At 69.4% G+C, this 103,581-nt stretch carries 87 protein-coding genes, 1 tRNA gene, 11 pseudogenes and 1 riboswitch; of the genes and pseudogenes, 62 read left to right on the plus strand and 37 right to left on the minus strand.

Going from position 1 to position 103,581, the window contains the following annotated elements:
* Positions 1 to 228: 228 nt before the first annotated feature.
* From ACFYXM_RS05770 to ACFYXM_RS05785, 4 genes and pseudogenes are all read left to right on the plus strand, one after another.
* Positions 229 to 689, plus strand: a pseudogene (locus tag ACFYXM_RS05770) (transposase family protein); the annotation flags it as partial.
* A gap of 160 nt (positions 690 to 849) precedes the next feature.
* Positions 850 to 1,602 carry an FHA domain-containing protein gene (locus ACFYXM_RS05775; protein WP_389287197.1) on the plus strand — a complete coding sequence of 251 codons (753 nt, stop codon included), beginning with the start codon at positions 850 to 852 and terminating at the stop codon, positions 1,600 to 1,602.
* Complete coding sequence (locus ACFYXM_RS05780; RefSeq protein ID WP_389287199.1) at positions 1,599 to 3,137, plus strand: protein kinase; 1,539 nt, start codon at positions 1,599 to 1,601, stop codon at positions 3,135 to 3,137. Before ACFYXM_RS05775 ends, ACFYXM_RS05780 begins: the two co-directional genes overlap by 4 nt.
* Positions 3,138 to 3,409: 272 nt before the next feature.
* A complete protein-coding gene (locus ACFYXM_RS05785) occupies positions 3,410 to 3,820 on the plus strand; it encodes a peptidase inhibitor family I36 protein (RefSeq protein WP_389287201.1) in 411 nt (136 codons plus the stop codon).
* A 387-nt stretch (positions 3,821 to 4,207) separates the two neighbouring features.
* Here the strand turns inward: ACFYXM_RS05785 and ACFYXM_RS05790 are convergent, their stop codons facing one another.
* Positions 4,208 to 4,486 carry a hypothetical protein gene (locus ACFYXM_RS05790; protein ID WP_389287698.1) on the minus strand — a complete coding sequence of 93 codons (279 nt, stop codon included), beginning with the start codon at positions 4,484 to 4,486 and terminating at the stop codon, positions 4,208 to 4,210.
* Positions 4,487 to 4,564: 78 nt separating this feature from the next.
* On the opposite strand from ACFYXM_RS05790, the gene ACFYXM_RS05795 reads away from it, so the two are divergent.
* Entirely contained in the window at positions 4,565 to 5,320 is a 756-nt protein-coding gene (locus tag ACFYXM_RS05795) for a GntR family transcriptional regulator (protein ID WP_389287203.1), read from the plus strand.
* 185 nt (positions 5,321 to 5,505) lie between these two features.
* Here ACFYXM_RS05795 and ACFYXM_RS05800 read toward each other — a convergent pair.
* Positions 5,506 to 5,590 (minus strand) — tRNA-Ser (locus ACFYXM_RS05800).
* Between the two features lie 50 nt (positions 5,591 to 5,640).
* Entirely contained in the window at positions 5,641 to 7,086 is a 1,446-nt protein-coding gene (locus tag ACFYXM_RS05805) for a S1C family serine protease (protein WP_389287205.1), read from the minus strand.
* A gap of 254 nt (positions 7,087 to 7,340) precedes the next feature.
* Here ACFYXM_RS05805 and ACFYXM_RS05810 point away from each other — a divergent pair, with 254 nt between their 5' ends.
* The 3 genes from ACFYXM_RS05810 (at position 7,341) to ACFYXM_RS05820 (ending at position 10,231) form a co-directional block, all read left to right on the plus strand.
* Positions 7,341 to 8,174, plus strand: coding sequence for a glycerophosphodiester phosphodiesterase (locus ACFYXM_RS05810; protein ID WP_389287207.1), 834 nt, complete (start codon positions 7,341 to 7,343; stop codon positions 8,172 to 8,174).
* A gap of 53 nt (positions 8,175 to 8,227) precedes the next feature.
* On the plus strand, positions 8,228 to 8,998 hold the full coding sequence (locus ACFYXM_RS05815) for an ATP-binding protein (RefSeq protein ID WP_389287209.1): 771 nt from the start codon (positions 8,228 to 8,230) through the stop codon (positions 8,996 to 8,998).
* Positions 8,999 to 9,265: 267 nt separating this feature from the next.
* Positions 9,266 to 10,231: a DUF5926 family protein gene (locus ACFYXM_RS05820; protein ID WP_389287210.1), complete on the plus strand. Its 966-nt coding sequence runs from the start codon at positions 9,266 to 9,268 to the stop codon at positions 10,229 to 10,231.
* A gap of 1,126 nt (positions 10,232 to 11,357) precedes the next feature.
* Here the strand turns inward: ACFYXM_RS05820 and ACFYXM_RS05825 are convergent.
* A complete protein-coding gene (locus tag ACFYXM_RS05825) occupies positions 11,358 to 12,119 on the minus strand; it encodes a bifunctional DNA primase/polymerase (protein ID WP_389287212.1) in 762 nt (253 codons plus the stop codon).
* A 626-nt stretch (positions 12,120 to 12,745) separates the two neighbouring features.
* On the opposite strand from ACFYXM_RS05825, the gene ACFYXM_RS05830 reads away from it, so the two are divergent.
* Together ACFYXM_RS05830 and ACFYXM_RS05835 are read left to right on the plus strand one after the other, a co-directional pair.
* A complete protein-coding gene (locus ACFYXM_RS05830; protein WP_389287214.1) occupies positions 12,746 to 14,116 on the plus strand; it encodes a PP2C family protein-serine/threonine phosphatase in 1,371 nt (456 codons plus the stop codon).
* A gap of 442 nt (positions 14,117 to 14,558) precedes the next feature.
* A complete protein-coding gene (locus tag ACFYXM_RS05835; protein WP_389287216.1) occupies positions 14,559 to 16,040 on the plus strand; it encodes an aminopeptidase P family protein in 1,482 nt (493 codons plus the stop codon).
* Positions 16,041 to 16,113: 73 nt separating this feature from the next.
* Here the strand turns inward: ACFYXM_RS05835 and ACFYXM_RS05840 are convergent, their stop codons facing one another.
* Positions 16,114 to 16,743 (minus strand): ATP-binding protein, encoded by a 630-nt coding sequence (locus ACFYXM_RS05840; protein WP_389287218.1) that lies wholly within the window; start codon positions 16,741 to 16,743, stop codon positions 16,114 to 16,116.
* 372 nt (positions 16,744 to 17,115) lie between these two features.
* On the opposite strand from ACFYXM_RS05840, the gene ACFYXM_RS05845 reads away from it, so the two are divergent.
* The 9 genes from ACFYXM_RS05845 to ACFYXM_RS05885 all read left to right on the plus strand — a co-directional run bounded on the left by ACFYXM_RS05845 (position 17,116) and on the right by ACFYXM_RS05885 (position 27,645).
* Positions 17,116 to 17,916, plus strand: a complete 801-nt coding sequence (locus tag ACFYXM_RS05845; RefSeq protein WP_389287220.1) for a hypothetical protein — start codon at positions 17,116 to 17,118, stop codon at positions 17,914 to 17,916.
* A 219-nt stretch (positions 17,917 to 18,135) separates the two neighbouring features.
* A complete protein-coding gene (locus tag ACFYXM_RS05850) occupies positions 18,136 to 18,888 on the plus strand; it encodes a YcnI family protein (protein WP_389287222.1) in 753 nt (250 codons plus the stop codon).
* Positions 18,889 to 19,143: 255 nt separating this feature from the next.
* Positions 19,144 to 19,797, plus strand: a complete 654-nt coding sequence (locus ACFYXM_RS05855) for an SCO family protein (protein ID WP_389287224.1) — start codon at positions 19,144 to 19,146, stop codon at positions 19,795 to 19,797.
* Positions 19,794 to 20,249, plus strand: coding sequence for a copper chaperone PCu(A)C (locus tag ACFYXM_RS05860; RefSeq protein ID WP_389287226.1), 456 nt, complete (start codon positions 19,794 to 19,796; stop codon positions 20,247 to 20,249). Before ACFYXM_RS05855 ends, ACFYXM_RS05860 begins: the two co-directional genes overlap by 4 nt.
* Positions 20,250 to 20,263: 14 nt before the next feature.
* Positions 20,264 to 22,366 carry a copper resistance CopC/CopD family protein gene (locus tag ACFYXM_RS05865; protein ID WP_389287228.1) on the plus strand — a complete coding sequence of 701 codons (2,103 nt, stop codon included), beginning with the start codon at positions 20,264 to 20,266 and terminating at the stop codon, positions 22,364 to 22,366.
* Positions 22,367 to 22,440: 74 nt separating this feature from the next.
* A complete protein-coding gene (efeB, locus tag ACFYXM_RS05870) occupies positions 22,441 to 23,769 on the plus strand; it encodes an iron uptake transporter deferrochelatase/peroxidase subunit (protein WP_389287700.1) in 1,329 nt (442 codons plus the stop codon).
* Positions 23,770 to 23,942: 173 nt separating this feature from the next.
* Positions 23,943 to 24,878: a prephenate dehydratase gene (gene pheA, locus ACFYXM_RS05875; protein ID WP_389287230.1), complete on the plus strand. Its 936-nt coding sequence runs from the start codon at positions 23,943 to 23,945 to the stop codon at positions 24,876 to 24,878.
* Positions 24,879 to 25,561: 683 nt separating this feature from the next.
* Positions 25,562 to 26,851, plus strand: coding sequence for a serine--tRNA ligase (gene serS, locus ACFYXM_RS05880; RefSeq protein WP_389287233.1), 1,290 nt, complete (start codon positions 25,562 to 25,564; stop codon positions 26,849 to 26,851).
* A complete protein-coding gene (locus ACFYXM_RS05885) occupies positions 26,848 to 27,645 on the plus strand; it encodes an HAD family hydrolase (protein WP_389287235.1) in 798 nt (265 codons plus the stop codon). Before serS ends, ACFYXM_RS05885 begins: the two co-directional genes overlap by 4 nt.
* 544 nt (positions 27,646 to 28,189) lie before the next feature.
* Here ACFYXM_RS05885 and ACFYXM_RS05890 read toward each other — a convergent pair.
* The 5 genes and pseudogenes from ACFYXM_RS05890 to ACFYXM_RS05910 form a co-directional block, all read right to left on the minus strand.
* Positions 28,190 to 28,509, minus strand: a pseudogene (locus tag ACFYXM_RS05890) (hypothetical protein); the annotation flags it as partial.
* Between the two features lie 406 nt (positions 28,510 to 28,915).
* Complete coding sequence (locus ACFYXM_RS05895; protein ID WP_389287237.1) at positions 28,916 to 29,635, minus strand: ABC transporter permease; 720 nt, start codon at positions 29,633 to 29,635, stop codon at positions 28,916 to 28,918.
* A 30-nt stretch (positions 29,636 to 29,665) separates the two neighbouring features.
* Complete coding sequence (locus tag ACFYXM_RS05900; protein WP_389287239.1) at positions 29,666 to 30,577, minus strand: ABC transporter ATP-binding protein; 912 nt, start codon at positions 30,575 to 30,577, stop codon at positions 29,666 to 29,668.
* Positions 30,574 to 31,485 carry an ABC transporter permease gene (locus ACFYXM_RS05905; protein ID WP_389287241.1) on the minus strand — a complete coding sequence of 304 codons (912 nt, stop codon included), beginning with the start codon at positions 31,483 to 31,485 and terminating at the stop codon, positions 30,574 to 30,576. Before ACFYXM_RS05905 ends, ACFYXM_RS05900 begins: the two co-directional genes overlap by 4 nt.
* Positions 31,482 to 32,597, minus strand: a complete 1,116-nt coding sequence (locus ACFYXM_RS05910) for an ABC transporter ATP-binding protein (RefSeq protein WP_389287243.1) — start codon at positions 32,595 to 32,597, stop codon at positions 31,482 to 31,484. Before ACFYXM_RS05910 ends, ACFYXM_RS05905 begins: the two co-directional genes overlap by 4 nt.
* 207 nt (positions 32,598 to 32,804) lie before the next feature.
* Between ACFYXM_RS05910 and ACFYXM_RS05915 the strand changes: the two are divergent.
* The 4 genes and pseudogenes from ACFYXM_RS05915 (at position 32,805) to ACFYXM_RS05930 (ending at position 36,056) form a co-directional block, all read left to right on the plus strand.
* Positions 32,805 to 33,655: pseudogene (locus ACFYXM_RS05915) on the plus strand (M24 family metallopeptidase).
* Positions 33,652 to 34,314 (plus strand): annotated as a pseudogene (locus tag ACFYXM_RS05920) (alpha/beta fold hydrolase); the annotation flags it as partial. The pseudogenes ACFYXM_RS05915 and ACFYXM_RS05920, both read left to right, overlap by 4 nt.
* 52 nt (positions 34,315 to 34,366) lie before the next feature.
* The gene (locus ACFYXM_RS05925) at positions 34,367 to 35,347 is read left to right on the plus strand and encodes a MerR family transcriptional regulator (protein ID WP_389287245.1); all 981 of its coding nucleotides are present in this window, start codon (positions 34,367 to 34,369) and stop codon (positions 35,345 to 35,347) included.
* A 166-nt stretch (positions 35,348 to 35,513) separates the two neighbouring features.
* Complete coding sequence (locus tag ACFYXM_RS05930; RefSeq protein WP_389287247.1) at positions 35,514 to 36,056, plus strand: RNA 2'-phosphotransferase; 543 nt, start codon at positions 35,514 to 35,516, stop codon at positions 36,054 to 36,056.
* 156 nt (positions 36,057 to 36,212) lie between these two features.
* Here the strand turns inward: ACFYXM_RS05930 and ACFYXM_RS05935 are convergent.
* Positions 36,213 to 36,893 (minus strand): annotated as a pseudogene (locus ACFYXM_RS05935) (LLM class flavin-dependent oxidoreductase); the annotation flags it as partial.
* A 29-nt stretch (positions 36,894 to 36,922) separates the two neighbouring features.
* Between ACFYXM_RS05935 and ACFYXM_RS05940 the strand changes: the two are divergent.
* From ACFYXM_RS05940 to ACFYXM_RS05965, 6 genes are all read left to right on the plus strand, one after another.
* A complete protein-coding gene (locus ACFYXM_RS05940; RefSeq protein ID WP_389287249.1) occupies positions 36,923 to 38,356 on the plus strand; it encodes a recombinase family protein in 1,434 nt (477 codons plus the stop codon).
* A 237-nt stretch (positions 38,357 to 38,593) separates the two neighbouring features.
* Positions 38,594 to 38,773, plus strand: coding sequence for a hypothetical protein (locus tag ACFYXM_RS05945; protein ID WP_389287251.1), 180 nt, complete (start codon positions 38,594 to 38,596; stop codon positions 38,771 to 38,773).
* 130 nt (positions 38,774 to 38,903) lie between these two features.
* Complete coding sequence (locus ACFYXM_RS05950; protein WP_389287253.1) at positions 38,904 to 40,439, plus strand: DnaB-like helicase N-terminal domain-containing protein; 1,536 nt, start codon at positions 38,904 to 38,906, stop codon at positions 40,437 to 40,439.
* Positions 40,440 to 40,785: 346 nt separating this feature from the next.
* Positions 40,786 to 41,457 (plus strand): DUF2637 domain-containing protein, encoded by a 672-nt coding sequence (locus ACFYXM_RS05955; protein ID WP_389287255.1) that lies wholly within the window; start codon positions 40,786 to 40,788, stop codon positions 41,455 to 41,457.
* A gap of 409 nt (positions 41,458 to 41,866) precedes the next feature.
* Positions 41,867 to 42,283 carry a MobC family plasmid mobilization relaxosome protein gene (locus ACFYXM_RS05960; protein WP_389287257.1) on the plus strand — a complete coding sequence of 139 codons (417 nt, stop codon included), beginning with the start codon at positions 41,867 to 41,869 and terminating at the stop codon, positions 42,281 to 42,283.
* Positions 42,280 to 43,992, plus strand: a complete 1,713-nt coding sequence (locus ACFYXM_RS05965) for a relaxase/mobilization nuclease domain-containing protein (protein WP_389287259.1) — start codon at positions 42,280 to 42,282, stop codon at positions 43,990 to 43,992. Before ACFYXM_RS05960 ends, ACFYXM_RS05965 begins: the two co-directional genes overlap by 4 nt.
* Positions 43,993 to 44,145: 153 nt before the next feature.
* Here the strand turns inward: ACFYXM_RS05965 and ACFYXM_RS05970 are convergent, their stop codons facing one another.
* Both ACFYXM_RS05970 and ACFYXM_RS05975 read right to left on the minus strand, forming a co-directional pair.
* Positions 44,146 to 44,715: a peptide deformylase gene (locus ACFYXM_RS05970; RefSeq protein ID WP_389287261.1), complete on the minus strand. Its 570-nt coding sequence runs from the start codon at positions 44,713 to 44,715 to the stop codon at positions 44,146 to 44,148.
* A complete protein-coding gene (locus ACFYXM_RS05975; protein WP_389287263.1) occupies positions 44,712 to 45,683 on the minus strand; it encodes a multiprotein-bridging factor 1 family protein in 972 nt (323 codons plus the stop codon). Before ACFYXM_RS05975 ends, ACFYXM_RS05970 begins: the two co-directional genes overlap by 4 nt.
* 144 nt (positions 45,684 to 45,827) lie before the next feature.
* On the opposite strand from ACFYXM_RS05975, the gene ACFYXM_RS05980 reads away from it, so the two are divergent.
* From ACFYXM_RS05980 to ACFYXM_RS05995, 4 genes are read left to right on the plus strand one after another with little or no spacing between them, the layout of a single operon-like run.
* The gene (locus ACFYXM_RS05980; protein WP_389287265.1) at positions 45,828 to 46,982 is read left to right on the plus strand and encodes a glycosyltransferase family 1 protein; all 1,155 of its coding nucleotides are present in this window, start codon (positions 45,828 to 45,830) and stop codon (positions 46,980 to 46,982) included.
* On the plus strand, positions 46,979 to 47,683 hold the full coding sequence (locus ACFYXM_RS05985) for a hypothetical protein (RefSeq protein WP_389287267.1): 705 nt from the start codon (positions 46,979 to 46,981) through the stop codon (positions 47,681 to 47,683). Before ACFYXM_RS05980 ends, ACFYXM_RS05985 begins: the two co-directional genes overlap by 4 nt.
* The gene (locus ACFYXM_RS05990; RefSeq protein ID WP_389287269.1) at positions 47,680 to 48,915 is read left to right on the plus strand and encodes a glycosyltransferase; all 1,236 of its coding nucleotides are present in this window, start codon (positions 47,680 to 47,682) and stop codon (positions 48,913 to 48,915) included. The genes ACFYXM_RS05985 and ACFYXM_RS05990 overlap by 4 nt, the downstream gene beginning before the upstream one ends.
* A complete protein-coding gene (locus ACFYXM_RS05995; protein ID WP_389287271.1) occupies positions 48,912 to 49,808 on the plus strand; it encodes a glycosyltransferase family 2 protein in 897 nt (298 codons plus the stop codon). Before ACFYXM_RS05990 ends, ACFYXM_RS05995 begins: the two co-directional genes overlap by 4 nt.
* Here the strand turns inward: ACFYXM_RS05995 and ACFYXM_RS06000 are convergent.
* The gene (locus ACFYXM_RS06000; RefSeq protein ID WP_389287273.1) at positions 49,766 to 50,266 is read right to left on the minus strand and encodes an AAA family ATPase; all 501 of its coding nucleotides are present in this window, start codon (positions 50,264 to 50,266) and stop codon (positions 49,766 to 49,768) included. The genes ACFYXM_RS05995 and ACFYXM_RS06000 overlap by 43 nt on opposite strands.
* A 101-nt stretch (positions 50,267 to 50,367) precedes the next feature.
* Here ACFYXM_RS06000 and ACFYXM_RS06005 point away from each other — a divergent pair, with 101 nt between their 5' ends.
* The 3 genes from ACFYXM_RS06005 to ACFYXM_RS06015 all read left to right on the plus strand — a co-directional run bounded on the left by ACFYXM_RS06005 (position 50,368) and on the right by ACFYXM_RS06015 (position 52,868).
* Entirely contained in the window at positions 50,368 to 51,285 is a 918-nt protein-coding gene (locus ACFYXM_RS06005; RefSeq protein ID WP_389287275.1) for an FkbM family methyltransferase, read from the plus strand.
* 88 nt (positions 51,286 to 51,373) lie between these two features.
* Positions 51,374 to 51,853, plus strand: coding sequence for an NUDIX domain-containing protein (locus tag ACFYXM_RS06010; protein WP_389287277.1), 480 nt, complete (start codon positions 51,374 to 51,376; stop codon positions 51,851 to 51,853).
* A 112-nt stretch (positions 51,854 to 51,965) separates the two neighbouring features.
* Entirely contained in the window at positions 51,966 to 52,868 is a 903-nt protein-coding gene (locus ACFYXM_RS06015) for an LLM class flavin-dependent oxidoreductase (RefSeq protein WP_389287279.1), read from the plus strand.
* An 89-nt stretch (positions 52,869 to 52,957) separates the two neighbouring features.
* Here the strand turns inward: ACFYXM_RS06015 and ACFYXM_RS06020 are convergent, their stop codons facing one another.
* Complete coding sequence (locus ACFYXM_RS06020) at positions 52,958 to 53,743, minus strand: SAVMC3_10250 family protein (RefSeq protein ID WP_353962482.1); 786 nt, start codon at positions 53,741 to 53,743, stop codon at positions 52,958 to 52,960.
* Positions 53,744 to 53,883: 140 nt separating this feature from the next.
* Between ACFYXM_RS06020 and ACFYXM_RS06025 the strand changes: the two genes are divergently transcribed.
* Both ACFYXM_RS06025 and ACFYXM_RS06030 read left to right on the plus strand, forming a co-directional pair.
* On the plus strand, positions 53,884 to 55,674 hold the full coding sequence (locus ACFYXM_RS06025) for a hypothetical protein (RefSeq protein ID WP_389287282.1): 1,791 nt from the start codon (positions 53,884 to 53,886) through the stop codon (positions 55,672 to 55,674).
* A gap of 43 nt (positions 55,675 to 55,717) precedes the next feature.
* Positions 55,718 to 56,890: a serine/threonine-protein kinase gene (locus tag ACFYXM_RS06030; RefSeq protein ID WP_389287284.1), complete on the plus strand. Its 1,173-nt coding sequence runs from the start codon at positions 55,718 to 55,720 to the stop codon at positions 56,888 to 56,890.
* Between the two features lie 63 nt (positions 56,891 to 56,953).
* Here the strand turns inward: ACFYXM_RS06030 and ACFYXM_RS06035 are convergent, their stop codons facing one another.
* A complete protein-coding gene (locus ACFYXM_RS06035; RefSeq protein ID WP_389287286.1) occupies positions 56,954 to 57,208 on the minus strand; it encodes an LLM class flavin-dependent oxidoreductase in 255 nt (84 codons plus the stop codon).
* Between the two features lie 148 nt (positions 57,209 to 57,356).
* On the opposite strand from ACFYXM_RS06035, the gene ACFYXM_RS06040 reads away from it, so the two are divergent.
* From ACFYXM_RS06040 to ACFYXM_RS06050, 3 genes are all read left to right on the plus strand, one after another.
* Positions 57,357 to 57,572 carry a hypothetical protein gene (locus ACFYXM_RS06040; RefSeq protein ID WP_389287288.1) on the plus strand — a complete coding sequence of 72 codons (216 nt, stop codon included), beginning with the start codon at positions 57,357 to 57,359 and terminating at the stop codon, positions 57,570 to 57,572.
* A complete protein-coding gene (locus ACFYXM_RS06045) occupies positions 57,572 to 57,805 on the plus strand; it encodes a hypothetical protein (RefSeq protein WP_389287290.1) in 234 nt (77 codons plus the stop codon). The genes ACFYXM_RS06040 and ACFYXM_RS06045 overlap by 1 nt, the downstream gene beginning before the upstream one ends.
* Before the next feature lie 312 nt (positions 57,806 to 58,117).
* Entirely contained in the window at positions 58,118 to 58,945 is an 828-nt protein-coding gene (locus tag ACFYXM_RS06050; protein WP_389287292.1) for an HAD hydrolase family protein, read from the plus strand.
* Between the two features lie 212 nt (positions 58,946 to 59,157).
* Here the strand turns inward: ACFYXM_RS06050 and ACFYXM_RS06055 are convergent, their stop codons facing one another.
* The 5 genes from ACFYXM_RS06055 to hisC form a co-directional block, all read right to left on the minus strand.
* The gene (locus tag ACFYXM_RS06055; protein ID WP_389287294.1) at positions 59,158 to 60,870 is read right to left on the minus strand and encodes a GAF domain-containing sensor histidine kinase; all 1,713 of its coding nucleotides are present in this window, start codon (positions 60,868 to 60,870) and stop codon (positions 59,158 to 59,160) included.
* A gap of 324 nt (positions 60,871 to 61,194) precedes the next feature.
* A complete protein-coding gene (gene cydD, locus ACFYXM_RS06060; protein ID WP_389287296.1) occupies positions 61,195 to 64,734 on the minus strand; it encodes a thiol reductant ABC exporter subunit CydD in 3,540 nt (1,179 codons plus the stop codon).
* Between the two features lie 91 nt (positions 64,735 to 64,825).
* Positions 64,826 to 65,827: a cytochrome d ubiquinol oxidase subunit II gene (gene cydB / locus ACFYXM_RS06065; RefSeq protein WP_389287298.1), complete on the minus strand. Its 1,002-nt coding sequence runs from the start codon at positions 65,825 to 65,827 to the stop codon at positions 64,826 to 64,828.
* Positions 65,828 to 65,843: 16 nt separating this feature from the next.
* Positions 65,844 to 67,349 carry a cytochrome ubiquinol oxidase subunit I gene (locus ACFYXM_RS06070; RefSeq protein WP_389287300.1) on the minus strand — a complete coding sequence of 502 codons (1,506 nt, stop codon included), beginning with the start codon at positions 67,347 to 67,349 and terminating at the stop codon, positions 65,844 to 65,846.
* Between the two features lie 387 nt (positions 67,350 to 67,736).
* Entirely contained in the window at positions 67,737 to 68,816 is a 1,080-nt protein-coding gene (hisC, locus tag ACFYXM_RS06075; RefSeq protein WP_389287302.1) for a histidinol-phosphate transaminase, read from the minus strand.
* Between the two features lie 416 nt (positions 68,817 to 69,232).
* On the opposite strand from hisC, the gene ACFYXM_RS06080 reads away from it, so the two are divergent.
* The 3 genes from ACFYXM_RS06080 (at position 69,233) to ACFYXM_RS06090 (ending at position 72,577) form a co-directional block, all read left to right on the plus strand.
* Positions 69,233 to 70,345, plus strand: a complete 1,113-nt coding sequence (locus ACFYXM_RS06080) for a LacI family DNA-binding transcriptional regulator (RefSeq protein ID WP_389287304.1) — start codon at positions 69,233 to 69,235, stop codon at positions 70,343 to 70,345.
* A 172-nt stretch (positions 70,346 to 70,517) separates the two neighbouring features.
* A complete protein-coding gene (locus ACFYXM_RS06085; RefSeq protein ID WP_389287306.1) occupies positions 70,518 to 71,576 on the plus strand; it encodes a metallophosphoesterase in 1,059 nt (352 codons plus the stop codon).
* A gap of 182 nt (positions 71,577 to 71,758) precedes the next feature.
* The gene (locus ACFYXM_RS06090) at positions 71,759 to 72,577 is read left to right on the plus strand and encodes a hypothetical protein (RefSeq protein WP_389287308.1); all 819 of its coding nucleotides are present in this window, start codon (positions 71,759 to 71,761) and stop codon (positions 72,575 to 72,577) included.
* A 121-nt stretch (positions 72,578 to 72,698) separates the two neighbouring features.
* Here the strand turns inward: ACFYXM_RS06090 and ACFYXM_RS06095 are convergent, their stop codons facing one another.
* Positions 72,699 to 73,340 (minus strand): GNAT family N-acetyltransferase, encoded by a 642-nt coding sequence (locus tag ACFYXM_RS06095; protein ID WP_389287310.1) that lies wholly within the window; start codon positions 73,338 to 73,340, stop codon positions 72,699 to 72,701.
* 203 nt (positions 73,341 to 73,543) lie between these two features.
* Complete coding sequence (gene thiC, locus ACFYXM_RS06100) at positions 73,544 to 75,358, minus strand: phosphomethylpyrimidine synthase ThiC (protein ID WP_389287312.1); 1,815 nt, start codon at positions 75,356 to 75,358, stop codon at positions 73,544 to 73,546.
* Positions 75,351 to 75,484: riboswitch (TPP riboswitch) on the minus strand. Its footprint overlaps the gene before it by 8 nt.
* A gap of 71 nt (positions 75,485 to 75,555) precedes the next feature.
* On the opposite strand from thiC, the gene ACFYXM_RS06105 reads away from it, so the two are divergent.
* Positions 75,556 to 76,878, plus strand: a complete 1,323-nt coding sequence (locus ACFYXM_RS06105) for a YibE/F family protein (RefSeq protein WP_389287314.1) — start codon at positions 75,556 to 75,558, stop codon at positions 76,876 to 76,878.
* A gap of 119 nt (positions 76,879 to 76,997) precedes the next feature.
* On the opposite strand, the gene ACFYXM_RS06110 is transcribed toward ACFYXM_RS06105, so the two are convergent.
* The 4 genes from ACFYXM_RS06110 to ACFYXM_RS06125 form a co-directional block, all read right to left on the minus strand.
* The gene (locus ACFYXM_RS06110) at positions 76,998 to 77,435 is read right to left on the minus strand and encodes an SsgA family sporulation/cell division regulator (RefSeq protein WP_073790839.1); all 438 of its coding nucleotides are present in this window, start codon (positions 77,433 to 77,435) and stop codon (positions 76,998 to 77,000) included.
* Positions 77,436 to 77,536: 101 nt separating this feature from the next.
* Positions 77,537 to 78,307 (minus strand): IclR family transcriptional regulator, encoded by a 771-nt coding sequence (locus ACFYXM_RS06115; RefSeq protein WP_389287316.1) that lies wholly within the window; start codon positions 78,305 to 78,307, stop codon positions 77,537 to 77,539.
* 249 nt (positions 78,308 to 78,556) lie between these two features.
* Positions 78,557 to 78,769: a DUF5326 family protein gene (locus tag ACFYXM_RS06120; RefSeq protein ID WP_389287318.1), complete on the minus strand. Its 213-nt coding sequence runs from the start codon at positions 78,767 to 78,769 to the stop codon at positions 78,557 to 78,559.
* Between the two features lie 328 nt (positions 78,770 to 79,097).
* Positions 79,098 to 79,415, minus strand: a complete 318-nt coding sequence (locus ACFYXM_RS06125; RefSeq protein WP_389287320.1) for a cupin domain-containing protein — start codon at positions 79,413 to 79,415, stop codon at positions 79,098 to 79,100.
* Between the two features lie 69 nt (positions 79,416 to 79,484).
* On the opposite strand from ACFYXM_RS06125, the gene ACFYXM_RS06130 reads away from it, so the two are divergent.
* The 4 genes and pseudogenes from ACFYXM_RS06130 to ACFYXM_RS06145 all read left to right on the plus strand — a co-directional run bounded on the left by ACFYXM_RS06130 (position 79,485) and on the right by ACFYXM_RS06145 (position 82,660).
* Positions 79,485 to 79,862 (plus strand): phage holin family protein, encoded by a 378-nt coding sequence (locus tag ACFYXM_RS06130; protein ID WP_389287322.1) that lies wholly within the window; start codon positions 79,485 to 79,487, stop codon positions 79,860 to 79,862.
* 75 nt (positions 79,863 to 79,937) lie between these two features.
* Positions 79,938 to 81,036 (plus strand): annotated as a pseudogene (locus ACFYXM_RS06135) (cystathionine gamma-lyase).
* A 184-nt stretch (positions 81,037 to 81,220) separates the two neighbouring features.
* Positions 81,221 to 82,117 (plus strand): LysR family transcriptional regulator, encoded by an 897-nt coding sequence (locus ACFYXM_RS06140; RefSeq protein ID WP_389287324.1) that lies wholly within the window; start codon positions 81,221 to 81,223, stop codon positions 82,115 to 82,117.
* 63 nt (positions 82,118 to 82,180) lie between these two features.
* Positions 82,181 to 82,660 (plus strand): NUDIX domain-containing protein, encoded by a 480-nt coding sequence (locus tag ACFYXM_RS06145; RefSeq protein WP_389287326.1) that lies wholly within the window; start codon positions 82,181 to 82,183, stop codon positions 82,658 to 82,660.
* A 193-nt stretch (positions 82,661 to 82,853) separates the two neighbouring features.
* Here the strand turns inward: ACFYXM_RS06145 and ACFYXM_RS06150 are convergent.
* Positions 82,854 to 83,993: pseudogene (locus tag ACFYXM_RS06150) on the minus strand (FAD-binding oxidoreductase); the annotation flags it as partial.
* A gap of 500 nt (positions 83,994 to 84,493) precedes the next feature.
* On the opposite strand from ACFYXM_RS06150, the gene ACFYXM_RS06155 reads away from it, so the two are divergent.
* The 4 genes and pseudogenes from ACFYXM_RS06155 to ACFYXM_RS06170 all read left to right on the plus strand — a co-directional run bounded on the left by ACFYXM_RS06155 (position 84,494) and on the right by ACFYXM_RS06170 (position 87,095).
* Positions 84,494 to 85,051 carry a DUF2269 domain-containing protein gene (locus ACFYXM_RS06155; protein ID WP_389287328.1) on the plus strand — a complete coding sequence of 186 codons (558 nt, stop codon included), beginning with the start codon at positions 84,494 to 84,496 and terminating at the stop codon, positions 85,049 to 85,051.
* A gap of 5 nt (positions 85,052 to 85,056) precedes the next feature.
* A complete protein-coding gene (locus tag ACFYXM_RS06160; RefSeq protein ID WP_389287330.1) occupies positions 85,057 to 85,929 on the plus strand; it encodes a GNAT family N-acetyltransferase in 873 nt (290 codons plus the stop codon).
* A gap of 306 nt (positions 85,930 to 86,235) precedes the next feature.
* Positions 86,236 to 86,454, plus strand: a pseudogene (locus ACFYXM_RS06165) (MarR family transcriptional regulator); the annotation flags it as partial.
* Between the two features lie 188 nt (positions 86,455 to 86,642).
* Positions 86,643 to 87,095: a GNAT family N-acetyltransferase gene (locus tag ACFYXM_RS06170; RefSeq protein WP_389287332.1), complete on the plus strand. Its 453-nt coding sequence runs from the start codon at positions 86,643 to 86,645 to the stop codon at positions 87,093 to 87,095.
* Between the two features lie 291 nt (positions 87,096 to 87,386).
* Here ACFYXM_RS06170 and ACFYXM_RS06175 read toward each other — a convergent pair whose 3' ends face one another.
* Both ACFYXM_RS06175 and ACFYXM_RS06180 read right to left on the minus strand, forming a co-directional pair.
* A complete protein-coding gene (locus ACFYXM_RS06175; RefSeq protein WP_389287334.1) occupies positions 87,387 to 88,769 on the minus strand; it encodes a serine hydrolase domain-containing protein in 1,383 nt (460 codons plus the stop codon).
* A 115-nt stretch (positions 88,770 to 88,884) separates the two neighbouring features.
* Positions 88,885 to 89,468 (minus strand): annotated as a pseudogene (locus ACFYXM_RS06180) (dihydrofolate reductase family protein).
* A 46-nt stretch (positions 89,469 to 89,514) separates the two neighbouring features.
* On the opposite strand from ACFYXM_RS06180, the gene ACFYXM_RS06185 reads away from it, so the two are divergent.
* Positions 89,515 to 89,664: a hypothetical protein gene (locus ACFYXM_RS06185; protein ID WP_389287336.1), complete on the plus strand. Its 150-nt coding sequence runs from the start codon at positions 89,515 to 89,517 to the stop codon at positions 89,662 to 89,664.
* A gap of 235 nt (positions 89,665 to 89,899) precedes the next feature.
* On the opposite strand, the gene ACFYXM_RS06190 is transcribed toward ACFYXM_RS06185, so the two are convergent.
* Positions 89,900 to 90,469: a TetR/AcrR family transcriptional regulator gene (locus tag ACFYXM_RS06190; protein WP_389287338.1), complete on the minus strand. Its 570-nt coding sequence runs from the start codon at positions 90,467 to 90,469 to the stop codon at positions 89,900 to 89,902.
* 70 nt (positions 90,470 to 90,539) lie between these two features.
* Between ACFYXM_RS06190 and ACFYXM_RS06195 the strand changes: the two genes are divergently transcribed.
* The 4 genes and pseudogenes from ACFYXM_RS06195 (at position 90,540) to ACFYXM_RS06210 (ending at position 93,168) form a co-directional block, all read left to right on the plus strand.
* On the plus strand, positions 90,540 to 91,433 hold the full coding sequence (locus ACFYXM_RS06195) for an NADP-dependent oxidoreductase (protein ID WP_389287340.1): 894 nt from the start codon (positions 90,540 to 90,542) through the stop codon (positions 91,431 to 91,433).
* 96 nt (positions 91,434 to 91,529) lie between these two features.
* A pseudogene (locus ACFYXM_RS06200) lies at positions 91,530 to 91,979 on the plus strand (FAD-dependent oxidoreductase); the annotation flags it as partial.
* A 17-nt stretch (positions 91,980 to 91,996) separates the two neighbouring features.
* Positions 91,997 to 92,338 (plus strand): annotated as a pseudogene (locus tag ACFYXM_RS06205) (NADP-dependent oxidoreductase); the annotation flags it as partial.
* A gap of 266 nt (positions 92,339 to 92,604) precedes the next feature.
* A complete protein-coding gene (locus tag ACFYXM_RS06210) occupies positions 92,605 to 93,168 on the plus strand; it encodes a dihydrofolate reductase family protein (RefSeq protein ID WP_389287342.1) in 564 nt (187 codons plus the stop codon).
* A 267-nt stretch (positions 93,169 to 93,435) separates the two neighbouring features.
* Here ACFYXM_RS06210 and dnaB read toward each other — a convergent pair whose 3' ends face one another.
* Positions 93,436 to 94,908, minus strand: a complete 1,473-nt coding sequence (gene dnaB / locus ACFYXM_RS06215) for a replicative DNA helicase (protein ID WP_389287344.1) — start codon at positions 94,906 to 94,908, stop codon at positions 93,436 to 93,438.
* 459 nt (positions 94,909 to 95,367) lie between these two features.
* Here dnaB and ACFYXM_RS06220 point away from each other — a divergent pair, with 459 nt between their 5' ends.
* Positions 95,368 to 96,705 carry an MATE family efflux transporter gene (locus tag ACFYXM_RS06220; protein ID WP_389287346.1) on the plus strand — a complete coding sequence of 446 codons (1,338 nt, stop codon included), beginning with the start codon at positions 95,368 to 95,370 and terminating at the stop codon, positions 96,703 to 96,705.
* Positions 96,706 to 96,906: 201 nt separating this feature from the next.
* On the opposite strand, the gene rplI is transcribed toward ACFYXM_RS06220, so the two are convergent.
* The 4 genes from rplI to rpsF all read right to left on the minus strand — a co-directional run bounded on the left by rplI (position 96,907) and on the right by rpsF (position 98,605).
* Positions 96,907 to 97,353, minus strand: coding sequence for a 50S ribosomal protein L9 (gene rplI, locus ACFYXM_RS06225; RefSeq protein WP_073790804.1), 447 nt, complete (start codon positions 97,351 to 97,353; stop codon positions 96,907 to 96,909).
* A gap of 18 nt (positions 97,354 to 97,371) precedes the next feature.
* Positions 97,372 to 97,608 (minus strand): 30S ribosomal protein S18, encoded by a 237-nt coding sequence (gene rpsR, locus ACFYXM_RS06230; RefSeq protein WP_003967857.1) that lies wholly within the window; start codon positions 97,606 to 97,608, stop codon positions 97,372 to 97,374.
* 42 nt (positions 97,609 to 97,650) lie between these two features.
* Complete coding sequence (locus tag ACFYXM_RS06235) at positions 97,651 to 98,241, minus strand: single-stranded DNA-binding protein (protein WP_073790802.1); 591 nt, start codon at positions 98,239 to 98,241, stop codon at positions 97,651 to 97,653.
* Between the two features lie 73 nt (positions 98,242 to 98,314).
* Positions 98,315 to 98,605 carry a 30S ribosomal protein S6 gene (rpsF, locus tag ACFYXM_RS06240; RefSeq protein ID WP_015609864.1) on the minus strand — a complete coding sequence of 97 codons (291 nt, stop codon included), beginning with the start codon at positions 98,603 to 98,605 and terminating at the stop codon, positions 98,315 to 98,317.
* Between the two features lie 284 nt (positions 98,606 to 98,889).
* On the opposite strand from rpsF, the gene ACFYXM_RS06245 reads away from it, so the two are divergent.
* The 3 genes from ACFYXM_RS06245 to ACFYXM_RS06255 all read left to right on the plus strand — a co-directional run bounded on the left by ACFYXM_RS06245 (position 98,890) and on the right by ACFYXM_RS06255 (position 101,821).
* Complete coding sequence (locus tag ACFYXM_RS06245; protein ID WP_389287349.1) at positions 98,890 to 99,204, plus strand: hypothetical protein; 315 nt, start codon at positions 98,890 to 98,892, stop codon at positions 99,202 to 99,204.
* Positions 99,205 to 99,499: 295 nt separating this feature from the next.
* Entirely contained in the window at positions 99,500 to 100,618 is a 1,119-nt protein-coding gene (locus tag ACFYXM_RS06250; RefSeq protein WP_362030839.1) for a peptidoglycan bridge formation glycyltransferase FemA/FemB family protein, read from the plus strand.
* Positions 100,619 to 100,789: 171 nt separating this feature from the next.
* Complete coding sequence (locus tag ACFYXM_RS06255; protein ID WP_351525250.1) at positions 100,790 to 101,821, plus strand: alanine racemase; 1,032 nt, start codon at positions 100,790 to 100,792, stop codon at positions 101,819 to 101,821.
* A gap of 152 nt (positions 101,822 to 101,973) precedes the next feature.
* Here ACFYXM_RS06255 and ACFYXM_RS06260 read toward each other — a convergent pair whose 3' ends face one another.
* Complete coding sequence (locus ACFYXM_RS06260) at positions 101,974 to 103,467, minus strand: glycosyltransferase family 87 protein (protein WP_389287351.1); 1,494 nt, start codon at positions 103,465 to 103,467, stop codon at positions 101,974 to 101,976.
* Between the last annotated feature and the right edge of the window lie 114 nt (positions 103,468 to 103,581).

Consider the following 103,581-nt stretch of genomic DNA (forward strand, 5'->3'; position numbering starts at 1 on the left):
CGGCTGACCGCTGTGCACCGGTATTCGATCCCGTGGTGCGTCATACGCAGGGCGCGCCCTCTTCGGCGTACCGCCCATCGGTTTCTCCGAATCTTTACTTCGTCATCCCCAAGTCGGAGCTGGGCACCCGTCAGCCGCGGCTTGTTGTCAAAGATCGACCACCCGATCAGGAGCGCCGTCGGAATCGCGCCGCCTTGCACTTGGGCACCTGTTCCGCCAGTGGGGCCCCTCGACGGCACCGTGCTGCCGATCGACCGCATCGCTGTTGACCATCCGTACTACTCGGAGAAGAAGAAGCACCACAGGAAAACGCGCAGGTCCTTGCGGATCCAGCCGGCCGTCTGATCTGGGCCTCGGACGCGCTACCCGGAGCTGTGCACGATCTGACCGCAGCCCGCGCCCACGACATTGTCCAAGCCTGCCTCACTCGGCAGATCCTCGTCCTCGCCGACCGCGCCTGCCAGGGCGTCGGCGCCACCGTCCGCACCCCGTACCACTGCCACCGCGAACAGCCCGAGCACTACCAGGAGTTCAACCGGGACCATGCCCGGCTGAGGGCTCCGGGTGAACGAGCCTTCGCACAGTTGAAGTCCTGGCGACTGCTCCGGCGTGCGAGATGCTCCACCCGCCGTATCGGCACCATCGTCCAGGCCGTCCACACGCTACTGACCTGCGACTACACAGGATGAAAGGGGCTCATTGACCCTTATGAGACGAAGCAATTGAACGGGTCTTTGTCACTTCTGGCCATTCTCCGTGCCTTTTGATACCGGTACCCCGCTACCGACTCATTTTGATCATTCTCCGCCGCTACTATTCCCTTGGTTTCCTCGGGGGAAGGAATGGCACATGTTCAGCATCATCGTGGTACCCGAGAACGGTGCCGGACCCGCCGGTCAGATCCGTCTCGAACCCGGCGAGACCCTTGCGTTCGGCAGGACTCCAGCCACTCCGGACGCAGCCGCGCCCCGCCGCCACCTCGCCATCGCGCACTGCGGGGTCTCCCGCACCGCGGGCGAGATCACGGCCTTGGGGGCGTACTGGACGCTCAGCAACCACAGCACACGGCAGACATATGTCGTGGAGAATCCGGAGGGGGCCGGCGAGCACATCAAGCTCGCGCCAGGGCGGGTCGAGGCACCGATTCCGTTCGAGTTCTCCCGCGTGGTGCTCCCCGCCGGCGGGGAGCTCCTCAGCTTCGACGTCTGGGCGCCACGCCACGACTACGCCGACCGGACCGTCGGCGACCGGTCCGGAGGCGAGGCCACCACTCTGGCCTTCCCACTGGACCGCTCCAAGCGCTATTTCCAAGTGCTCGCCGCCCTGTGCGAGCCGCGGCTGCGCGGCGAACCTCACGCGCCACTGCCGACCGTCGACCAGGTGATCGAACGACTGCGTCCCGTCTGGCCGGCCGCGGGACGTGCCTCGGTCCAGTGGAACATCGACTATCTCGCAGTCAAGCTCCGTCTCAAGCAGCCTCCTGACGCCGCTTCGGGCGGTCCCCGCCTCAACGGGAAGAAGGAGACCCTGGTCGCCCTCGCTCTGCGTTTCGACCTGGTGAGCCAGGAACACCTGGGCGTGCTCGAAAAGGCGACGACGTGACGGCCGGGGAAGAGCCCACCGTCCAGGTCCCGGTCGGCTACCTCATTGGCCGCTGGGAAGTCCGCGAACCCCTCGCCTCCGGAGCGTTCAGCAGTGTCTACGCCGCGCGGGCAATCGCCACTAGCTCCGGCTCCGCCGACGGGTTCCCTGTCGATGCAGCGCTGAAGATCCTGCCCACCGGTACCCGGACCCCGCGCCAGCTGAGACATCTCCAGGAGCTGGCCCATCGAGAGCTGGAGATCCACCGCAAGCTTCAACACCCGCGCCTCGTTAGGATGTTCGAGGCACAGACAATCGACGACCCCGAGCACCCAGGGCTGGACGGTGCCACAGTCCTCGTACTCGAACGTGCTGCGGGCTCCGTCGAGGACCTGCTCAGCCGCTCCGCCCCCGGACCGCTGCCTGCCGCCCCGAGCCTGCTCGCCCAGATCTGTGAGGGGCTTGCCCAGATTCACCGGGCGGGCTGGGTCCACGGCGATCTGAAGCCGGCCAACGTCCTGCTGATGGCGGACGACTCCGTCCGGCTGGGCGACTTCAACCTCGCCTCCGAGATGGACGGGACCCACGCCTACGCTCCGGTCTTTGCGACCCCCGACTACACCCCGCCGGAACTGCTCTGGTCCGATATCACCGAACAGGGCCGGCAGATCCGTCCCACCGCCGACATCTGGGCTTTCGGCATCCTTGCCCACCTCCTGCTGACCGGGGCTCTGCCGCTGCCCGGTGGCACCCCCACCGCCCGCAGGGACAGCCTGCTGCGCTATGCACGCGGCAGAGAGGAACTGCGGCTCTCCGCCGGACTACCCGAAGCCTGGCGACCGATCGTCACCGACTGCCTCGCCCGCAGCCACGAGGAACGCGCGGCACACGACGCCCTTTCCCTGTTGCGCCGGGTGGAGGCTGCCGCGGGCACCGGCCCGTCCCCTCGCCTTCCTCGCCTCCGCCCACGCAGGGTGTCACGCCGGGTGTGGGTCGCGGGCGTCGCGGCGGCACTGTTGGTCTGTGGCGGCGCGTACGTGCTGCGTGACCGGCCGCCGGACCCCGCACAGTACGGCGCTGGTGAACTGCGGACAGATCAGGGCATCCCCGTCGCGTACCGCGGCCTGATCGTGGATGCCGCGCACACCTGCGAAAGCCGCGACGTCACCCCGGCACTGATTGCCGCGCTGCTGAAGACCGAGTCGGACTTCGACCCCGGCCTCGCCGATCCGACCAAGGACGAATACGGCATAGCCCGCTGGACACCCCGAGTCCTCTACTACTGGCTGCCCGAGCGTCAGCGCCCGGCCAGGGTGGAAGACTTGAAGCCGCCCTTTCCGCCGAAGACATCGATCCCGGCCGTCGGCCGCTATCTGTGCGACATTTCCCGCACCCTGGCAAAGGATGTGCAAGGCAACCGGAAGGTAGCGGTGGCTGTCGCCTACCGCACCTCGGTGGACATCGTGAACGAGGCCGCCGGTATCCGCCCGCAGGAACGCGCCTACGCCACGAAGATCGACCGCCGACTCGACCAGTACACGCCGGGCGGCAGCTGACCGAGCGGCCCGGACGCTGCCGTCCGGCGGCCTGAGAAGCGGCGGAGTCGCACCTCACCCCGCAGCCGCACCTGCACAGGGGCTCTCGGGAACCGGCCTCACCATCGGGCAGACGAACCACGCACAGTCTGGGGCCCTCCCCTTCACCCAACCCCAGCGGGAAGCGGTACCTCGCATGTCCGAGGTACCGCTTCCCGCTGCGCCACCGCATCGTTGTGGGTGTGCGCCGGTGCAGGGGAACGGCGCAACCCGAATCACAGAAGGAGCCCAGCATGAGGACATTCCGCGCGCTGCTCACCACCGCCGCGACCATGGCCGCTGGTGTCGCGCTTGTGATGGCACCTGGTACGGCCGAGGCGGACACTGCCACCACGGCGCAGAAGGCGTGGTCCTGCCCGAGTGGCTATGTCTGTCTGTACACCGGCACAGCCGGGACCGGCCAGCGCTGTTACACGGACATCTCGATCGAACGGTGGACGACTCCGTCCTGCAACACCCGCAAGTTCATGTCGTCGTTCAACAATGGCACGGCGGCCGGCGGGGTCAACCACGTCCATGCGTACACGAAGTACTCGTACGGCGGAGGTGACTACCACCTCGTCCGCGGAAACAAGGGCCGCCTGACCAGCGATGAGCACCCGACCGGCATCAGCATCAAGTCCATCAAGTGGACATCGAGCTGACCTGACCTCGCGCGGGAACACGGCCGGTGAAGTCGTCACGAGCGGGTTCGGCGGTATCCCGTTGCCGCTGTAGGAGGAGTTGAACCAGCGGGGGAACTCGGTCGCCGCGGGGAGCCCTTTCTTAACTGGCTGAGCCCCACCACGCTCCCGGAGAATTCCAGGAGCGTGGTGGGCCCTTCGTCGTATCCGGGATCAGTACCCGCGGAACCGGGCCGTCAGACGGTGCCGACCAGGCCTCAGTCGACAGGTGGGGAGCCAGGACCATCGAGCGTTGCCGTACGTGCTTCTCCCAGGCCAACACGTACGGCGGTGCCTGCCCCTGGGGAAGTACCGCTCTCTGGTGAGCGAGACGGCACGGCGGATACGGTTGAACACGCTACTCAGCTCCTATCGCTGATGGCTCGGTCCCCCGACATCGCCCGTCGAGGGGACCGCTTTGTGTACGACCGCCCAAAGGGTGCGGCCGTTCAGGCTGGTAGCCAGGAACCCGAACCGATCGGCTTCGGCCACCACTTCCAGGACCTCCCGCCATGACTCGGCGGAGAGCGATTCCGGCACTTCCGTTTCGACCGACGTGTATCCGGCGTGCTCCTCCAGGCGCGCGGGGAGCCCGACGGACGACAGCCGGGCGGCGATGGCCGCCGCGCTTACTCCTGAAGCGGGCACAGGGCAGCCTCCGTCACCGGCGATCACTTTCAGTGAAGCTAGTTAACTAGATTAGAGCTAGTGGACTAGATTTTCCATATGCCTGAGCAGCCGCCTTATCTCCGCATCGCCGACGAACTCCGGCAGCGGATCGCGGAGCACGTATGGGAACCGGGCGATCGCCTCCCCTCCCGCGCCCAGATCGGCCAGGAGTACGGCGTGGGCGAGAACGTGGTCCGCCGGGCACAGGAGCTGCTGATCTCCCAGGGCGTGTTGGAAGGCCGAGCCGGGTCGGGAACCTACGTCGCCGAGCCACGGCAGCGGGTGCGGGTGGTCCGTTCAACGGCACGCGAGCAGCCCGACGGCTCTCCGTTTCGTGCGGACATGAAGGCCGTGGGCAAGCAAGGGGATTGGGAGAGTCTGACCGACGCCAAGGTCCCCGCCCCTGCGGAGATTGCGGCCCGCCTGGGTATCGCCGAGGGAGATCTGTGCGTCCGCACGACGTACGAGTTCCTGGCCGACGGCAGGCCGGTGCAGTTGTCGACGAGTTGGGAGCCGTACGACCTCACCGCCGGCACTCTCGTCGTTCTCCCCGAGGGAGGGCCGCACGCCGGGGCCGGAGTCGTGAACCGGATGGCCGCGATCGGCATCACCGTCAGCCACGCCGTGGAGCAGCCGGAGCCGCGGCAGGCGACCGCCGAGGAAGCATCGCTTCTGGGCATCCAGAAGGCCGCCTTCGTCACGCACATCCGCCGGACGTATTACAGCGATCAGGGGCGGCCCGTGGAGACGGCAGACATCGTGGTGCCCGTCGCTCACTGCGAGATCGTCTACGAGATCCCGATCAACCGGTAACCGCGGTAACTGACAGGCGTCCGCCGCCCTGTGGATCCCCTCGAACCGGGGTCAGTTCGTGCCCCTCGCGTGCCCCTTCCGTGCCCGATCGGGCGGGAAACCAGGGGGAGACACGGTGACTGGCGGACACCGGGCAGCACGACGGCCCCCGACCGTCTTGCCTGGTCAGGGGCCGTTCAGCTGTGCGGTGGGTGTGGGATTTGAACCCACGGTGACTCGCGCCACGACGGTTTTCAAGACCGTTCCCTTAGGCCGCTCGGGCAACCCACCCCGCGCCACCGGTTCACGGACCGGGGTTGACGCGAGGACAGCCTAGCCGGTCAGCTGTCGCCCTTGCGCTCCCCCAGGGTGACTTCGGTCGTGGCCGTCCTGCCGTCGCGCTGATAGGTCAGCGTCACACGGTCGCCGGGCTCGTGCGTCCAGATCTCGCCGATCAGGCTCGGGCCGCTGTCGATCACGGTGTCGCCGAACTTCGTGATCACATCGCCCGCCCGGAGACCGGCCTTGTCCGCGGGTCCGCCCTGCACCACGGCGTCCGCGTCGGCGCCCGCGCCCCGGTCGGAGATGACCGCGCCGCCGGACCTCTCGTCCATCCTGACCGTGGCACCGATCACCGGGTAGACGGGCTGACCGGTCTTGATCAGCTGCTGGGCGACGTTCGTCGCCTGGTTGATCGGAATCGCGAAGCCGAGACCGATGGAACCGGCCTGGGTCTGGCCGAGGCCGCTGCCGGTCGACTGGATGGCCGAGTTGATGCCGATGACCGCGCCGCGCGCGTCGAGCAGCGGGCCGCCGGAGTTGCCCGGGTTGATCGACGCGTCGGTCTGCAGGGCGCTCATGTACGAGTTGTTGCTGCCGGCCCCGTCCCCGGAGGCGACCGGACGGTTCTTGGCGCTGATGATCCCCGTGGTCACCGTGTTGGACAGACCGAACGGGGCACCGATCGCGATCGTCGAATCGCCGACCGCGACATGGTCCGAGTTGCCGAGGGGCAGCGGGGCGAGCCCCGACGGCGGGTTCCTCAGCTTCAGCACCGCGACGTCGTAGCCCTGCGCCCGGCCGACCACCTCGGCGTCGTACTTCTTGCCGTTGGAGAACGTGACGGTGAGCTGGCCACTGTCCGCCGCGGAGGCCACCACGTGGTTGTTGGTGAGGATGTGGCCTTGCTTGTCGTACACGAAGCCGGTGCCCGTACCGCCCTCGCCGTCACCGCCCTGCGCGTCGATGGTGACCACGCTGGGCAGTGCCTTGGCAGCCACGCCCGCGACCGTGCCGGGGTCGCGCTTGAAGCCCTGCGCGTCGGCCGAGACCGTGGTCGAACCGTTGGACGCGCTGTTCCGGTCGGCCGCCCAGTAGCCGAAGGCGCCGCCGATGCCGCCCGCGATCAGCGCAGCCGCCGCCACCACGGCCACCAGCCTGCCCATCCCCCGCTTCCGCGGGCCCTTCTGGTCGGGGAACTGGTCCGGGGCGCCCCAGACCGGCGCCCCGCCGTCGGCACCGTGGTGCGCGTACGTGGGCGCGGCGGGAGGGGGCGGCGGGGGCCAGTTCGCCTCGGCGGCCGACTGGAAGCCGGGAGGAGCCGAGGCCGGAACGGGGCCCGTGGAAGTGGTCGCGGCCTCGCCCTTCGGCGCCTGCGGCTGCCCAGGAGCAGGCGTGGAAGCGGAAGGCCCCTGGGGAGCGTCGGCCGGCGGCACGGGAGGTACGGACGGAACCGGCGGAACGGCCTCGCCCGCACTGCCCTCGCTGCCCTCGTTTTCTGTGCTCACAGCTCTTTACTCCTCGATTCCACACGATTGTCGGCAAGAGATCCGCTGTGTACGTGTCCTGGGACAGCCTTTCCCAAGACCCGTCAGGCCACTGTAAGCAGGACCTGTGCATCCTCAGACCTATCCTTACATCCGACAAAAAGGACGCGCGCTCGCGGTCCGTACGACGCACCACCCGGCGCGCGCCGCGCGTCGCGCGGACGCCTCGGACGCAAGCTGTACACAGCACCCGCTCTCGGTGACACGATGACGCGGTGACGCAAGAACGGCGGCCCTCCGCGCACCCTTCCATCCAGGTCATCGCCCACCGGGGTGCGTCCGACGACGCCCCCGAGCACACCCTGGCCGCGTACCGGAAGGCGATCGAAGACGGCGCCGATGCACTGGAGTGCGATGTACGGCTGACCGCCGACGGGCATCTCGTGTGCGTGCACGACCGCCGGGTGAATCGCACGTCCAACGGCCGCGGCGCGGTCTCCGCCCTGGAGCTGTCCGCGCTCGCCGCCCTCGACTTCGGCTCCTGGAAGGACCGCGAAGACTCGGAGTCCCCGGACTGGGACCCGGTGCCGGGAGAACTCACCTCGGTGCTCACCCTGGAACGACTGCTCGAACTGGTCACCGAGACACGGGCGGCCGGACGCCCGGTACAGCTCGCCATCGAGACCAAGCACCCCACCCGCTGGGCGGGCCAGGTCGAGGAGCGGCTGCTGCATCTGCTGAAGCGTTTCGCGCTCGACGTCCCACCGGCCGACGGGCCCTCGCCGGTACGGATCATGAGCTTCTCGGCGCGCTCCCTGCATCGCGTCCAGGCCGCCTCGCCCACCCTGCCCACCGTCTACCTGATGCAGTTCTTCTCGCCACGCCTGCGCGACGGACGACTGCCCGCCGGGGCCCGGATCGCCGGGCCCGGGATGCGGATCGTCCGGGGTCACCCCGGCTACGTCGAACGCCTGCACCGTGCGGGCCACCGCGTCCACGTCTGGACGGTCGACGAACCGGAGGACGTCGAACTCTGCGTCAACCTCGGCGTGGACGCAATCATCACGAATCGCCCCAAACAGGTTCTGTCACAACTGGGACGCCTTTAACATCCGTTACACGGAGTGCAACGGCGCATTCGAACCGTACTCGATCGTCATGAGTGCGTCACCGGTGGGCGAACGGTCGGTTTCCGGTCCATCCCAGGGGGGCATCCACTTCGTGGCGTGGGGCAAAGGAGGTCTCGGGGGTGGCGTTGGTGGTGGCACAGGAAGTGCCCACGTCGTCGAGCATGGCCGTACCCCATGGCCCTGCGGGCGTGGGGCAGGCGCGGCACCGGATGCGCGAGCAGTTGCGCAGCCACGGGATGCCGGATTCGGTCGTCGACGATGCCGTGTTGATTCTGTCCGAACTGCTCAGCAACGCCTGCCGGCACGGCAGGCCGCTGGGCCGGCACACGAATGTGGGCGAGGGCGACATCCGCGCCGCCTGGCGCGTGGACGAAACGGGAGGACTGACCGTCGAGGTGACGGATGGCGGCGGCCCGACCCGGCCGGTTCCGGCCACGCCGTCGGTGACGGCGCGCGGCGGTCGCGGTCTCAACATCATCAGCGCGCTCGCCGAGGAGTGGGGCGTACGTGACGACTCCTCGGGCGAGGTCACCGTCTGGGTCCTCGTCCACGAGGGGCACCGCGACGAGAGACGCCGGGACGACGAGCACCCGAACGGGAATGCGAACGGGCGCGCGAAAGCGAACCGGAACGAAGGGTGCGGTGCCGAAGGGCGCGGGAACAAGGGGCACGGGCGGACGCCCGGAGCCCCGGGCACCGCGGGGTCATCGAGAGTGTCGGGCATCCGCCGCGCAACGGGCATGCCGAGTCCGGCCGCGCTGGACCGGCTGGGGCTCGCGGGGTCCCTCGACGACGTCGGCTGAGGTCCGCGCTCAACGTACGGGCGCACGGGCGGAGCCGGAGCCCGACAGCGCCGAGGCGCACCGGGCGTCGGGCCCGGGCCCGGCCGTGTGTCGCGGGCGCACCCGGACCGCGCCCCTGGTTCGACGCACGGGTCCGGACCGGGTACGTGGGACGGGGCACGGACCAGGTGCACGGGGCGGGTACGCGGGCGCGTGTGTCCCAGACGTGACGCGGGCCGCTAGGCTCGCGGCCCAGACCGCACTGTCGCAACCGGGAGAAAGCCCACCATGGCCAAGAAGCGCCCCCAGACCAAGGCCGGGAAGCAGCAACTCAAGGACGGCGAGATCCCGGTGGTCGGGGCTCGTGAGCCCTGCCCGTGCAGTTCGGGCCGACGATACAAGGCGTGCCACGGCCGCGCCGCTGCCCAGGCCGTGGCCGAACTGGTCCACCGCCCCTTCGAGGGCCTGGCCGGTGAGTGCGACTGGGTCGCGCTGCGCGAACTGGTGCCGGCCGCCACGGTCGAGTTGACGCTCAAGGGCGGGCTCCCCGACGGCGTGCCCTCCGTGACCCTCGCGACCGTCCTGCCGATGGCGTGGCCGGCCCTCCGCCGCGACGACGGATCGGTCCTGCTGGGGCTGCAGAACGACACCCCGTCGGGCGACCTCAGCCGCGACCTCGCGGACACGCTCCGGCAGGCGCTCGCCGCCGAGCCCGGCTCGCCCGTGACCGCGCGGCGCGCCCCGGCCGACGGGCCGCGGCTTCAGGACATGCTCGACCCCGACGCGGCGTTCGAGCCCGCTGTCCACCCGGGTTTCGAGTTCTGGGTTCCGGACGCGGAGAACGCAGCGCCGGAGGTGTCCGCCTCCCTGGAGCGCGCGAACGAGGCGGCGATCCCCACGGCGCGGCTCTCCGGCGTGGACGCCGCGTACTGGTGCGAGACCCCGGAGAAGAACCACCTGCGCTGGGTCATGCCGCACCCCGAGGAGCAGCTTCTCGACGCGCTCGCCCGACTGCACGCCGCCGGTTCCTCTTCGCTGGGCGAGGGGACACGGTTGGTCGGTTCCTTCCGGGCGCACGGACTGATGGTCCCGGTCTGGGATCTGCCGAGCACAATGGGCGCGGCGGAGTGCGAGAAGCCTGCGGCGGAGTTCGCGGAGCGGCTGGCCGACGCGCTCTCCTCGGACGCGCCGCTCACCGCCGAGGAGCGCCGGGCCCGCGGCGGGCTCACCAACCGCCAAGTGACGCTCAGCTGACAGTGACGACCGCCGGGCGGGCTCGGTGACTCGCGTCACAACCACCCGTACCGGCAGGTAAATCCCTGTCCGAATACGCGAGATCGAATTTGCGAACGGCAGATCTCTTGTTACGGTTCTAGAAGCCCGGTCGCTGGTGCATCCCCCGTCGCCAGCGATCGGGCATCCTCATTTCCTGGTACGGCGCACAGCGCGCGCCCGGCGCATGAGCCCGCGCACGCCCCGCCATCAGTACGGCCGCGCCGTTCGCCGCCTGCCCGTCGAGCTCTCTGCCCACACCCGGTCCGGGCTTCCCACCGCCGCACATCGTCGCCAACCCGCCACGACAGAGCCCGTTTTGACCTCCCGCCCCCGGGCGACCCCGCTCCTGCGCCCCGGGCCCGCCGCACCCTCCGCCGGGTCGGTCGCTCTCGGACAGAGAAGGATCCCGGACCCCTTCCCGGATCCTTTTACGCGCCCCTTACGAGGTCAATCGAATAAGCCTTCGAATTTCCGCGAAATAGCCACGGAAGACCCGTCAGGAAACCGACTCTCTCCGCACTTTGCAGCGGCAGACTTTGCACGAGCTGGCACGGAACCGGTATGGGACATGATCGGGACCCGGGGGCCGGGGATTCCCGTACCGATCAACCGGAGATCACCGTCGGGAGTCGCGCGGGGCGAACACCGACGGTCGATGAGGACGCCGAGGGAGGACGAAGGCGACGGGCGACAGTCAGGGACGACGGAGAGAGCGACGACGAACAATGAGGCGATAGATCGCGGCATGCGAACTTCGCCCGGATTTCGCACGAATTTCAAACAATTCGACTCAGATGCCGGAGACGATTCCACGTCGGCATCACGGAATACGCCCGCCCACTGCCGATGACCTTTCCCGAGCACCCAGGCCCGCCTCATCCCGCCCCGGCCCCGGCCCTCGTAGGGCAGACACACGCGGAGCCCGCACACCACGAGGCCGGAACCGGGCCCGGAAGCACCGAGACCCCGAGGCCCTGCCCCACACGCTGAAGGCCCGATGCCCAGGGCCCGAACACGCTGGGTCCCGAGGCATGCGAAGCACCGGATGCTGCCGCCCCGCCGCCCCGCCGACCCGTCAGTACACGAGTCGTCAACGCGCGAGTCGTCAGTACGCGAGTCGACTGCCTCCGTCGGGGGCACCGTTACTCGCCTCGACCAGCGCGTCGAGCACCGTCTCCACATCCGGCAGCCACGGCGCCGCGGCTCCGGTCGTGTCTCCGGCCCTGCCCCCGGTCCCGGCTTCGCGACCGGAGCGGCGGCCTTTCGTACCCGGCAGAGAGCCAGGGGCAGGAGCCCGTTCCCAGCGCACCTGTCCTGTTCCAGTCGCCGATGGCGGAAGGACCAGATAGCCGCCCTCGCCGTGGAAGCGCAGCGAACTGGGCACCCGGTCCTGGACGTACAGCAACTCGCCGAGCCGCTCGAGGGTGTACGGGGCGACCAGCAGCGACCACCGGGTCGGCGTCGCCACCACGGGGCCGAGCCGGGTACCCATCCGGTCCAGCTCGACCAGCGCCCGCGCAGCGGCCACGGCGGGCAGGCTCAGCGCGCAGGGGGCACGGCCACCGGTGGCCAGCACGATCGGCGCGGTGGGCCGGTTGGTCCACCACCAGCGCACCATGCGCTCGTCGGTGGTCGCCGCCAGAAGACCAGGATCGAAGGGGTGCGCGCCGGGTACGGCGCACTCGGGATCGGGGCAGGCACACCCACGGTCACGGCCGTCACGGCCACCGCGTCCGTCGCCCGCCGCCGTCCCCACTCCGGGGAGCACGGGCCACTGCCACGCGGTGGCACAGATCAGGACCGCGTCGAGCTGGGCGGGCCTTGCCCTGCGCCGGAGCCTGCGTCGCCTTCCGAGGATCTCGCGCATGAGCGCTCGTTCCTTTCCGTTGAACGCCGGGGGTCCACATCACACCACGCGTGCCTCACATCGCGTGTGCATCACTTCGCCGTGCGTGCATGCCCGTCCGACGTGTCGTACGGGTGGTTCGTCGTACCGAGCGTGCGCTGAGCCAGGTCGAGCAAGGGGTGTGAGACGAGCCGGACACAAACATGGCGAGGAGAAGCGCATGTACATCGCGCGTGTCGTCCCATGGTGCAAACCCCGCCACTCGGGGGGTGGGGGCGTGGCCGTCACAAGAGAGGACGTCCGGGTCGGCTGCCGGGTTCCCGGGGCGATCGGAACTGCCCCTGGCCGTCATCGATTACGTACCCAGCATGCCCGAAATGACGCTCCCCGCGGGACTTCACCCCGAGAACACCCCCGTCGAGCACCCTCAGTCGACCGCAATTAGCCGCCACCAGGTGCATTTTTCAGCCAACTTAACAGTTGGCCGGACACCACAAAACCCGTAGGGACAATGCTGGACATCGCCTTACTTGTGCGTGTACATGTGGATGCTACGTGTACCTGTAGATGCACTGATAGCGGCGCAGAATGACATGGGGGTTTGCGATGCTATTCCAAGAAAAGCACCGGTGGGAAAGCCTTCTGTCATGAGCGCCCCGCACCTGCCGAAAGTGGCTGGAATCGATCCCACGGTTCCTGTTTCAACGCACACTGCCGGTTCCCTCCCCGGAGTACCGGCCGCCCCCGGAGCGTTCGTCCAGGACCGGCTGGCCGGCTGGGTCTCCGACCTCACCACGCTGCACGAACTCACCGAACGACTGGCCAGGACCAGCACGCTCGACGATGCCCTGCGCGAACTCCTGGACGCCGGTGCCGCTCTGGTCGGCGCCCGCCGCGGTCTGGTCGTCTTCGAACCGTCCGACCACCGCGGCCCGGTCAGCACCGTCGGTCTGGGGCTCGCCCACGCCGAACTGGGGCACATCGAGACCGTGCCGCGCAGCGCCACCTCCTACGGCCGGATCCTGGAAGGGTTTCCCGACGCCGAAGGAACGCGGACCACCCCCGATCTGCTCGGCGACATCACCCTGGATCCCCGGCACCGCGAGGTGGCCGCCCGGCTCGGATACGCCGCCAGCTACGCCGTGCCGATCGCCGCCGAGGCGACCGGCAGGCTCGGCGCCGCCGTCTGGCTGTACGACGAACCCGCCGAACCGCTGGAACGCCAGCGCCATCTCGTCACCCTCTACGCCGGGTACGCCGGTGAACACCTCGCCAGGCTGCTGGAGCTGGAACGCGCCAGGGCCGATGTCGCCACCGTCGCGGAGGAACTGCTGCCCACCCGCCTGCCCAGGGTCACCGGCGTACAGCTGGCGGCCCGTCACCGCGCGGCGCCGGAGGGCGGCGGCGACTGGTACGACGCGCTGGCGCTGCCGGAGGGCGCCCTCGGCCTCGCCGTGGGCTCGGTGGACGGCTCCGGACCGAGTGCCTTGGCCGCCATGGGGCGGCTGCGCGCCGGACTGCGGGCGTACGCCGTCATGGAGGGCGAGGATCCGGTCGCCGTGCTCTCCGACCTGGAACTGCTGCTGCGGCTCACCGAACCCGCCCGCTCCGCGACCGCCCTCTTCGCCTACTGCGAACCGTCCTGCCGCAAGATCCTGCTGGCCGGTGCGGGCCACACCCCGCCGCTCCTGATCGGCGACGGGCACACCGAGTTCGTCGAGACCTCGGTCTCCGCACCGCTGGGCATGCTCGCCTGCTGGGAGGCGCCCAGCGTGGAGATCGCCCCGGCGCCGGGCGAGACCGTGCTCCTCTACACCGACGGACTGCTGCGCCGCACCGGCGAATCCACGGACCGGGCGTTCGCCCGGCTGCACTCGGCAGCGGCCCGTGTGCCGAAGGCGCTGCGCGACGACGCCTCGGCCGTCGCCGACCACGTACTGCGCACCATGCTGCCGGACGGACTCGACCAGGGCGGCGGCTCGGAGGATGTGGTGGTCCTCGCCGCACGCTTCGACTGACGACCTGAGGAGCAACAGGGAGCGGGCTCCCGACGCCCTGCGACTCCGCCTCCCGCGTCGTCGTCGGTCACCGACGCTCCTTCCCCGAGCTCTCAGCTGCTTTCGAGCAGGGGAGAGCCCATCCGCCTCCCTCGTCCGCCCTGGACTCGAATCCGCACGACGCCGCTCGCCGATCCACTCCCTCTTGCTCCCCAGGCCGTAAGCCGGACGGACCCCGGCGTTCCGGACGAGCCGCACCGTTCCGGACGCGTCCGGAACTCCTACGCCACGATGGGGGACATACAGGACGTACACGACTTGGGACACGTATGCGGCTGGGCGGACGCGCACAGGACGTATACGGTCCGGTCAGGCGGTGTAACAGGCCCTCCGGCCCTGCACCCCGTATCCGTACACCCGTACGATGAATGGGGTCCAATGTCGTATCAAGGAGAGACAAGTCGTGGCTGAGGAGCTCACCCCGGAGAACCCGGAGAACCCGGAGAACCCGGAGAACGAAGCAGAGGAAACGCTCAAGCAGCGGAAGAACGGCCTGTACCCGGGCGTCTCCGACGAGCTCGCCGCGAACATGAAGTCCGGCTGGGCCGACACCGAGCTGCACGGCCTCGAACCGATCCCCCAGGCCGCGCACACCGCCGCCCGCCGCGCCGCGCTCTCCGCGCGCTTCCCGGGTGAGCGACTGGTCATCCCCGCGGGCAACCTGAAGACCCGCTCCAACGACACCGAGTACTCCTTCCGCGCCTCCACCGAGTACGCCTACCTCACCGGTGACCAGACGCAGGACGGTGTCCTCGTCCTGGAGCCGACCGAGGACGGCCACGAGGCGACCATCCACCTGCTGCCGCGCTCCAACCGCGAGAACGGCGAGTTCTGGCTCGACGGCCAGGGCGAGCTGTGGGTCGGCCGCCGCCACTCCCTCACCGAGGCCGAGCAACTGCTGGGCATCCCGGCGAAGGACGTCCGCGAACTCACGGCCGTGCTCGCCGAGGCCACCGGACCGGTCCGCGCCGTACGCGGCCACGACGCCGGCATCGAGGCCGCCCTGACCGACAAGGTCACCGCGGAGCGCGACGAGGAACTGCGCGTCCACCTCTCCGAGGCCCGGCTGGTCAAGGACGCCTTCGAGATCGCCGAGCTGCAGAGGGCCTGCGACGCCACCGCGCGCGGCTTCGAGGACGTCGTGAAGGTCCTCGACAAGGCCGAGGCAACCAGCGAGCGCTACATCGAGGGAACGTTCTTCCTGCGCGCCCGCATCGAGGGCAACGACATCGGCTACGGCTCGATCTGCGCGGCCGGTCCCCACGCGACCACCCTGCACTGGGTGCGCAACGACGGTCCGGTGCGCTCCGGTGAGCTGCTGCTCCTCGACGCCGGGGTGGAGACCAACGATCTCTACACCGCCGATGTGACCCGCACCCTCCCGATCAACGGCACGTTCACGCCGCTCCAGCGGAAGATCTACGACGCGGTGTACGAGGCCCAGGAGGCGGGCATCGCGGCCGTCAAGCCGGGGGCCGCGTACCGCGACTTCCACGACGCCGCGCAGCGCGTGCTCACCGAGAAGCTCGTCGAGTGGGGCCTGCTGGGCGACCTGACCGTGGACAAGGTGCTGGAGCTGGGCCTCCAGCGCCGCTGGACCCTGCACGGCACCGGCCACATGCTCGGCATGGACGTCCACGACTGCGCCGCCGCGCGCACCGAGACGTACGTGAACGGGACGCTGGAGCCGGGCATGTGCCTCACGGTCGAGCCCGGCCTGTACTTCCAGGCCGACGACCTGACCGTCCCCGAGGAGTACCGGGGCATCGGCGTCCGCATCGAGGACGACATCCTCGTCACCGAGGACGGCAACCGGAACCTCTCCGACAAGCTGCCGCGCCGTTCCGACGAGGTCGAGGCGTGGATGGCCCGCCTCAAGGGCTGAGCCCCGCCCCAAGGGCCGAGGGCTGATGTCCCGCTTCGAGGACCGACGTCCGCGTGCTGGAGGGCCGCCCCGCTCAGGACACCATGAGCAGGGCGCCCTCCCGCCATTTGAGGACCTTGTCGAAGCTCACCACGGCGCCGCGGCCGGGGCGGTTGCCGAAGTGGACGTGGTCGGCGAGCTGCTCGATCAGACAGAGCCCCCGGCCGTCCTCGGCGCTGAGCGAGGGGTACGGCCGGCCCCCGTACTGCTGCCCCGACGACCGCGGCGTGCGGCGGGAGGGGAAGCCGGGTCCCGAGTCGGTGACCTCGATACGGCACTTCTCGCCGTCCAGATACGCGGTGACCCGGTACTGACCGGGAGCCTCTGCGGGCCGCTCGTCCCTCGGATCCCACGGGCCCCGGCGCGCGTCCCGCTCCTCGCGCTGTTCCTCCCGCCGTTCTCCGCGCTCTCCGCGTTCGCCCTCTTCTCCCCCCGGAGCGTGCTGTTCCCGTTCCCACCACTCGTACGGAGGCCGGTCTTCCCGGGGACGGTGGTCGCCACCGTGCTCGACGGCGTTCGCACACGCCTCGGTGAGCGCGACCGACAGGTCGAAGGAGATCTCCGGATCCACGCCCGCCGTCTCCATCGTGCCCAGCAGGAAGCGGCGGGCGAGCGGAACGCTCGCAGCCTCGCGCCGCAGATGGAGGGACCACCAGATGCTCATGCTCCAGCCTCCTGGCTGCGGCTCGACATACCACCGGTACGTATTGCCCTGCCGAACCGTTCGTAAGCGCATCCCGGATGTGAGACCGCTCATTCGGCGGATACCAGCACCCCACGCACCCGTGTATGCCGAACCGGCCCCGGAGGACCGGCCGTTGGTCCCGCCGCCGCGCGCCGGCGGCTCGGCCCGCGCGTTCCCCCGGCGGGGTCCGCCGACGGGCCCCGGGACGGTGGGTCGTTCCATGGCCCGGCCCCCTTCCGGCCGGTCGCTCGAAGCCGGGCACGGCGGGTTCCGTCGCACGCGTCGGACGGCCGGTGATGTCCGGGACCTGCCGTTCCCGGGCGCGGGGCGCGATGCGATGATGGGCCCGTCATGTCCATTTCTGTCGCACACGCCGGGGCCGGTGTACGGCTCCTGAGGACCGCGGTGTTCACCGCGGTCTGCGTCGCGCTGTCCGCGGCAGGACATGCCCTGGCATCCTGCGCCTCCGTCCCCTGGTGGACGCTGCTCGCCGGTTTCCTGGGGATCTTCGCGGTGGTCGCGCCGCTCGCCGGGCGCGAGCGCTCGCTGCCGACCATCGCCGCCGCGCTGGCCGGCGGACAGATCGCCCTGCACTCCCTCTTCAGCGTGGGCGCACCCGCCGCGCACCCGGTCGCCTCGGCCGGGAACGACCCGCTGATCCGGCTCGCGGCGGACATCGTGTGCGGCGCGGGTCCGGACCGGCTGAACGCCGCCGAAGCCCGCCGCATCGTCACCACCGCGGGCATCGACCCGGCGTCGGTGACCGTCGGGCACCAGCACCTGGCGCCCGCGCTCGGTTCCCACCAGGACGGGCTCGTCGGGCTGCTGCCCGGTCTTCCCATGCTGCTCGGCCACCTGCTGGCCGCCGTGGCGACCGGCTGGCTGCTGCGGCGCGGCGAGATCGCGCTGTCCGGGCTGGCCCGGCTCTCCGCACACGGCGCGCAGCAGGTCGCGGCCGGGGCCCGGCTGCGCGCCCTGCGCGCGGCGCTCGCGCTCGTGGCCGCCCTGCGCGCCGGACTGCCGGGCTCCCCGACGTCCGGGCCGCGCACCCCCCGTACCGAGGACGACACTCCGCTCCCCGCCGTCGGGGACGTGTTGCAGCACATGGTGATCAGGCGCGGGCCGCCCCCCGCGTACGCCCTCGCAGCCTGACGCGACGCCCCCGGCCGGCCGCCCAGCCACGCGGCCCCGCTCGCCCCCCTGGGTCACCGGGCCGCCCCGGTCACTCGACGCACGCACACCCGGCACACGGCCCCCCGGTTCGTACTGCCGACGTATGCGCGCCGCAAATGGGAAGAGGTGTCGCAACACCGGTGCGCGACCGCGCACCGGGCCACCCTTCCTCTGTGCTTCCGTGGAGTGATTCCCGTCATGAATGTTTCCCGCATCGCCCTGGCAGGCGGCATCGCCGCGTCCACCGTCCTGCTTCTCGCGGGCACCGCCTCCGCGCACGTGTCCGTACAGCCGCTGGGCGAGGCCGCCAAGGGCGGCTACGCGTCGGTCAACATCAAGGTCCCCAACGAGCGCGACAACGCCTCGACGGTCAAGCTCGAAGTCAGCTTCCCGACCGACCACCCGCTGGCCTCGGTCACGCCGCAGGCCGTGCCGGGCTGGGACATCCAGGTCACCAAGAGCAAGCTGCCCAAGCCGCTCGACATGCACGGCAAGAAGATCGGCGAGGCCGTCTCCAAGGTCACCTGGACCGCCAAGGGCGACAAGGACGAGGCCGGTATCCGCCCGGGCTACTTCCAGCAGTTCCCGCTGTCCATCGGCCAGCTCCCCGAGGACGCCGATCAGCTCGTGTTCAAGGCCGTCCAGACGTACGACAACAAGGAAGTCGTCCGCTGGATCGAGGAGCCGAAGGACGGCGCCGCCGAGCCGGAGAGTCCGGCACCGGTCCTCAAGCTGACCGCACCGGCCGGCGACGGCCACGGCGCGGGCGCCGACGACAAGAACGGTGCCGGGTCCGCGCACGAGTCGGACGAGCACACGACGGCCTCCGCCGAGGCGTCCGACGCGTCGAACAGCGACACCACGGCCCGCGTCCTCGGCATCGTCGGGATCGTCGTCGGTGCCGCGGGGGTGGCCTTCGGTGTCCTCGCGGGCCGTCGACGCAACGCCTGACCGGGCAAACCGTCCGGTGCCGGTTCCCACGGTTCCGGATGCCGCGACGCCCGGGGCCCACGATGCGGCCCCCGGTCCACGGTGCCGGGGCGCCCGCCCGGGTGCCGCGGTGATGCGGCGTCCGAGCCAAGGCTCCGTGGCGCCCCCTCCGCCCGCCAGTCCCCCGATCCACCAGTCCCCCGATCCACCAGTCCCCTCGACCCACCAACCCCATCGACCCACCAACCCCATCGACCCACCAGGATTCAGTGCTCCATGCGTAAGAAAACAGTGCTGGCCGCGGCGTTCGTCGCCGCGGCGGCGCTCACCCTGTCCGCCTGCGGCGGCGACGGCACCGCCGCCAAGCAGCCCGTGGCCGACGTCTCCGCCCCGGCCAAGACCAAGGCCGCGACGGTGCTCGACCAGCCGTTCACCAAGCCCGACCTCGTTCTCACCGACACCCACGGGAAGAAGTACGACCTCCGGGAGCAGACGAAGGGCAAGCCGACGCTGATCTACTTCGGCTACACCAACTGCCCCGACGTCTGCCCGCTCATCATGAGCAACATCTCCATCGCCAAGAAGTCCCTCCCCAAGGCCGACCAGGACAACCTCCGGGTCGTCTTCGTGACCACCGACCCGGAACGGGACACCCCCTCCTCGCTGGGCACCTGGCTCAAGTCCCAGGACCCCTCCTTCATCGGCCTCACCGGCGACTTCGCGACCATCCAGGCGGGCGCACGTCAGATCGGCATCGGCATCGACGCGCCGAAGAAGGAGAAGGACGGCACGGTCGTCTCGATGCACGGCTCCCAGGTCATGGCGTTCTCCCCGAAGACCGACAAGGGCTACCTGATCTACAGCGAGGACACCTCGCCCGAGGACTACACCAAGGACCTGCCCAAGATCGTCAAGGGGGAGAACCCGTGAACCGCCGTACCGCCCTCGCCGGAGCCGCCGCCCTCGCCACCGGGCTGGCGCTGACACTGACGGGATGCTCGTCCGCGAATGACGAGCCCGAACTGAAGGTGACCGGCGCGTTCATGCCGCAGCCGGTCGACGACATGGCGGCGGGCTTCCTCGTCGTGAAGAACAGCGGCGGCGCCTCCGACCGGCTCACCTCGGTCACCAGCCCGCTCTCGGACGACGTCTCGATGCACGAGACGAAGAACGGGGCGATGCGCATGGTGAAGTCCTTCGAGGTGCCCGCGGGCGGCCGACTGGACCTGGAACGCGGCGGAAACCACCTCATGTTCATGAAGCTCAAGGAACAGCCCAAGCAGGGCGACAAGGTTTCCGTCGAGCTGCACTTCGAGAAGGCCGACACGATCAAGGTCGACCTTCCCGTGAAGGAGACCACCTACAACCCGAAGAAGCAGTGAGGGACTGACACGTCATGACAGCCACCGCCCCGCACTTCGGACCATCCCCGGCCACCTCCGCGTCACGCCGCCTCCTGGCCGCGGCCGCGCTCCTCACCGCCCTTGTCAGCATGGTGTTCAGCCTGCTGCTGGGCGGCGCGGGCACCGCGTCCGCGCACGCCGCGCTCACCGGGAGCGATCCGCAGGACGGGGCGGTGGTCGACACCGCTCCCCAGGACATCAAGCTCAGCTTCTCCGAGTCCGTCGCACTCGGCGAGGACTCCATCAGGGTCCTGGACCCCAGCGGCAAACGCGCCGACACCGGCACCGCCCCACGTGATCTGATGTGCGGCTCCACCATGGAGTACAGCGTCCCGCTGCGCTCCGGACTGCCCGACGGTACGTACACCGTCGCCTGGCAGGCCGTGTCGGCGGACAGTCACCCCATCTCGGGCGCCTTCACGTTCTCCGTCGGAGCCCCCTCGAAGACCGCCGTCGCCCTCCCCTCGAAGGAGGCCGGCGGCGGCCTCGTCGGTGCCCTCTACGACATCGCGCGCTACGTCGCGTACGCCGGTTTCATCCTGCTGGTCGGCGGCTCCGCCTTCGTGCTGGCCTGCTGGCCGCGCGGTGCGGGCGCGCGGCCCCTGCAGCGCCTGGTCGTACGGGGCTGGATGACGCTCACCGTCGCCACCCTGGTCATGCTGATGCTGCGTAGCCCCTACACCGGCTCGGGGAAGCTCGCGGACGTCTTCGACCTCGACGGACTGAAGGCCGTGCTCGACACGAAGCCCGGGGCGGCGCTCGTCTCCCGGCTGCTGCTGCTCGGAGCGTCCGCCCTCTTCATCGCCGTACTGTTCGGGGCGTACGCACGGACACAGGCGGGGCGCGCGGGCGAGCACGAGCGGAAGGGCCTCACGTTCGGACTGGCCGCGGGCGGGGCGGTGATCGCCGCGGGGATCGCCGCTACCTGGTCGCTCGCCGAGCACGCCTCGGCGGGCCCGCAGCCCGGCATCGCCATGCCGGTCGACCTGCTCCATCTGCTGGCCGTCGCCGTCTGGCTGGGCGGACTGACGGCACTGCTCGTCGCGCTCTACCGGACTCCGGACATCGATGCGGCGGCAGTACGGCACTTCTCCCGTATCGCGTTCGGCAGCGTGCTGGTGCTCACCGCCACCGGGATCTACCAGTCCTGGCGCCAGGTCGGCAGCTGGTCCGCGCTCACCGGCACGGACTACGGACAGCTACTGCTCGTGAAGGTGGGGCTCGTCGCCGTCATGGTCGCGATCGCCTGGAGGTCGCGCCGCTGGACCGCGCGGCTGGTCCTGGGCGGTGCCGGTGCTCACGCCGGTACGGAGCGACGCGACGGCGAGGACGCCGAGGCCGGTACGGAGGAGCAGCGGGACGACGACGGCGCCGGAGCCACCGTCACGGACACCGAGGCCGCCATGACGGACAGCGGTGCGGGAACCGATACCGGTGCCAGCACCGGCACCGGCACCATCGACGCTGACTCCTCGGCGTCCACATCGACGTCGGCATCGGCGTCCACATTGGCGGCCGAGGACCCTGCGCGGACCGCACAGCTCGCCCGGCAGAGGGCCGCCGTGGCCACCGCCGCGAAGAAACGGCTCCGCGACGCCGACCCCGACCGTTCGGGGCTGCGCCGTTCGGTCCTGACCGAGGTCGGCGTCGCCGTCGCGCTCCTGGCCGTGACGACCGTGCTGACCTCGACCGAGCCGGCGCGCACCGAGGAGGAGGCCCGCGGCTCCACGACGGCGGCCGTCTCGGCGACCGAGGGCCCGGTCACCGTGAAGCTGCCGTTCGACACGGGCGGCGAGAACGGCAAGGGGACGGTGCGCATGGACATCGCCCCCGGTCGTACCGGCACCGACGCACTCCACATCTGGGTCGAGGACCCTGGCGGCAAGGCCATGGACGTCCCCGAGTTGAAGGTCGCCTTCACCTTGGAGTCCAAGGGCATCGGCCCGCTTCCCGCCGTCCCCACCCGGTTCGCCGAGGGCCACTGGACCGCGAGCGGCGTCCAGATCCCGATTGCGGGCAACTGGAAGGTTGCCGTGACCGTGCGTACCTCGGACATCGACCAGACGACCGTCGACAAGAACGTGAAGATCGGCTGAGCGGAATCATGAGCGTGAACAACAAGAGCGACAACGGCAGTACAACCGGCAAGAACGACAGGAACAACGGCGGAATCAACGGCAAGAGCGAGAGCAACAGCAACGTCGGGAGCATCGCCACCGGTGGGAACGGCGAGAGCAGTGGCCACGGCGGCCTCTCCCGGCGGCGACTGCTGGGCGGCGTGGGCGCGACCGGCGCCGCCGGCCTGGTGCTGGGGGCGGCCGGCGGCGCGACCGGCTATGCCGCCACCCGGCCCGACGCGCCGACCGCCCTGACCGCGGTCGGGTCCACACAGGTGATGTTTCACGGGAAACACCAACCGGGGATCACCACTCCGCTTCAGGCATGCGGCCATCTCGTCGCCTTCGACCTGGCGCCCGGTACAGGCCGCAAGGAAGCCGCCGCCCTGATGCGCCGCTGGTCGGAGGTGGCTCGACGCCTCATGGCCGGTGAACCCGCGGACGGCGGTGCGGCGGATGGCACGGCCCACGACACCGGAATCTCCCTGGACGCCGGACCGTCGTCGCTGACCATCACCTTCGGCTTCGGACGCACCTTCTTCGACCGCACCGGCCTGGTCGACCACCGCCCGCAGGGGCTCGACCCGCTGCCGCCGTTCTCCAACGACCGCATCGACCCCAAGCAGTCCGACGGCGACCTCTGGGTGCAGATCGGGGCCGACGACGCGCTCGTCGCCTTCCACGCACTGCGCGCCGTGCAGAAGGAGGCCGCCGGATCCACCCGGCTCCGCTGGCAGATGAACGGCTTCAACCGCGCTCCGGGTGCCACCGCACGGCCGATGACCGTCCGCAACCTGATGGGTCAGATCGACGGCACCGGCAATCCCAAGCCCGCCGACGACGACTTCGACCAGCGCGTCTTCGTCCCGGCGACGGGGACGGACGCCCGGTACGACTGGCTGGCAGGCGGTTCGTACGCGGTCGTGCGCCGGATCAGGATGCTGCTCGACGACTGGGAGAAACTCTCGGTGGAACGGCAGGAACGCGTCATAGGGCGGCGCAAGACGGACGGCTCCCCGCTCAGCGGCGGCTCCGAGACCACGCCCATGGACCTCGACAAGGCCGGTCCGGACGGCAGACTCCTGATTCCGGACAACGCGCACTCCCGGATCTCCTCCCCGCAGAAGAACAGTGGCGCGGCCATGCTGAGGCGCCCGTTCTCCTACCACGACGGCATCGCGGCGGACGGGACTCCGGACACCGGAATGCTGTTCATCTGCTGGCAGGCGGATCCGCTTCGCGGGTTCGTGCCGGTGCAGCGCAAGCTGGACCGGGGAGACGCCCTGTCGCCCTTCATCCGGCACGAGTCCAGCGGCCTGTTCGCGGTACCGGGCGGGGCCGCGGACGGCGAGTACGTGGGGCAGCGGCTTCTGGATTCCTGAAACCCCGGCTGGATTCCCGAAACCTCGGCGCGAGGCCGCCGGAAGCCCTCGGACCGACTCCACGAGGGCTTGTGGCCGCCCCCGCGGGAACTCGTGGCCGACGCCGTCGAGCGTGCGGGTCCGGGCGGTCCGACGGGGGCGGACGTCGCCGGGAGGGGCACTAGGGTGACGGTATGTCCGCCACGCGCTACGCCTATCTCGGCCCCGAAGGCACCTTCACCGAGGTCGCCCTCCGTACGCTTCCGGAAGCCGCCACCCGCGAACTCGTGCCGATGGTCTCCGTCCCGGCGGCCCTGGACGCGGTGCGCAGCGGATCTGCCGCTGCGGCGCTCGTGCCGATCGAGAACTCGGTCGAGGGCGGCATCACCACGACACTCGACGAGCTGGCCACCGGCGAGCCACTGATGATCTATCGCGAGGTGCTGCTCTCCATCAGCTTCGCGCTGCTGGTGCGGCCCGGGACCGAGCTGTCCGACGTCAAGTCGGTCACCGCGCATCCGGCCGCGCAGCCGCAGGTGCGCAACTGGATGGCCGCCCATCTCCCGGACGCCGTGTGGGAATCCGCGGCGTCCAACGCGGACGGCGCCCGGCTGGTGCAGGAGGGGCGGTACGACGCCGCCTTCGCCGGTGAGTTCGCGGCGGCGACGTACGGCCTGGAGCCGCTGGTCACCGAGATCCACGACGCGGAGAACGCGCAGACCCGCTTCGTCCTGGTGGGCCGCCCGGCCCGGCCCGCCGCGCCGACGGGTGCGGACAAGACGTCGGTGGTCATCTGGCTGGGCGAGGACCAGCCCGGTGCGTTGCTCGAACTGCTCCAGGAGTTCGCGGTACGCGGAGTGAACCTGATGCTGATCCAGTCGCGGCCGACGGGCGCGGGCATCGGCAACTACTGCTTCGCTGTGGACGCCGAGGGCCACATCGCGGACCGGCGGGTCGGCGAGGCGTTGATGGGCCTGAAGCGGATCTGCCCGAACGTACGGTTCCTCGGGTCGTATCCGCGGGCCGGGGTGGAGCCGAAGGACGTACGGCTGCTGCGGCCCGGAACGTCGGACGCGGAGTTCACCGAGGCAGCCGACTGGCTGGCCCGGAACCTGGACGGCCGGGTCTGACACCACTCCACGGCAGCACCGGAACGGGGCGGGACCCGGACCGCAGGAGTGGGGCCGGGGCCGAGAGCGGAGCCGGGAGCAGGGCCGGGGCGAGGCCGATATCACCAGCCGATTTTCGGTACCCCCACACCACCCAGGAGTTATCCACAGGGACGGTTCTCGACCTGGGGACAAGTCGACATCGGAATGCGACATGATCGACACATCACCCCGATCGACCCGGATGCATCCACAGTCACCCGGCCCGGCCGGGTGACTCACCACCGCCCCGATTCCGGTGATCAGCCCCGCAAAACAAGCAATCCCCACCCGAACGGGCACCCTCGGCAGGTTTGAGCGAAGATTCTGTGCGCCACGGCGTCACTTCCGGAGCGCGCTCCTCCGTCATCCACAGACTTTCCTCACAGCCTGTGGATAACTCGCACAGGGGTCGACACCTGTGGACAAGGAGACCTCAACTCCCGCCCTTCGCGGGGCAGATGCGTCAAGGAAGCAAGCGTCCTTAGCCCTTTTGGGGGAGTAAACTCATTTCGTTGACCGGCCGGATCCGATACCGAACACAATCGGACCGACGCCGAATGCACAATACCCCCGCCATTTATCAATTCTCTCAATTCGGGCAAAATGACACGCTCGGCCATATCGGTTCGAGCTGCGGAAGCGCGCACCGGTAGCCTGGAGAGGTGATTGACCTTCGCCTGCTCCGTGAGGACCCCGACCGTGTTCGCGCCTCCCAGCGCGCCCGTGGAGAGGACGTCGACCTCGTCGACGCCCTTCTCTCCGCCGACGAGCGGCGCAGGTCGTCCGGCGTCCGCTTCGACGAACTCCGTTCCGAGCAGAAATCGCTCGGCAAGCTCATCCCCAAGGCGAAGCCCGAGGAGCGCGCCGAGCTGCTCAAGCGCGCCGAGCAGCTGAAGGCCGACGTCAAGGCGGCCGACGCGGCACAGGACGAGGCGGACGCCGAGGCCAGGAGCCTGATGCTCAAGCTCGGCAACATCGTTCACGAGGACGTGCCGGTCGGCGGCGAGGAGGACTTCGTCGTCCTGGAGACGCACGGCACGATCCGTGACTTCGGGGCCGAGGGCTTCGAGCCCAGGGACCACCTGGAGCTCGGCGAGATGCTGGGCGCCATCGACATGGAGCGCGGCGCCAAGGTCTCGGGATCGCGCTTCTACTACCTGACGGGCATCGGCGCGCTGCTGGAGCTCGCCCTCGTCAACGCGGCGATCGCGCAGGCCACCGAGGCCGGCTTCGTCCCGATGCTGACGCCCGCGCTGGTCCGCCCGCGCGCCATGGAGGGCACCGGCTTCCTCGGCCAGGCCGCGGAGAACGTGTACCACCTGGAGAAGGACGACTTCTACCTGGTCGGCACCTCCGAGGTCCCGCTCGCCGCGTACCACATGGACGAGATCATCGAGGCCGACAAGCTGCCGCTGCGGTACGCGGGCTTCTCGCCGTGCTACCGCCGCGAGGCCGGCACGTACGGCAAGGACACCCGCGGCATCTTCCGCGTCCACCAGTTCGACAAGGTGGAGATGTTCTCGTACGTCGACCCCGCGGACGCCGAGGCCGAGCACCACAGGCTCCTCGACTGGGAGAAGCAGTGGCTCACCGCCCTTGAGCTGCCCTTCCAGGTGATCGACGTCGCCACCGGCGATCTGGGCGCCTCGGCCGCCCGCAAGTTCGACTGCGAGGCGTGGATCCCGACCCAGGGCAAGTACCGCGAGCTGACCTCCGCGTCGAACTGCGACAGCTTCCAGGCGCGCCGTCTGTCCGTCCGGATGCGCGAAACCCGCGACGGCAAGAAGGTCCTCCAGCCGCTGGCCACGCTGAACGGCACGCTCTGCGCCGTGCCACGCACGATCGTGGCGCTCCTGGAGAACCATCAGCTGGCCGACGGTTCGGTACGGGTCCCCGAGGTCCTCCGGCCGTACCTGGGCGGGCGCGAGGTGCTGGAACCGGTCGCCAAGTGACCTTTCCGTACAAACTCGTCGCGACCGACCTCGACGGCACGCTGCTGCGCAACGACGAGACGGTCTCCGAACGCACCCGTGCGGCACTGACCGCGGCCGCCGCGGCCGGTGCCGCACACATCATCGTCACCGGCCGCGGTGTGCCGTGGACCCGGCACATCCTGGACGACCTCGGCTACGAGGGCCTCGCGGTCTGCGGGCAGGGAGCGCAGGTCTACCACGCGGGCGAGCACAGGCTGCTGACCTCGCTGACACTGGACCGCCAGCTCGCCGGGCTCGCGCTGGCCAAGGTCGAGGCCGAGGTCGGCCCGCTGGCGCTGGCGGCGAGCCGCGACGGACTCGACGGCGAAGTGGTGATCGGCCCCGGCTACCGCATCCAGGACGGGCCGCTGCCGTCCGTCGTGACTCAGGACCCGGCCGAGCTGTGGGCCGCCCCGCTGAACAAGGTCTACATCCAGCACCCGCAGCTGGACGACGACACGCTGACGAGGGCCGCGCGAGCGGCCGTCGGCAGTCTGGTGGACGTGGTCATGGCCGGTCCGGGCACGGTGGAGATCCTCCCGCTGGGGCTGAGCAAGGCGACCGGGCTCTCGCTCGCCGCACGCCGCCTGGGCGTGAAGGCCGCGGACACGCTGGCCTTCGGCGACATGCCGAACGACATTCCGATGTTCGCCTGGGCACGGCACGGTGTGGCCATGGCCAACGCGCACGAGGACCTGAAGGCCGTGGCCCAGGAGATGACGGCGTCCAACGAGGACGACGGCATCGCCGTGGTCCTGGAGCGCCTGCTCTAGGGCGTGTTGCGAAAGTCCCGTCCGGCCCGCGACGCCTGGCACGGCGCCTCGCCACGCTGTCGGGATCGTCCACGTACGCCCCGTACGAGAACGACCCTCCGCCTTGCGACGCACCACATCCGACGCCGCACGCTGATCCACCCACGCTGATCCACCAAGGATTACGGGACAGCCCTTGGCAAGCTGCTGCCTTACCACTCGGCCAATCCTCCGGGAGGGCGGCCGCGCGCGAAGGCGCGAAGAAGCCGCCCCGGGCATTCTGCCCCGATCGGCACGGCGGAGTCGTCGGTGACTACTCCGGCGCCGTCTCGGGACCGCCCTGATGGGAACTCGACGGACTCGGACTGTCGGTCATCGTCGCGCTCCTCTCCCGGTCTGTGGCGTACACGCGGGCGTACGGCTTCCGTTGGGCACGTGCACCGTGCCGGGGCTCGGGCCCGCAGGGCCCGGTCCGACATCGCCGCGCCAAACCACTGTGCCGGGGACGGCCCTTGGACGCCACTCGATTTCGGGCAACGCCCAAGGGCCGTGAACGGCCTGCGGATCAGCGCTGCCTGCCCCTGCGGTTCAGCTCCTTCAGCCGGCGGGCGAGACGTCCATCCTGCCGTCGATCCGGACGACGTCCTCGGACAGGTGCCCCAGCCGCACGCTCATGGCACCGACGACCCGATGGGTGAGGTCCAGTCTCCGGTCGAGGCTGTCGAGCCCGTGCGACATCCGGTCGAGGACGGGTCCGAGTTCCTGGAGCGCGCCGCCCGCTCCGGCGACGCAGCTCTCGACCCGGGTGACACGGCGTTCGAGCGAGGCGTAGCCCGCCCGCGGGTCCTGCTCGGCGTCGAGCAGATACATACGTACGGGGCGACTTCTGTGGGCACGGGCATGCCTTCCGATCGTGGAACGGGTGATGGACAGCCCTGTCCCGGGCCTGAGGGCGGAGGACGCCACGGTTGCCACTCACTCGATGACCGACCCGGCGGGTTCTCCCCCACCGGCACCGGCAATCCCCGGTTCACGAACGCTACGACGCCACGGATCCCAGTTGCCTCCACGCATCCCGCATGGCGAAGCGATAACCGTACAGTTACGCGCACGTGTGGCCGAAACACGTCAACCCCCGCCCGCAGGACGAGGGTTGACAAGCGCAGCCGAGGCTCCGCTTCGGGTGCTCGAAGCGTTCGAGCACCCGAAGAAGGAACATGGAACGGGAACGCAGAGGGGGAACGCGCGGAGGCGCCCGGCTCAGGCCGCCCTCACGGGCCCCCGACCGGGCTCACTCCTCCCCGGCCAGTTTCAGCGTGCGCAGCTTCTGACCGGCGTACCAGGTCGCCGCCACCGTGACCGCGACCAGCAGCACGGTCGCGACCGGCAGCCCGACGTCGGAAGTGATCGCACCGTCGCCGCCGACCTTCTCGGCCACCGCGAGGGACCACTGCTGCACGCTGAGCGTGCGCGCCCCCGGCACCAGCGAGCCGAACAGGGCCTCCCACACCAGCGCGTAGACGAGGCCGAAGACCACCGCGTGCCGGCTGACCGTGCCCAGCAGCAGGAACAGCGAGCTGTACGCGATCGAGGCGACCAGTGCCGCGATGGTGTACGCCACCGCGATCTGCTGGCCGTTGCCATTGAGGATCAGGCCGGCGATCAGTGTGGGCAGCGCGGAGAAGACCATGGTGACGGCGATGGAAACGATCAGCTTGGTGCAGATGATCGTCGACCGCTTCACCGGCTTGGCCAGCAGGTAGACGATCGATCCGTCGTCGATCTCGGGGCCGATGGCCCCGGTTCCGGCGATCACACCGATCAGCGGCACCATCGTGGCGATGGCGAAGCCTCCCAGCACGTCCGACGCGACCTGGTCGTCGGCTCCGGCGAACATCCGTACCGCCACGGCGATGGCCACCAGCAGCACCGGCAGGACGAAGAGGATGGCGGCCCGGCGTCGGCCGAGCAGGGCCCGGTAGGTGAGCCGGGCGACTGTGGGGTCGTACATGACGATGCACAGCTCCTTTCAGGCCACTACTCAGGCCGCTACGAGATAGGAGAAGACCGATTCGAGGGACTCGTCGGACGGCGAGACGGTCAGCAGGCGGATTCCGTGCTCGCGTGCCACCTTCGGCAGCAGTTCGGTGAAGCGCCCGAAGTCGACCGCTTGGATGCGCAGGGCCCGCTCGCTCAGGTCCACCTCGATACCGGCCGTCGACGGGTCGGCGATGAGCGCGGCGGCGAGGGCGCGGTCGTCGGTGGAGCGGACGAAATAGCGGTGGGGGCGGTCCGTCATCAGCCGACGGATCTTCCGGAAATCGCCGGATGCCGCGTGCCGTCCCGCCACGATCACCTCGATGTGCGAGGCGAGTTGCTCGACCTCTTCGAGGATGTGGGAGGAGAAGAGCACGGTACGTCCATCGGTCCCCATCCGCCGCAGCAGCTCCATCAGCTGCATCCGCTGACGCGGGTCCATCCCGTTGAACGGTTCGTCCAGGAGCAGCACCGACGGCTCGTGGACCAGGGCGGACGCCATCTTCACGCGCTGGCGCATGCCCTTGCTGTACGTGGAGATCTTCCGGTCCTGCGCGTACTCCATCTCGACCGTGGCCAGCGCCCGACGGGCCTCCGCGTCGCCGAGGCCCTGGAGTTCCGCGTTGGCGACGACGAACTCGCGGCCGGTCAGGAAGTCGTACATCGCCTCCCGCTCCGGGACTATGCCGATCTCCTTGTACACCGCCTCGTTCCGCCAGATCGCCCGTCCGTCGAGCGTGACGGCGCCCGTGGACGGGGCGAGGAAGCCGGCCATCATGTTGATCAGTGTGGACTTGCCCGCGCCATTGGGCCCGAGCAGCCCGGTGACACCCGGCCCCACCGTCATGCTCACGTCGTTGACGGCGACCACGTTGCCGAACCAGCGCGAGGTGTGGTCGATCTCGATGGTGGTCACAGCCCGACCCTCCGGTAGCGGCGCATCAGTACGGCGTACGAGCCGGCGACGAGCGCGAGAACAGCGAACAGATAGACCGCGCCGACCCCGGCCCTGGGGACCGCCCCGCCGGGGAAGGGCGAACCGGCGCCGAGGAACGCGGCCTGCACGCCCCCGATCAGCGTGATCGGGGAGAACAGCCCCAGCCACTCGACGGCGCCCTCGGAACCCGTCTGCCAGGCGATGGCCTGCACCGTGGAGACAGCGCCGTAGGAAATGGTCAGCACGGCGATCACCGCGGCGACGCCGAAGCCGCGGCGCGGTGTGAGTGCCGCCATCACCAGTCCCAGTCCGGCGAAGAGCACGGAGAGCAGCGTCACCGACAGCATCCCTTGTCCGAATCCCTTGGTCTGCTCGACGAAGTCGAACTTCCCCAGCAGCGCGCCCGCGTAGAGGATCACGAGTGGCGCCCCGGTGAGGATGAGCAGCGCGGACGCCATGGCAGCCAGTTTGGCGACGACGTAGTCGACGCGCTCGATCGGTCGGGAGAAGTACAGCGGAACACTTCTGAAACGCAGATCTCTGGAAACCGACTGCGGCGCCTGGGCGGCGACGAACAGGCCGATGACGGCCTGCATGTAGATCGCGAAGGACGTGTACTTCATCTGCAGGGCCGTGCTGCCCGGAATGGAGATGGAGACGGCGACGATGATCGCCGCGACCACGCACATCACGCCGAGGAGAAGCATCGGCAGCACCTTGGACTTGGCGGAACGTCCCAGTCCGAAGGCGCCCCGCAGGGACTGCGAGTACAGCGAGCGGCGCGCGTAGCCGCGGCCGAGCCGGCGGCCGTCGTAGGAGCGGTACCCGATGTTGTGGATACGGGAGGTGTCGCTCCCGCTCACGGCTCCGGTCTGTGTGCTCGTCACGGCCGATCCCCCTCTGCTGCAAGGCCCTTCCGGTCCGCGGCCGCGGCGGGCCCGGACGCGGGCTCGGCCGGCGCCGGCACGGCCGCGGTACCACCCGCGGCCCCTGCGGCGGCGCCGGTCCTGGGCTCCTCCTCGGTGCGGAAGACCTCGGCGATGTGGTGGCGTCGCTGTTCCATCCGTACGAGGCCGAGCCCGAGCGCGGCGACGCTGTCGCGCACGATGTCGTACGTCTCCTCGCTGGTGGCCTCGACCAGCAGGATGTGGCCCGCGCCGGGCAGCCCCTGTCCGTCCAGACCGTCCTGACCCACGAGACCGACGCCGGCCCGGACGAGGGCCCGGCGCAGCGCGGCCGTGCCGTCCGGATGGGTGTCGGTGTCGGTGACCTCGACCGCGAGGGTCGTGGTGGTCTGGGTGAAGTCGCTGGTGGAGCTGGAGCGCAACAGAGAGCCGCCGTCGATGACGACGACGTGGTCACAGGTGCGTTCCAGCTCGCCCAGGAGGTGCGAGGTGACCAGGACCGAGATGCCGAAGTCGGTGTGGACGCGGCGGATCAGCCCGAGCATCTCGTCGCGGCCGACCGGGTCCAGACCGTTGGTGGGCTCGTCGAGCAGAACCAGCCGCGGGTCGTGCACGAGTGCCTGGGCCAGCTTCACTCGCTGCTTCATGCCCGTCGAGTAGCCGCCGATGGGGCGGTAGCGCTCCTCGTACAGGCCGACGTGGCGCAGGGTGTCCGCCGTGCGCTCACGCGCGGCGGTGGGCGGCAGACCGGACATCCGCGCCATGTGGACGACGAACTCGGTGGCCGAGACGTCCGGCGGCAGGCAGTCGTGCTCGGGCATGTATCCGACCCGCTCCCGGATGGCGGCGCCGTCGGTGGCGACATCGAGACCGAGCACCGTGGCCCGGCCCTCGGTGGCGGGGGACAGACCCAGCAGGATCTTGATCAATGTGGATTTGCCGGCTCCGTTGGAACCCACCAGGCCGGTCACGCCGGGTCCGATGTCCAGGGAGAGCCGGTCGAGCGCGGTCACCCGTGGGAACCGCTTGCTCAGGCTTTCGGTCGCGATGACAGTCACGGCTCCGACGGTAGTGGCGCGGGCCACACCGCACATCAGCCCTGGGGTTGGACAACGCCTCAGACTCCAGGTGTACGGGCCCGTAGGGGGACCACCGCCCGGAGGGGGATCCGGGGCCGCGACGGGCGCCCGTGGTTTTCCACAGGTCTCCGCAGACCTCTTGACGTAGCCGCGGGGCATTGTCACATTCATCAGTGTCACGTTACGGACACGTACCGCACACAGCGGGGAACGGACGGTGGCATGACTTCGGCGGTGAAGGACGAACGAGCCCCGGAACTACGGGGTTTCGCGGAGGTGCAGCGTCTCGCGTACGCCTGCGCCGAGGCGGTCGCCGGACGGCTCGTGCCGGGGGTGACCGAGCGCGAGGCGGCCAGGATGCAGCGCGACTGGCTGCGCGAGCGCGGGGTCCGGGACTGGTTCCACCTCCCGTTCGCCTGGTTCGGGGACCGGACGGCGTTCGTCGGTTTCAAGGTGCCCCTGCAGTTCTTCCCGACCGACCGGCGGCTGGAGCCGGGGATACCGTTCATCCTCGGCACGGCACCGGTGTACAAGGGGTTCACGGCGGACATCGGGTATTCCGGCTGCCTCGGGCCCAATTCCCTGCACGACAAGCTCCTCGCCGATCTGGAGACGCACCGCGAGCTGATCCTGCGCGAGGTGCGGGAGCGGCGTCCGCTGCGCGAGATCCACGAGGACGTCGACCGGCTGATGGTCAAGCAGGGGTACGCAAACCGGCATCGCGCGTATCTCCTCGGCGTCATCGCCCACAAGATCGACCGTGTTCCCGAACGCCGTTGGTCCCCGCGTGTGTTCGGCTTCGGCGCCCAGTCCCTCAAGGGGTGGCTGAGCGACGCGCTGCACGGCCACCGGGAGGGCTGGTCACCGCTGTGGAGCCCGTACCGCTTCTCCGGCCACCCGCCGCGGCCGGGGCTGCGGACGGTCGAACCCCGCCTCGCATTCCGGGGTACGGGCGCCAAGTTCGAGGAGATCCTGGTGGTCACCGACTCCAAGGATCCCGAACAGAGCGCTTCTGGCTGGACGACGATCTGCCGCATGTGCGGCGCTGGGCCGAGGAGAGGGTGGCGGCATGAGTCCGCAGGGTCTGACGGGGGCGCGGGAGCGCCGGGTCCGCACGGGCGGAATCGAGCTGTGCGTGGCCGAGTTGGGCGACGACAAGCGGCCGACGATCGTCCTCGTCCACGGCTATCCGGACAGCAAGGAGGTCTGGGCGGATGTGGCGCGACAGCTGGCCGGACAGTGGCACGTGGTGCTGTACGACGTGCGCGGTCACGGCCGGTCCACCGCGCCCAGGCCGCTGCGCGGCGGCTTCACCCTGGAGAAGCTGACCGACGACTTCCTGGCCGTCGCCGACGCGGTGAGCCCGGACCGGCCGGTCCATCTGGTCGGGCACGACTGGGGTTCGGTCCAGTCCTGGGAGTTCGTCACGGTCAAGCGCACCGAGGGCCGGATCGCCTCGTTCACCTCGATGTCCGGGCCCTCGCTGGACCACTTCGGGCACTGGATCAAGCAGCGGATGACGCGGCCCACCCCGCGCCGGGTGGGACAGCTGCTCGGCCAGGGGGCCAAGTCCTGGTACGTCTACATGCTGCACACCCCGGTCCTGCCCGAGCTCGCCTGGCGCGGTCCGCTCGGCAAACGGTGGCCGGAACTCCTGCGACGTCTGGAGAAGGTGCCCACGGACGGCTACCCGACGTCCTCCCTGCCCGACGTCGCGGCGCACGGCGCCTGGCCCGCTTCAGTCCCGGCGCGCTGCGCGGGATCGCCCGTCTGACGCCGCCGCTGTGACCGGCGCCGGGCAGTCGCCGTCCGCGGCGGCGGAGCGGTCCGCCGCCGAGTACCGGATCGAGGACCTGGCCCATGCCAGCGGAACCACGGTCCGCACGATCCGCGCCTACCAGGACCGCGGACTGCTGCCGACGCCGGAGCGACGCGGCCGGGCCAATGTGTACCGGGACAGCCACCTGGCCCGGCTCCAGCAGATCGCGGACCTGCTGGACCGCGGTTACACCCTGGCGAGCATCAAGGAGCTGCTGGACGCCTGGGAAGCCGGCCGCGGTCTGGGCGGTGTGCTCGGTCTCGTCGCCGAGGTGCACGGCCCCTGGACGGACGAGCGGGCCGGCCGGATCACGCGGGCCGAGCTGGACGCCCGGTTCGGCGGCAGCCCGGACGACGAGGCGGTCGCCGCGGCGGTGGACCTAGGCGTGCTGGAACGCGTCCCGGGGCGCGACGACGAATTCCTGGTCCCCAGTCCGCAGGAGCTCGCCGTGGCGGTGGAGTTGCACGTGGCCGGTGTTCCGCTGCGCGCTATCTCCGCGCACCTGCGGGAGCTTCGAGGACAGGTGGAGGAAATAGCGGAGCGTTTCCTGGAGTTCACCGACGAATACGCCTTCGCGCGCTACGTGGGCCATCATCTGCCCACCGAGGCGGACGCGACGGACGCCGCCCCCGTGGTGCGCCGACTGCGCCCACTCGCCCAGCAGACGGTGGAAGCGGAACTCGCCCGTGCCATGCGGACGTTCGCCACGCTTCACCTACGTCATCACCTGAGCACGCACACGGCTCCAGCCCCCGGCTCCTCGGCACCCGAAACGACGCCGGTACCCGTTCCCAGGGAGACAATCCGCCGTGTTCGGAGGCTTGTTGGGACCGACAACGTCTCCGCATTCGTCACGGCAGCCACCGAACGAGAGGTGCAGGCACGGACATTGGACGCACTAATCTCACCCGATGACACAACAGGGCAGGTTGATCAAATCACCTGATTCTACAGCTGACTTGTCCACAGAATGCTCAATACCCCTGTGCGTAAACCGAGTTGGCTGTGGATCAAACCTGAGAGGGAAAAATTACCGAAGCAAACAAAATTGCTTCAGTGAATCACTATGAAATGCGGATGCGCACCGGAAACAGCCCGGGCAGGCTGAGGACATGGAAGAAAAACGCACCGTGAAGGTGTCCAAATATCTCTCGAAACACCTGCGACATCGACCGGAACGAATCGGAATCACGCTCGACGCCCACGGATGGGTGCCGATCGACGAGCTGCTGCGCGCCACGGCCCGCCACGGCTTCTCCCTCACCCGTGCCGAGCTCGACCATGTCGTGGCCGTCAACGACAAGCAGCGCTTCGTCGTCGAGAACGGTCGCATCCGCGCCAGCCAGGGCCACACCGTCCCCGTGGACCTCGGCCTGCCGCCGTCCGAGCCGCCCGCGTACCTCTACCACGGCACCGTGGGCCGTGCGCTGGACGCGATCCGCGGCGAGGGCCTGCGCCCCATGGACCGCACCCACGTCCATCTCTCGCCCGACCGCGAGACGGCGACCAGGGTCGGAGCACGCCGCGGTCGTCCGGTCGTCCTGTCCGTGGACGCCGGCGCGATGCACCGCGCGGGCCACACCTTCTACGTCAGCGCCAACGGCGTCTGGCTCACCGCCGCCGTGCCGCCCTCGTTCCTGCGCCTGCGCGGCTGAACCCGGGGGGCGTCGCCCGGGTCGTGCGGGGCGGGCGACGGGGAACGCGAGACCCCAAGGACGTAGGGAGCCGTCCCCGGGGCGGGGCGGACGAGTGCGGGCACTGCCGTTCGTCCCCGCCGTTCGGTGACGTAAGGGCCGGCGAGGACGCGCAGATCAGCCGAGCTGCACCAGGCCCTCGGTGGCGATGCGCTCGAAGACCTTCTCGTCCGCGGCGAAGTCGGAGTCGGGAATCGGCCAGTGGATCACGATCTCGGTGAAGCCGAGGTCGCGGTGGCGTCCCGCGAAGTCCACGAAGGCGTCCACGGACTCCAGCGGGCGGCCCCGGTCCGGGGTGAAGCCGGCCAGCAGGACCTTGTCGAGCTCGGCCGCGTCCCGGCCGGCCTCCGCGCACGCCTTGCCCAGCTTCTCGGCCTGCACGCGCAGGGCCTCCACCGACTGCTCCGGGGTCCCCTCCTCGTACAGCTTCGGGTCGCCGGTCGTCACCCACGCCTGCCCGTACCGCGCCGCGAGCCTCAGCCCGCGCGGCCCGGTCGCGGCGACCGCGAACGGGAGCCGGGGGCGCTGGACGCAGCCGGGGATGGTGCGGGCCTCGTTCGCGGAGTAGTGCGTGCCCTGGTGGGTGACCGCGTCCTCGGTGAGCAGCCGGTCGAGCAGAGGGAGGAACTCGCCGAACCGGTCCGCGCGCTCCTTCGGCGTCCACGCCTCCTGTCCGAGTGCGGTGGCGTCGAAGCCACTGCCGCCCGCCCCGATGCCGAGCGTGATCCGGCCGCCGGAGATGTCGTCGAGCGAGATCAGCTCCTTGGCCAGGGTCACCGGATGCCTGAAGTTGGGCGAGCCCAACCCGTGTTCATACCATCGGTGCCATGCCCCGCCCCAAGCACCGAGAGCCGACCATCACCCCAGGTGAACCGGCCGCCCTTTACTGCCGAATATCCCAGGCCGACGATGACGATCAGACCGGCGTCGACCGGCAGGAGCGCATCTGCCGGGAGATCGCCGAGCGGCGAGGCCTGGTCATCGACCCCGCCCACGTCTTCGTCGACAACAGCCGCTCCGCCTGGCGCCGCAACCGCAAGCGCCCCGGCTGGGACGAACTCCTCGAACGTGCCCGGCGCCGAGAGTTCCGGCACGTCATCGCGTACCACCCCGACCGACTCATGCGACAGCCGCGCGACCTGGAGGAGCTGCTCCAGGTCTCCGACGAGCACGCGATCGTGCTGCATGGGGAGGCGAACCGCCGGAACCTCTCCGACCCCGACGACCGCTTCATCCTCCGCATCGAGGTCGCCCATGCCTGCCGCTCATCCGACGACACCTCCCGGCGGCTGAAGTCTGCGCTGGCGGAGCGGGCCGAGACCGGCATGCCGCACTCGGGCAAGCGGCGGTACGGGTACGAGCCCGACGGCATGACCGTCAGGGAGGACGAGGCCGAGATCGTCCGCGAGGTCTTCGACCGCTACCTCAAGGGCCAGAGCCCAGTCGCCATCGCTCTCGTCCTCCACAAGCGTGGCATCAAGACCGTGTACGGCAAGGAGTGGACCCAGGGCACCGTCCGAGCCCTGCTCGACTCCCGCCACGTGGCCGGTATCCGCATGCACCGAGGCGAGGAGGTCGGCGCCGGGAAGTGGCCCGCCATCATCGACGCCGGCACCTGGGCCGAGGTCCGCGCCCGCCGCGAGTACCGCTCCGCGATCCACCAGACCAACCTGGAGCTGCGCCGCTTCTACCTGCTGCGCGGCCTGGTCATGTGCAAGCGCTGCGGCACCCTGATGTCCGGTACCAAGGTCGGGGCCGTGCCCTCGTACCTGTGCACACGCAAGAGCCGCAATGACGAGAAGAAGTGCGTCCGCCGCATCGCCGCCGTGAAGCTGGAGGAGTTCGTCACCGAGGCCGCGATCGACCTGCTCGGCCGCCTCACTGTCTCCGGCCAACTCGCCTCCGCCACACCGACGAACACCCTGACCGAGGCGGTGGAGGCAGACCAGCGGCAGCTCGCCGAGCTCAACCAGATGTGGACCGTCAAGGAGATCTCCACGGCGGAGTACCGGACGATGCGCAAGGAGATCACCGACCGGATCGCCAAGGCCCAGCGGCGAATGGTCGTGCGGCCGGTGAAGCTGCTCGACGGACTCACGGGGGCGGGGGCCAGAGTTGCCTGGGAGGCCGACGAGATGACGGACGAGCGGCGCAACGCCGTGCTCCGCTTCCTCTTCTCCGGCGTGGTCATCGACGCGTCGAGCAAGCCGAGCGGAGTCTTCGACTGGGACCGCATCGACCTCGAGCAGAACCAGCTCTGAAGGTCGGCCACGGTTTCAGGCGGGGGCGCATTATGCACGAAAACGCCGGTTAGCCCAACCGGCGATTTTCCGGAAGCTAGAGGCGTCACGTACGGACGACCTGCCAGTCGTCCGTGAGCGCGGCACGCGCGGCCCCGGGCGTTGGAGCGTCTGGAGCAGCGCAATGCAAACGACCGCCCGACGACCTCACGCGTTGCGGGGACTGCCATCCCCGCAACGCCCGCAAGGAGCTGCCCCGTGTGCCTGCTGCCCGAGGCGAGCACAGCACCGACGACCACCCGAGCCGCACGACAGGAGGAAGCCCGGGCCCAGGCCCTGCGACGCGTCTGCGCCGGATTCATCACGACGATCAGCCCGCACAGCGCGGCACGGCTGGCCGACCTGATGACCGGCTCACGGTTCGAGAAGGCCGCCTGAGGCCCCGTACAGAGAAGCGGCCCCGGTGTTGGAGCACCAAGGCCGCAGCGACTCCCAAGACGACCGCCCAAAACGATCTACACGGTGCCGGGACCTGCCAGTCCGTATCGGCCCGAGACAAGGAAGCTCTGTGCCCCAGGGTACGACCCCGCAGTGGCCAGCACCATCGGCTGACCTCACCCCGGTGGACACCTTCGACGTGCCGTCCACCGCGTCGCACGACGTCGAAGCCGAAGCCGCCGTGCTGGGGGCCTGCATGTATCAGGCTGCCGTCATCGACGAGGTCCGCCAGGCACTGGAGCCTGGCGATTTCTACCGGTCGGCGCACACGACGATCTGGTACGCCCTTCTGGAACTGCGACGACAGGGTGCGCCTACAGACCCGATCGCGCTCGCTCACCATCTGCGGTTCCGAGGGGACCTCGCCCGTGTCGGAGGCGCCCCCTACCTGCACACCCTCGCATCGGCTGCCGCGGTGGGCTCCGGAGCCGATTACTACGCGAACATTGTGCGCCATCACGCCGATCTCCGGATGCTGCAAGCCACGGCGGTCCGCGTGCTCCAAGGCGCCACCGCGCCGGGAGCCGACCCGGCCGAGGTACGAAGCCTGCTGGCGGCCTCGCTGAGCGAGGCCGCCGACCGCGCCCGACGCAGCTCGGGCGGACGACTCCAGCGATACGCCGTGGACGGTTGGTCCTTCGTCGCCGACACTCCGGCCACCACCGAGCCCGTGTGGGGGACGCCGGGAAAAGCGGCATGGGCCTCGGGTGAGAGCCTGATGCTCGTCGGGCCACCGGGCGTCGGAAAATCGACGATCGCGCAGCAGATCGTCCTCGCTCGCCTCGGCCTGCTCGCCCAGGTCCTGGACATGCCCGTGCGGGAAGGCGAGAAGGTCCTCTATATCGCCGCGGACCGGCCCAGCCAGCTCGCCCGTGCCTTCACCCGAGTCGTGCACCAAGCCGACCGGGACATCCTGCGCCAGCGTCTGGTCTTCTGGTCGGGACCGCTGCCTGCCTCGCTCAACACCGAGCCGCAGCTTCTCGCCGAGCTGGCCGCCGAGCACAGGGCGGACACCGTGGTGATCGACAGCCTCAAGGACGTGGTCGGCAAGCTCACCGACGACGAGGCCGGCCTCGCGTACAACAACGCCCGACAGCAGCTCCTGCGCGACGGAGTCGAGCTTCTCGAACTGCACCACCAACGCAAGCAGGGGCCCGACGCCTCTCGCACTCAGCGCCCCGTCCTGGACCAGGTCTATGGCTCGGCCTGGTTCACTGCCGGGGCGGGAAGCGTTCTGTTCCTCAGCGGCGCGGCCGGAGACCCCGTCGTCCACCTCCACCACCTCAAGACCATCGACGACGAGATCGGCCCGCTGCCGGTCATCCACGACCACCCCCGTGGCACCTCGCGCGTCGACACGAGCCTCGATCCGCTGACCCTCCTGCGGCAGGCGGGCACGAGCGGGCTCACCGCACGCCAGCTCGCCACCCAGATCACCGGTGAGGGCAAGCCCATCGCGGCGGACATCGCCAAGGCGAGGCGTCGCCTGGAGAACCTCACCAAGAGCGGACATGCCACCCAGGAGACCGGTGCCGGCGGTGGCACCGGGGGCGGTCAGGCGACCCGCTGGAAGGCCGTCACCCACCACATGACCGCCGTTTCCTGACCGGTGGCCCCGTACGCGGTGCCGTATGCGCCTCGACTCGCCGAAGGCGCGTACGCACCACCTCCGCCGCGTACGAATCTCGGGAAAACACAGGTCAGGCGCCTACGCGCTGTCGAACGGCGCATTCACACCCTTGGCGCGTACGCGCTGCCCCCTCCTTGAAGAGGGGGCAGCGTAAGCGCCCCCGCCCTCACAACTCGTGGAGAACTTTCCTTGCTCACCACCGCACCCCCGGCTGGCACCGCCCCAGAGCTTGTCGTCACGGCGACAGGAGCGCGGGCATGACCAAGCAGAGCACCGAGCGATACGGCTCGCGGCGGCCGGAGGCGTCATCGTCGCCCTTACCGTGGGTGCCTTCTGGCTCTCGTACGCGCACCTCGCCGAAGTCGCCGGGAAGCACGGGCTCGGCAGCTTCCCGGCCCGGCGGTGGGCGTGGCCCGCCACCCTGGACGCCTTCATCGTCGCGGGCGAGCTGCTCATGCTCCGTGCGGGTCTGCGCCAGGTCACCGATCGATGGGCCATCGCCATCACCGCCATCGGATCGGTCGGTTCCATCGCGCTCAACGTGGCGGGCGTGAGCGGAGCGGGCGACTCCCACACTGTGCACTGGCTCGACTACGTGGTCGCCGCGGTCCCGCCGACCGCCGCGCTCCTCGCCTTCGGCGTCCTGATGCGGCAAATCCACCAGCTCGTTGCCGAGCCCGCCGACCGCCCGGTCCCTGTTCCCGATCAGGTACCTCAACCGGCGGCCGGTACTTCCGTCCAGCGACCGGAACCCCAGCACTTGGTTCCGCAGAGCAAGCCGCGCGGCGGCCGACCGCCCGGGGCCACCCTCGACGACCTCGTGAAGATCGGCCGCATCGCCGTCGCCGAAAGGAACAGCCTCACACGGGCAATCGTCCAGCAGGCCATACGGGACAAGGGACTTTCGGTCAGCGGCAAGCGGCTGACCGAAGTGATGAACATCCTTCGGCCTGAGTTCGAGACTGAGCCTGAGACTGCCTCGACCCACGGCTGACCGACCCTGCGGCCAGCCGGAACCTCAATGCCCATCCCGCCGCCTGCGGCCCACCCTCGCCTGCCTTCGACGCCCTTCCCGGAGAACCGTTCGCGATGCACGACCCCACCGTCCCGATGACAACCACGACATGCTGCCACCGCTGGTGAAGTCGCCTACGTTGAAGCAGCGTTTGCGGCAGGCGTTCGGACGGGCTGCCCCTGGCGGAGCCAGTAGCACCCCGAGTCCGACTCAAGGCTGGTCTTCGGGGGACTCCGCCCCGGGGGTGGCGGAGACGGCCCAGCGCCAGGGGGCGCCGGACCAGGGTCTCGGGGCCGAGGGCAGCTCCGAGCCGGACACACTCCACGCCGCCCAGCACCAGATACTCCGCCCCGCACCCGCTGCCCTACCGGCTGCCGGGGAGCGAGCGGTGCAGAGCGTCCAGCCGGCGATCCGCCGTTTCACCGGCACCAAGCGAACCCTGCGCGTGGGCCCTCTGCGGTTCACCGGTGACGAGCACGCCAGCCTTCAGGAGGCCGCCGCCGAGCATGGCTACAAGGGCGAGTCCGGCTTCGCCGCCGACATCGTTCTCGCCTTCGTATCCGGTCGGTTCACCGCGAACCTGCCGCTGTCCGAGGACCGCCGCCGTACCCACATGTTCCGCGCCCAGGTGCTGCGCGAGCTCAACCGCATCGGCGTCAACGTCAACCAGATCGCCCGTGCCCTCAACAGCGACCTCACCCCGCCCGACATCCGCCAACGGCTCGATGAGCTGCACCGTCTGCTGGAGCTGATCGCCGAGGCCCTGCGCGAACCGGCAGACCCCAGGAAGGACCAGGTCGCGTGATCGCCGCCATCAAGCCGGCCGGGTCCAACACCCGTGGCCTGCTCGCCTACCTCTACGGTCCCGGCCGGCACGACGAGCACACCGACCCGCACATCGTCGCCGGCTTCGCCATGCTCGGCATGCCCGACCCCGGCCGCGCCCCGGACGCCACCCTCACCCAGCTCGCCCACCACCTTGACGCACCCGTACGGCTACGGAACAGCGAGTTCGGAAAGAAGATCACAGACCACGTCTGGCACTGCCCGGTCCGCGCCGCACCGGAGGACCGCTACCTCTCCGACGCCGAGTGGGCGGAGATCGCCCAACGGATCGTGGAAGCCGCGGGTATCGCCCCTCCGAGGGACGACCTGGGCTGTCGCTGGATCGCCGTTCGCCACGCGGACGACCACATCCACATCCTCGCCACCACCGTCCGCGAAGACGGCCGCCGCCCGGGGCTCCACGACAGCGGCATCCGCGTCGGCGACGCCTGCCGACAGATCGAAAAGGACTACGGCCTACGCCGGCTGAAGAAGGGCGACCGCACCGCCGGACATCGGCCCAACCAGGCCGAGATGCACAAGGCCGAACGCCTCGGCTGGGAGCAAACCAGCCGCGCATGGCTCCAGGACCGCATCCGCGCCGCCATCCCCCACGCGAGCAGCGCAGAGGAACTCCTCGCCTACCTCGAAGCGGACGGCATCGCGGTCAAACCCCGCCGCGGACCGTCCGGAGACCTCCTCGGCTACGCCGTCGGCCGCCCCGGCGACCGCAACAAGGATGGCGAACAGATCTTCCACCCCGGCGGAAAGATCGCCCCCGACCTCACCCTCCCCAAACTCAAGGCCCACCTCGAAACCACCGCGCCAGAGGAACACCCCACCGCCCGCCGCAACCGCCCGATCACACCCTGGCACCAGGCCACCGACGCCCTCGACACCTTCCATGCCGGCATGGCCGACGACACCCACGCCCAGGCCCAGATCACTGCGCTCGGCGAACTCATCGAAGCCACCGCACAGAAAGCCCCCGCCAACCTCCAAGCCGAACTACGAGCAGCCTCGCGAGCGTTCGCCCGCGCTCAGCGCTCCCAGATCCGCGCGGAGAACCAGGCCGCCCACACCCTGCGCACAGCGGCCCGTGACATCGCCTACACCGCCACCGGCCCCGACGGAAGCGCCCTGGCCGCACTGCTCACTGCTCTCGTCTGGGCCACGATCGTCGCCGCCCGCTGGCACGAGGTGAAGAACCACGCCCACCAGACCCAAGCCGCCCGACAGAGCCTCCACCACCTGAAGACCGCCGCCGATCACGCCCTCGCTCCTGTCGTGGACAGCCTCACAGCCCGACAGCTGAGCAACCAGGCCCACCGAACCCTCGCCCACGACATCCGCACCGCCATCCCCGACCACGCCGACCGCATCCTCGCCGACCCCACCTGGCCAGCCCTCGCCACCGTCCTGGCCGATGCCGAGACCGGCGGCCACAAACCCCACCAACTCCTCAAAGAGGCCGCCGCCCAGCGCGAACTCACCACCGCCCGCCAACCCGCCCGCGTGCTCATCACCCGCATCCAGCACACCAGCCGCAACCCCGCCCCCAACCCCCGCGCCGAAGCCGCCCGCCGCCGCACCACCATGGCGCCAATGCCCAGCAGCCCCCGAGCCCGAAACCCCCAGCCCACCACGGCGCCCACTACCCGAGCCGATCAACGCCACCGACAGCGCTGACAGCCACTTGACCGTCTTGCTCTTGAACAGCGGGCGGCTCTCGGATCCGTACTCAGAGAGCCGACCCCTGAGGTGATCAGCTACCGCAGCGGCGACGGATAGGTGAAACGAGCTGCAAGCCTTGGTCAGCAGCCCCTGCAGCCAGCTCGGTTGCTACTGCTCGTAGGCCCACGCCCGGCCGGTCTGGCGGTACTCCTCGACGGGGATGGGGGCGACGCCCGTCCGCATCCGCGCGGTGTAGAGCAGGCCGTCGAGGTGGTCGATCTCGTGGTGGACCAGCCGGGCGAGCCCGCGTTCGTAGGTGGTGGTCACCAGCTGGCCCTCCAACGTCGTTGTGTCCACGGTGATCCGTAGCGGCCGGGGGACCAGGCCGCGGACATCGAAGAACGACAGGCAGCCCTCGTACTGCTCGTCCTCATCGCTGGAACGGTCGGTGATTCGGGGGTTCAGCAGAACGATCGCCGGGGTGCCGGGGTCAGGAGGCTGGACCACGGCGGCGGCCCGGCCGATCGCGATCTGCGGGGCGGCGATGCCCATGCCCTTGGCGAAGGGGTGGACCTGCCCGATCCGCTCCATAGCGGAGAACAGCTGCTCGATGACCTGCTCGGCTGCCTCGCGCTCGGCCGGCAGGTCGAAGGCGCGGGGAGGCTCGGCGAGGACGGGGGCGCCGTTCTGCACGACGCCGAGGCCGCGCATCTGCTCGCTGGGCCGCACCTGGATCACCTGAACTCCCCTTGGTTCGCTTCACGTTCGGGTCGCGTCCGAAACCGCCATTCCAGACGGTACCGGGCGTGGAGTGCGGGTGTGGACGTGCTCCAGGAGAAGACCCGCATCCCGTGCTCCTCGCGCTGGACCGGGGCTGTTCGCAGCGGCGCGGCCTCGGCGGTCATGGAGGTCTCGGTGCCCCACACAGCGGGGTCGAGCCTGGCGGGGAAGGCAAGTTCGACTGCCAGGTGCTCGGTGGGCAGACGGACCGCGCGCTGGAACCAGCGGCCCCACTTCTCTTCACCCACCGAGTAGGCGTACTCGATCCACACCGACTCGCCCGGGTACAGAGGGAAGCGGCCCTGCTCGTTCTCGAACAGCAGCCACACCTCCTTGAAGGCATCGCGGTCGTGCTTGGCCTGCCAGCGCATCGCCTCACCGCGGCAGGTCGCGGTCAGGGCGAGCTCGTCCCAGGTCAGCGGGTGCTCGCGGTAGTGGGTGTTGGACCGTTCGGGCTCGCCCGGGTAGCGGTCGACGCTGATGCGGATCAGGTAGCGGGTGATCGGCTCACTGCCGGTGTTCCGCAGCAGTCGGCGCATCGTAAGCCGGTAGAGGCGCCCGTCGTAGTCGAGGCGGGCCGCGTCGTGCTCGACGACGATCGCCGAGCCGGTCGCGTACGGCTGCTCGGCTCTGCGGGGGGCGGGTACGGCCGTCGTCTGTGCCACGGGAGCCTTGGCCGTCTCGTAGTCCAGCCAGCGCTTCCAGATGGCCTTGCCCGCGTTCAGAGCCTCCTCCGCACGACGGGCGAAGTCCTCGGTCGGCTTGTGCCGACCCGACTCGACGTGGCTTACGTAGGACGGGTCGAAGCCCATCCTTCTGGCTAACTCCCGCTTGGCCAGCCCGCGTACCTCGCGCCAGTAGGCGACATCCGCCGCGAACGCTTCGGCGGCCTGCTCGACAGTCAGGGCGTCGTCCCGCGCGTCCATCAAAGCCCCCGCCTTGGATGCTGGATGAGATGAATGAACCGTGAGTGATCTCGATTCACCATTCTGTCACGGTCCCGGTCGCCAGTTTCCTTCCTCTACCGGCCCAGGTCGACCCCCGGGCCTCAACGAGGAGGATCCCCAGCGATGCGCGTGCTGTATCTGCTCAACGTCTCCAACTCCAGTCAGCTGTCCGCTGACTCCGGCTACACCTTCGCCGACATGCTCGCCCCGGCTCTGAGGGACGCCGGGGCCGAGGTGACCGTGGCCTCACCGGTCCCGGTCGGCGACACCCGCGTGCACTTCGCGCCCACCACCCCGCCGTCCACCAAGTACCGGGCCCGCTTCGATCCCGGTATGGACGCCCTGGTCACCCTGTTCCGCGACCGGCGGCCCGAGGTGGTGGTGGCCAACCAGATCGAGGCTGCCCCCGCGATCCGGGCCGCGCTCCTGGAAGCCGGGGTGGACGCGCTGATCGTCGGCTACTGCCACTACCTGCCGTTCTCCTTCACCGACACAGGCGTCCTGGAGCTGGACCCCGCGATGAACGACCGGGGCCTGGGCCGCAGCGTGTTGCTGGCCTTCGTCGCCGGCCTCGGGGCCTGCGACCGCGTCCTCGTCCACTCCTCCACCGCCGCCTCCTGGACCACCGCAGCCGCCGCCCGTACCGGCGTCGAACTCGGTGACAAGCTGTACGTCGTCCCCGCCCCCAGGGACGTACGGCTGGTACGCGACCCGGCCGACATCACCCCGCCCGCAGGCAGGGCCACCGGCATCTACAACCACCGCCTGTACAGGCACTACGGCACCGCCCGCTTCACCCAGCTCGCCCGGCGTCTCGTCGCCGATGCCCCGGTGCGGCTCACCGTGATGGACCTGTTCGGCACCCGCAGCCCCGAGCGAATCCGCCTCGACCCCAGCCCCGAACGGCACCTGGAGGAGCTGGCGACCACGGACGGCGTCACCATCGCCTCCGACCGCGGCGACCGCATCCGCTACCGCAACCTGCTGGCCGGCGCCCACTTCGGCATCGCCCCCTTCCGCCCGGGCTGCCCCTGGTCCATGTCGGTGATCGACTGCCAGGCAATGGGCCTACCGGTGATCGGCCCACGCACCGGCTGGCTGGCAGAGCACATCGACCACGAGCTGCTGTTCGACACCGACGAGCAGGCCGTCCAGATCGCCGAGCGCCTCGCCACCGACGCCGAGTTCTACCTGGTGCATGCCAAGCGCGCGTACGCCTCCACCGCCGACCTCACGCCCGCCGTGGTGGCAGCCCGTTACCTGGAGGCGATCAAGTGACCGGCTTCGAGGCAGTGCAGCTCTCGTACGACGAGCCGCTGGCCGGCTCTCTGCACACCCGCCTCACCCGGGTACTGGGCGGCACCGTCAAGCGCCTGCACGGAGTCCGCGGGATGCGACGCGCCTACCGACTCACCGCCGAGCTGGTAGACACCGAGCAGTTCTTCCTCGCCGATGGTGACTTCGCCATCGACCCCGAGTTCTCCACCGCAGCGGTCCAGCCTCTGGCCGACGGTGTGGCGATGCGGGTCTGGCAGGCGGTCAACCCGGTCAACGGCCTGACCTACGGCTACGGCGGCCTCAAACTGATCCGCCGCTCGGCGCTCAGGGAGATGGGCCAAGCCGTCGACGTGCTGGCCGCACTGCCCGGCCGCGTCGAGTTCTGCCACCGGACCGCCGGGGTCACGCGGTTCAATCAGAGCTCGTTCCACGCGTGGAAGGCAGGCTTCCGAGAGTGTGCGATGCTCGCGCGCGGCAGCGAGTACGGCATGACCGACGCCTCCGCCCAGGAACGCATCGCCGCCTGGACGGCCAGCCGCGACGGCGAATTCGCCGCCTATGCGGCGGCCGGCGCCCGTGACGGACTCGGCTTCGCCAAGGCTGCTGCCCGAGATGCTCAGCGCTTCGAGGCTCTCAACGACCCGCCCTGGCTGCACCAGCACTTCACCACGCTGTACGGCGAGCAGGCGGTCACCGGATGAACACCGCTCCCGGGCCGCTGGTGCTGATCGAGCCGTACGCACACCGGGGCGGCGGACACCACCAGCGCACGCTGGCGGCGCTCGCCGCCGTACGGCCGGGCAGCCTCGTCATCGCCCCCGGCGGACTGAGCGAGGACCTGGCCCCGCTGGTTCGGTCGGGCGCCCGAGTCGCTGCCGGTCCGGCCGGACCGGCAGCGAGGATCCTTCTGGCCGTCGCGCGGGCGGTAGCCCGCGTCGCTGCCGCCGGTCAGCGGGTCTTCGCCTCCCGGAGCTGGCCGCAGACGGTCCGCAGGTGCCCGCACCAGGTCACCCTTCTCGCCCGGTGCCTGACCGAGGCCGCCTGCCTTCGCACCGCACGCCGCCTTGCCCCGCGAGCCTCGTCAGTGGTGATCCTCAGCGCGAGCGAGGCCCTGCACGGTGCCGCCGCCCTGCTCGGCGGCGCCCCGCACCTGCGGTTCGTCCACGAGGCGGTCACCACCGAAGACCGTCCCGTCCGGTGGCTGAGCCGGCTCGCCCGCAAAGGCGAGAAGCGGGTGATCGCGCTGTACCCGACCGCCGCCGTCCGTGACCAGGTCGGACCGCACTTCCCTCACCTTCCCGGCGAGGTGCGGGCGTTCGCGGTTGATGACGGACGCCCGCTGACCGACTCCGAGCGCGGCGGAGCCCGCAGCGCCTTCACGATCCCCGCAGACACGAAGGCAGTGTGCGTGGTCGGCGGCTGGTGGCCATACAAGGACATCCCCACCGTCGATACGGCCCTCGCCCGCCTCACCGCCCCGCTTCACGTCCTGGTGTGCGGCACCCCACTGGACGACGCCATCCTCACACGCTGGCACCAGCTCCCCAACGTCCACCTGCACACCGTGCCCGGCCCGGTCGGCGACCAGGTCCTGCGGCTCGTGTACGCCGCTGCCGACGCGGCCCTCGTCGCCCGGAAGTCCGGCGTGGGCAAGGAATCAGGACTGGTCATGGACGCCGTCCGCCTCGGCGTCCCTCTGATCGTTTCCGCGCACGACCCCGAGCTGACCGCCCGCCTCGCCGGGGAACCCTGGACCCGGCTCTTCCCGGCCGGTGATCCGGACGCCCTCGCCAACGCGCTGGACCAGCTCACGGCAGATGCTCCCGCCCGCCCGGGCCCGTCAGCGTGCGGGGCTCTGGACATGAACTCGGCGGCCGACCAGGCCGCCTTCCTCACCGACACCTACACCCGCCTGACCAAGGAATGCAGATGAAGACGCCCGTCTCTCCAGCCCTGGTCGCGGTGGTGGGCCCGGTCGAACCGGCCCTGCTGGCCGCCTGGACCGCCCACTACCGCCGGCTCGGCATCGAGCGGTTCCACCTCGCTTTCCACTTCCCCGACCACATCCACGACGCCTGGCGGCACCAGCTCACCGCGGCCAGCCACGACCTCGGCATCGTCCCTGCCCGGATCAGCACCGGACCCTGGCACGAGCACACCAACACCCAGCTCCGCGACTTCCTGCGCGAGCAGGCGGGCTCCGGCTGGCACCTGATCGCCGACTCCGACGAGTTCCAGACCTACCCCGCCCCGCTCACCGAGATGATCGCCCGGGCCGAGTCCGCCAAGCACAAGGTGACCGGCGGGCTGATGCTCGACCGCGCCACGAACGACGGCCGCCTGGCCCTCTGGCGCCCGGAAACCGGACTGGACCGGTCCTTCCCGCTCGGCGGGCACCTCACCCACCGGCTCCTCAAGGGCGACCCCCGAAAGATCGTCCTTGCCCACTCCTCGGTAGCCGTTGCGTCCGGCAACCACCGGGCACCGGGCCACAAGCCAGACCCGGACACGCTCGCATGCGTGCACCACTTCAAGTGGCGCTCGGGCGTCCTGGACGACCTGCGCCGACGGGTCGACCGGTTCACGTCCGGCGAGTGGGCCGAGCACACCCCGGCCGTCCGCAGCGAGGCGTCCCGCCTGTTGCAGCACATCGACCGCCACAACGGCCGGATCGATGTCGCCGACCCGCGTCTGGCCTTCCGTCACGTCACGCTTGATCGGCTGCCGAGGGGCTGGGCCGTCGAAGCCGCCAAGATCACAGCCGTCTGGCGCCCGCACACGGCTCAGAGCCAGCCCAGCTCCACGATCTCCTCGCCCTCATCCTGAGGCTTCTCGAAGCGAGCAAAGAAGTCGTCCAGGGCCTCCGGGGTCACGACCAGCGCGTTGGCGTCTTCCCGCTCATTACGCTCCGCCAGCCTGCGCAGCAGCTCGTCGCGCTCCACCGGGAAGTACAGCAGCCGCCACCGGCCGCCGGCCGCCTCCACCAGATCCTTCATCGCGTCGCGGTCCTTACGCGGCCACAGCCCGTGGTCCCACACCACGTCCCGGCCCTCGGCGACCAGCTCGGCGAGCCGCTCGTGCAGCTCGGCGACGACCGGAGCCTCCTTCTCGAAGTAGGTGTTCTCCGGGTAGTCGACGCCGTACCGACCGTGCCGTTCATGGACGACCTCGTCCACCGACAGCCGCACAGCACCCTCCGGCTCCAACTTCCGCTGGGCATAAGTGGTCTTCCCCGAGCCGGTGAGCCCCACCAGCAGGAATACCACCGGAGTGCGCTCGGTCACCGCCAACTCCCTTCAACACCACCAGCGTCCCTTGGGCAGTCTGCCACCGTTGGCCGGCCCAGGGCCCCGTTCCTCCTCACCACCACCCGAAGGAGCCGCCCGTGTCCGCCTCCGCACTCGCCCGCGCCCTGCGGGCATACGTCCGCTACGCCCCCGGAACGGTGGGCAAGGCCCGGCTCGTCGGCCGCTTCCTCGAAGAGCACCTGCGAACCCACCCCGTCCACACCACCGTCAGGCTGCGGTCCGGCGACAAGATCGGCGTCACCACCAGCGACGTCATCCAGCGCTATCAGTACCTCTTCGGCGAGTGGGAGCCGAACCTGAGCACCTTCCTCCGTGACCGGCTCCGCCCCGGAGACACCTTCATCGACATCGGAGCTCACCGAGGCGCCTTCAGCCTCCTTGCCTCCCACGCCGTCGGCCCCCACGGCCACGTCATCGCCGTAGAACCCTCCCCGCGGTTCCACGACGACCTGACCGCCACGATCACTGCCAACCGCCGCACCAACATCCAGTCGATCCGATCGGCGGTCTCCGACACTCACGGCAGGCAGACCCTGTACTTGGAGGACCCAACCAACCTCGGCCACACCACCGCCGTACGGCCCCGCCACGCCCACATGACCTTCGACGTACCGACCGCGCCCTTGGCCGGCCTCATCAGTAACGCCCATTTCGCTACCACTCGGATCATCAAGATCGACGTCGAAGGCGCCGAAGCAGCAGCCGTCCGCGGACTGCTACCGGCGCTCGCGCACTTGCCGGACGACGCGGAACTTGTCGTGGAGGTCACCCCTCGGCTCTTGGCGAAGCAGGGCGAGAGTGCCACCGGAATCATCGACATCCTGCGCGAGAACGGCTTCCATGCGTACACGCTCACCAATGACTACGACCCGACCACCTATCCCAGGACCATGCGGCACCCGCAGCCGCCCGTTCGATGCACCACGGCCCCCGAGGAGATGACCGACCTGGTGTTCTCGCGCACCGATGCGGACCACCTCGCGTCTGGGCGTTGAAGGGGCCCGCGCTCCAAGAGGGAACCGGCACCCCGGATGCCCGCACGACCCCGAAGAATCCGAAGCACGTCGACAAGGAGCGGACACGGTGAGCAACAACAGTGTGATGAACAGCCGCAATGCGGTCTGCGTGATCGTCCACGACAAGAACACCGACACGGTCGCATCCCTGCTCTACGGGGCCCGTAGCTGGTCCCCGCAACCGGTCTGGACCCTTCCCGGCGGCAAGGCCGAACCCGGCGAACCCCTCGACGAAGCCGCCGCCCGCGAACTCAAGGAGGAGACGGGCCTTCTCGTCGACCCGGCCGACCTTTCACTCGTCCACGTCGTTCACGTCGAGCAGGGCTGGGACCGGTCTGGGCAGTTCGTGCTCTTCGCCTTCGCCACCGACACATGGACTGGTGAACTGACCAACGCCGAACCGGACAAACACCTCGCAGTCCAGTGGCTCGCGGCCGAACGCCTCCCCGAGCCCGTGTTTCCGACGGCCGCACAAGCCCTTGCTGCGTACAGGAATGGTGGCCCGTCCTTCTCCCGTTACGGATGGCCGGCCACCATCACGAAGTGAGTCGTCTCGCTGTTTTGGGCAGCCCGGGGGCCGCACGGCACCGCGCCTGATCAGAGGGGACTCGCCTACGTCGAGCCGCGACCAGGAACGCGCTCGACGTAGGCTCACCGGCATGAGCCTGCGCCTGAGCACCGTAATCCTTCCTGTCGACCGCTGGCACGAGGGAGGCCGCGCCAAGTGGCAGCGCGCCGAGGAACTCGGCTTCCACGCCGCGTACACCTACGACCATCTCTCCTGGCGCAGCTTCCGTGACGGCCCGTGGTTCGGCGCCCTGCCCACCCTCACCGCCGCCGCCACGACTACGGACCGCTTGCGCCTGGGCACCTTGGTTACGTCGCCAAACTTCAGGCACCCAGTGACGCTCGCCAAGGAACTGATCTCGCTCGACGACATCTCCGGCGGACGCGTCATCCTCGGCATCGGCGCCGGCGGCAACGGCTTCGACGCCACCGCGCTCGGCCAGGAGGCGTGGACACCGAAGGAGCGGGCGGACCGGTTCGGCGAGTTCGTGCCGCTGCTCGACTGCCTGCTCACCGAGGGCGCGGTCTCGCAGAAGGGCGACTTCTACTCGGCCGAGGAGGCCCGCAACCTCCCCGGCTGCGTACAGCGGCCCCGACTGCCGTTCGCAGTGGCGGCGACCGGCCCACGCGGCCTGAAACTCGCCGCGCGACATGGGCAGGCGTGGGTGACGACGGGTGACCCGAAGCTGTACGAGACAGGCACCCCGGAGCAGTCTGTGGAGGCGCTGCGCGGACAGATCGAGAGGCTCGGCAAGGCGTGCGCCGAGGCCGACCGGGACGTGGCCGACCTCGACAAGATCCTTCTCCACGGCTTCACCCCCGACCGGAACCGGCCGCTGGAGTCCGTAGACGCCTTCGTCGACTTCGCCGGCCGACACCGCGACCTCGGGTTCACCGAAATCGTGGTCCACTGGCCCATCCCCGACTCTGACTTCGCAGCGGACCTGGCCGTCTTCGAGCGCATCGCCACCCAGGTGCTAAAGCAACTCAGCTAATGGACGCACTGAAGGGGCCGAACCAAAGATCCAGCAGTCACATGGCTCAGATCGTAGTTGGGCCGTCTGCCAAACAAGCTGCCGCCGAGTCACGCAGGAGCCCACTCCGAGTCGGACGTCGCGTACTCCACCACAAGGGGACTCGCCACAACACACCGAGGTGTGGCACTGGTGCTGGGAAGAATTCCCGTGACACGGGCGTACCCAGTCATCATCGCGGACACGTCGATGTTGTCGTCCTCATCATCCAGCGCGTCGAGCAGCTCCTGCACACCGCGGCCATGCAATCGCATCTCCGTCCGGGATGACGTCTGCTCTGCTGGCAACGGATCCCGATGGCTGGTGAGCACATCTACGACCTGGCCGACTCTGGTGACGAATGCAGCCCCCAGGCTAGAGACTGAGCTCTCCGCCTCCAGCGCGGGTCCGTCCACCGACATCGGGGTCCAGCTCCTCAGATGACGGACCGACCCATGCATGAGTAAACGGCAGAGGCCGTCAGCAACAGGGTCTGTTCCTCTTCCGCCTGCGGAGTCCACAAACAGTACGAGATCTTGGTGAGCTCCGCTGAGCGTTACGCAACGAAGGGGTACCTCGAACTGCACCCACTGACCAGGTCGCAAGTCGGGCGACGCATACCAACCAGCCACGAGCTCAACATGCTTGTGCACGTCACGCAGATGCCGCAACTGCCCCTGTTCCACATCTGCCGCTGGCGCGTCCATGTCGATGCCGCCAAGCGGAGTGGTCAAGCGGAGAGCACCAGTACGTGGGACACGTCTCGGCTCAGGCAGGAACTGTCGCAGCTTGCTTTCTGACAAGTAAACGATCTCACGCAAGGGGCGCTCCTGTCCGATCGGCTGGTCACGTGACACGACATACTGACACCCCCCACCGACAGTGGCCGAAACAGCTCAAGAATGGTGCAAAACAAGCCATTTGCCGACCGCATGCTCCGACGGCGTCGACAATGGGTCGTCAGTCACTGCACGCGGCGATGACCTCGGGGGACGTCATGGAAGATCGACTTGAGCCGGATTCGGCACTGCACCAACTCGGCGAACGAATCGAAGGAGTAGAGAAGGGGCAAGGGCGTCACGAGGAGACGCTGGACGGATTCCGGGATGGGCTGCGTGGCGTGCGAGCGGACGTCGTGAGGCTCAGCGGCGAGGTCACCAATGTGAGGCAAGAGATCGCGGGGCTGGAGAGCGCGGTCACCGACACACGCCAGACTCTCGACACCTTCATCGAGCAATATGGACGCGACAGGGAAGTTTCCAAGGCTCAGGCCGAACTGTCTCGCCTGACAACCGAGTGGCACGCCAACTTCGCCCAGCGCAAACAGACCCGTGCCCTGGCTCGTGGCCTGGTGCACACCCTCACCGCGCAGGCGGTGTACAGAAACATGGTGAACACAGCCACTGTGCGCGCCTGCTCTGAAGAACGGTTGCTTCTCGAACCAACCTACTGGCTTGCGCCTGCCACCTTGGCAGTCGCGGCCAATTTCCGTGACGAGGAAGAGCAGGCGGAGCGTGCTCAGTCACATGCCTTGATCTTGGATGCCGCCAAGGCGAACCTCTTTCTTTCGTTGACATATTCTCGCCTCGGAGATGAGGCCAAAGCTGGCGCATGGATCGACCTCTATCTCCAGTCGCTCGACCCAGACGAACTAGGGCAAGACTTCCTTGTCGTTCTGGACGCGATTGCGAGCAGGGAGCTGGGTGAAAAGGCACTTGGGTACGCTCAGCAGACCATGGCCGGGTGGAATCCAGACAGCTCCGGCTACTCGGTCGACACGCACAAAACGATCAATGCGCACGATGGTACTTCCCTGACGTCCCGAATGTTAAGCCTACGTAGCCGCATCGCCGAGAAACGGTATACAGATCTACGCGAGACATGTGGAGACCAGTGGGAATCGCTCCGGGTCGGTTGGGAGCTCGCGACCGTGTCTGGTGAGACCTTGGCCTATCTCAGACGTATGTTCCCGGACGGAGCCGAAGGGATCGCATCGGTCGGCACCGGCCGCCACGTGGAGAGCGCCCTGGAACGCCTCATCGATCAACTTGAACCAGATGAAGCGGAAATGCGCGAAAAGATGCGGCGACTTGAGCGCGTGATCGAGCATGGGGGAGACCTAAAGGCAGCCGATCGAGCACACGAGGTTTCACTCACGCCTGACGCCACCCCAGTCTCGCTCATGACGCTCCTTGACCAAGCCATTTTCGAGCCGGACGAAGTGCGGCTCGGCCAGCCGGCCCGCCGCATGGCCTTACATGCCATTTGGCCTGCGCTGGAAAGCGCCGCGCAGCGATTTGTCGCACTCTCCCGACAGGGCCTTCCTTATCACATCACGTTGAGGGTCGCAGGTTGGTCCTGCACCGTCGCGACGGACCCGCGAATTGTGGTGGAGCCGGGACCGCTTGTCGAAGAGCTCGCCACGCACATCGAGCAAGAGACCCAGGTTCAGTCGGACGCCGTGGTGCGCAGATGGCCCCGCGTGATTCTTGCCCTTGTGATCGGCATTCTCACCGGGGTGCTCGTAGTGCCGTTTGTCGACGGCATGTCACGGTGGATATATCTCCTACTCACGTTCGGTATGTTCACGTGGATGATCTGGGAGATATGGAGCGTTCCGCTCCGCAAGAAGCACGTACGCGATCAGGGAAACCGGTTGCGAAATGATGCTGTTAGGACGCTGAGCAAGGCACTACGCCAGTCTGAGGATTTTTTCGAGGACTGGCATGAGGGAATGGGGAAACTGACTTCCCTCGTTCAATGGGGAGGGCAATTCAAACAGAACTGATCGCAGGGTAACCCGAGTCAACCAGGAACGGAAAAGGGGCCAGATGGACACCTCCAAACTGATTGGCGGCCGTTTCAAGGCGACGGATGATGGGCCTGTCAGTGGTGCCATGGGCGACGTATGGACAGCCGAGGACACAAAGCTGGGCCGGACAGTCGCTCTGAAGTTCCTTGCCCGGCGACGCCTCCGCCAGCAGGGAGCCCTCACAGAGTTCACCGATTGGATGGTTAAGAGGTTTGAGCGCGAGAGTTTTGCGATGGCACGGGTCAACCATCCTCACGTCGCGCACATCTATGACACTGGCGAACATGACGGCGAGCTCTACATCGTCATGGAGTACGTCCGAGGCAAGTCGCTCACCAATCACTTGAAGACGGGGCCCACCCTCACACTTGAGCGAACCGTGCGATGGACACGCGAAATCTGCGAGGGCCTCGACGCCGCGCACTCGTGCAAGGTTTTCCACCACGACATCAAGCCCGACAACATCATGATTACAAACCAGGGCGAGGTGAAGATCGTGGATTTCGGGTTGGCGTCTTTCGCCGATGTCACTCAGTCTCATACGGGCGTGGGCACCCCGCTGTACAAGGCACCAGAGCGGTGGAACGGTAAGCCGGGCAGCGCGCGCAGTGACCTGTACTCAGTGGGCTGCGTCCTGTACGAGATGCTGACTGGGCGCCCACCCTTCGGCACCCCTCGGGACGACCCGATGACCGTGGGCAGAATGCACCAGGATGACGCGCCGGCACCGCCGAGCGCCCATCGCCCCGGCGTTCCCGACCAGCTCGACTCCATTGTCCGGATCCTCCTGGCCAAGGACCCGGCGCATCGACCGCGAAGCGCCGGAGCGGTTGCGGAGGTGATGAGGGATGTCCAGGGCTCTCTGGGTATTGAGGACCTGGTTGATGCGGGCGGACGCGCAACCCTGTCTGGCGCGGTGGACAACGGTGCTCGCCATTCGGAGGGAATCCGGGCGTTGGATCGCCGCATCTTCGAATTGGAGCTCCGGTTCGGTCCAGACCATCAGGCAGTGATCGAGGCGCGCACAGAGCACGCTGAGCTCACCGGCCAATCGGGCGATGCACGAGGGGCCGCAGCTCTATACAACCGTCTTGGCCGTGATTGTCAGAACTTCTTCGGTCTCTATGACATTCAGGCACTCAACGCCTTCGAAGGTGTCGCACGGTGGATCACAAGGTCGGGCGCAAAGTGACCAGCTTGCGCGTGTCGGCAGAGCGGCCTCACTCAAAACTGCTGCCGTACGTGCCGTTGCAGGTCAGGCTGCGATAGGTGAAAAAGGCTTGACTGAGGTGACGAGCGTGCCGAGGCGGAGCCGCTCGGTGGCCGTCGCGGCGGCGGTGAGGGTGGGCACCGCGCCGAACCACGGACCGTCCCGGAAGGACCGCCAGGACAGGTGGTCATAGGTGTACGCGGCGTGGAAGCCGAGTTCCTCGGCGCGCTGCCACGTGGCGCGGCCACCCTGGTGCCAGCGGTCGACGGGAAGGATCACGGTGCTCAGGCGCAGGCTCATGCAGTCGAGCCTACGTCCGCCCAGCGGCCGGCCGACGTCTTGCTGCAGGTTCTCGTCCTGGCCGGAGCCTGATGTGCTTTCGGCTCGAACAGCCAGGGGTGACAGGCCGGCAGCCTGGAGCTGACCAGCGAGCCGACGGAGGTTCTGGGTGGGGTTTGAGGAGGAGTGGGCTCAGCTGAAGGCCGAGGCTGCCGAACGGGCGGCTTCAACGCCGACGGCGCCGCCGGTTGCGCGTGCGCTTCCAGCAGAGGTCGATCCCGTGGAGCAGTCGCGGGAGGCGGTACTGGAGCGGTTGGCAGACTCCCGCAGCCGCGTGGTGCTGTTGCCGCTGGACAAGCGGGAAGACTTTGAGGGTGAGTGGTAGTGGCCGCACTCGTCTACTTCCGGAAGATCTCCGAGGAAGCAGAGCTGGTCCGCTACGAGTTCGGGGACGATCCGGACAGCTTTTCGCGACACCTGACCATGGACAAGGAATCCCGCACGTCGTCGGCCGACGACGGCCGGACGGACTACTCGTTCCTCAAGGCGTCCCGGAAGATCAACGCGATGCGCGAGGAGCGCGGTCAGTGGCCGGACCGTGGCATGAGCGTGAGTTGACCGGCCTCAGTCACGGCCTCAGTCCGGTCCCTCGTCGACCAGGGGTGCTGCCGATGTCTGGGCCGCGGCGGCACAAACGGATATCGCTGAAGGATCACGGTGCTCAGGCGCAGGCTCATGCCGTCGAGCCCACGTCCGTCCCGGACATGTCCGGCTCTCGCTCCCGGGCAGGCGGCTCGCCTGCCCGGGCAGCGATTGGCATATGCCTCAAGCAGGTTCCCCGGTCAGGGGTGCGCATCCTCATATGTGCGCCCCTGCGCACGGCCGTGCACCTCCGTACGCGAGAATGGGCGGGTGACCTCAGCTATCGACATGCCTTCGCCTGCCGTCCCCCGGCTGATCGCCACGGACCTCGACGGCACCCTGCTGCGTGACGACAAGACCGTCTCGGAGCGCACGGTCGCCGCGCTCGCCGCCGCCGAGGAGGCCGGGATCGAGGTCTTCTTCGTCACCGGACGCCCGGCCCGCTGGATGGACGTCGTCAGCGACCACGTGCACGGCCACGGGCTGGCGATCTGCGCGAACGGCGCCGCCGTCGCCGATCTGCACGCGAACGGCAAGCTGGTCAAGGTCCGCCCGCTGGGGCGCGACATCGCCCTCGACGCCGTGCACACCCTGCGTGCCGCCGCTCCCGGCACCTCCTTCGCCGTCGAGATGACCACCGGCATCCACTACGAGCCGGCCTACCCGCCGCTCCACCTGGACCCGGGCGCCACCGTCGCCGTCGCCGAGAAGCTGCTTCGCGAGGAGGCGCCGGACGCCGGTGCCCCCGTGCTGAAGCTCCTCGCCCATCACGCGGAACTGGCCCCGGACGAGTTCCTCGCTCTCGCCCGCGCCGCGGCCGGGGACCGGGCCGTCTTCACCCGGTCCAGCCCCACGGCCCTGCTGGAGGCCAGCGGGCCGGGGGTGTCGAAGGCGAGCACCCTGGCCCTGTGCTGTGCCGAGCGCGGCATCTCGCCCGCCGAGGTCGTCGCCTTCGGCGACATGCCCAACGACGTGGAGATGCTTCGCTGGGCGGGCAGGTCGTACGCGATGGGCAACGCCCACCCCGCCGCGCTCGCCGCCGCCACCGGCCGCACCGCCACCAACGGCGAGGACGGCGTCGCGATCGTCATCGAGCGGATCCTCGCCAGGCTGTGACCCTCCGGCACGGCGCACTGACCTCACGCGACAGTGCGCTGCCGGAACACGGCCCCGGCCGTCCCGTTCCCACGCCCGCGACCACCCATGGACCCGGCGGTCCGGCCCGAATCCCGTGACCGCCACGGGCCCCGGCGGTCCGGCCCTGTGCCCGCCGTTCCTCACGGCCCCGGCGGTCCGGCCCCAGGGTCGGTGGCCGCCCACGGCCTCGCTCAGATCGGGGCCTCCCACACCACCGTCGTCCCGCCCCCGTCCTCCCCGATGCCGGGGCCGAACCGGCTCGCGCCGCCGAGCGACTCCGCCCGGCGGGCCAGGTTCCGCAGCCCGCTGCGCCGTCCGCCCTCGGGGATGCCCACCCCGTCGTCGGCGACCGACAGGCACACCGCGTCCTTCCCGTCGGGCAGCGTGGCGGTCGCGTCGACGACCACGTCGATCGCCGAGGCCCCGGCGTGCCGAAAGGCGTTGGACAGCGCCTCGCGCAACGCGGCGATCAGGTTCTTCCCGGTCAGTTCGCCGACCAGCGAGTCGACCGGACCGACGAAGCGGTGCGCGGGCTTGAAGCCCAACGGCACCGCCGCCATGTTGATCTCGCGCAGGACGCGGGTGCGCAGCCCGGACGGCGCCTCCGCCGGTTCCTGCTGCAACGCGAAGATCGCGGTGCGGATCTCCTGGATGGTCACGTCCAGTTCGTCGACCGCCCGGCCGACGCCGGTCCGCACCTCGGGCACGGCCGACGAGCGCTGGGCGTTCTCCAGGGTCATCCCGGTGGCGAACAGCCGCTGGATGACCAGGTCGTGCAGATCACGGGCGATCCGGTCACGGTCCTCGTACACCGCGAGCCGTTCCCGGTCCCGCTGGGTCTCCGCCATCATCAGCGCGAGCGCGGCCTGCGAGGCGAACTGCGTGGCGAGGGTCCGTTCGGTCCGTGTGAACGGTCGTGCACCGCGGGCGCGGGGGGTGGCGAGTGCCCCCAGTACCCGGCCGCCGCTGTGCAGGGGCAGCAGCATGCCGGGACCGAAGAGGTCGGCGAGCCCGGTGGTCGCTCGGGGATCGGTGGCCAAGTCGTCCACGAAGACCGCCTCGCCGGCCAGCAGCTTCGCCGCCACCGGGCTCTCCGGCCCGATGATCGCCCCCAGGGGCACGGCGAGGTCGTCCGCGGAGACGGCGACGATCTCCAGCCCGCCCTCCGCGGCCGGCAGCAGCACGATCCCGGCCGCGGACGCGGCGAGGTGCCTGGCCTGTTCGGCGACGACGGAGAGCGCCTCGTCGGCGTCGCCGCCGGAGAGCAGGGCGGTGGTCACGGCCACCGAACCGTCGATCCACCGTTCGCGCTGGCGGGCGGCCTCGTACAGCCGGGCGTTGCCGATGGCGATTCCGGCCTCCGCGGCGAGCACCCGCACCAGGTGCAGGTCGTCGTCGCCGAACTCGCCCCCGTTCTCCTTCTCGGCCAGGTAGAGGTTGCCGAAGACCTCGCCCCGCACCCGGATCGGGACTCCGAGAAAGGTCCGTATCGGAGGGTGGCAGGGCGGGAACCCGGCGAACCTCGGATCGGCCGTCAGATCGGCGAGCCGCAGCGGAGCCGGGTCGTGGATCAGCGCCGCCAGCAGCCCCCGGTGCCCGTCGGGACGGCGTCCGATCGCATGGGCCACCTCGTCGGGGACGCCGTGGGTGACGAAATCGGCGAGCCCCGTGCCCTCCTCGTCGACGACACCGATGGCCGCGTAGCGGCAGCGGGCGATTTCGGCCGCCGTCTCGCAGATCCGGTCGAGGGTGGAATGCAGCTCCAGGCCTGTGCCGACGAAGCGCATGGCTTCCAGCAGTTCCGGTACGCGGGCGGCGAGTTCGGCGGACGGGCCCCGCAGGCCGCGGGGCGCCTCGGCCTCGTCCGCGGCTTCGTGTGGGTCCTTCGGGTCCTGCTCTGGCATACCCCGAGACTAGTTAGTACCGATTGGGGAGGAAACTCGGCGATTTTCCTGCCTGGTCGGCACCCGCGCGCCTGTCTCCCCGTACCGCACACGCTTCCTCGCACCACGCGGCCCGTCCCTCCGCACCGCACCCGCCCACCTCCTCGCACCACGCGGCCCGTCTCCCGTACCGCACCCGCCCACCCGGCTCCCCGCCCCGCGGCCCGCGCCCCGCCCGCATCCGGCGGCTCCCCCGCTCGCGCACGGACCGGCGCGTGCGCGCTCACCCGGGAACGCCATTGCCGTACCCGGCGAGCTGCGTCTGGGCGGGCGACGCGTGCGCGCTCACGCCGGAACGCCCGCAACGGCCCGCACCGGCCCCGTGCCCTCACTCTCGTTCTCGCGCTCCAGCATCCGCCGCAACGGCCCCTCCTCGGCGGCGAGATCGGCGTACGAACCGGCCTGCACGATCCGGCCCGCGTCCAGCACCAACACCTCGTCGACGGCTTCGAGCCCCCGCAGCCGGTGGGTGATCAGCACCGTCGTACGTCCCCGGGTCGCGTCCAGCAGGTCCTCGGTCAGGGCGTCCGCGGTCGCCAGGTCGAGGTGTTCGGCGGGCTCGTCCAGGACGAGTACGGGGAAGTCGGCGAGAACGGCACGGGCGAGCGCGAGCCGCTGCCGCTGACCGCCCGAGAGGCGTGCGCCGTGCTCGCCGACGAGGGTGTCGAGTCCTTCGGGCAGCGCCTCGGCCCAGTCGAGCAGCCGCGCCTGTCCGAGCGCGGCCCGCAGCTCCCCGTCCGTCGCCCCGGGACGGGCCAGCCGCAGGTTCTCCCGGATGGAACTGTCGAAGACGTGTGCGTCCTGGGCGCACAGGCCGACGAACGTCCGGACCGTGTCCCCCTCCAGCGCACAGGCGTCGACACCACCGATCCGGTACGTGCCCGCGCGGGCGTCCAGGAAGCGGAGCAGGACCTGCGCCAGGGTCGTCTTCCCCGAGCCGGACAGTCCTACGACAGCGATGCGCCGGCCCGCCGTCAGCGTCAGGTCCACGGCGTCCAGGGCGTCCCGTTCCGCCCCCGGGTAACGGGCCGACAGCCCCCGTACCTCCAGTGGGAAGGGCGAGTCGGGGGCCTGTGCCGGACTCTCCGGTTCGTGTACGGGCAGCGGGGCGTCCAGCACCTCGTACACCCGCTCCGCGCTCCGCTCGACCCGCTGCCGGAACTGCACGGCCAGCGGCAGTCCGGTCACCGCCTCGAAGGCGGCCAGCGGCGTGAGCACGACGACCGCGAGTTCCACGCCCGCGAGCCGCCCGTCCCGCACGGCGGGCAGGGCGACCAGCGCGGTGGCGACGACGGTCAGACCACCGATCAGGGCGGTGAGGCCGCCGCCGAGTGCCGTGGCGGCCGCCGCACGGGCCGAGATCCGGGTCAGCACCCCGTCGGCCTCCCGGGCCCGCTCCGCCCGGGCGGGCAGTGCGCCCGCGACGGTCAGCTCAGCGGTCCCGCCGAGGAGATCGGTGACCCGGGTCGCCAGGTCGGCGCGGGCGGGGGCCAGCCGGCGTTCCGCCTGAAGGGAACAGGCGCCACTGATCCACGGCACCCCCGCCCCCGCCAGCAGCAGCCCGACGGCCAGCACGGCGCCGGCCGCGGGGAGCAGCAGGCCGACGAATCCCACGGTGGCCGCTCCCACGAGTACCGCCGTCCCCGCGGGCAGCAGCCAGCGCAGCCAGTAGTCCTGGAGGGCGTCGACGTCGGCGACCAGCCGGGAGAGCAGGTCTCCGCGGCGGGTCCGGCGCAGCCCCGCGGGTGCGATCCGCTCCAGACCCCGGTAGACCGCCACGCGCAGTTCCGCCAGCATCCTGAGTACCGCGTCGTGCGACACCAGGCGCTCGGCGTAGCGGAAGACGGCCCTGCCGATACCGAAGGCACGGGTCGCGGTCACGGCGACCATCAGATAGAGCACCGGGGGCTGTTCGGAGGCACGGGAGATCAGCCAGCCGGAGACGGCCATGAGCCCGACGGACGAGCCCAGGGCGAGGCTGCCCAGCAGCAGCGCGAGCGCGAGTTGTCCGCGCCGCGCCCCCGCCGCCTTCCGGACCCGGGCGAGGACGTGTCCGGTGCGGCCTCCGGGGTGCCGCGACTCCTCAGTCTCCGCCGCCTCGTCGGCTCCCTCGTCGCGCGCCGCCGACTGCCGGGGCACCGGGGCCGCCTCTCCGGACCCCGTCTTCCGGGCCTCCGCCGGGCCGGAATCCGCAGCCGGTTCGAGGGCCACCACCCGGTCGGCCACCGCGAGCAGCGCGGGCCGGTGCACGACCAGCAGCACGGTCCGCCCCACCGCGAGCCTGCGTACCGCCTCGACGATCCCCGCCTCGGTCTCGCCGTCCAGGCTCGCGGTCGGCTCGTCGAGCAGCAGCAGCGGGCGGTCGGCGAGGAAGGCACGGGCGAGCGCGAGCCGCTGGCGCTGGCCGGCGGACAGCCCCGCGCCGTCCTCGCCGAGAACCGTCAGCTCTCCGTCCGGGAGCCGGGCGACGAAGTCGTACGCCCCTGCGTCCCGCAGTGCCGCCATGACCGCCGTGTCGTCCGCGTCCGGCCGGGCCAGCCGCACATTCTCCGCGATCGTGCCCGCGAACAGATACGGGCGCTGCGGAACCCAGGCGATCTGTTCGCGCCAGCGCTCCAGGTCCAGCGTCGCCAGGTCGGCGTCGCCGACCCGTACCCGCCCCTCGTCGGGCGCGGTGAAGCCCAGCACCACATTGAGGAGAGTGGACTTCCCGACGCCGCTCGGGCCGGTCAGGGCGACGGTCTCCCCCTCCTCCACCACCAGGGAGGCCCGGTCCAGGGAGGGCGCGGCGCGGCCCTCGTGCCGTACGGTCACGCCCTCCAGCTCCAGCCGCAGCGGCTCCGGGACGTCCGCCGTGCCGCCCTTGCGGGGTTCGGTCTCCAGGACCGCGAAGATCTCCTCCGCGGCCGAGAGCCCCTCGGCGGCGGCGTGGTACTGCGCTCCGACCTGGCGGATCGGCAGATACGCCTCCGGGGCCAGGATCAGCACCACCAGGCCGGTGTAGAGATCGAGTCCGCCGTGCACGAGCCGCATGCCGATGGTGACGGCGACCAGGGCCACCGACAGGGTCGCCAGCAGTTCCAGGGCGAAGGACGACAGGAACGCGATCCGCAGGGTCCGCAGCGTGGCCTGCCGGTACTGCGATGTGATGGCCCGGATGGACTCGGCCTGCGCCTTGGCCCGGCCGAAGACCTTCAGCGTCGGCAGCCCGGCGACCACGTCGAGGAAGTGCCCGGAGAGCCGGGACAGCAGCCGCCACTGACGGTCCATATGCGCCTGAGTGGCCCAGCCGATCAGGATCATGAAGAGCGGGATGAGCGGAAGCGTCACCACGATGATCGCCGCCGACACCCAGTCCTCGGTGACGACTCTCGCCAGGACGGCCACCGGAACGACCACCGCGAGTCCGAGCTGCGGCAGATAGCGCGCGAAGTAGTCGTCGAGCGCGTCGACACCACGGGTGGCGAGCGTCACCAGGGAGCCGGAGCGCTGACCGCTCAGCCAGCCGGGCCCGAGCTCCGTGGCACGCGCCAGCAGCCGGCCGCGCAGTTCGGACTTGACCGCCGCGCTGGCGCGGTACGCGGCCAGTTCGGTCAGCCAGGAGACCAGGGCCCGGCCGAGCGCTACCGCTGCGAGCAGGATCAGCGGGGTCCGCAGCCCGGAGACGGTCAGCCCGTCCTCGAACCCGCCCACCACGATGTCGGCGATGAGCATGGCCTGGGCGACGACCAGCACCGCCCCGACCGTACCGAGTGCCACCACGGCCACCAGGAAGAAGCGGGTGGCTCGGGCGTGGCGGAGCAGACGCGGGTCGATCGGTTTCACGTGAAACAGCCCCCATAAAGCTCGGTCGGTGGACCAGGACGGGGCCTGCCCGGCGGTTCAGGGCCGGTTGCCGGACAGACCCCCGGTGCGCTCAGTGCGCTTCGGCGATGTGCTGCGTACCGATGCGTTTGCGGAACACCCAGTAGGTCCAGCCCTGGTAGAGCAGGACGAGCGGGGTGGCGATCCCCGCGCACCAGGTCATGATCTTCAGCGTGTACGGGCTGGACGAGGCGTTGGAGACCGTGAGGTTCCAGGCGTCGTTCAGCGAGGACGGCATGACGTTCGGGAAGAGCGTCAGGAAGAGCATCGCGACGGCGGCCGCGATCGTCACACCGGAGAACGCGAACGACCATCCCTCGCGCCCCGCCGCGACCGCACCGATCGCCGCGACCAGCGACACCGCCGCGACGATCATCGCCAGCAGGCTCCAGCCGTCACCGTTGTCGATCTGGGTCCAGATCAAAAAGCCGAGCGCGAGCACCGCGGTGACCGCACCGAGCTTCAGCGCCAGTGTGCGCGCCCGGTGCCGTATGTCGCCGACCGTCTTGAGTCCGGCGAACACGGCTCCGTGGAAGGTGAAGAGAGTGAGCGTGACCAGTCCGCCGAGGATGGCGTACGGGTTGAGCAGGTCCCAGAAGTTGCCCACGTACTCCTTACTGGCGTCGATCTTCACGCCGCGCACGATGTTCCCGAAGGCCACGCCCCAGAGCAGGGCCGGGATCAGCGAGGTCCAGAAGATCGCGTGTTCCCAGTTGGTCTGCCACCGGTCCTCGGGGCGCTTCGACCGGTACTCGAAGGCGACGCCCCGCACGATCAGACAGACCAGGATGATCAGCAGCGGCAGGTAGAAGCCGGAGAACAGAGTGGCGTACCACTCGGGGAACGCGGCGAAGGTCGCGCCGCCCGCGGTGAGCAGCCACACCTCGTTGCCGTCCCAGACCGGCCCGATCGTGTTGATCAGGACCCGCCGTTCCTTGCGGTCACGGGCGAGCAGTTTGGTGAGGATCCCGATCCCGAAGTCGAAGCCCTCCAGGAAGAAGTAGCCGGTCCAGAGGACGGCGATGAGCACGAACCAGACGTCGTGGAGTTCCATCTCTCAGCTCCTCGGCTCAGTAGGAGAAGGCCATCGGCCGGTCGGCGTGCTCGTCGCCGCCGATCTTGGTGGGCGGGTTGAGGTCGGCCTCCGTGAGCTCCGGCGGTCCGGCCTTGATGTACTTCACGAGCAGCTTGACCTCGATCACCGCGAGGATGGCGTAGAGCAGGGTGAAGCCGATCATCGACGTGAGCACCTCGCCCTGCGAGACGCCAGGGGAGACCGCGTCCCGGGTCTGGAGCACTCCGTAGACCACCCAGGGCTGGCGGCCCATCTCGGTGAATATCCAGCCCCAGGAGTTGGCGATCAGCGGGAAGGCCATGGTCCAGAGCGCCAGGATCCAGTAGCACTTGGCGAACTTGGGGCTGAGTGCCTTGTTCTTGAAGAGGACCAGATGCGGTACCTCGTCCTCTCCGGTGCGCAGCGCGGCAGGCAGCATGAACTTCCTGCGCGTCATCCACAGCCCGAGGAGGCCGAGGGCGAAGGACGCCATCCCGAAGCCGATCATCCAACGGAAGCTCCAGAAGGCGACCGGGATGTTGGGCCGGTAGTCGCCGGGGCCGAACTTCTCCTGCTCGGCCTTGTTGATGTCGTTGATGCCGGGAACGTGCGAGGTGAAGCTGTTGTCCGCGAGGAAGGACAGCATGCCGGGGATGGAGATCTCCACGGTGTTGTGGCCCTTGGCCACGTCACCGACCGCGAAGATCGAGAAGGGCGCCCCGTCCTGCCCCTCCCAGAGGGCCTCGGCGGCGGCCATCTTCATGGGCTGCTGCTTGAACATGACCTTGCCGAGCTGGTCACCGCTGACGGCGGTGAGGAGTCCGGCGATCACGACCGTGACCAGTCCGAGCCGCAGCGAGGTCCGCATCACCGGGATGTGCTTCCTGCGCGCCAGGTGGAATGCGGCGATGCCGACCATGAAGGCGCCTCCGACCAGGAAGGCGGCGGTGATGGTGTGGAAGAACTGGGCGAGCGCCGTGTTCTGGGTGAGCACGTGCCAGAAGTCGGTCAGCTCGGCCCGGCCGCGCTCCTCGTTGATCCGGTAGCCCACCGGGTGCTGCATCCAGGAGTTGGCCGCCAGGATGAAGTAGGCGGACAGGATGGTCCCGAGGGACACCATCCAGATGCAGGCGAGGTGGATCTTCTTCGGAAGCTTGTCCCAGCCGAAGATCCACAGCCCGATGAACGTGGACTCGAAGAAGAACGCGATGAGCGCCTCGAACGCGAGCGGGGCACCGAAGATGTCGCCGACGAACCGCGAGTAGTCGGACCAGTTCATGCCGAACTGGAACTCCTGGACGATGCCGGTGACCACGCCCATGGCGATGTTGATCAGAAAGAGTTTGCCCCAGAACTTCGTCGCTCTGAGGTACTTCTCCTTGTTCGTACGCACCCAGGCGGTCTGCAGGCCCGCGGTGAGCGCGGCGAGAGAGATCGTCAGCGGAACGAACAGGAAGTGGTAGACGGTGGTGATCCCGAACTGCCAACGCGCCAGTGTTTCCGGCGCCAGCGCTAGCTCCACGTCGCCTTCTCCTTACATCGCCGTGATCACACGAGCATTCTGCCCGTTAAATCCGATTAACCACGGGAAGAACAGGACATGCTTGTGAACGCGTTCACATTCACAATCAAATTATGACGCACAGCCTTTCGGGATGTTCGGGCGGGGTACCCCTCTCTCGGGACGATCCGATCAATCCGCCTGAAGCAGACACATGGGCACACCGAAGCCCCGGCACGCGTCCGAACCCGGACACCCACGCACGAAGAGGCCCCGTACCCGATCACCGGATCGAGGTACGGGGCCCGTACGCCCGGCGCGCGAGCCGCGGTCCGCGCGCCCTTCGACGGCTCCCCGCAGGACCACGCCGTTCCACGGCCTCCTGCGGTTCCGCGCCGCTCTACGGCTCTACAGCTCCCGGCGGTACGACTCCGCCACCTTCAGAAACAGGTCGTTCGCCTCGTCCTCACCGATCGTGACCCGTACGCCCTCACCCACGAACGGCCTGACCACCACGCCGGCCCGCTCGCACACCGCGGCGAAGTCGGCCGTGCGCTCCCCCAGTCGCAGCCACACGAAGTTCGCCTGCGACTCCGGCACTGTCCATCCCTGCTCCACCAGCGTCCGCTGCACCCGGTCGCGCTCGACGACCAAGGAGCCCACGCGCCCCAGGAGCTCGTCCTCCGCGCGCAGCGAGGCCACCGCCGCGTCCTGCGCGAGCTGGCTGACCCCGAAGGGCACCGCCGTCTTGCGCAGCGCGGCCGCCACCGGCTCGTGCGCCACGGCGAAGCCGACCCGCAGTCCGGCCAGCCCGTACGCCTTGGAGAACGTGCGCAGCACCGCCACATTGGGCCGGTCCCGGTAGATCTCGATGCCGTCCGGCACCTCGGCGTCGCGGATGAACTCCCGGTACGCCTCGTCCAGCACCACCAGGACATCGCCGGGCACCCGGTCCAGGAAACGCTCCAGCTCGGCCCGGCGCACCACGGTGCCGGTCGGATTGTTCGGGTTGCAGACGAAGATCAGACGGGTGCGGTCGGTGATCGCCTCCGCCATGGCGTCGAGGTCGTGTGCCTCACCGTCGGTCAGCGGCACCTTCACCGAGGTCGCCCCGCTGACCTGGGTGATGATCGGGTACGCCTCGAAGGAGCGCCAGGCGTAGATCACCTCGTCGCCCGGACCCGAGGTCGCCTGGAGCAGCTGCTGCGCCACCCCGACCGACCCGGTCCCGGTGGCGAGATGCGAGACGGGCACACCGAAACGGTCGGCCAGCTCGTTCATCAGGCCGGTGCAGGCCATGTCCGGGTAGCGGTTGAAGTTCGCGGCCGCCGCCAGGGCGGACTCCATCACGCCGGGCAGCGGGGGGTACGGATTCTCGTTGGAGGACAGCTTGAAGGCGACCGGTCCGCCGGCCGCCGCGGGCTTGCCCGGCACATAGGCGGGAACGCCGTCCAGCTCGGCGCGCAACTTGGGGCTCGTCTCGCTCACCGCAGATCCTCCTCGACCGTCTGTACACATCAATACTGCTCACCTTATGAGGATTGGGCGCCGCTGCGAATGGCCCGTGCGCCTTCGGACGCCCGGTGCGGCCGGGCGCACGGGAACGGCCTGTGCACCCCAATCGCCCGGTGCGACCAGGAATGGGGGAGCGCGTTCGACCTTGACGCGCGCCGGTGGCTCACGCCGTGGCGCGCGTCCCTCGAAGAGGTGAGATGAGACCTCTTCGAAACATCGACCATTTAGTAGACCCATCGCGTTCAGCGCATCACATACCACGGCGTATTCGCCCAACGACCTGGCCTTACAAGGTATTTGACGCCGTCTGATCATGCAGAAACGTGCCTGTCAACGCATGAATATGCGACCGGGCCGACCTCCCGCACGCCCCCTACTATCGGCTCGCCATGACAGCAGCAGGGAAGCACCAGGTGAGCCGGGCGGAGACGCCCCGGCGCGGCAGCCGGCAAGGACGAGCGGGAATCCGGGACGTGGCCGCCGCCGCCGGGGTCTCCATCACGACCGTCTCCGACGCGCTCAACGGCAAGGGCAGGCTCCCGGACGCCACCCGCCGCCATGTCCGCGAGGTCGCAGAGCGCCTGGGCTATCGCCCGTCCGCCGCGGCCCGAACCCTCCGTACCGGCAAGTCCGGCCTCATCGGCCTGACCGTGACGACGTACGGCGACGAACCCTTCACGTTCACCGAGTTCGCGTACTTCGCCGAGATGGCCAGAGCGGCCACCTCCGCGGCGCTCGCCCGCGGCTACGCACTCGTCATCCTGCCCGCCACCTCGCGCCACGACGTCTGGTCGAACGTCGCCCTCGACGGCACCGTCGTCATCGACCCCTCCGACCAGGACCCGGTCGTCACGGAGCTCGTACGGCAAGGACTGCCCGTCGTGTCGGACGGACGCCCGGCCGGCGCCCTCCCGGTCACCGCCTGGGTCGACAACGATCACGGCGCCGCCGTGCTCGACCTCCTCGACCACCTCGCCTCCGCCGGGGCCCGACGCATCGGCCTGCTCACCGGCACCACGACCGACACGTACACCCGCCTCTCCACCACCGCGTACCTGCGCTGGTGCGAGCGCGTGGGCCAGGACCCGGTGTACGAGTCCTACCCCGCCCACGACCCGTGCGCGGGCGCGGTCGCCGCAGACCGGCTGCTCGCCCGCCCGGACCGTCCCGACGCCGTCTACGGGCTCTTCGACCCCAACGGCACCGACCTCCTGGCGGCCGCCCGCAGATACGGGCTGCGCGTCCCCGAGGACCTGCTGCTGGTCTGCTGCAGCGAGTCCACCGTGTACGCGACGACCGAGCCGCCCATCACCACCCTCTCGCTCAAACCGCGCAGAATCGGCACGGCGGTCGTCCAGCTCCTCATCGACGCCATCGAGGGCGTGGATCACGGCGGCCCGGTGGAGCAGGTCATACCGACGGAGCTCATCGTCCGGACGTCCTCGCAACGCCGTCCGCCCCGCACCACGGTCAGCGCGCCGCGCTCCCCCGCCAGGGATTGAACAGACGAATTCGGACCAAACGGCCGGTGAGCCGGACATGCTCCGGGATTCACCACCCCTGGTGCGTCACACAGCACGATTCGCATTCCTATGATGGGCGCACGACACCGCGGACCGCCCCGACCAGCAGGCCCGTCAGGTGTACGGCGGCGCGACGGTGGTGGAGGGGTCGATGACACAGGGGGCCGGTCAGGAACCCGTGGTGCGGACTGCGACGTTGCGCGACTTCCGCGTGCCGCCCTACGCGCAGACCCCGGTACCGCCCGCGTCCCCGCATCCGGGCAACGCCCTGCCCGGGGACGCGCTGCCGGACGGGTACACGCCCACCGAACGCGACCTCCCGGTGATCAACCGCGGTGACACCGTCCAGGTACAGGCCGTGCCGGAACCCTGGCCGACCCGCGAGCCGGGACTCGGGCCGCTCTACGTCGTCGGCGACGTCCACGGCTACCTGGACGAACTGGTCGCCGCCCTCGCCGAGCAGGGACTCATCGACTCCGACGGCAGGTGGGCCGCGGGCAACACCCGGCTCTGGTTCCTCGGCGACTTCACCGACCGCGGTCCGGACGGCATCGGCGTCATCGACCTCGTGATGCGCCTCTCCGCCGAGGCCGCCGCCGCGGGCGGGTACTGCAAGGCGTTGATGGGAAATCACGAGCTGTTGCTCATCGGCGCCAAACGATTCGGCGACACGCCGGTGAACTCGGGCGCGGGCACTGCCACCTTCCAGGCCGCCTGGCTGCTCAACGGCGGCCAGAAGAACGACATGGAGCGGCTCCAGGACGTCCACCTCCAGTGGATGTCCCGCCTCGACGCGATCGTCGAGGAGGACGGGCATCTGCTGATGCACTCCGACACGACGGCGTACCTCGACTACGGCAGCACCATCGAGGACGTCAACGACACGGTGCACGCCATTCTCACGCGCAACGACGCCGACGAGTGCTGGGACCTCTTCCGCAAGTTCACCAAGCGGTTCGCCTTCCGTGACGACGCGGGACCGCAGACCGTACGGGAACTGATGGCCGCCTACGGCGGACAGCGCATCGTCCATGGTCACAGCCCCATTCCCTACCTCCTCGGCGAGGTCGGGTCGGAGGACGGAGAGGACAGCTCGGGTCCCGTGGTCGAAGGCCCGCACGTGTACGCCGACGGGCTCGCCATCGCCATGGACGGCGGAGTGACCATGGCCGGAAAGCTGCTGGTCGTCCAACTCCCCCTGCATGACTGACGGTTTTACGGGAAGACGCTTCCACGACCTGACCACGACGAGCACCGGGCCTATTTCCGGAAACCCCCTGTCACCGCGTGCCGTGGTCGCTCTACCATCGGCGTATCCGTAGCAGGCTCTCCTCCGTTTCCGCCCAACTGCCCGGCATTGACGGGCCATCGGGCCCGACGGAGCATCGGGGGATGCACATGAGAAGCGCTCCGCACCTGCTGACCGAGGACCGCCCCGAGTACGAGCGGATCCTCGACGACGCACTGCGCCACGCCCATCGACGGCCGGATCTGGCCGCCGTCGGCGAACGGCTCAACGCCGTACAGCTGCGCACCATGGCGCTGGCCGCCACGGACATGATCACGGCGACGGCGGCCACCGAGTACGACCACTACGTGCGGGCCCGTGAGGAACTGCGCGGCGCGGCCGACGGAGAGGACCCGCCCGCCGGATCGGACACGGACCGTCCGGGCCGGTCGGGCGCCGGCGCGGGAGCGGTCGTCACGGTCCTCGCGCCCGTGCTCGCCGGCACCGCCGCGTTCATATTCCTGCTGGTCGGCTATCTGCTGAAGCTGCTCAGTCCGCCGCCCGCCTTCGCCTCGACCCTGGTCACCGCGGGCTGGTTCTTCGCCGTGGTCATGGCCGCCGCCATCCTGGTCGCCGCCGTCGGACTGCTGATCACCGCGCTGCGCAACGGCTCCGCTTCGGAGAACGCCGTACGCGACGAGACCGAGCTGCCGGAGGACGTGGCGCGGGCCCGGGAAGCCTGGCGGCACGCGCTGCTGGAACGCGGCATCCTGCCGTTCCTGCGCGACGCCCTCGACGACCCCGAGGCCGCGTCCACCGCACGCACACCACAGCGCTCGCCGAACCGCATCCCGAAAGTCGGCTACAGCCGCCCCGACTTCTCCGGCCCGGACGAGGGCCCGGCCGCGGGCCCCCGGCCGACCTTCACCAGCCCGGACTTCACCAGCCCCGACTTCGGCAGCCCCGAGCACGACGTGGAATGACGGCGCCGCCGCACGTGCCCCTCCCCCGGAGCCCGGTCACGCGGGCCCCGCACCACACCCCCTCCACCCCGCCCCGGGCCCTGGTCCGGGCGGACCAAGGATGCGGACGGGCCGCGCCCGGTCACAGATCCCAGGACCTCGGGCGCGGCTGCCCCTCCCACTCGGGACGGAGCAGCGAGAACACCGCGACGTCGTACCGCCGCCCCCGGTGCAGGCACGCCGACCGGCTCACCCCCTCCCGGGTGAACCCCGACCCGTCGAGGACGGCGAGCGCGGCCGCGTTGTCCGCGTGGGTGACGGCCCGGAGGCGGTACAGGGGAAGCTCCCCGAACGCCAGATCCGTCAGTGCGTCCAGAACCCGCGTGCCGTATCCGCGACCACGGTGCCGCGGGGACAGCAGCAGCTCGACGTCGGCGGTGCCGTCGGCGTAGTTCTGGTCGGTGAGGGCCGCGTGGCCCACGGGGGTGCCGTCGGCGAGCACGATGAGGAAGTCGTCCCGGTCCTGGTCCTCCTGATCGCGCTCGATCTGCTCGCGCAGCGAGGCGAGCGAACGCGGCCAGACCCCCATCACATGGGCGGTCGCCGGATCGCACCGCCACTCCTGCAACAGCTCGGCGTCCTCGGTCTCGACGGCGACGAAGGCGATGTCCCGCCCGCGCCAGCACGGCTGCCGGTCCGCTTCCACCACCCGCACCGCGTCCGTCGTGTCCACTGCGTCCCGCGCCTGTGTCGTGTCCGCCCTCTGCCCCGTCATGCCGCTCATGCGCGGATACTACGGAGACCCGGCCGTCGCGTTCATCCGTTTTCCGCCCCCGCGGGCGCGGTTTCCGTGTGGCCGGTGAGGAACCCGGGGAGGCGGGACCACGACGAAGGCAATGCGGGGGCGGACCGGGCACGGGGGCGAGCGAGGCGAGGGGGGCGGAACCCTGCGCTCCGCCTCTCTTGTCGCCCTGGTCGGCTCTCGCCTCAGTCCGCGACGGGCAGGTAGACGCGGTTGCCCGCCGCCGCGAACTCCTTCGACTTCTCCGACATCCCCGCCTCGACCTCGGCCTGCGACACCCCGTGTTCACGCCGGATGCCCTGGGAGATCTTCATCGAACAGAATTTCGGGCCGCACATCGAGCAGAAGTGCGCCGTCTTCGCCGGCTCCGCCGGCAGCGTCTCGTCGTGGAACTCCCGTGCCGTGACCGGGTCGAGCGCCAGATTGAACTGGTCCTCCCAACGGAACTCGAACCGGGCGTCGGAGAGCGCGTCGTCCCAGTCCTGCGCCCCCGGATGCCCCTTGGCGAGATCCGCGGCGTGGGCCGCGATCTTGTACGTGATCACGCCGGTCTTCACGTCGTCGCGGTTCGGCAGACCGAGGTGCTCCTTGGGCGTTACGTAGCAGAGCATCGCCGTGCCCCACCAGGCGATCATCGCCGCGCCGATGCCCGAGGTGATGTGGTCGTACGCCGGAGCGACATCGGTGGTCAGCGGGCCGAGCGTGTAGAAGGGCGCCTCCTCGCAGATCTCCTGCTGGAGATCGATGTTCTCCTTGATCTTGTGCATCGGGACATGGCCCGGCCCCTCGATCATGGTCTGGACGCCGTACTGCTTGGCGATCGTGTTCAGCTCCCCGAGCGTGCGCAGTTCGGCGAACTGCGCCTCGTCGTTGGCGTCCGCGATCGAGCCGGGGCGCAGCCCGTCGCCGAGCGAGTACGTCACGTCGTAGAGGGCGAGGAGTTCGCAGAGCTCCTCGAAGTTCTCGTAGAGGAACGACTCCTTGTGGTGGGCGAGACACCACGCCGCCATGATCGAGCCGCCTCGCGAGACGATGCCGGTCTTGCGGCGGGCGGTCAGCGGAACGTACGGCAGGCGTACGCCGGCGTGCACCGTCATGTAGTCGACGCCCTGCTCGGCCTGTTCGACGACGGTGTCCCGGTAGATCTCCCAGGTCAGCTCCTCGGCCTTGCCATCGACCTTTTCGAGGGCCTGGTAGAGGGGCACGGTGCCGATCGGCACGGGCGAGTTGCGCAGAACCCACTCACGGGTGGTGTGAATGTTGCGGCCGGTGGAAAGGTCCATGACCGTGTCGGCGCCCCACCGCGTCGCCCACGTCATCTTCTCCACCTCCTCCTCGATGGAGGACGTCACCGCGGAGTTGCCGATGTTGGCATTGACCTTCACCAGGAACCGCTTCCCGATGATCATCGGTTCGATCTCGGGGTGGTTGACGTTGGCGGGCAGCACGGCCCGGCCCGCGGCGATCTCCTCGCGCACCACCTCCGGCTCGACGTTCTCCCGGATCGCCACGTACTCCATCTCCGGGGTGATCTCACCCCGCCGGGCGTACGCGAGCTGGGTCACCGGTCGGCCGTCCCGGCTGCGGCGCGGCAGCCGGGGCCGGCCGGGGAAGACGGCGTCGAGATTGCGCAGCCCTTCCCCGAGCTGTCGGCTTCGCTCGAGCAGGGGAGACCCCATACGCGGCGAGGTGTGCTTGAGCCCGTCGTCCTCGGGCCGGACGGGCCGGCCCGGGTACTCCTCGGTGTCGCCCCGCGCGGTGATCCAGTTCTCCCGCAACGACGCGAGCCCGCGACGGACGTCGGTCTCGACGTCGGGGTCGGTGTACGGCCCCGACGTGTCGTACAGCGTCACGTCCTTGCCGTTGGTGAGGTGTACCTGACGGACCGGCACACGGATGTCGGGGCGTGGCCCCTGGACGTATCCCTTGTGCCAGCCGATGGACTTCCCGGCCTCGTCGCTCTGGCTGGAGGCAGGCGTGCGTGCGTCCGATGTGGTCATGAGACCTACTCCCTACGCCGGCATTACCCGGTAACAGGTTCAGCGGTCGGCGCAGCTCGTCCCGTACGGACGTACGGATATCAGCGCCCTCTCAGCCCGGTGCTCCGAGCTCCCGCGTGTGCAAAGGTTCCTCCACGCTAGCGCCCCGTCCGGCGGAATGAACAGAGGGTCCCTTGCCTCCTTGCGATGATCGCCCGGTGACGTCCCTCCCCAGCGTTTCCGAACCGCCGAGTCCCCATCACGGCCATACGCACGCCCACGGCCCCGCGGCGCCCGTCTCCAGACATCTGCGGAAGGTCATCGCGGCTGTACTGATCCCGTTCGCCGCCGCGGTCCTCGCCGGACTGGTGGTGCTCTGGCCGGGCGGTGCGCCACCGCACGAACGAACCGGTGTCGGCTTCGACCGGCAGACCCAGCAGGGCAAGGTGGTGAACGTCGACACAGTGGACTGCAAGGAGGTGAACGCCTCTCAGATGCCGGTCGGCGGCGAGACCGTTCCGCAGTCGGCGGGCCGCACCGGGCTGTGCGCGAAGGCCACGGTCGAGGTGACGACCGGTCACGACAAGGGCCGGCGGTTCGTGGAGATCGTCCAGCCCGACGCACCGCGTCAGCTGCGCGAGGGGCAGGGCGTGGTCGTGGCGTACGCCCCGGACGCGCCCCACGACCTGCAGTACTCGGTGACCGATGTGAACCGGAAGTTCCCGATGGCGCTGCTGGCCGGGATCTTCGCCCTGGTCGTGGTCGCGGTGGGCAGGATGCGCGGGGTGATGGCGCTGATCGCGCTCGCCGTGTCGTTCGCCGTGCTGACCCTGTTCATCCTCCCGGCCATTCTCCAGGGCTCGAATCCGCTGATCGTGGCGGTGGTCGGGTCCAGTGCCATCATGCTGATCGCGCTCTACATGTGCCACGGGCTCACCGCCCGCACCTCGGTCGCGGTGGTGGGCACACTGATCTCGCTCCTGCTGATCGGGCTGCTCGGCTCGCTGTTCATCGGCTGGGCGAGCCTGACCGGCAACACCGACGACAGCACCGGCCTCATCCACGGCCTGTATCCGCGCATCGACATGAGCGGCCTGCTGCTGGCCGGCGTCATCATCGGTTCGCTCGGGGTGCTCGACGACGTGACGGTCACCCAGACGTCGGCCGTCTGGGAACTGCACCAGGCGAACCCGACGATGGGCGTGCGGGGGCTCTACCGGGCGGGGATCAGGATCGGGCGCGATCACATCGCCTCGGTCGTCAATACGCTGGTGCTCGCCTACGCGGGCGCCGCGCTGCCGTTGCTGCTGCTGTTCTCGATCGCCAGGAGCAGCGTGGGCACGGTGGCCAACAGCGAGCTGGTGGCGGAGGAGATCGTACGGACGCTGGTCGGTTCGATCGGGCTGGTCGCATCGGTGCCGGTGACGACGGTGCTCGCCGCGCTGGTGGTCTCCGCGGACCGCACAGGGCTCGGCGCGGAAGCCGGAGCTCCAGCACCCGTACGGACCGGGAAGGGCCGCCGCCGCAGGGCGAAGCCATGAGCACCCCGGAACGAACATCGGCCGACAGACGAGGAGCGGTCCTGATTACGGAGAGCGATTCACCCATTCGGCGGATGCCGTGTTCGACCGGCGGGCACCAGTCGGCGACACCGTGTTCTTCAGCCGGCGTTCTGCTCCTCGGCGAGGATCCGGCCCAGGGCCTCCTCCAGGTTTCCCTCGAAGTCACCCAGCGTGCGCTCCTGTCCGAGCGGCACGAGCTTGTCGGTCCGGTCGAGAAAAGCCACGAGCGGCGCCGAACCAGCCCGGAAGAGGGCGCGGTCGGCGCCCACCTGAAGGCGGATGTGTACATCGGAAAGCCCCTCGGGATCCGTGGGCCCGATGTGCACATCGCCGTCGCCACTGGGGCTGTTGAGGCCGTCGAGCAACAACTCACGGCCGAATGCCCAGGTGACGGGGGCGTCACCGGGCAGATGGAAGGTCATCCGAATCGCATACGGATCACACACTTCGTACCGGAGTTCCACCGGGATCCGGAAAGAGAGCTCCTCGGAGACGAGAAAGCTCATCATGACCTCAGCTTGAACCGACTCGCGCATCGTTCAACCCCGCAGTAGATGAATCTGGCCAGGAATGATCCCCCATGGCCCTATTGACGCCATCGTGGTGCACGCGATAGCAGATCACAAGGAGTGATTTTTCAGATACTGATAGAGAACACGAACGAACGCAAGAGGCTGGCCACCTCACCACGTAGTTGTTCGACTGCAGGGAGCAATCGGCATTCCTGTTCCAGGGGTACTGAAATCGCCATGGCGGCGGCGGTGAAGCCGGCGGTGATCGGGATAGCCGCACAGACCGTTCCCAGGGCGTACTCCTGCCGTTCGATGACGGGTTCCATGCGCTCCAGCGACCGCAGCCGCTCCAGGAATGTCGCACGGTCCCTCACCGAATACGGGGTCAGCGGCCGTACCGGATGCCGGTTCAGGTGGTCCTCGCGCGCCTTCTCGTCCAGTCGGCTCAACAGGCACTGGCCGATCGCGTGTGCGTGCCCGGTCTCCCGGAAGGACGCCCATTCGCGCACGGCGGGCATGGCGGGGTCATCGGCGACCGCGACGAGTTCGATCTCGCCCTCGCGGTAGACGGCGCAGTACACGGGGACACCGATGGCCTCGCGCCAGCGGCTCAGCGACTCGGACATCCTGCTGCGACGATTCTGCGGCGTACCCTCGGCGGTCAGACGCTCGGCGGCGGCGCCGAAGCGGAACACTCCGCTGTCACGACGCAGATAGCCCTCGTGCGTCAGGGTGCGCAGCAGGTGATAGGCCGTGGGAAGGGGGAGCCCCGCCTCCCTGGCCAGCTGCTTCGCGGGCGCCCCGTCGCGATGCGCGCCCACTGCTTCCAGCAGCCTCAGCGCTCGCTGCACCGAGCCGATCAGGGTCGGGGAAGCGGTGCTCGATGCCGTGGTCAACGGTCACCCCCAGGCATGGTGACGGGCGGTCAGCCCGCCTGTGGGGGCCTCCCCCACAGACCGCCGCATGGCTGGGTCCGAGGGCCGAACACCGTGCAAACCACTGGTCATTGTGGTGACGGTCAGTTAATTCCCAGGTGGCGGCAGTGGAATGCCACCATATCGGCCGTATCCCCAAGGCGCGTTGTTTCGTTCCTGGCTTAGCTCAGCTGGGCTAACACCATGGCTGGTTTCCGATCCTCCTGATTACTACCAGCCACCATCTGAGGAGGACATGACCTTGCGCACGACGAAGACGAAACCGCCGACCAGGATCACGAAGAGCAGGATCTTGAAGAGCAGGCCGATCACGAAACCGAGCACGCTGGCGATCAGTCCCCCGAACACGACAATCGCGATCACCGGCACCGCGATCCACTTCACCCACCAGGGCATCCCGGCGAATATCTCCCGTACAGCCATCGTCCTCGCCTCATCTCTGTGCGTCCGTGCTCCGACACTCCCGATGCTAGAGGCGCGAAGGCACCGTAGGGGTTTTCCGCACCCCTTGCCGTCCCCTGATCGACCCCCTAAGGGCTGTCCCGTAATCCGTGGTGGACCAGCGCGCGGCGTCGGATGTGGTGCATCGCAAGGCGGAGGGGCGTCCGCATACTGACGTATGCGGATGTTCCGACAACGCGGCGAGGTGCCGCAGCCGTCGTCGCGCGCCCGCCAGGGATTACGGGACAGCCTTTAGGAATCCCTGACACCGGAACGTCCCTCCGGATGAGCGCCCCGTTCGGGGGGACGCTCAGCTCTCCGGCGGGGAGAAGACGACCACGACCCGCAGGTCCTCGGTGATGTGGTGGAACTTGTGGGGGGCCCCGGCCGGTACGTACACCACGCTCCCCCGGCCCACCTGTGTGGTCTCCGTGCCGACCGTGATCGAGCCGCGTCCGCTGACGACGAAGTAGACCTCGTCCTCCCGGTGCGGCTGCTGCGGGTCGAGCTCACCCGCGTTCAGCGCGTACAGGCCGACGGACATGTTCCGTTCCTTCAGGAACTGCAGGTAGGCGCCGTTGTTGGCTGCCCGTTCCGCTTCCAGTTCGTCCAGTCTGAACGCTTTCATTACCGTCCGCCCTTTGTTTCCCGATCCTGCCGGTGTCCGCCACCGACCGTGTCTGCCACGATCAGACACATGAAGAATTTCCTAGTCAAGACGATCGCCAACGCGGGTGCGCTGGCCGTGGCCATCTGGCTGCTGGACAACATCACGCTGGAGGGCGGCAGCACCGGGCGCAAGGCCCTCACACTGGCCCTGGTCGCCCTGATCTTCGGCCTGGTGAACTCCGTGGTGAAGCCGGTCGTGCAACTGGTGACCCTGCCGCTCTTCTTCCTCACGCTGGGTCTGTTCACCCTGGTGGTCAACGCGCTCATGCTGATGCTGACCTCCTGGCTGGCCGGTGTGTTCGACCTGAGCTTCCACGTCAGCGGCTTCTGGACCGCCGTGCTCGGCGGCCTGATCATCTCGATCGTGTCGTGGGCGCTGAACGTGGTGCTGCCGGACAAAGACTGATCCGGCAACCGCTGGAAACGGTCTGCAACGGTGGGGTGGACCGGCGACCGGCCCGCAAGAGCGACGAGGAGCGGCATGGACACCATGGGTGACGGAACCAGGGCGGTGCGGGCCGGGCTGCCCGGCCCGGTCCTCGCCGCGCACTTCCATCTCTCCGGCGACCCCACCGGCCCGTACACCTACGGGCGGGACACCAATCCGACCTGGACCCACCTGGAGCGCGCCATCGGCGAGCTGGAGGCTCCGGGGGAACTGGTCGAGACCGTCGTCTTCGCCTCCGGCATGGCGGCGCTCTCGGCCGTGCTGCTGTCCCGGGCCCGCACCGGCGACGTGGTCGTGCTGCCCGACGACGGATACCAGTTGCTGCCGCTGGTGCGTGAGCAGCTGGAGGCGTACGGCGTCGAGGTGCGGACCGCGCCGACCGGCGGCGCCGCCCAGCTCGCGGCCCTTCGGGGCGCCGCTGCTGTGGATCGAGACACCGTCCAACCCGGGGCTCGACGTCTGCGACGTGCGTCGGCTCGTCGAGGCCGCGCACACGGCGGGCACGCTGGTGGCCGTCGACAACACCCTCGCCACACCGCTCGGCCGGCGCCCGCTGGAACTGGGGGCGGACTTCTCGGTGGCCAGCGATACCAAGGGCATGACCGGCCACGGGGATGTCCTGCTCGGCCACGTGACCTGCCGCGACCCCGGGCCGGCGGCGGGGGTGCGGCGCTGGCGCAAAGTAGTCGGCGCGATCCCGGGCCCGATGGAGGCATGGCTCGCGCACCGTTCCCTCGCCACGCTGGAGTTGCGCGTCGAACGCCAGTGCGCCAATGCCCTGGTCCTGGCCGAGGTGTTGGCCGGGCGCCGGGAGGTGACCGGGCTGCGCTATCCCGGCCTTCCGGGAGACCCCTCGTACCCGGTCGCCGTGCGGCAGATGCTGCGCTTCGGTTCCGTGGTGTCGTTCGTGCTGCCCGACCGGGAACGGGCCGAGCGCTTCCTGGCCGAGCTGCGGCTGGCCGACGACGCCACGAGTTTCGGCGGCGTGCGTTCCACCGCCGAGCGGCGGGCGCGCTGGGGCGGCGACGCCGTACCGGAAGGCTTCATCCGTTTCTCCGTCGGCGCCGAGAACGCGGCGGACCTGGTGGCCGACGTGGAGCGGGCGCTGGACACGGCGCTGGGCGCGGGCTGACCGTCACGGACGGCCCGAGCCTCCCCCCTCGCGGCTCGGACCGTCCCGGTTCCTCATGTGAAGAACCGCCTGCACAAGGCTAATTGACCCTCCGTCAGTGTCCAATCACCGAAGCGGCACCGACCTATCGACATATTTATAGTTGTACGGGTCCGAAGTGTCGCGACGGTGAGGGGGACAGGACATGGACCTGTCCCTGCTGCGTACGTTCATCACGGTGCACCGGGCCGGTTCCTTCACCAGGGCCGCCGCGCTGCTCGGCCTCTCCCAGCCCGCGGTGACCTCGCAGATACGCACCCTGGAACGCCAGCTGGGCCGGCCGCTCTTCCTCCGTGGGGCCCGGGGTGTGACGCCGACCACCGTCGGCGACGAACTCGCGCACCGGGCGGCGCCCCATCTGGATGCGCTGGTCGAGATAGCCGAGACCGAGCTGGACGAGGAGTCGGCCGTACGGACCCTGCATCTGGCCGGACCGCCCGAGTTCACGTCGGCGCGCGCCCTGCCCGCGCTCGCACCACTCGTCGCCCAGGGGCTGACCCTGCGCAGTTCGTTCTTCACCACCGCCGAGGAGACCTTGGAGGGACTGGCCGCCGGGCACCATGATCTCGTCATCACGACATCCCGCCCCCGCGGCGGGCTCCTCACGGCGACTCCGCTCTGCGACGAGGAACATGTGCTGGTCGCAGCACCGCGCTGGGCCGCGCGCCTGGGGCCGGGGGTCTCACGGCACAACGGGCCGGTGGTGCTGGAGCAGATGCCGGTCGTGGAGGTGCACGAAAGCCTGCCGTTCGTCTCCCGATACTGGTCCGCCGTGTTCGACACCCGGCCCGCCGCCGCGGGAACCGTGATCGCCCCGGACCTGCGGGCCGTCCTGGAGTGCGCGGCGGCGGGTGCCGGTCTCGCCGTGCTGCCGCGCTATCTGTGCGAGGGGGCGCTGGCACGCGGGGAGGTCGTCGCGCTCCTCGATCCTCCGGTGCCCCCGCTGCGCACCTACTTCCTGGCCGTGCGGACCGGCACGCTCGCGCTGCCGCACATCGCTCGGGCGCACGAGTGGCTGCTGGGTGCCGCAGCCGACTGGTGAGCGCGGGACGGCCCGGCGCCCTCCGGGTGTTTCAGAACCGGTTCAGTGGGCCACGCTCTTGCCATGACCGAACGGCCCGTGGTCAAGCGCACCGCACGCGCCATTCTGCTCGACGGCAACGACCTCGTCCTCATCAAGCGGACCAAGCCCGGGATGGACCCGTACTGGCTCACACCCGGTGGCGGGGTCGATCCCGAGGACGCGACCGTCGTCGACGCCCTGCACCGTGAACTGGACGAGGAGCTGGGCGCCAAGGTCACCGATGTGGTCCCCTGCTTCGTCGACACCGTCGAGCACATCGAGGGCGGCGGGGTGAAGGGCGTCAAGGTCCAGCACTTCTTCGTCTGCCGGCTGGAGTCGATGGACCCGTCCCGGCGCCACGGCCCCGAGATCGACGCTCCCTGCGGGGAGTACGAGATCGTCCGGGTGCCCTTCAGCCGGATGGGCATCGCGGCCGTTCATCTCGTACCGCTGTCGCTGCGGCACTACCTGGACGGCAACATCGAGGGTGTACGGGCGATGCACGCGCCCGACCTGGGCTGATACACCGGCCCGGGAGCAGCGGGCGCCGGGGCGGTGGTGCAGCGGCGTCGACCGGGTGCCTCGCCCCGCGGCCCCGTGCCGCAGCTCATGGATGCGCGCCGTGGACCGGCGCCGTACACCGGCAGGGCATGCCGAGCCCGTCGGGGCGCGCTGTGTACGCCGGGGGCGCGCCTTGCCCGTCGTCGGTCGTTCGTCAGCCGGGGGCGACGGCGGCCAGTTCCTCGACGGAGTCGTGCCGGATGCGTTCGGCCGGTATTCCGATGCCTCTGAGCGCGTCCACGCTGCTGCGGATCATGCCCGGCGGGCCCGAGAGATAGGCGTCGTACTCGTGCCACGGGCCGCATTCGCGCACGGCCTCCGACAGCAACCCTCGCAGACCGCCCTCCCGCTCCGGTCGGCCCATGGAGACCACTGGTCGCACCACGAGCCAGGGAAAGGTCTCCTGGAGACGCATCATCGTCTCGATGTCGTACAGGTCGCGATCGCTGCGGGCCCCGTAGAAGACCTCCACGGGGCGCCGGTCGCCGTGTTCCGCGACATCCTCGACCAGTGCCTTGATCGGCGCGATGCCCGTGCCGCCGCCCAGACAGAGCAGGCCGTTGTGGGTGGAGTGGTCGATCGTCATCGAGCCGCTGGGCGCGCCGAGCCGCACGATGTCGCCGGGGCGGGCCCGGTGCACCAGGGCGTTGGAGACCCACCCGGCCGGGACCGCCTTGACGTGGAAGGTGAGCAGACCGTCGCGGCGGGGCGCCGACGCGAAGGAGTAGTGCCGCCAGACCCGGGGCCACCAGGGCGTCTCCATGGCCGCGTACTGACCGGCGACGAAGGGGTAGACCTGATCGGGACGGACGGTGAGAACCGCTATGTCGCGCGTTCTCGGCTCGTGCGAGACGACCTCCGCGTGCCACCAGGCCGGAGCCCACTGCTCGTCCTCGGCGGCCGCGTCGATCATGATCTGCGATATCGCGGTGTAGGCACGGACCCAGGCCGCCTCGACCTCTGCGTCCCACACGGTGGCCGCATAGCGGCTCAGTGCTCCGAGAAGGGCCTCGCCCACCGCGGGATAGTGGCCGGCCAGTGTGCCGTACTTGCGGTGCCCCCGGCCCAGTTCGCCGAGGTACGCGGTCAGCGCTCGGGGAGAGTCGAACCGGTCGGCCGCGCCGAGGATCGCGCGGAACAGGCGATCGCGCTGCATGTCCATCGCGACCGGGAACATGGCACGCAGGTCGGGGCGCCGGGTGAAGAGCAGGGCGTAGAAGTACGAGGTTGCCTGGTCGGCGACGGGCGAAATCTCGGTCAGCGTGCGGTGGATCAGAATCGCGTCGGGAGATCTGTCCGTCTCGTCTTCGGTCCACCTGGTGGCCGGAGCATCCATACTGTGCCTCGCCTTGAACATCTGCTGGTCGCCTCGTACCCGGACGTCCGCAGTAGCTGCCTGCGGACGTGGTCGGGCTCCTGTTTATGGTCGACGGCCGGTTCACTGTCGACGGTTCCCCGCCGGTTCGCCATGCCATGAACGCATACCGCCGTGAACGCGGACCGGACACGTGGCGGAGGGTCTACGTATCCGGATCAGCTTTCCCGTTACGCTCCTTTGCCCCCTTGTGCAGGTTTTGAACCCATCACGGCCGTTCGTGTCCTCGGCCACGCCGGGCCGCGCTCCGTCCGGCCGCGTCGAGATCCGGCACCAGCCTCACCCGGAGGCGACCGAGAACGCGCACCGCCCCACCGGACCGGACCGGGAAGTGGCACGTGTCATGCGCCGAGGCTAGTACGTGCGGTTACTCCCGCCGTCGGACGCCCGGCCTGCCTGTTCCCGGCACCGTGTTTCACGTGAAACCACTCAAGCGCACCGCCCGCCGCAGGCTCCTCGTCGCCCATGCCGCCGTGTCCGTGAGCTGGCTGGGACTGACCGTCGGACTGCTGACACTCAGAATCGCGGCTTTCCGCACCAACGACCCGGAAACCGCCTGGGCGGCCACCCGGGCCATGAAGATCTTCGGGGACTGGCTGATCGTTCCGTTCGCGATGTTCTCCCTGCTCAGCGGCCTCGCCCTGTCGCTCGGTACGCCCTGGGGGCTGGCCCGGCACCGGGTCTTCTGGCTCACCTTGGTCGCCGCGGCACTGTCGGTCTTCGCATTGCGTCCCGCCATCGACGAAGCAGCGGCCCGTGGCTCCGTCGGCTTCGACCTGATCGTCGCCCCTACGGTGGCGACGACCACCTATCTGTTCGTCACGGCGATATCGGGAATGAAGCCCTGGGGGACGACCCGGCCCGGCCGTCGGCTGCACCGCACAGCCGACAAAGGTAAAGGAACGGTGGGTACGGGCAAAGGAGCGGCCGGTACCGGTAAAGGAGTGGACGCGATGTCCTCCCGTCGGTCAGCCTGACCCTCATGCCCACCCCGCTGCCCCGCCCGCTCGCCGGACTGCGCATCCGGCGTCTCACCCCGGGCGACCTGGTCGCCTGCGCCGATCTCTGCGAGGACCGCGGCTGGCCGCGCGACGAGCACCGATGGGGCCTGCTCCTGGCCGCGGGGACGGGCTACGGCATCGACGACCCCGAAGGGGGCGGCGGGCTGATCGCCACGTGCGTGGTGACCTCCTACGGCCCGCGACAGGCCGCCATCGGCATGCTGCTCGTCGCCGGACGCCACGCGCGTCAGGGGCTCGGACGGCGTCTGATGCGCCATGTGATCGACGAGACGGACGGCGCCTCCCTCATCCTGTACGCGACATCCGAGGGACGGCCGCTCTACGAACAACTCGGCTTCAAGGCGGTGGGCCGCACCGAACGGGTCACCGGCGCGTTCCGGCGGACGGACGACGGCGGGTGTGCCGTGGACATCCGTCCGGCCACGGCCGACGACCTGCGCGCCCTCGTCCGGCTCGACACGGACGTCTTCGGCAGCGACCGGACCCACGTCCTGGCCCGGCTGCCCGCGTACGCCGATCACTTGCGGGTCGCGGAGGATGACGGCGGACTCGTCGGCTACGCGGCGTCCTGGCCGAGCGCCGGTACCCAGGTCATCGGTCCGCTGATCGCCCCCGACAGCCTCACGGCCCGGGCACTGGTCGCCTCCCTCGCGGAGGTGACGGACCTGCCGTTGCGCGCGGACATCGACGCGCACCACACGGAACTGCTCTCCGGGCTCAAGGAGTGCGGTCTGCGAGCGGTCTCCGAGACCACGGTGATGACCTGCGGCATCCCGGACCTGCCGGGCGACTGGACCCGCCGCTATGCCCCGTTGACCGTAGCGATGGGCTGACTCCTCCGGTCCACCCGGGCCCCCGTTCGGCCCCTGCCGCCTCCCCCGCGATCTCCCGTTGCCGCCTCGGGCCGGGTCGTCGGCTTCTCCGGCTTCCCGCTGCGCCTCCGGGACCGAAGGGGTTGGGGCGCGCCATGCGAGCAGGCGTGATGCGGAACGGGCCGGGGAACCGGACGGCCGGGCTCAACACCGGACGGCGGAGGCCGTGACGGACTCGGGGCTGTGGCGGGCGACCAGTCGCCCCCGGCCGACGGGGCAGCGCTCCAGTGCGCCAAAGATCAGCGCGCGAGCGGCATGGCGCATCACCTTGAGGACCGCGGACTGCTGACGCGCTATCTCTGCGACACCGACCGGCGCGACATCTACACCGATGTCACCGAGGCCAGTCTCGCCCTGCCGGCCGCGGCCCGGCCGACCAACGACTCCGCGCTGCGCACCGCCTTGGACCAGGCCGCGAAGGACCCCGAACTGGCGCCGCTCGTCAACGTGGTCGAGCAGCTCAAGGCTCCGGCGCGGGTCTCCTGACTCACCGCACCGCCCGGACGGCCCCGCCCGAGCCGGGCGGTGCGGCATGCGTTCCTGCGGTGCCGGACGCACATCGGCCGAGCGGGTGCACGCATGGCCCAGGCGATTTTCCGCAGCAGCCAGGTGGTTCCTCTCACCGTCCGGGCACGTTCATGTCTCGGCCGAGTGATCTGCGTAGCCTGTCGGTCATGAGCGATCTGGACATACGCCCCGCCACCCCTGCCGACCTTCCCGCCGTCGTGGCCATGCTCGCCGACGACCCGCTGGGCGCCCGACGCGAGTCACCTGACGACCTCGTTCCGTACCACGCCGCGTACCGGCGGCTGGCGGACGACCCGAATCAGCGTCTGATGGTCGCCGTTCGCGAGAGCCGCGTCGTCGGGACCCTGCAACTGACGATTATCCCCGGACTTTCTCGGCGCGGTGCGACCCGCTCGGTCATCGAGGGCGTTCGCGTCCACGCCGACGAGCGCGGAAGCGGACTGGGGACCCGGATGATCGAGTGGGCCGTGGACGAATCCAGGCGCCTGGACTGCCAATTGGTCCAGTTGACGTCCGATGTGTCCCGGACCGACGCCCACCGCTTCTACGAGCGTCTCGGCTTCACCGCCAGCCATGTGGGCTTCAAGCTCACGCTCTGATCCACGGCCCGGTTCCCGGCCAAGAACCTCTGTCCCGAAGCCCGGGCCAGGAACCTCTGCCCGGAGCCGGCCCCTGAAGCGTCTGTCAGGAACCGGCCCGGGAACTTCCCTGCACCGCGTCCGTGGCGAACGATGCCAGGTCGGGGCCTGCGGTCCGCGCATTTCGCCGGGCGGGGATCCTCACCCCTGGGCAGACCTCGATCCGTTTCACGTGAAGCATGGTGACCGGACCGCACGAGTCGCACGACAGTCGCACGAAGCCCGGCGATCGGATCGCTCGAAGCCTTGTTGTCAGGCGTCGAGGCCCCGCCAACCGCTCTCGTCCACGCCGCCGGGAACCGCCGCCCCGGGATCGTACGGCTCCCGTGTGAAGACGAACGAGCCCAGGTCGAGGTGGTTCACGCTGCCGTCGCCGTTCCGGACGACGCGCAGGATCTCTCCCGCGTAGTAGCTGTCGCGACCGATCCAGGTGCCGTCCGGCAGAGCGGTGAACCGGGCTCCGCGGCCGGCGCCTCGCAGCGGCTGGAGATCCAGCCCGCCGTCCGGCTCCAGGCGCAGGATGTACGCCCCTACGCCCCAGTACCAGGGACCGGTCAGCGCGAGAAGCTCCGGGTCCGCCTCGGGCAGGGGGCGCCAGGGCTCCGGGATGCGGGGTTCGGCCTCGGCGACGATCTCGACGAGCTCGGCGGCGACACCGCCGACCACTGGCCCCGACGTGACGTTGGTCAGCACGACGGCTGCCACGTCGTCGTCGACGCTGAACCACAGGGCGGCGAGGAAGCCGGGCAGTGAGCCCGTGTGCCCGAAAAGCGTACGGCCGTTCCTTCGCTCTATCTGGAGACCCAGACCGTATGCGCCGTCCCAGTCGCCGGGCTGGGACGGCACGGAGGGCTCACGCATCTGCTCCACGGAGGCAGCGCAGAGCACCCGGTCATCCCCCTCGGCCAGGAAGGCCGCGAACCGGAGAAGATCCCCGGTCGTGGACCAGAGCTGGCCCGCCGGGGCCATCAGCCCGAGATCCTCGGCCGGTTCTGGCAGCATGACGTCCGCCCAGGGGTGGACGGCCCATCCACCCGCGTGCGGCGCCCGGGGGTGGGCGCTCGTGCGGTGCATGCCCAGCGGCTCCAGGATCTCGCGCCGGAGCACCTCACCCCAGCTCGCTCCGCGCATCTGCTCGACCAGCGAACCCAGCAGCGTGTAGCCGGGGTTCGAGTAGTGGTAGCGGTGGCCCGGGGGGTGCAGCTCCGTGCGTTCGCCGAGCACATCGGCCAGTTCAGGACGCAGCGTGCCGGGAGTCCTCTCCCACCACGGCGCGGGCGACTCGGCGCTCAGCCCCGCGCTGTGGCCCAGGAGTTGGTGGATGGTGACCGTGCCGACGCCCGTACCGGGCAGATGCTTCTCCAGAGGATCGTCCAGGTCCAGCAGCCCCTCGTCCCGGAGCCTCAGAACGAGTACGGCGGTGAAGGTCTTGGTGATCGAACCGACCCTGAACTGCGTGTCCGCGTCGGGTGCGTGGCCGTCCACGCAACTACGGGATCCGTTCCAGACGGTCCGTCCCCGCCGCTGCACCGCGGCCACGAGCGAAGGGGTCCGGCCTTCCGACTGTGCGGTGGCGATGCGGTGCAGCAACGCGCGCTGCGTACCGGGAAGCAGGTGTTCGGGTGAAGAAGTCATGCTCAACAACTACTCGCAGGAGCGCGGGACTGGCGAGCTCATTTCGGCGCGACGGGAACTCCACCGCAGCGGCCCCTCCCCCGGCGGCGCGGCCGATGCTTCGACCCGCAGGACGTCAGCGTTTTCTGCTGTAGGTCCTGACCAGGGCGCCGTTGTCGAAGATGCGGACCGAGTCCAAGGCGAACTCGGTGGCCGCGAAGGCCGAACGGAACATCGGCATGCCCGACCCGTAGACGAGCGGATACGTCTTGATCACCAGTTCGTCGATCTCGTCGATCAGCTCTCCGGCAAGCTGAGAACCGCCGCAGAGCCAGATCCCGAGCCCGCTCTCCTCCGCCTTGAATTCCCGGACCCTCGCGGCCACGTCGCCGGAGACGAGTTCGACGTTCGGATCCGGCGACTGTTCCAGGGACCGCGAGGCGACGAGCTCGCGCAGGTGGGCATAGGGGCTGGTGATGTTGACGTCCAGCGCCACCTGATAGCTGGCCCGCCCCTGGATCACCGTGTCGAACCGCTGGTTCTCGGCGTCGTGGAAGCCGAGCAGCCGACGGCCCTCGGCCGAGATCGTCTCCGGGTACCGCGTCTTCAGAAACTCCAGGAACTCCTCGTCCACGAACCGGAGCATGGACGACGCGCGCCGCTCGGGTCCCCGATGAAGCCGTCGATCGAGCAGGCGACGAAGTAGGTCAGCTTCCGCACAGATTCTCCGTTCCGTCGCGACATACCGAAGCCGCAACCCCTGGCCATGACGGGCCTGTTGCTGGAGTACTTCACGCTGCCCGACCTGCTCGTCGCGCCCGAAGCCGACGCCGAACCCCGGCCCGGAAGCCGGGTCGAGGCCGTGGTGGACCGGTTGGTGGAAACGGTGGTCTCACGCGCCATTCCCGAGTCCTGAGGGCTCCCGGAAGAATCGGACGCGACACGGGCGCGGGACACCCGCTCGACCAGTGACGGGCCGGGACGGCCCGGACCGGTCGCGCGCGTGTCGGGATCCGTGACGGCGGGCATCGGCCACCGCGCGTCGTCGCCTGCCTCGGTGGCGTCGGCTTCGTTCGCCGCCGCGGCGGCCCACGCGTTTCGCACACCCTCGGCTGCGCCCAACCGCGGCCCTGACGACTGCTCGCAGAAGGTCAGGTGACTTCCCAGGCCGCCTCGATCATCCGGAAGATCTCGTCCACGGCGACCTGCGGGTCGGCCGCCTCGCGGGCAAGCGCATAGGCGTCGATCACGAACCTCGCGATCGTCCGGCAGGCCGTTGCGCCCTGTGGCAGGTCGGGATCGGCGACGAGGGCCGTGGCCAGCGACTCCGCATGGCGCAGCCGCATCGACTCCTCGTACTCCCGCAGGGCACGTGACTCGTCGATCATGCGGTAGATCGGGGCGGTGCCATCCGCCGTGCAGTGCCGGACCAGGGCCCGGATCTCGCGGCGCAGTACGGGGATGAGCGGTTCGTGCGGTGCCCGGTCGGTGACTGCCCGGGTGAGGCGTTGTTCGAAGTTGTCGTCCTGCTCGAACACCAAGGCCTCTTTCGAGGCGAAGTGGGAGAAGAGCGTGGTGACGGCCACGTCGGCCTCGGCGGCCACGTCACGGATGCCCACCGCGTCGTACCCGCGCTCCAGGAAGAGCCGCAGGGCGGCGTCAGCGATCTTCTGGCGGGTCGCGGCCTTCTTGCGTTCACGGCGTCCGGTCGGCACGGTCATGACCTGACGCTACCAAATACGAACCAACAACGACTCCAAAATACTAACCGTTAGCGTTACGGTCGGTCGCATGAAGAGAATGAGCTTCGCCGAGTTCGGCGGTCCCGACGTTCTCCACCTCGAAGACGCCGAGGAACCCCACGCGGGCCCCGGCCAGACACGTATCGCCGTGCGGGCGGCGGGCGTGAACCCCGTCGACTGGAGGATCCGCGAAGGCCAGTTCCAGAAGGTCCGCCCGATCGAGCTGCCTGCCGGAATCGGGCAGGACGCCGCCGGGGTGGTGGACGAGGCCGGCGAGGGCGTCGACGGGGTAGAGGTCGGCGACCACGTGTTGGGGCGGGGCTCGAGCACGTATGCCGAGTTCGCCGTGCTTTCGGCCTGGGCCCGGATACCCGAAGGCCTGTCGTTCGAGGAGGCGGCCGGGTACCCCTCCGTGGTGGAGACCGCGCTCCGCGTCATCCGCGACGTCGGTGTGCGGCCCGGGCAGACACTGCTGGTCAGCGGCGCGTCCGGCGGCGTCGGATCGGCGGTGCTGCAGATCGCCCGGGACCGCGGCATCAGGGTGATCGGCACGGCCGGGGCCGCCAACCAGGCCTACCTGCGGAGCCTGGGCGCCCTCGCCACGACGTACGGCGAGGGCTGGGTGGAGCGGGTGCGGCGGCTCGGCCGGGTCGACGCGGCGCTCGATCTGGCCGGCTCGGGCGTGATCCGCGAACTCGTCGAACTGACCGGGGACACGCAAAAGGTGGTCTCCATCGCCGATCTCGGCGCGCCGGAGCTCGGTGTCCGGTACTCCGGTGTGACCGGGAACGTGCCGCAAGCCCTCGCCGAAGCCGTCGGCCTCATCTCGCGGGGCAAGCTCCACATCCCGGTCGAGAAGTCGTACCTGCTCTCCGAGGCAGCGGCGGCGCACATCGACAGCCAGGCCGGTCACACGCGCGGGCGCCGGGTCGTAGTCGTCTGAACCGTTTCCCGCCCGGTTGCGGGGCCCGCCGAGCTGCCCTCTTTCCAGCGATCCTCCGGGGCCCTCCCGGCAGATATACGGCACCCAAGAAGCCCCATGCACACTCCTGTCACGAACACCGGCGCCGGACTCGGCGGCCTCGTCCTGGCCCGCTTCCTGCACCTCCACGGCCTCCCGGTCACGGTCTACGAGGCGGAGTCCTCCTCGGCGGCCCGTTCGCAGGGCGGGATGCTCGACATCCACGACTACAACGGCCAACTCGCCCTCAAGACAGCCGGCCTGATGGACGAGTTCCGTGGCCTCGTCCTGGAGGGCCGCCAAGCGATACGGCTGCTCGGCCGGGACGGGACCGTCCTGTTCGACAAGGCCGACGACGGCACGGGCACAAGCCCCGAGGTACAGCGCGGCGAGCTGCGGCAGATCCTGCTCGCCGCACTCCCCGGCAGCGCTGTCCGATGGGGCCACAAGACCACCGGCGTCCGTGCCCTCGCCGAGGGCCGCCACAAGGTGACCTTCACAGGCGGCACCGCCGTCGTCACGAGCCTCACAGGGCAATACACCTAGAGGGGGTGACCGGCACCGCCGTGGGCGACGCGGTCTTCGGCCTCGTCCCCTTCGTGGATCAGGGAGGCGCCGCGGCCCAGTACGCCGTGCTGGAGGCATGGGCACCCAAGCCGCGCTCGTGGTCCTTCGAAGAAGCCGGCGGCGGCGCCGGCAACATCGACACGGCCACGCGTGTACTGGAGGCCCTGGAAGCCGCCGGAGGCATGACGTTGCTGATCGAGGGCGCCGCCGGAGGCGTCGGCACCATCACCGCGCAACTCGCCCGGGCTCGCGGCCTCACCGTGATCGGCACCGCGAGCGAAGGCAACCACGGCTTCCTCGAACGGCTCGGCACCGTACCGGCCGGAGGCTCGGCGCGCCCAGCTCGAAGAAGGCGTAACAAGCCCCACGGCTCGAACACTCCGGTGATCCCACTCGGGGCTACGGGAGTGCTTACTCGACCGAGGTACAGGCGCTGGGCGCTGTCCTGTCGCAGTACATCTGGCAGATGGCGAGCGGCTGAGCCACCGAGTACGAGGACTACATGTGAGCTCAGATCGCGCACCGATGAGTTTCCCGCGCCGCGCCGGTCTGTACGCGTGAGACCGACTCACGGAAGGCTGGCGCCATGCGGAAACTGATCTACGGCATGAACCTGACCCTGGACGGCTACATCGCCGCGCCCGGCGACGACATCGGCTGGAGCGTGCCGAGCGACGAGCTGTTCCAGTTTTGGTCCGACCAGTTGCAGGCGACCGACCTGTCGCTGTACGGGCGCAAGCTGTGGCAGACGATGAGCTCCTACTGGCCGACCGGCGACCAGCAGCCCAACGCCACCCCGGCGGAGATCGAGTTCGCGCGCCGCTGGCGGGACATGTCGAAGGTGGTGTTCTCCTCGACGATCGACAAGGTCGACTGGAACACCCGCATGGTCACCGGCGACGCGGTCGCCGAGATTGCCCGGCTCAAGGCCGAGGACGGCGGCCCGACGGACATCGGCGGCGCGACGCTCGCCGGGGCGGCCATGCGGGCCGGGCTGATCGACGAGTACGTGATCGCCGCCCATCCGGTCCTGGTGGGCGGCGGCACACCGTTCTTCACCGCGCTGGACAGCTGGGTGAACCTGAACCTGGTGGAGACGCGGACGTTTCCCGGCGGCGTGGTCCTGACCAGGTACGAGACGAGGCGCTGAGCAGCTTCCCGCTGTCTCACGGCTTGGATGGGTGTTTCCTCTCACCGTCGGGCAATCTCCCCCACCACACACCCCCAAGCCCACGAGTGATGCCCCGTGAGCCCACGGTGTCAGCGGGCTTCTACCAGGGCACCAGCGTCAGAGCCCAATCACCCATACGAGTGGGTGACTTGACCTGCCAGTCTCAGATTCGTGTCAGATATGCCATCGTTTGGCCATCGCTCGTGAGATTTGGCCACGAAATCTGAGCCCCTACATCCGGACGGATCAGGTCTGAGCCATGTCCACGAACCGCGAGTAATGCCCCTGGAAGGCCACGGTGATCGTCGCCGTGGGCCCGTTGCGGTGCTTGGCCACGATCAGGTCGGCCTCGCCCGCGCGGGGGGACTCCTTCTCGTACGCGTCTTCGCGGTGGAGGAGGATCACCATGTCGGCGTCCTGCTCGATGGATCCCGATTCACGCAAGTCGGACACCATCGGCTTCTTGTCGGTGCGCTGTTCGGGACCTCGGTTGAGCTGCGAGAGCGCGATGACGGGGATCTGCAGCTCCTTCGCCAGCAGCTTGAGGTTACGGGACATGTCCGAGACCTCCTGCTGCCGGCTCTCCGCGCGTTTCGAACCACCGGACTGCATGAGCTGCAGGTAGTCGATGACCACGAGCTTGAGATCGTTGCGCTGCTTCAGACGGCGGCACTTCGCGCGGATCTCCATCATCGAGAGGTTCGGGGAGTCGTCGATGTAGAGAGGGGCGGCCGACACGTCCGGCATCCGCCGCGCCAGCCGCGTCCAGTCGTCGTCGGTCATGGTGCCCGAGCGCATGTGGTGCAGTGCCACCCTCGCCTCGGCCGAAAGCAGTCGCATCGCGATCTCATTGCGCCCCATTTCGAGCGAGAAGATCACGCTGGGCATGTTGCTCTTGATCGAACAGGCCCGCGCGAAGTCCAGGGCCAGGGTCGACTTACCCATCGCGGGACGAGCGGCGATGACGATCATCTGCCCCGGGTGCAGGCCGTTCGTCAGGGCGTCGAGGTCGGTGAAGCCGGTCGGCACGCCGGTCATCTCGCCGCTGCGCGAACCGATCGCCTCGATCTCGTCGAGAGCGCCCTCCATGATGTCGCCGAGCGGCAGGTAGTCCTCGCTGGTGCGCTGCTCCGTGACGGCATAGATCTCGGCCTGGGCCGAGTTCACGATGTCGTCGACGTCGCCGTCGGCCGCGTATCCCATCTGCGTGATCTTCGTGCCGGCCTCGACGAGCCGCCGCAGGACGGCCCGCTCGTGGACGATCTCCGCGTAGTACGAGGCGTTGGCCGCGGTCGGCACGGACTGGACGAGCGTGTGCAGATACGGCGCTCCGCCCACCTTGGTGATCTCGCCGCGCTTGACCAGTTCGGCCGCCACGGTGATCGGGTCGGCCGGCTCGCCCTTGGCGTAGAGGTCCAGGATCGCCTGGTAGACGGTCTCGTGGGCGGGGCGGTAGAAGTCATGCCCCTTGATGATCTCCACGACGTCGGCGATGGCGTCCTTCGACAGCAGCATGCCGCCCAGCACCGACTGCTCGGCATCGAGGTCCTGGGGCGGCACCCGCTCGAAGCCGGGAGAGCCCCCCTCCCAGCCGTCGTCGCCCATGCCGTCCTCACGTCGGTCGGCGCGGTCACGGCCTCCGCCGCGGCGCTGGCGGGCTACGGGCAGACGGTCGCCGGGACCGGTGTCGGCCCAGTCCAAAGGCTCGGGAATGCTCACCGGGCCACCTCCTCCCGTCCGCTCCGCGGACCTCGCCGTGCCACTCTTTCTTACGGCACGGCACCGACAAACAAGACGCCCGACTCCGGTTCCGGCGCGTCGAGTTCTACAGGGCTTCAGGGCCGGAACAGGGTGCGGGCGCCGGACCACGGTAGGCCGCTCGGCACCGTCAGCCAATCTGGTTATCCACAGGGCATGTGGACGACAGACCAGATGCTGTGGAGAAGTCCGCAGAACCTGTGCACGGAGCAGGGGACAGCACTGTGGACAAACTCATAGCGACCCTCGCATCGACGCTCTGACCTGGACTTTTTCCATCCACTGGCTGTGGGAGAGAAAAACTTTTCCGCTCCGCACAAGATCACACCCAACCGCGCACGGGAGAACGCCGAGCCACGACCAAGGTAAGGACTCTTTCCAGATTGCGTCCATTACCTGTGGAAGATTAGATTGACCCCCATGACCCAGGCCCCGGCACCACCCGTGACCAGCCGTCGACGACACGACCGCGAGATCATCTCTCTCGCCGTACCGGCCTTCGGCGCACTCGTCGCCGAACCGCTCTTCGTGATGGTCGACAGTGCCATCGTCGGCCATCTCGGCACGGCACAGCTGGCCGGTCTGGCCGTCGCGGCAGCCCTGCTGACCACCGCCGTCAGCATCTTCGTCTTCCTCGCGTACGCGACCACGGCCGCCGTGGCACGAAGGGTCGGAGCGGGCGACCGGGCCTCCGCGATCCGACAGGGCATGGACGGCATCTGGCTGGCCCTCCTGCTCGGCATATGCGTCATCGGCGTCGCACTCCCCGCGGCGCCCTTGATCGTGGACGTGCTCGGAGCCTCCGATACCGCGGCCCCCTACGCCATCACCTATCTACGGATCTCCAGCCTCGGCATCCCGGCCATGCTCGTGGTGATGGCCGCGACCGGCGTTCTGCGTGGCTTGCAGGACACCCGGACCCCGCTCTACGTCGCCATCGGCGGATTCACAGCCAACGCGGTCCTCAATGCGGGGCTCGTCTACGGGGCCGGACTCGGCATCGCCGGGTCGGCCTGGGGAACCGTCATCGCGCAGGTGTCCATGGCCGCCGCCTATCTGATCGTGGTGGTACGTGGGGCACGGCGGTACGGCGCTTCACTGCGCCCCGACGCTGCGGGAATCAGAGCCAGCGCCCAGGCGGGCGTGCCGCTCCTGGTCCGCACGCTGTCGCTCCGGGCCGTATTGATGATCGCCACGGCCGTCGCCGCACGCCTCGGCGACACCGAGCTCGCCGCACACCAGGTCGTCCTTTCGCTCTGGAGCCTGACGGCTTTCGCGCTCGACGCCATCGCCATAGCGGGGCAGGCCATCATCGGTCGGTACCTGGGAGCCGGTGATTCCGAGGGCGCACGCCAAGCCTGCCGCAGGATGGTGCAGTGGGGCATCGCTTCCGGAATCGTGCTCGGAGTGCTGATCGTCCTCGCGCGACCGCTGTTCGTGCCCCTGTTCACCGGCGACCAGGCCGTCCAGGACACCCTGTTCCCAGCACTGCTGGTGGTGGCCCTGTCCCAGCCGATCGCGGGCGTGGTCTTCGTCCTGGACGGCGTGCTGATGGGGGCCGGGGATGGGCCCTATCTCGCCTGGGCCATGATTATCACGCTGGCCTTCTTCGCTCCGGCGGCCCTGCTGGTACCAGCACTCGGCGGCGGCCTGACCGCGCTGTGGTGGGCGATGACGCTGATGATGGCCGTCCGCATGGCAACGCTCTGGCTGCGCACCCGGTCCGGCAAGTGGGTGGTGACGGGCGCCACTCGTTGAGTCACCATCGGCGCCATGTTTCACGTGAAACGTCGTGTTTCACGTGAAACGGTGCCGCCCTGCGCACACCGGGCTCCGCGCATCGGGCACCGGACCCGGACGCGTCATGCGGAATCTCCACGCATGACGTGCACGCGAGAACAGTGAAGGGCCGTACCTCAACGGGTACGGCCCTTCACTCTGCTCTGATGAGCGGTGCCCTTAGGCAGCGACAACCTCGATACCGAGCTGCGCGGCAACCTCGGGGTGCAGACGCACGGACACCTGGTGCCCGCCCAGCGTCTTGATCGGCGAACCGAGCTCGACGCGACGCTTGTCGACGTCGGGGCCACCGGCAGCCTTGATCGCCGAGGCGATGTCGGCCGGGGTCACGGAGCCGAAGAGGCGGCCGGCGTCGCCGGAGCGAACGGCCAGACGGACCTTCACGGCCTCCAGCTTCGCCTTGACCTCGTTGGCCTGCTCGATCGTGGCGATCTCGTGGATCTTGCGGGCGCGGCGGATCTGCGCCACGTCCTTCTCGCCACCCTTGGTCCAGCGGATGGCGAAGCCACGCGGGACCAGGTAGTTGCGGGCGTATCCGTCCTTGACGTCGACGACGTCACCGGCGGCGCCGAGGCCGGAGACCTCGTGGGTCAGGATGATCTTCATGAGTCGGTCACCCTTTCCTTATCGCGCGGTGGACGTGTAGGGCAGCAGCGCCATCTCACGGCTGTTCTTCACGGCCGTGGCGACGTCACGCTGGTGCTGCGTGCAGTTGCCGGTCACGCGGCGGGCACGGATCTTGCCGCGGTCGGAAATGAACTTCCGCAGCATGTTCGTGTCCTTGTAGTCCACGTACTGGGTCTTGTCCTTGCAGAACGCGCAGACCTTCTTCTTAGGCTTGCGCACAGGCGGCTTCGCCATGATGTTTCTCCTGTGTGATCAAGAAGTGGGGGGCGAGCCGCCCTAGAAGGGAGGCTCGTCCGAGTAGCCGCCGCCGGAGCCGCCGGAGCCGCCGGAGCTTCCGCCCCAGCCACCTCCGCCGCCCTGCTGGCCGCCGGACGGACCGCTCGTGGCCCACGGGTCGTCGGCGGGAGCGCCGCCGCCACCCTGCTGACCACCGCCACCGGGACCGCCGCCCCAGTTGCCGCCGCCCTGCTGGCCGCCGCCGTACCCACCCTGGCCACCGCGGCCGGTGGTCTTGGTGACCTTGGCCGTGGCGTTCTTGAGGCTGGGGCCGACTTCCTCGACGTCCAGCTCGTAGACCGTGCGCTTGATGCCCTCGCGGTCCTCGTACGACCGCTGCTTCAGCCGGCCCTGCACGACGACGCGCATGCCTCGCTGGAGCGACTCGGCGACGTTCTCCGCTGCCTGCCGCCAGACCGAGCAGGTGAGGAACAGGCCTTCGCCGTCCTTCCACTCGTTGGTCTGCCGGTCGAAGATGCGGGGAGTGGACGCGACACGGAACTTCGCGACCGCCGCACCGGACGGGGTGAAGCGCAGCTCGGGGTCGTCGACGAGATTGCCGACGACCGTGATGACGGTCTCGCCTGCCATGGGTGAACCTCTCGGCGGGATTGCTTCTGGCTGCTTGCTGCTACTCGAACCCGATGTCCGCTGAGCGGAATGCTCAGTGGATCTCGGGACGGAGGACCTTGGTCCGGAGGACCGACTCGTTCAGATTCATCTGGCGGTCGAGCTCCTTGACGACCGCAGGCTCGGCCTGCAGGTCGATGACCGAGTAGATGCCCTCGGGCTTCTTCTTGATCTCGTAAGCGAGACGACGACGGCCCCAGGTGTCGACCTTCTCGACCTTTCCGTTGCCCTCACGGACGACGGAGAGGAAGTTCTCGATCAGCGGGGAGACAGCGCGCTCCTCGAGATCGGGGTCGAGGATGACCATCACCTCGTAGTGACGCATGTGGAACCCACCTCCTTTGGACTCGGCGGCCACGGTCGTTCCGTGGCAGGAGGGTCGTGATGCGTGGCATCGGTGCCTCCGCGCGGGACGGCCGCCACGTCCTCCGTCGAACAGGGACTGTCGAACGGGGACTGACGTGCCTACCTGGGCAGACACCGGTGCAGACCGTACAGAGTACCCGCACACCGGCTTCCGGTTGAAATCCGTGGCTCAGGAGACGCAATCTGTACACATCGGGTGTGAGCGGTGCCACAATGCACCGCCTTTCGGCCAGGAGGTTCTCCATGGCACAGGCAACACGACCCCGTCCTCCCGTCTCCCTTCTCGCCACGGATGGCAGGCCCCATCCGCTCCAGGAGACCCTGGTGGTGGTGACCCTGGTCCTCGGTGCGCTCGCCTTCGTGACGGCGATGTTCCACAACCTGCATCTGATCAGCTCGTGGGCGGGACTCTTCGGGATCCTCACCGCCGCGTACGGGCAGTACATCTCGGTGACCACACGTGAGAGGTTCCCGCTGATCGTCGGCCTGGGCGCATCCGCCATCGGATTCTTCCTGGGCATGGCACACGGCGGCCTCTTCGGCGGCGTGGTGGGCTGACCGCACCGACGGCGCCACGGGACCGCGTCCACGACGGGACTGCACCGGATCCGTGGTGGACCGCATGACGGAAACACGCGCCGGGCGCACCGCAGGTCCGGCGCAAGGACACGGAACGCGGTATCAGGACCTGGCCGGTCCGTACCGGGAAGGGGCTCGGACGAGCCGCGCCCACGGGTACGGACCGGCCAGGTCGCATGCGGCCAAACGGGGCGCTCCCCAGTCGCAGTAGGCTTTCGGCGCGAGAGCCGGAGCCCCTGACCGATGGGGACACACCTGCCGAGGAGCGCCCCGCATGAGCCTGACCCTGAGGACCATCAGCCGAGAGCAGCATCTGGCATACATCCAGAATCTGCCTGCTGCGAGTCACATGCAGGTCCCGGCGTGGGCGGACGTGAAGTCCGAGTGGCGTTCGGAGAGCCTGGGCTGGTTCGACCGGGACGGACAGCTCGTCGGCGTCGGTCTGGTGCTCTACCGTCAGCTCCCCAAGATCAAGCGCTATCTCGCCTACCTGCCCGAGGGCCCGGTCATCAACTGGTACGCCCCGAACCTGGACGACTGGCTCCAGCCGATGCTTGCGCACCTCAAGCAACAGGGCGCCTTCTCCGTGAAGATGGGCCCGCCGGTCGTCATCCGCCGCTGGGACGCGGCCGCCATCAAGGCGGGCATCCAGGACCCGGACGTGAAGCGGCTGCGCGACATCGAGGCCACCCACATCGAGCCGCGTGCCTTCGAAGTCGCCGACCGGCTGCGGAAGATGGGCTGGCAGCAGGGCGAGGACGGCGGCGCCGGGTTCGGCGACGTGCAGCCCCGCTACGTCTTCCAGGTGCCCCTGGCGAACCGGTCCCTCGAAGACGTCCACAAGGGCTTCAACCAGCTGTGGCGACGCAACATCAAGAAGGCCGAGAAGGCCGGCGTCGAGGTCGTCCAGGGCGGTTACGCGGAACTCGACGAGTGGCAGCGGCTGTACGAGATCACGGCGGAGCGCGACCGTTTCCGTCCTCGTCCGCTGAGCTATTTCCAGCGCATGTGGACGGTCCTCAACACCGAGGACCCCAACCGCATGCGGCTCTACTTCGCCCGGCACGAGGGCGAGAACGTCGCCGCCGCGACCATGCTGATCGTCGGCGGGCACGTCTGGTACTCGTACGGCGCGTCCGCCAACCACAAGCGGGAGGTCCGTCCCTCGAACGCGATGCAGTGGCGGATGCTGCGCGACGCGTACGCCATGGGGGCGACGGTCTACGACCTGCGCGGCATCTCCGACTCGCTGGACGAGACCGACCACCTCTTCGGTCTGATCCAGTTCAAGGTGGGCACCGGCGGTCAGGCCGCCGAGTACCTCGGCGAGTGGGACTTCCCGCTGAACAAGCTGCTCCACAAGGCTCTCGACATCTACATGTCGCGCCGCTGATCCGCGTCGTCCCGCTGACGGAAGCGGCTTCATTCGTTTCAATGGGAACGTTGCGCCGGCACGCACCGCGGCGGCCCCTCCGACGGATCCGGAGGGTTCCGCGGCCGGCACGGCGACAACCCCCGTACACCTCCGACACCCCGCAGCCACCAGAAAGGTTCCGGACCGGCCATGGCGCTCTCCCTGTACGTCGACACCGCGCGCTGGCGGGCGCACCAGAAATCCGTCCTCGACCAGTTCCCCGGCATCGTCCCGGTCTGCAAGGGCAACGGATACGGCTTCGGTCACGAGCGGCTCGCCGAGGAGGCCATCCGCTTCGGCTCCGACATGCTCGCCGTCGGCACCACCTACGAGGCGGCGCGCATCAAGGACTGGTTCAGCGGCGATCTGCTCGTCCTGACCCCGTTCCGCCGTGGCGAGGAGCCGGTGCCGCTGCCCGACCGGGTCGTCCGCTCCGTCTCCTCCGTGGACGGTGTGCACGCCCTGGTGGGCGCGCGGGTGGTCATCGAGTGCATGAGCTCGATGAAGCGCCACGGCGTCAAGGAGGAGGAGCTCGGGCATCTGCACGCCGCGATCGAGGACGTACGCCTCGAAGGCTTCGCCCTGCATCTGCCGCTCGACCGCACGGACGGCTCGGACGCGGTCGAGGAGGTCATCGCCTGGATGGACCGGCTGCGCGCGGCGCGGCTGCCGTTGCACACCATGTTCGTCAGTCATCTGCGCGCCGAGGAGCTGGGCCGGCTCCAGCAGCAGTTCCCGCAGACCCGCTTCCGCGCCCGCATCGGTACCCGGCTGTGGCTCGGCGATCACGAGGCGACGCAGTACCGGGGCGCCGTCCTGGATGTCACCCGCGTCGTCAAGGGCGACCGCTTCGGCTACCGCCAGCAGAAGGCCGCGTCGGACGGCTGGCTGGTGGTCGTCGCAGGCGGTACGTCGCACGGCGTGGGCCTGGAGGCCCCGAAGGCCCTGCACGGCGTGATGCCGCGGGCCAAGGGGGTCGCCCGCGCGGGCCTGGCCACGGTCAACCGCAACCTGTCCCCGTTCGTCTGGGCGGGCAAGCAGCGCTGGTTCGCCGAACCGCCGCACATGCAGGTGTCGATCCTGTTCGTGCCCGCCGACGCCCAGGAGCCGAAGGTCGGCGACGAGCTGGTGGCCCACCTGCGCCACACGACCACCCAGTTCGACCGGCTCGTCGACCACTGACGTCCGGCCGAGGGCGACCGCCGATGTCCGGCGGGGCCCTGTCCTCCGGCCTGTAGGACATCGGCCGCGCAGGCAACGCGGCCGGGGCGCGGAGAGGGCGGAGAGGACGCCGAGGGTCTTCCGGTGCGTTGCCGGAAGACCCTCGTCCCGTCTCAGTCCACGGCCGGTCCCCGCGGAGCGTCCCGCTCCGTCCAGGGCCCCGCGACGGCGGCGACGGTCTGGCGCGGCGGACGCGCGGCGCGTCCCAGCACGAAAGCGTCCCTGGCCCCGTCGAGCACCCCGCCGGACGGATCGTCCGATCCGTCGCGCCGTACAACGTCCCGCTCCGGCCTGAGAACGTCCCGTACGACGACGGCGCAGAGGTAGAGCGTGCCCAGCAGGTGCAGGAGGATCGCCAGCTGGTACCCCTCCGTGGGGAGCCCCTGGTGTTTGTCGCCGCTCGTCGTGTACGCGAGGTACATCCAGATGCCCAGGAAATACATGACCTCGCACGCCTGCCAGACGAGGAAGTCGCGCCAGCGGGGCCTGGCCAGGGCGGCCAGCGGGATCAGCCACAGCACGTACTGCGGCGAGTACACCTTGTTGACCAGGATGAAAACGGCGACGACGAGGAAGGCGAGCTGCGCGAAGCGCGGCCTGCGCGGAGCCGTCAAGGTCAGTGCGCCGATCGCCGCGCACAGCACGAGCGTCAACAGGGTCGACACCGTGTTCACGGTCGTGACCTCGATCGGCCTGCCGGTGCGCTGGGTGATGATCAGCCAGAACGAGCCGAAGTCGATGCCCCGTTCCTCACTGAACACGTAGAACTTCTTCCATCCCTCGGGAGCGAGGAGCATCACCGGCAGATTGACCACCAGCCAGGAGCCTGCCGCCCCGAGCGTCGCCATGGCGAACTCGCGCCACTTGCCCGCACGCCAGCACAGCACGAAGACCGGCCCCAGCAGCAGGACGGGGTAGAGCTTCGCTGCCGTGGCGAGCCCGATGAGGACCCCGAACGCCACTGCCCGGCCCCGGGACCACATGAGCATCGCCGCGGCCGTCAGCGCCACGGCCAGCAGGTCCCAGTTGATCGTCGCGGTGAGCGCGAAGGCCGGCGCGAGGGCGACCAGCAGCCCGTCCCAGGGGCGGTGCCGGTGCGTACGGGCCACACAGACGGCGATGATCGCGGCGCAAATCATCAGCATGCCTGCGTTGACCATCCAGTACGCCTGCTCGCGGTACTGGAGGGATCCGCCCGGCGTCAGCCAGGACGCAACCTCCATGAACACGCCCGTCAGTACGGGGTACTCCAGGTACTGCATATCGCCGGACAGCCGGTCGAAGTACGGCACGAGCCCGTCGGAGAAGCCCCGTGCGACGAAGAGGTGCGGAATGTCCGAGTAGCAGGCGTGCGTGTACTGCGACCCCGTGCCCCTGAACCATGCCCAGTTGTAGCAGGGCAGCTTCTGCACCATGCCCAGCGCGAACATGCCCAGAGCCACCAGCGCCACGATACCCACGGGCGTGGGCGCCGTGCTGCCGAGCCGAGCCCAGCGCCCCGACCGTCCACCGATCAGCTCGCTGCCTGCCGCGGCGATCTCGTCCTGGTGCGTGGGCCGTACGACGGGCCGTTTCTGGTCCACGCTCGTGTCTTCTGCGCTTGGCATGCCGCACATCCTGCCGTACGGGTGTGTGGAAGCGACGAGGGCCGCGCCCACCCCCGGGTGGGAGCGGCCCACGGGGGACCGTCCCGTCGAAAAGGCGGGCGGCAAACGGGCCGA

Origin of the sequence: Streptomyces sp. NPDC002476, assembly GCF_042889785.1 — a bacterium.
Lineage (GTDB): Bacteria > Actinomycetota > Actinomycetes > Streptomycetales > Streptomycetaceae > Streptomyces.

Bases quoted from the DNA above. Each gene is read 5' to 3' on its own strand.
- ACFYXM_RS06035 (WP_389287286.1), bottom strand. From the start codon at position 57,208: ATGAGCCTGCGCCTGAGCACCGTGATCCTTCCCGTCGACCGCTGGCAC.
- ACFYXM_RS06050 (WP_389287292.1), top strand. From the start codon at position 58,118: ATGCCTTCGCCTGCCGTCCCCCGGCTGATCGCCACGGACCTCGACGGC.
- ACFYXM_RS05895 (WP_389287237.1), bottom strand. From the start codon at position 29,635: ATGTACGACCCCACAGTCGCCCGGCTCACCTACCGGGCCCTGCTCGGC.
- ACFYXM_RS06140 (WP_389287324.1), top strand. From the start codon at position 81,221: ATGGACCTGTCCCTGCTGCGTACGTTCATCACGGTGCACCGGGCCGGT.
- ACFYXM_RS06130 (WP_389287322.1), top strand. From the start codon at position 79,485: ATGAAGAATTTCCTAGTCAAGACGATCGCCAACGCGGGTGCGCTGGCC.
- ACFYXM_RS06015 (WP_389287279.1), top strand. From the start codon at position 51,966: ATGAGCCTGCGCCTGAGCACCGTAATCCTTCCTGTCGACCGCTGGCAC.
- ACFYXM_RS05785 (WP_389287201.1), top strand. From the start codon at position 3,410: ATGAGGACATTCCGCGCGCTGCTCACCACCGCCGCGACCATGGCCGCT.
- ACFYXM_RS06090 (WP_389287308.1), top strand. From the start codon at position 71,759: ATGCACATGAGAAGCGCTCCGCACCTGCTGACCGAGGACCGCCCCGAG.
- ACFYXM_RS06030 (WP_389287284.1), top strand. From the start codon at position 55,718: ATGGACACCTCCAAACTGATTGGCGGCCGTTTCAAGGCGACGGATGAT.
- ACFYXM_RS05840 (WP_389287218.1), bottom strand. From the start codon at position 16,743: ATGAGCATCTGGTGGTCCCTCCATCTGCGGCGCGAGGCTGCGAGCGTT.
- ACFYXM_RS05850 (WP_389287222.1), top strand. From the start codon at position 18,136: ATGAATGTTTCCCGCATCGCCCTGGCAGGCGGCATCGCCGCGTCCACC.
- ACFYXM_RS06110 (WP_073790839.1), bottom strand. From the start codon at position 77,435: ATGCGCGAGTCGGTTCAAGCTGAGGTCATGATGAGCTTTCTCGTCTCC.
- ACFYXM_RS05820 (WP_389287210.1), top strand. From the start codon at position 9,266: ATGGCCAAGAAGCGCCCCCAGACCAAGGCCGGGAAGCAGCAACTCAAG.
- ACFYXM_RS06085 (WP_389287306.1), top strand. From the start codon at position 70,518: ATGACACAGGGGGCCGGTCAGGAACCCGTGGTGCGGACTGCGACGTTG.
- ACFYXM_RS06080 (WP_389287304.1), top strand. From the start codon at position 69,233: ATGACAGCAGCAGGGAAGCACCAGGTGAGCCGGGCGGAGACGCCCCGG.
- ACFYXM_RS05830 (WP_389287214.1), top strand. From the start codon at position 12,746: ATGAGCGCCCCGCACCTGCCGAAAGTGGCTGGAATCGATCCCACGGTT.
- ACFYXM_RS06260 (WP_389287351.1), bottom strand. From the start codon at position 103,467: ATGCCAAGCGCAGAAGACACGAGCGTGGACCAGAAACGGCCCGTCGTA.
- ACFYXM_RS05845 (WP_389287220.1), top strand. From the start codon at position 17,116: ATGTCCATTTCTGTCGCACACGCCGGGGCCGGTGTACGGCTCCTGAGG.
- ACFYXM_RS05910 (WP_389287243.1), bottom strand. From the start codon at position 32,597: ATGTGCGGTGTGGCCCGCGCCACTACCGTCGGAGCCGTGACTGTCATC.
- ACFYXM_RS05990 (WP_389287269.1), top strand. From the start codon at position 47,680: ATGAACACCGCTCCCGGGCCGCTGGTGCTGATCGAGCCGTACGCACAC.
- ACFYXM_RS06235 (WP_073790802.1), bottom strand. From the start codon at position 98,241: ATGGCAGGCGAGACCGTCATCACGGTCGTCGGCAATCTCGTCGACGAC.
- ACFYXM_RS05855 (WP_389287224.1), top strand. From the start codon at position 19,144: ATGCGTAAGAAAACAGTGCTGGCCGCGGCGTTCGTCGCCGCGGCGGCG.
- ACFYXM_RS06055 (WP_389287294.1), bottom strand. From the start codon at position 60,870: ATGCCAGAGCAGGACCCGAAGGACCCACACGAAGCCGCGGACGAGGCC.
- ACFYXM_RS06095 (WP_389287310.1), bottom strand. From the start codon at position 73,340: ATGAGCGGCATGACGGGGCAGAGGGCGGACACGACACAGGCGCGGGAC.
- ACFYXM_RS06245 (WP_389287349.1), top strand. From the start codon at position 98,890: ATGGCACAGGCAACACGACCCCGTCCTCCCGTCTCCCTTCTCGCCACG.
- ACFYXM_RS06120 (WP_389287318.1), bottom strand. From the start codon at position 78,769: ATGGCTGTACGGGAGATATTCGCCGGGATGCCCTGGTGGGTGAAGTGG.
- ACFYXM_RS06195 (WP_389287340.1), top strand. From the start codon at position 90,540: ATGAAGAGAATGAGCTTCGCCGAGTTCGGCGGTCCCGACGTTCTCCAC.
- ACFYXM_RS06190 (WP_389287338.1), bottom strand. From the start codon at position 90,469: ATGACCGTGCCGACCGGACGCCGTGAACGCAAGAAGGCCGCGACCCGC.
- ACFYXM_RS06185 (WP_389287336.1), top strand. From the start codon at position 89,515: ATGACGGGCCTGTTGCTGGAGTACTTCACGCTGCCCGACCTGCTCGTC.
- ACFYXM_RS06160 (WP_389287330.1), top strand. From the start codon at position 85,057: ATGCCCACCCCGCTGCCCCGCCCGCTCGCCGGACTGCGCATCCGGCGT.
- rplI (WP_073790804.1), bottom strand. From the start codon at position 97,353: ATGAAGATCATCCTGACCCACGAGGTCTCCGGCCTCGGCGCCGCCGGT.
- ACFYXM_RS05930 (WP_389287247.1), top strand. From the start codon at position 35,514: ATGGAAGAAAAACGCACCGTGAAGGTGTCCAAATATCTCTCGAAACAC.
- ACFYXM_RS05775 (WP_389287197.1), top strand. From the start codon at position 850: ATGTTCAGCATCATCGTGGTACCCGAGAACGGTGCCGGACCCGCCGGT.
- ACFYXM_RS05940 (WP_389287249.1), top strand. From the start codon at position 36,923: ATGCCCCGCCCCAAGCACCGAGAGCCGACCATCACCCCAGGTGAACCG.
- ACFYXM_RS06255 (WP_351525250.1), top strand. From the start codon at position 100,790: ATGGCGCTCTCCCTGTACGTCGACACCGCGCGCTGGCGGGCGCACCAG.
- ACFYXM_RS06125 (WP_389287320.1), bottom strand. From the start codon at position 79,415: ATGAAAGCGTTCAGACTGGACGAACTGGAAGCGGAACGGGCAGCCAAC.
- ACFYXM_RS05795 (WP_389287203.1), top strand. From the start codon at position 4,565: ATGCCTGAGCAGCCGCCTTATCTCCGCATCGCCGACGAACTCCGGCAG.
- ACFYXM_RS06025 (WP_389287282.1), top strand. From the start codon at position 53,884: ATGGAAGATCGACTTGAGCCGGATTCGGCACTGCACCAACTCGGCGAA.
- pheA (WP_389287230.1), top strand. From the start codon at position 23,943: ATGTCCGCCACGCGCTACGCCTATCTCGGCCCCGAAGGCACCTTCACC.
- ACFYXM_RS05865 (WP_389287228.1), top strand. From the start codon at position 20,264: ATGACAGCCACCGCCCCGCACTTCGGACCATCCCCGGCCACCTCCGCG.
- thiC (WP_389287312.1), bottom strand. From the start codon at position 75,358: ATGACCACATCGGACGCACGCACGCCTGCCTCCAGCCAGAGCGACGAG.
- ACFYXM_RS06145 (WP_389287326.1), top strand. From the start codon at position 82,181: ATGACCGAACGGCCCGTGGTCAAGCGCACCGCACGCGCCATTCTGCTC.
- ACFYXM_RS06220 (WP_389287346.1), top strand. From the start codon at position 95,368: ATGACCCAGGCCCCGGCACCACCCGTGACCAGCCGTCGACGACACGAC.
- ACFYXM_RS05825 (WP_389287212.1), bottom strand. From the start codon at position 12,119: ATGCGCGAGATCCTCGGAAGGCGACGCAGGCTCCGGCGCAGGGCAAGG.
- cydB (WP_389287298.1), bottom strand. From the start codon at position 65,827: ATGGAACTCCACGACGTCTGGTTCGTGCTCATCGCCGTCCTCTGGACC.
- ACFYXM_RS06210 (WP_389287342.1), top strand. From the start codon at position 92,605: ATGCGGAAACTGATCTACGGCATGAACCTGACCCTGGACGGCTACATC.
- ACFYXM_RS06170 (WP_389287332.1), top strand. From the start codon at position 86,643: ATGAGCGATCTGGACATACGCCCCGCCACCCCTGCCGACCTTCCCGCC.
- ACFYXM_RS05975 (WP_389287263.1), bottom strand. From the start codon at position 45,683: ATGGACGCGCGGGACGACGCCCTGACTGTCGAGCAGGCCGCCGAAGCG.
- rpsF (WP_015609864.1), bottom strand. From the start codon at position 98,605: ATGCGTCACTACGAGGTGATGGTCATCCTCGACCCCGATCTCGAGGAG.
- ACFYXM_RS06250 (WP_362030839.1), top strand. From the start codon at position 99,500: ATGAGCCTGACCCTGAGGACCATCAGCCGAGAGCAGCATCTGGCATAC.
- ACFYXM_RS05980 (WP_389287265.1), top strand. From the start codon at position 45,828: ATGCGCGTGCTGTATCTGCTCAACGTCTCCAACTCCAGTCAGCTGTCC.
- ACFYXM_RS05995 (WP_389287271.1), top strand. From the start codon at position 48,912: ATGAAGACGCCCGTCTCTCCAGCCCTGGTCGCGGTGGTGGGCCCGGTC.
- ACFYXM_RS06175 (WP_389287334.1), bottom strand. From the start codon at position 88,769: ATGACTTCTTCACCCGAACACCTGCTTCCCGGTACGCAGCGCGCGTTG.
- rpsR (WP_003967857.1), bottom strand. From the start codon at position 97,608: ATGGCGAAGCCGCCTGTGCGCAAGCCTAAGAAGAAGGTCTGCGCGTTC.